A 113,154-nucleotide genomic window follows, 5' to 3' on the forward strand; every position below is an offset into this window, starting at 1 on the left:
TGACCGCTGTCGCCGCCGCCAAAGCCGGCGTGACCAGCAAAGCGGCCGCAAGGGTCCAGACCGAACTCATGTTGACGTGCGGCGTGTCGGAAAACCTGCGCCGCATCTGCTCGACGGCCCGGGTCACTTCCGCCGCGAGGAGACCGAGCACCACGAGGACACCGAACCGGAAGAGATCGGATCGGTTCACCGGCGTGAACCCGTCCAGCAGAAGCGTGAAGACGACCGCGACGATCTCGACTGCCAGAACGAAGGCGATCACCCGTCGTGGCAGCGACCAAAGCTTCCACCGTGTGACGTTCCAAATACGTTCCGTATCGCTGGAGGCCTCGTCGACCACATCGGATGCTCTGACCTGCATACTTGAGTGGCTTGCGTCCCCAGGCGGTCCTCCGGTGGACGCCGTCGTCGGGGTGTTCTCAGCGGGTGGGCCGTCCAGGCAGTCCGTTCGCTGGGAGGAGGGTTCATCGATGACCAACAAGGACTGGTGATCTCGCGCGTCCTCATTCGCTGAACCACGCTCGCTCCCGGCTCGCCGCCGGGAGCGAGTCAGGATCCACAGCACGCTGATCCCCGCCGCCGCGCCGATCGCGATGGCACCCGCCGCGGCAACGGCCTTGAACGGCCCGAACTGTTGTGCTGCGAGTCCACCGCCCAGGATCGCGACGCCCTGCGAACAGTGCAGACACGTCGACATCCGGCCCATCACTCCCCCACGCCGGGCATCCGGCACCAAGTCGACGACGATGGTCTGCACCTGGATCAGGAACGCTGTCGAGACGGCACCGGACACGGCCCAGAGCATGATCGAAGCGATTACTCCCGGCTCGAAGAAGCAGGCGACGAGAGGTAGCCCAGCCACCATCGCGAACAGCAATGCGGCAAGTGGGGTGACCGGCATACGAAACCGCGTTGTGAGCCAGGCTCCGATGGCGCTCCCCAACGGATCGGCGGCGAGCAGCAAACCGATGCCGAAGGCGGAAACCCCAAGCGCGTTTCCGTATGGCACCGCCACGCCTTCCGGCACGACATAGACGCCTACCAGCAGGACCAGGCCGTAAAGCAGGAACCACGTTCGGGTAGCCGCTTTCGCTATTGGCCCGGGCTCCTCTTGTTTGGAGGCAGCGCGGCTGATCTGTCTCGACGACACACCTTTGAGGACGATCACCGCGCTCAGCACGAAGGTGGCCGCGTTCACCAGCATCCCGAGATGCGGCTCGATCAGCATCAGCACCAGCCCGCCGGCTCCGAAGGCGACGACCTGCGCAACCTGCCCGGTGAACTGCCGGAGAGCAAGCCCTGCTGGGAAGTCCTCGCGGCCGAGTATCTGCGGCAACAACGCCGACTGCGCCGCTTTGAAAGGGCCCGCCGCCGCGCTGAGCACCGCTATGCACACCCACAACACTGGAAGTGGAAGTCCCGGCAACGCCATCATCGCCGCGAGGATCGCCCGAGCGACGTCGGTGACCACGAGAATCGCACGCCGCGGATACCGATCGGCGAGACCAGACAGGAGAAACCCGCCGAGCACCGACGGGATGAAGGTCAAGGCGTACGTCAACGCGGTCAACGCCGCGGACGACGTCGCCTCGAACACCAGCAACGACAACGCGACCCGGGCAATCTGGTCTCCGCCGATGGACAACAGTTCGGCAATCCACAGCGCGCGGAACTCCCGGTTCCGCAATGGCACGGCAAAGCCAGCACGGCGGCGCTCCGCCATATCCGTTCCCCCTACACGCAACTCCCAGGCGACAACTCAGCATGCGGTCGCGCAGTCACGCTCCCGCCGGACTGACCATGCCGGGTCGTTCGTCCCTCTCCCGAAACTCACGGTATGCCCGGAGTGTCGTCAGGTGACCACGATCAGCGACTTTTCGCCCGTTTGTAGTACGTGACTACTCAAGGTGATCAACATGTGAGTTGCCTGGTCAGAGGCTCTTTCTGAATATCGGCTAGCACGCCCTCGGTCACCCACGAGACCGTTGTGGCTTCAGCGACTGAGCAAGCCGGGCGCAAGTCGTAGCCGAGGTCGATGCCAACATGGACAAGCTCTCACAGCCCTTCAACGAATTCCCTGCACGCAATATGGATCGACCATGCCCACCGCCAAGGCGACGCCATGTATCCGACTAGACCCATTGACGACCAGCCAGCGGCACTTCAGGCGGAGAACGTGTTGCCCTGCACGGGTGGAACACCTGGTCAACGACGGCGTCGACGGACCGCGTATCCAGAACCGGCAGCGGTCGCACTGAGGAGTCCACATGCGGCGACCGGCGACGCATGCGCAATCAGCGCCAAGGCCGTACCCCCGATAGCGAGAACCAGCAGGACGATAAGAGCGATCCATCGGCCAAGCCGAATTGCGTTATCAGTGCGCTTAGTGTCCTCGACCACGTAGCCGATCCAGCCATGCGGGTTCGGCCGCTGGTCAGGTTGGATTCTGCGGCTCATGAGCGCCTCCGCTCACTCGCTTCTTCGTGACGGAGAGCCTGCCGCAACCGAGGAATACTGACCAGAACCCGCAGTGCGTGCAAGACTTGTTGCCGCCTCGAGACACCGGCGTCGACAAGGCCGACGATCTCCGACAAGAAGATCTCTTCGTACCTGAGCCGCTCTGCTGCCGGCAGCAACGCCACCGAGTACCTTGTCAGCCATTTCGTCGACTTCGCCGGGGCCACGACGTGCGCAGCATCCGCTGGCTGCGGCAAGGTAATCTCCGCCGTACCGCCTGCAGGTGTCTCCTCCCGAGCCCGCGAGGCAGCACCAAGGTTAGGATCAGGCGCTCGAACCCCGTTTTCCGTGCCGTAGTTGAGGTGGTGCGGTTCGGGAGTCAGAGGCGTCTCCGAGAAACTGCGCAGTCTCTCTTCATGCGCTAAAACATACGGGCGGCAACTACTTATCCTCCCCACTTCGAACCCGGCGTCTTGAACCTGAAGCCTGTCCAACGTCCCTGCGTGAGCCGGATACTCAGCCGACTCCTCGAAACTCGAATCGCCTGCAGACCCCCCGGTCACTCCGCCCCCAACACTCGAGGCGAGAGTCGCGCAAGTGTTTGCACAGAGACAGCTGTCCTGCGCAGGGCGGACTGAACTATCCCAATGGAGTTCGGATCGAGACGGTAGTACCTCCGCCGCGGACGTCCAGCCTCAGCTGGATCAATCTCCTCCCAACGGCTCAGCAGCCAGCCGACTTTCTCGAGACGCGCGAGGATCGGGTGGATAGTTCCACTCGCCAATCCAGCCGCAGCACAGATCTCAAGCCCGTACATCTCCCGATCCGGATCACTCATCAGAACATGCAGGACCAACTGCGTCGGCAGCGTCATCCTCGGCTGTCCCATACTTTAACTCTACCTAGGGTCGCCGAGCAGGCGCAAGCCGCTCAGAATTGAACACACCCGCCCAAGTCACCTTCAGCACCTGAAGCGCGAGATGGAGCCCAGCAAGGCGCGGCCAGCCTCACTGTGCCAACTCCCGCGACTCCGCGTCCGAGCCTGCCAGCGCGAACCGAAGAGCCACCGCACGGCTGATCACGCCGAAGACATAAGCCAGCTGGGACCAACGTGGGCGAGATGACTGTGCCAGATCGTCGAGTTCGCTCATGCATTCCTCCCTGTAGCGCTCACGGTCGACAGCCGGAAGAACTCGAGAGACCAGGCTGATTGCCCTCTGCGACGCTTGAGCCGCGGTCCGCCTGGACCGCGGCTCCGAACGGGCCGCCTTTGCAACAGGCACCGGCCCAGACTCACAAGTGGACGTTTCCGGATGGCCACCACTCTCGTCGCATTGCGCATCGACCTGTTCCTGCAACTTGGCAATCGCCTCGTTAAGCCGCTCAGTGACCGGCGGAGCAGCTTCCGCCTGCAGAAGTTCCTTTGCCCATGCCAACTCCTGAAGTACCGCCTCACGACCGAAGCCATGACCATACTGCTCGTCCAAAGCCCGGAGTGCATGAGTCGCGGCTTCCACTTGGCGCACATCGGTCATGTTGATACGAACTGGCACAGGCGATGGTTTTCCATCCGCTCCCCACAAGCCGAACGATTCTGCGGCCATCGTGACGCTGGCGGCATGCGCAAGAAAATCGCGGCGCCGGACAGCCTCATCCTCTTGCCCCTGCGACCAATCAGCAAGACGTGGCACCACGATCCGCTCATCGGCAAGCCCCATGTGACCACGAGGAATGCCCAGGCCATCAGCGATCCTCACAAGGACAGGGTAAGCCGCAACCTTGCGACCTTCGAGGATGTCCGAAGACTGCCCTGTCGCTTTGGCGATCTGACGCCGCGAAACGCCATACCTGTCCAGTTCCCTGCACATCGCCACGATGTCCCGAAATGCGAGCGCCTCCCGCATCCGGGGCCGCTCCCACACGTCGGCCGGGACCCCTCGGATCCCCGTCAGCTGCGTGTTCACCAACCTTCTCCCGCCCTGCCGGGACGCAAGCGACCAACCAACTTGACGGCCGGATCAGCACGATGAAGCGCGGCCCGAACCACGGCAAGACTATTGGGGTTGAGCCGGTAGTACCGCCTCCGAGGGCGCCCCTCCTCACGTGCGCCGATCTCCTCCCAGCGGGAGATCAGCCAGCCCACCTTCTCGAGCCGCGCCAAGATCGGATGAATTGTGCCGCCAGGCAACCCCGCCGCCCCGCAAATCTGCAACCCGTACATTTCGCGATCGGGATCCTCGATAAGGACATAGAGGACAAGTCGAGTCGACAAGGTCATGCGAGGAGCCGCCACGCCAGCCATATCAGAACTCTACCTAGGCCCTAGGTAGAGTTCAACTTACCCCGCCCAACCTCGGCGGAGCCGGGAATTTCATGACCGCCGGAAGTGTCCAGTGAGACACCATCCAGTTGGATCTACCGACTACGTCACCTTCCGCGGCCGCCCGCCACCGGCACCTTGCCCTGGCCGCCCTCGTTCCCAAGCACGAATCTCCGCCTCGCGCGCAGATGACCAGCCGGGCGTCCGACCGATGACGACGTCCGGCTCCGGGAAGGGATGATCCGCGGCGTAGCGGCGCCGCCACAGGGCGACCGTCCGATGTGAGACTCCGAACCACTCCCCGATCTCGACCATCCCGAGATACCGAAGGGTCAGCCCTTCGCCGGCCGGACGGCCCTCTTCCAGCCGGTGGTTGTCGCCGCTCACCAGGGTGAAGTTAACAGGGACCTGCACGTTCGACTTGCACCAACGGCGACACGGCATGTCCTGCCCGCAAACAACCTTGTTGACTAAGTGCTCAAGGTTCACCTACCTTGATCCTTGTCAACTTAGTAATCAAGGTTTGAAGCGGGAGGCTCAAATGCAGGACAACAACCCCAGGTCACTGGCTATTCGGGGACGATTCGAGGGACGTCGCCATGGCCGAGCACGGTGACGAGGTCTGGTGCCCACCCGAGCCGCGCGAGCTTCCAGCCTTGCGCGAGCATCTGGCCGAGTACCTCACGAGCTTCGCAGCGCACCTCTTCACCTCGGTGGTGATCCGCGAGGGCCGAGGGACACTTCGCCCCGTCGGTGATCCAGACCTTGGCGCAGAGGTGATGTTGGCGGACGAGTACCGGCGGCTCCACCAGGCGCAACTGTTCTACGTCACGAGCGACATCACGCCCCTCGTCCACCACGCCGCCCAGAACCTCCAAGACCGCTGGGACATCGAGCCTCAGGACTTGCCCGCGCTCACCGGCTTCATGCTCTTCCCCGAACCGCTGGGCACCTACGTCAGAGAAGACGGCAAGACGGTCGCCATCGTCGCCGTCTCCTGGGGAGAAACCACCCTCATCTCCCATCCCGACGGCGGGATCTGGCTGACCTTCTGGAGTGTCACCGACTTCGCGGCAGTCATCGCCAAGTTCCGTGCGGTGGGCTTCCCTACGGCCGAAGCGACTCGGCTCGCGCACGCACAGAATGCGGAGCTGACCTGGGATAACGAGATCTACATGCCCTGGGGAGCTACCGAGGCCGTCGTTCCCGACGAGCCCGGAGGCCGAGCCCTCGATCCCACCAAGCTCGCCGCCGCCAAGACGACCATCGACTGGATGCGCGTAGTCCACGCCGGTTGGATCTTCTGCCAGCCGAACGGCTTCACGGAGGTGACCGAGGAGCACCTTCCGAGGACCTTACGAAAGCGGTCCGCACGTGCGGGCCACTCCACGGACCCGGTGCGAGTGCTCTCCGTCAGCCAGAAGGCACCTCCTCGGCCAGCGCGGGCCTCGGAGCCGACTGGCCGCACCGTCGGAGTGCGCTTCCCCGTCGCGCCCTTCCTTCGACGGCAGGCATACGGACCCAACCACTCACTCCGGCGCTGGAAGGTCGTGTCCGGTCACTGGCGTGGCCCGGCCGACGCACCGGTTCGGATCGGCAAGAAGGTCAACCTGATCGACGTTCCCCCGCCCGGAATAGGTAGGAAATCATGATCGCAGTCAAACGAACGAATCCGACCGACGACGTCATGTCGGCAGCGCACCACTGTCTCGCGGCGGAGAACTTCTTCGCACGCGCCAAAGAGCTCCACGACGAGATCGTGAACATTCCGACGAAGCGGAACCGCTTCCAGCGCCGCCTCGTGAGCGGGCTAGTGCTGTCGTACAGGACCTATCTGGAGTGGGCGCGCTTTCACCTCCAGATGGCAGAGGTCATCACGCGAGGAAGCAACCTCGTCATGACCTACAACCGTGCCTCATCCACTTTGGACCCGCGGCTTCTCAGCGCGGATGTTGCTCACGAAGTCGTGTGCTGGGATGGGTTCATCGGCGGTCAGCCGCGCGACGGCCGGGAACGATCGCTTCCGAAGCCAGACGCGGCTGACGCCGAATACTGAACCGGTCGTCTCAGAGAACGTCGTCGTAGCCCAGCTCCGCGGCGACGTCTTCGACAAAATCTTCACCTGGGACGCCGGGGTGTTCGTTCTCCACGTCCCAGGCCGCGTCGCCGACGGCGTCGCCACCTTCTTCCAGAGCATCGACGACCATCTCGACCAGCCCACGGGCCTGGTCATCGTCGAGGTCGAATCGCTGTGCAGCGTTCGCTGCGGCTTGTTCGAGGTCCTGGTCGTACCACGGAGGTTCATACATCGGCGGGCTCCTTTGCTGGTGTATCGAGCCCTCAGAACATGGTGATCTCGCCACGCGTTCGATTCAGCCACCGAGCGCGGCGATCGTCGCGCTCAGCACCGCGGCGACCAGCATCGGCGGTGCGAGCGGCATGCGACCGTCACGAAGAGTCCAGCGTCTCGACAGCAGCCCGAGCCCGGCGAGCAGAGCGGCCAGCAGGTAGGTGCCGACGATCCCGGCCAGAAGCCACTTCCATCCCAGCCAGCCAAGGAGCATCCCGAGGCTCGGCGCCAGCTTGACGTCGCCAGGTCCTGGATCGCCGGTGAGGAGGAACGAAACGAACAGCACACCACCCCACACCACGGCGCCGACCAGCGCCATGGTCAATGTCGGCATCGAATCGGTGAGCAGTGCCGCGGCGACCAGCGTGATGACCATTCCCGCAGCCAACGGCGCAGTGAGCCTGTCCGGCACCCGGTGCTCGACGACGTCGACAGCGGCGGCCGGCACGCCGCACACCGCCAGGAGGCCGCCTGCGGCGACCATGCTGGGCGGCCATACCGCGATAGCCGCCCCGAGGATGGCGGTCGCGGCGACGATAGCCACGTAGTGGAGGCGCTTCGGGGTAGTCCTGAGAGTGGCGCGGAACAGCAGAGCAGCTACCGCGGCGAGCACGCCACCGAGAGCGAACCCGATGGCGACGCGCAGGCCGACGCTCATCCGGTGACCGGAGTACTCAGCTGGTCCACTCGGTCATGGTCACACGGGCTCGGTGGTCAACCGGCCATACCGGCCTTCAGGTCGCTCGACCGTGTGAACGCCTTGTCAGGAGACCGAACCGAACCTCCGCGCCGTACCAGGAACCGTCCTCGTCCGAACGCGCTCGGCGGTAGTGCCACCCCAGGGTGGTTCGAGACTGCCAGCGCACGTCGGCACTCGCAGGTGGCCACGCACCACCACCCAGGCCGGACACGCAAACCCGCCTGGCCGATCGACGGAATGCGGGCGGCCAAGGCTTCGGTCGCCTTCATGATGATCTCCTCGAGTGAGGAGCCCCGGACAAGCAGCTGTCCGTGCGCCTCATGATGTTCGCCGACCCATTCGGCGTCGCTCAGCTGAGGTTCCGAAGTCTCGCTCATACCCGAGACACGCGGAGGCGATCAGCGGCTTGATTCACCCCGGCTCAGTCGTACTCAAGAGTTTCAAGCGCCCGGCGCTCGTCGTCTGGGATCGTGGTCATCCAGGTGTCGAATTCCTGCAGGGTCATGAGCCGACCGGACCGCGCCGGCTGGACGGTCACGGTCGAGCCGCCGGCAAGTTCGAGCCGGAGCCGGGAGCCATCGCGCCGTGCCGCGGTGACGTGAAGCGCCCGGCGTCGGACGACGGCCGGATCGAACACGGGCAATCGTGTCTCCGGGTCCTGCAATGCCACATCGAGTGGCCGGATCCAGAAGAGCGCGGAAAGGTCGGTATCACGACGTACATGCCTGGCCAGCGCGACCCGTTGGCGGCCATCGATGACGAGTTCGGCGCCAGGCAGCAGGTCGTCAGATCGCTTCTGCGCGCGGCCGGCGACCAGGTTCTCGAGGATGCGCTCGGCCTCATCGAGGTCGACTTCGTGGCTCACGGGCTATCTCTCCCTTCATACCTTCAGGACTTCGCCGATCGGCTTGCCGGCGATGTGCGTGACGCCTTTGGCTGCGAACGTCGCCTGGATCTCGTCGCGCTGCGTCTTGCTGTCGCAGAGGATTCTTGACGGCCCTTCGCCACCCAGCAGGTCGATTCCATCTCCGAACATGACCTCGTTGGCAGGGTGCGTGAAGTTGGCGATCTTGAACGGGTTCCTCGTGGACGACGTGTACTCGCCAGCCTTCGCGGGATTGACGGCTCCGTAGGTGTCCGCGTTCGCGCCGTAGTAGTCCGCGCGGTGCATCAGACGCCCGGGCTCATCCCAGACAAGCTTCGGGCCGGAGCCGGACGCGGGCTTGTCCAGAACGCGAAGGAAGACGGAGCTCGCTCCCCCGGTGAGTTTGTCCTGGTCTTCGCTCATGCCGACCCCGCGGCTGACACCCATCAAGGTCCGGCGCTCCGTGGAGGCGAGAACCCCGTTGGCCAGCATTGCCTTCAACCCTGACGCCGAGGTGGAATGGACCAAAGCCCTCCCCTTGAACGCAGCGTCCAGCTTCGTCACCGAGTTGCCGACGTCGAACCGACTCCACGTGAGCCAGCCACCGGATCGACGAGGAGCAGGGTCGTATCCCTCGGTGGCGAAGAGCGCCTCGCCGGTCTCGTAGCCTGTCGCCTTCGCAACGGCTTCGCGTAGGACCTTCACCTTGGTTGGCAATGCCTGCGTATGTGCATCCAACTGGATGTCTTTGGCGAACCGCGCGAGCTGGGCGTCGTCCAGACCGACCGCGAGGTGAGCCCGCTCGTGGAAAAGCTCCTGGCGGGTCATCTCCTCGAGCTGATCGCCGGTCGCGATGGCCGCCTGCACCTCGGCCTTGCCTGCCAAGTTCTGCGCCTTGACGTTCGCGGTGAGGTAGCCATACTCGCCCTCGGCTTGGGTCATAGGACGGTTGGCCAGGTTGAGCTGGCCGAGCCTTTTGACCACGTCGGGGCCGTGCCCCTCTCCCGCGGGCGCGATGATCTCGAGCCGGCCACGCAGGGAGAACTCCGTCGTCTTCGGCGAGTTGACGCTGTACGGCCGGTAGACGGCCTGAAAGCCATCGCCGAGGTTGATCACATACTCCTTGCCGGCGACGTTTTCCCACCGCGCCGAACCGTTCCAGCTTGCTTGCCCCGTCTCGGTATCCAGGGCCGGCTTGATCCGGGTCGCGTCACGCAGGAGACCCGCGACCCGGTGGTCTCCAGCGCCGCTCACGAGCACTGGCATCGTCACCGTCACGGTCGCGAGGCCTTCGTGCAGGTATGGGTTGATGTGCCCCACAGACTTGGCGCTCTCGGCCGCCGCCTCGACGTCGGCAAGCTTCGCCGCGTAGTGCGCGAGCATCGCGGAGTCCGCCAGTCCCGAGCTGTCGCCGATCTCCGTCGCTGCGTCCTCCATGGCCTGCTTCGCGGCGCTGATCTTCTGCTCTGTTGCCGAGGGAAGAGTCCCGACGGAGAGATCTCCCACTTTGATGTGATGGTTCACGCTCTTCGCGGCCGCGATGATCTTGTCGGCGAGCTCGTACTGCTCGTCGACCGGCAACCGACCATGAACGACCTGCTCGATCTGAACCGGCCCTGTCTCCTTGGTGACGTTGATGGCATCGAGCAGCTTCTCCTCCGCCTCCTCACTGACCAGCGCGTGCAGAACGGTGCGTGGACCTTCGGCGCTGGCGTAACTCACGAGAGTGGCGCTCGATGCGTGCAGGTCAGTCCCGCCCACCAGAATCGGCTCCCCAAAGGCCTTACCGACGTCAGGCGTGTCCGGTATTGGGGTCAGTGGCTGAGCGCCTGGCTCCGCAACAGGTTCTTCTACGTCTGGAAGAGCAGTCGCCTCGGCCGCCGCCAGCAGGGCCTCGACAGGATCCGGTACGGCCGACGAGGTCGACGGCGTGATCGAGTAGCTCGCGTGAGCCGTCTTGGAGTTGGTGCCCATCAAGTCTTCCCAGCGTGCTGGAGTGCCGCGGCGTTCTCCAGCTTCAGCTCGCCAAGGAAGAACTCGGTGAAGTCCTTACGCAGGCTCTTCTTGCGCTCGACCGCGTAATCGAGGAACGATTCAGCAATCTGTTTCGTGGTCACCGAGGACTCAGCGATTCCATGGTGCTTGGCAGCCCGCGCGCGCATCGCCGGGACCCATTTCATCTGCTTCTGCGCGGCTCCGGCGTAGGCCGCCGACTGCAGCATCCCTCGCCATTCGGTGTCCGGAACCGACTCGAGGTGCTTGATCACCGAGTGAGCGGCCGCCGGGTTGATCCGCACGCCCTTGGCGAGCTTGCCTGCCTTGAAGGCGTCGTACGCCTGGTGGTAGACGGCCGTCGTGTTGTTGGGTCGGAACGACATCGACAGCTTGTCCTGGCCGTAGAACTTGAACGACTGACCATGGTCGATCGGGACGAGACCACCCTGTCCGGTCCGAAGGACGTTGCCGGCGTGCGGATCGTGGTTTCCCAGCGCCCAGCTTGCGACGTGCAGGCGGACGATGTCATCGACGTCGGTCTGCGACCAGGTGAAGGGCTCGCTCGACATTTCGGTCGCGCCGACGAGCATCGGCTGCACGGAAGCCGGCTTTCCATTGATATTGGTCGCGAACACGGGGACGACAGGCAGACCTGCACGCTTGAGTGCTCGCGAGGTAGCGGCCTCGGCTTCGACTACCGCGCCTCCCCGCGGGGTCGCTTCTCCCTTCGCTAGCCATGTCTTGCCGTCTGGCCCGGTATGCAGCGTCTTCGGATGTGTCCCGCCGAGGTGCGCGGGTTTGCCTGCGCCGAAGTCCCATGCAGTAACGACGGCCGGCTCGGCTGGTTTCGGCAAGGCGGCGAGCGCGGCTTTGGTTTGTTTGAGCGCTGAGAGCATCTCGGCGTGCCGGCGACCAAATGCGCTTCTCGGCGCCTCCACGATCGGCGCTTTCGCGAACTTCCCCACCTTGGGCGGCAAGGACTTCGCGCTGTTCTTGAGAGCGATCTTCTCTTGCAGACTGTGTTTCATCGACGCGACCGACGGGCTGGCCCCGTAGGCTTGATGCACCAGGAGCGTCTTGCAGATCGACTTGGGCGCGGCCGCGGCTTGATCGGCCGTGAGGATGCCCGCGGAGACGACGAACGCTCGCAGGTCCTTCAGCTCTTGGTGATCAGCCCAAGGCCCGATCCCGGTTTGCGCGATCTGGAGGGTCTCGCTGTGCGCGAGCGTTGGTTCGACCGGCTTCCAGCTACTCATGTCCGTGTACGCGACGCCCGCTTGATGCGTATGGTCCAAGAACTTGACCATCGCCGCGACGCCACCCGGGTCGGCGAGGTTGGGCAAGCCACCGTGAACAAGCTCGTAGGGCAGGTCGGCGATGTGCGCTTCGAACGTCGCCTTCGTGGCCGCTCGCTCCACGGCGAGATGCTGCAAGTCGAGCCGTTCTTGCTTTTCGGTCGACGCACGCAGGAGCTTCAGAACCTGATGAGAATTGAGCACCTTGGCTTGAAACGGCGCGATCTGGTCAAGATCCTTCGCAGCCTGTATCGCGGTGGAGAGTTCATGTGGGGTGATGTCGGTGAACGCTTGATCGACTTGCTGCTTCGCCGCCGAACGTATAGACGCCAAGTCATCCAGCGCCGGGTTGTGCGCGGTCGCCAGCTTGTTTTCCGCGGCGATCAGAGTCGAAACGAGATCGGGGTCAGCCCACGAGCCATTGGCCTTGGCCGCCTCGACCGCGTCGGCGGCGGAACTGATTGCTTCCTGTGCTGCCTGTACTTCAGCCGCGGCCGGGGTCCAGGCTGTGAAGCCCGGGGGCACGTTATGGCCTGGCTTCGCGACCAGGCTTGCGTCGATCTGTTGCCACTGCTCCAGGGTCTTGCCTCCGACGGTTTCGCCGGAGTGCAACGCGATGAACCTGTTGATCGCGACGCTCTGGATCGTCTGCTTCGTGCCTGCGTCGTCCGGATAGGACGGATCTAGCCAGTGCGCCAACGGGTTTCCGTTGGTCTCAGACCATCCCACCAACGCTGGATGCTTGAACCCTTGCGCGGCAGCGAGTTCCTTGAGTTCATCCTTCGTTAGGCCGTTCAAGAAAAGTTCGCACTGCGTGTGCAGCGCGTCCTCGAGCGCGCTGGAATCTCCGGCGATCTTCGCGATTTCTTCCTGCGCCTCGTGGACAGCCTCCACGAACATCGCGTACCGTTCCCCGACGTCATCGGGTAGATCGAGCGTGGTCGGTTCGAAGGGGTTCTCCGGGTCGACTCCCTCGAGCGCGAACCCTTCCACGACCGACAAGGCGATCTCCGCGTCAGTCCACTTCAGACCACCGTCGACGGGTGTCTCGTGCTCAGCCGCATCCGACGGCCCAACAGCGTATGCGGCGTGCGTGGTCTTGGAGTTCGTTCCCATCGAGAACTCGATCAGCCGGTGTAACCGAGCAGGTCGTCGAGCTGACGCTGAACGGCGGCAGCGAGATCAGGCGCTGAGGGGACGGGGTCAACGCGGGCGGCGGGCGCGGTGACCGAGTTCTCCCAAAGCTCGATGTGGGTGGGGAGGTCACCGACTGGCGTCGACGCTATGCGCTCGCGCCACGTAAGACAGCGTTGATACTCCCGTGGAACCCACTCGATGTGGCGGTCGATCCGACCGTCATCGCCCTGATCGATACCGAGAACCGCGACGACGGTCGTGGCCGCCCCGTACTCGGGCGACCAACCAAGCAGAATCCAGAGCGTTCGCTGCATCAGTTTCCTCCCTCGGGTAGGAGCGAAGCCAGGTAGCGCACCGAGCTCGCGAAGGCGTCGGGAATGCGGGCGTGCATGTCCTTCCGCCCTTCGGAAGTCATCACGGCTCCATGGAGCGCGTACTGCGCCGGGTTTTGGCTGACGAGAGTCAGCCTGGTGCCGAACAGGTCGACGGCGGTGGTGATGCGGTCTCGCCGGGAAAGTCCCGTGATGATGATGGGAAGGTCGTCCGGGATGTTCTCCGCAAGCCAGCTGAGACCGGGCAACGCCCAGGTTTCCCAGTTCTTGTTCTCGCGCACGGTCTGAAGGTTGATCGCGACGGCGGGCGGCGCCGCATCCGCGATCCAGGCGGCGTACCGCTGAAGGTCTTCGAGCCGGAACCAGTACAGGTTCGGAACGGCCGGCATGCCAGCGTTGACGAACTCTTCCGCCAGCAGCAAGGACCTGCGCATGTTGATCAGGTGTTCGGCGCGCGGCCAGTTGCCGTAGATCGAGTAGTTGGGCGCCAGGACGAGATCAAATTCAAGCGTCGCCAGCCGGTCGAGCAGCCGATCGCGGTGCCGTGCCGTCCAGAACGCTTCGACCAGCGGGTCTTCTCCGTATCCCGAGAGGACGGTCAGCGTCGTCGCCGGAAGACCGAGCACATCCGTCGCCGGTTTATCCCACCGCGGGTAGACGGCGTGCGTCTGTGGTGAGAAGACACGGCGAAGCCCGACGGCGTAGGCCGGCCAGCCCAAGACCGCGTCGAGGTCGCCGACGCCGGATCCGTCGACTTGCGGGATGAAGGAAGGCAAGCCTTTGGGCAAGCGGCTACGGATTGCGACGTCGTCGAATTCGAGTGTCCCACCGACGTCGGCCATCCACGCCTGGATGTCCGTCCGGGATCCGCAGCGGATCGGGCAGCTCGAGCATGCGGTTCCGGCCTGCGTGTTCTCTGCCCTCGCGCAACCGCAGTAGCTGCAGTCCGAGTTACATCCCGAGCACACCGGCGCGATGACCGCCCCCGGTTCGGCGTCGGTGCCCGAGTACCAGGGGCAGTGCCTGCAGTCGCACCTCGCAGCCGGCGCGGCGTCTGAGGGCAGGCCCAAGAATACGGACAAAGAGCTCACTCCGTTCCATTGAGCTGATCAGTCAGAAGGCGGAGAGACGCCAGATCATGTGCAGAGAGCCGAGCACCGGTTGCCAGTGCGGCTACCAGTGAGCGAAGGCCGGCGAGAGCGTTGTCGACAAGTCGTTGCTCGACCAATGGGCCGGGGTCAACGGCTGCGGAGGTGTCGGCGCGGAGCTTGTCGGCACGTGCGCTGTCCGCTTGTTCATGCAGCCGTTCGGCTTCGGCTAGCGCTTCGTCAGGGCTGACCGCCGGATCGGCCGCAGCGGTCAAGGCTGAACTCAACAACCGGGTCCGGTTGGTCTTCTTCACCGCTGCCCAGATGTCCTGAGCCGCCTGTGCTCGCCCGCGGTTGAGCTCGATGAACCGGATTCTGGTGTTGAGGCTGATCTTGGCCTCATCCATCTCTTCGGCGATCTCGCGGGGCATTTCGGCGAACGCGCGCACCAGCTCGCGTGCCTTCCGCGGGGTCAGCTGCAAGCCCAGCCGAGTGAGGACGTGGGACCACGGCGCGGCGCAATTCTTGTCTGCGCCCCGGATCCGCTCCATGGCGGTAAACCGGGCGATCGGATCGTCGATGGCGTAGACGTCCGCGGGGACCTTGTAGCCGTGTGCAATCAGTTTGCCCAGGAGTACGGCGCAGCGATCGAGGACGAGCGCGGCCGCCAGCTCGCCGGGGCGCAGGTTTTCGCGAGCGAGGTTCTCGACCAGCTGCCAGATCCGGCGTTCCTCATCCGACAGCGGGCCGGGGCACACGACTGCCGGAAGCGCGGTGAAGTGCGGGTTTCCAGGCTTGTGGACCGCGCCCCAGCGGCAGGCCCTCAGGCGCCTCTCCCCGGCCGTCAGCCTCATGGCGGGCGCCTTGTCGCCGGCGTCCATCTCCTCGACGAGAACCGGTTGAAGGACGCCGACGGTCGCGATGGAGGAGATCAGGTCGGCAAGTTCTTCCGGTGCGGTGCTGTCGCCGGGCGCCCGCCCCTGCGAGTCCGTGAACGGCGTGCCTTCGCCTCGCAGCGGAAGCAAGGTGAATCGGCGTTGACGCAACCTGGACGAAAATCCGAGCTGCTCGACGAGATCGACCGGCTCGTCCATTACGAGTCACCCGTCTTGGGCCAAGCGAAAGCGGATACCGGCGCCCCGTTGTCGGCGAGCAGCGGCAACGCGATGTCAGCTGTCGGTCCGTGGTCTCGAAGTCTTCGCAGAGTCGTCCCCAGCGTGCACACGCGATCGCCGGCGAGCGCCAGACCGTGCATCGCTCGCGCGTAGGCCCGCAGGTCCGTGAGCCGTCGCTCGAGAACGTGCTCGGCCGCACCGGACAAAACGATGAGTAGCCGCGGGAAGCGCGCGTACCGGCTTCGCCAGGCCGGGCGCCCACCTGAGTTCGGCTTTCCGGGCACGTACTCGTAGTACTGCACGTACGAGCGGAGTTTCTGTGCCAGCCTGGCGACAGGCATGGTCGCGCGATCCAGCTCGATGAAGAACGTGCGCTGCGATCGCCTCCCGTCTTCATCAAGGACGTAGTCGAGGACCGCGTCCGCGATGACAACGCCTTGGCGCCGTCCGCGGCCGTCTCGAAACCGGTGGGCGACCTCGGGAGTCCAAGACAACGGCCCGCATTCGTCCCCACGCCGGCGTGCCGCAGCGGTGAAGGCGATGCCGGTCTCGACGACGTCGAGCGTGTGCTCCTGCAGCAGTTCCACCACAGCCGCCTGCGGGATCCGGTACGGACGGGCGTCCACCCGGCCGGATTCCTCGACCAGCTCCGCGCCGCTTTCGGTGACATGCCAAGTCCGAGGAGCATGGTGCCGGTCCAAGCCGTCGACGAGACCGTCCGATTTGAGGGCGCGAAGCTTGTGCTGGACGGTACGGGTCGGTGCCGTCGGAGCGATCAGCCGGCGTACCTGATCGGTGGAGACCATCCGATGCCAGTAGAGAACGACGAGCGCCTCGCGCTTGAACGGGTCGAGTCGCTGCATCGATTCACTCCACCGTCGACTCGGGTGCCGGCAGCTCGAGGCCTGCGCCACTTCCGCGGGAAGGAGGGCGTCCGCGCCTCGAATGGGGTGCCGGCTGGTTGCCACGCAGAGCGTCGAGGATGCGGTCGTCGAGGTCCTCGAGTTCGTCGAGTACCTCACCGATCGGCCTTCGGGTCAGGTTCCGGTCGAGGCACTGGTCGACGTCGTCGTTCCATTCGGGGTGGAAGTGGTCGGAGAACTCGTCGTCCACGTGGAGTCCGCGGATCTTGAACGGCGTGGTGCGCTGGCCTCCAAGTGTCACGGTGACGACGTGGTGGAACTGCTCGAGCTCGGTGATCGTCGCGGGCTGGACGAGGCCTCCGTACTCGCGGGCCACGGTCCGGGCGCCGTCGATAGCTGCGGCGCTGGTCATCAGGAGCGACTGGTTCTGCAGCAGTGCCCTGCGGGTCTCCGGCGCGAGCCGGTCGGGCATCTGGTTCATCGCGTGCAGCGCGACCCGGTACTTCCGCAGCTGTTCCAGGATCGCGGCGAGGTATCCGCGCGACGCTCCATCGACCGCGGCGAGCTCGTCGACGAAGGCGTCGCACCTGCGGCGCTGATCGACCGGGGTGTCCGCGCGCGAGCGGCCGGCGCGGAACAGGTCGTAGATCATGAACGAGGTGATCAGTTTGTTCGTCTCGCCGGTCCCGGTGGTGCAGACGAAGACGATCTTCCCGGTGTCCATGGCCCGGCGGACGTTGTACGTCGTGACCGACGAGCCGAGGAAGGCGGACAACGTCGGGCTGGTGCGCAGGCGGTTGATGATGTTCGTGACCACCGTGGTCGCGTCCGGAGCGAGTTTGGTGAAGGAGTCCGTCCAATAGCGGCGGATGCTCGGCTTGAGGACACGCAAGATCTCGTCGCGCCAGGTTTCGTCGTCGAGGAGTGTCGGGATCTGGAAGATCGTGGGCGCGCACTCCGCGGGCAGCCGCATCGCGAGGTAACAGAGCGCCTCGCACGCCTTGGTCAGAATCGACTTCGCCCGCGGCGCGGAGTCTCCCCATCCCAGCGCCGTGGCGAACGAGGTGACCACGGCGTCGACGCGGTCCTCGATGTCCTCTTCGGAGAAGCCTTGCATGCTGAGCGGGTTCCAGCCGGGCAGCCGCTTGTCTCGGCCACGGACGTCGAGGTTGACCTCCCACAGCCGATTCCGCAGTTCAGGATCCGAAAGGTACGGTTTCGCGCGCTTCCAGCCGTCAGCATGCGGATCCAGGAACCAGACCCCGCCGCCGAGCCGGGCAATCTCGATCGCCTGCACGAGCGCTTCCTCGGTCTTGCCGAAGCCGGCCTTCCCGAACCTCGCCGAGAACAGCAGCTCGCGGATCGGCACTCCGACGAGCCGGTCCTCGCCGTTGAGGTCGGTGACGTAACCGAGCCGAACCAGCCCCGCGCCCGGTTTGTACCGCGGTATCTCCCTCGGGGCGGGCATGACCCAGCCGCGACTGCGGGCGATCACCGGCGACAGGCAACGCCCGGATGGCGGCTTCAGCAAAGCCGCGATCTCGCTGGCCGTCACGTAGGACCTGCTGCGTGGCTTGGCCAAGCCGGTGTCAAAGCGCCGGTCGAAGAACCTGCGGATCAGGATCGTGTCCGCGCCGAAATGCCAGCCCAGCACGCGCGGCCCTCGAGCTCGCCAGTAGTTGTCGCCGCGGTAGACGTCGAAGGCGCCGATCACGCTGCGCAAATGCGCCTCCGCACGGCCGGGAATCTCCGAACGGCAGCGGATCAACAGCTGGACCGCGAAGACCGGCTCGTCCGTGGCGAACTTGTTCGGTACCGGCGCTTGCTGTCGCGGGGCAGACCGGCCGGCCGCGCGCGCCGTCGGCACGAACTCGCCGACGATCTCGCCTGCGGCCTCAACGAGCGCCCTGCCTACCCTCCTGTCCGGCTTGGCTGTCTGGCGAGCGAGATGGCGGATCCTTGCGGGCGTCAGCGGAATCAGGTCGAGGCAGACGTCGACCGTCTCGCCGAGGTCCGGCCGGACATCGCCAAGCGCGTTCGCCAGAGCCTGCAGCGGGTCATCGGGACGGAGCGGCAGCGCCTTGAGCGAGAGGTGGGCCAGTCGCGCGAGAACAAGCTCGGCACGTGCCACATGCACCTGCGCGGTCCTGGAGGGAGAAGTCTCCCCGCTGCGGCGTGCCCGGAAGCTCATCGTGCTCCCCCGTCCGTACGGAGGTCATTTCGCCCTCGGGAGACATCTCCCCGGTCGTCCACGTTGCGGCGGATTTCGACTTCCGGGTAGGTCAGCTTGTTGATCACGCCGGTGATCGACTCCCGGCCCTCCAAGCTCATGGTCAGCTTCCCGAACGCCTCGTCGGTGCTGAACCGCACCCGGACGCCGACCGCGGACCTCGGCACCCAGCCATGCACCGGGCGCACCCGGCCGAGCTGGTGCGCGAACGCCAGAACGCCCTGAAGCGACGGGTCGAAGGTGGCGGTCGGGAGGAGGTCGTAACTGACTCTGGAGCGGAGGTGGTGGGAACGTAAGTGTCGGTGGAGGACGAAGACCGCGATCAGGATCGCGACCACCTCAGCGGTCACCCACCACAGCGCGGGCTCAGTGAGCGCGTGGTGGAGATCGAGCGCCTTCGGCGCGCTGGTTCCATGGATGGCCTGACGGCCATGGGGGAACAAGTCGGCATTCCCGACTGGCCTTGCCCACAGCATTCGACCAGCAGAAGGCTTCGCAGAAAGGGACCATGTCAGCGCTGGGTCGATCGCAAAGTCAACCGCAGAGCAGTTGCGCCTCATCATGCCTGAGGCACGCGTCGGAACAGACCTGTTCAATGCAGGCAGTGCCGACGAATCACCCCGTTCCGAGCCGCCTCCACCGAGCAGGCGTGTACGCCGCGGTCAACGGCCCTCAGCCATCTCCTCGAGAAAACGAATGCGCTCTGCTATCGGAGGGTGCCTCAGAAACAGCCGAGATGCGCGCTCGCTGTCCCGGAACGGGTTGACCATCAGCAGGTGAGCCTGGGTGACGATGGCCGCCTCTGGCGCAAGCGGCGCGGCTCTGACCGCTCTCTCCAGTTTTCGCAACGCCGAGACCAAGGCTGTGGGGTCATCGGTGAGATCCACGCTGTCCGCGTCCGCATGTCGATAGACGGAACGGCTCACCGGGACCCGCACGAAGACGGCGGCCACCGGACCAAGGCTGGCCATGAACAGGACAGCGAGCGGGCTCGGCTGGTCATCATCCGCGAGGATCGGAGCGGCATAGCCCAGGATGCCGATCAGGCTGACAGTGCTGGACAACGCCCCAGCGATGGACAGCAGCAGAGTATCGCGATTGTGGATACGGGCCAACTGATGCCCGAGTACCGCACGTAACTCACGTTCGTCCAACAGCTCCAGAAGACCAGTGGTACAGCATACTGCGGCGTTTCTCGGCGTGCGGCCGGTCGCGAACGCGTTGGGCGCGATCGTTGGACTGACGTAGATCCGTGGCATGGGCTGGCGCGCCGTCATGGCGAGCTCTTTGACAACGCGGTACAGGACAGGCTGCTCGGACTGCGCTACAGGCTGAGCTCGCATCGCCCTCAGCACAAGCCTGTTGGAACTGAAATACGCGTAGCCCGTCAACAGCAGGGCAAACCCAAGGCCGATAAACAGAACGGTGCGGCTCCACAAGGAGGTGATCAGTATGATCAGCCCGATGGTTCCGCCTAGCGTTAACACAGTTCGCGCGATGTTCGACCAGCTACGCGTACGGGGAACTCGCGTGTACATGCCATAGCTGAACAAGGGCTGCGCCAGCAGTCCCGAAACGAACGTGTCGTAGTCGCCGCCGCTGCGGAAAGCAGCGGGAGAGTCCGCGAGCGCCGCCAAGAGTCGTCTGCCACGGCCTCCTCGCTCGGCGGTGGGTGAGTGACTGAAAGCGGGCGAAGAATCCGCGACGGCGGACAGGAGCCTGCGGCCTACCCCGTCACGAGGCATCACTGTCACCTCGATCCCGAAGTTGCCGATCGTCACCCTCACCGTCAGGAATGATCGACTCCGCGTATCTCGCTACCTTCTTCACCACGACAGGCGCTGCAGCTCCGATACCAAAAGCGACAAAGCCGTTGGCGACGATCTCGGTCGTAGCGAGCGCGGCGGCGGTCGCCGTAGCTATACCGAGGTGCAGGATGATCGACACCCCGTAAACGCCACCACCCGGCCCCTTCGGCTGGGCCCAAGGCCAGCCCTTGACACGATGGCATGCTTCCAGGAACAGCACGGCACGGTTGGTCGCGGCACCGATCAGACCCCATAAGGCGTACTGCCACACCAGACGTAATCTACGGCACCACACGTGAGGCAGCAGATCGCCTGCCGCAACACATTGAGTGCGCCTACTACAGCAGGCGCCTGCCACCCGCGTACTCACCAAGATCGATAGTGTCGAGCCGCACTTCAGCCCCGGAGTGAGGACTGTTGACCATCCTGCCGCTACCAAGATAGACACCGACGTGGTGAATGAGTCCAGGGCTGTAGAAAACAAGATCGCCTGGCAGCAACCCTACGAGACCAGCTTCCTTCGGTACGGGAGTTCCTGCCATGAATTGTGCTCGGCTGTTGTGCGGCAAGGCGATACCGACCTTGGCGTAGGCGAAGAGAACAAGACCGCTGCAGTCGAAACCGATCTTGTTGTAGTCGCCATGTCGATCAGCGACGCCACCGTCCCGGACTCCGCGGCTCGGCCCGGCCGCAGTGCCACCGCCCCACGCATACGGCACGCCCAGCTGCGACATTGCCGCGTCAATGACAATCTTCGCGGATCCGGAGGCTTTGACGGCGGGTTGTAGTGCAACCGCGTCGTAGCGCTCGATGTTGCCGAGCACCTGGGTCACGTAGGCCTGACTGGCGTTGTACCGAAGGAGTGCTGCACGAAGCTGCCGTTGGTCCGTGAGGTCTCGGGGGCCGATTCCGCAGAGATAGACAGCCGCGCCGAGGGCGGCGTCGAAGGCGTTGTGCGGGTTACGGACGCCGTCGTCGTTGCCGTCCTGTTCGACGCCGGCCCAGGTGGTCGTGAGGAACTGGAACGGGCCTACGGCACGTGCGAAGGTTCCGTCGGGATTCCGGATGGGAGTGCGGTTGCCTCCAACGCCGCTGCCGTCGAGAGCCGGGCCGAGGATCGGCGGGCTGATGTCCCCGTTGGGCGCGATCGTCCGGCCGGACGCGTGGCGGGATTCGACCTCGGCGATGCCTGCGAGGATCGACCAGCGCATCCCGGCACAGGCAGGCCTGATGCCGCCGATGCGCTGGGCCGCCTGCTGGTAGGCGGTGAGCATGGCGTCCGGGATGCCGGGCACGTGTCCTGGACTTGAGTTTGATCCGTCTGCTCCCCCTGCGATGACGACGATGATCAGGACGGCGACGAGCACGCAGGCGATGACGGGCCCGAACAGGAAGAAGAGAGTGAGGCAGCCCCATCGTTTTGGATGTTCGCGGACCTCGTTGCGGACATGCTCGGCGACCTGGAGGGCAAGCAGCGGGTTCATGACCGGTGCTCGTTCAGCCGAGCACGCAGGCGTTGCGACCACGTCGGCACGATCGGCAGCATCCCCGGCGGCAGTGGTGTCGGTTCCGGTCCTGGACTTTGGCTGTGTGGCTCCTTCGGACCTCTTCCTGCGACAGCGGTAGCCACGAGGTCGGCTCCGGTGAACTCGGGCGTGGCCGCAATCCTGGCGGGCAGCTGCGGCTCGGCTGGTGACTCGCCGGATGAACGGCGGGTGCCGAGAACCGAAGCCGCGGTGGTCGCGACATTCACCAGTGGGCTTGCGGCGGCGCCGATGTTTCCGGCGTAAGTAGAGGCGTAGGCCTTCACAGCGCCCGCCTTGCGCCCAAGCGTGGCCTTCGCGGCGGTGCCTCGCGCAGTAAGGGCGGTGTGCGCGCGGTTGGCGGCAGCAGGCCAGGACACCGGGGCGCCCAAGGTGAAAGAAACGGCCTTGTTGCCGATCTTCCCGCCCAATTTGCCCGCGGTCACCAGCCGGTTCTTCAGGTCCTTCGCCGGGGCAATGGCCTCAGTGAAGGCGCCAGCGCCGGTCTTGATCGTGCGGCTGATCCGGTGCGGCCCAGGCTCGACGACAGGTATGGGCATGGATTTCGGGCCGCTCCGTGGCCTGCCGAGTCGCTGGACACCGGAGTTGACGCTGGACCGGATCCGCTGAACGTTCGCCATGAGCCTTTTGCGGAACAGGAAGCCGGAGAAGACCACGATGTCGATGACGGCGAACTTGACCAGCTGCGGGCCGAGGTCGGCGAGCATGAGCGACCGTAGGAGCACCGTCATGACGGCGATGAAGAACATGCCCATCAGCAGCTTGGCGATGGTTCCGGCAATCGAGCTGATGCGGTAAGCCAGTTGATGTTGCAGCGCCGGGATCAGGGCTGCGATCAGGGCGAGGCTGAGCAGGAGGCCTTCGAAGAGCAAGAAGTACGGGGCAAGGATCTGGATCGCGTTGAGGCAGATGGTGAGGATCGCGAACAGAATCATCGCGACGGCGTACTCCCACGCCCCCAGCATGCGGTCGCCGTCGGCGACCTCGTTGTACTTGCCGTACTCGCCAGGGCACCCGGCCAGCTCGCGGGCCGGCGTGCTGTCTTTGCCGGACCAGGGGCCCTGGTCGAGGATCTGCTTGATCGAGTACTGGCAGGCACCCGTGCCCTGTTTGCCGGAGACCGGCGTCCCGTAGTTGAGGGTCTCCCACGGGGCGATGAGCAGGTTGTCGATGAGGGCTTGCCCGATCGGCGCGGCAGGGTTGCCGGTGCCTCCGGGTTGCTTGCCCATGATCACGGCGCTGACGTCGGCGCCGAGATCTCGGCTGAGGCTGAGCACTCCCCCGTCGCCGACGAGGAAGTCGACAGGGTGCGTGATGATCGCGATGGCCAGGACGTTGATCGCGATCGTGGACAGGGTCTCGCGCCAGGCTCGGGTGGTGAGACCGCGCATGAACAGCAGCCCGAGATAGCCGGTCGCGATCAAGAGTGCCAGCTCGCGGAGCTTCAGCCCGCCGATGATCGTCGTCTGCCAGATCTTCTCCAGGTCCAGCGCTGGTGCTTTGATCCAGTCGACGACGCCGGCGGTCATGGACCATTCGGTGAACCAGACGGAGAAGCCGAGCGCGTACTTGCCGACGGCAAAGCCCATGTTCGCCAGCCAGAGCCAGATCGTCGGCATAGGGTTGCTGATCAGCGACGGCAGGTTGGCGAAGAGATCGTAGTTGCGCAGGTCGCGGCCGTAGCCGTCGTCGATGGTGAACATGCCCTTGAGGTGGGCGGCGTGTCCTGGGTCGTCCTGCAGCGGCAGGGTCGGCCCGTCCGGATCGGGGCGGTCCAGGCTTGGAGGCGCCGGCTGGGGCGCACGGGGATCCGGGACGACGAGACACAGTGGATATGGCTGGCATGGCCGGGGCTCGTTCGGCGGCAACGGCACGATCTGGGCGCTTGCGGGCGCGGCATTGCCGAGGAGCAGGACGAGCACGGTGGTGGCGAGCGCGAAGGGTCTCGCGGCACGCGCGCTGAACGTCATGAGCGTCTCCCGAGGTCGCGCCGATGGTGTCCGAGACATGGCGCGTATCAACGGGTTTTGATTCAGGGGCGACGGACCGTTGGCGTGGTGAGAACGGCTTGAGGCAGTGCCCTGTAGGGCTGGGTCAAGATCTTGACCTTGCCGACCCGGCCGGCGTGGTCGCGGACCAGGAACTCCCCGGCGCGCGCTCGGCGTTCTTGTTCCCCACCCGCAGGGTTGAGCGGTGAGAGGTCTTTCGTGACGATCTCCTGGTAGCGACTGTCGGTGGGGTCGACGCCGAGCCACGCAAGACCGTGTCGGGCGAGACCGCTGTCGCGGTGGCGGCCGAGCATCCGGACGGCGATCAGGCCGCGAAGGACTTCGTCGCCGAGGTCGCTTTCGGAGTGCGAGCCGAAGGCAGCGTCGGCGCCGTGCTTGCGCCCATCTCGGACGAACTCCAGGGCGATCTGCTGCCCCTCGGGGGTGCCGGTGACGTTGTATGCCTCGTCGCAGATGAATTGGCCCCATCGCTGGGTTCCGAAGCAGATCTCTTTCGCGATCGCGGCGATCAGGAGGTGGAAGGCGCGGCCGAAGAGCTTCCTCGGCGGGATGCGGGCGGCCATGCGTTCGTTGCTCATCTCCAGGGTGTTCGGGAGCGGGATTTCGTTGGTGCAGAAGACCACCATGTCGGCGGCGAGCACGTCGACGGGCTCAAGGTCGGGATCGAAGATCGGCCGGGTGATCGGATCACGGCGAAGGCGCCGCAGTCGGTCGGCGAGGCCTCGAGACGCGGGATCCGCAGCGCCGAGGTCAGCGAGGACGTCGATGAGGGCGTTGCTGGACGCGGTCGGTGAGCCGCTGACCTGATCGAGGGCTCGGCCGAGCGCGTCGCGTTCGGCCGAGTTGGATTCCAAGTCCAGCCAGGAAGCGAAGAAGGTCTCGGCGATGCCGGTGCTGGACTTGGTCTTGCCGCGGAAGACCCTAAGTGGGTCGCAGGAGTGTCGGAGCTCGGTGTTCGCAGCACGTTCGCTGTCGAGCGTGGGATCGATGATGTCGACTACCTGACAGTTGCCTGGGAGTGCTTTCGCGACCGGTTCCCATTCGCGGCTCCGTGTGCGGTCGACGGCGATCACGCGACCATCGAGCATCAACCGGACGACTGCTGCAAGGTTCTTCAGCACGACCGATTTGCCGGAGCCGAGTTCCCCGATCACCGCGACGCCTCCGGACGAGTCGTGGGTAGGGCCGTAGGTCGGATCGAGCAGGAACGGCGTGATCGCGCCACCGTCCAGCACCATGCCGAACAAGGCGCCACCGGGATCGCCGAACTCGGCGGACGACATCGGGAGCAGCATCGCGCAGTCGCTGGCGAGGAGGTTCTGGCTGCATTCCCGCACGACGAGCGGCGTCCGATAGCCAGGAAGCAGTGCCTGATAGAGCTGCTTCTGTCCACCGAGCGGCCTCTCCCACTTGTACTCGCCGCCCAAGAACATCTGCCGCAACGTTTTGGCTCGTGCGTCGCACTCGTCGGCGGTGTCACCCCATACGCAGGCGACGACGCCGACCTCGAGTTCGATTTCGGTCGTGCTCGCGCCGAGTCGGGCGTTCTTGTGCTGGATCTCCTCCTGGGCAGAGTGAACGTCGGCCGGTACGCCCGCGGTGTCTCCGCCGTGTTCATCGTCCTGGCTCATCAGGTCGCGGGTACGGCGCCGGTTGGCCGCGCGAGCCTCGTCGTTCGTCTTCGCCGCGATGCGCAGCGCGTAGTCGACTCCGAAGCCGATGTTCGCCAGTCGCGACAAGATCTCGTGCCCGGGGAAGGTAAACGCGCGGGGCATCTCCGCGAGCACGAGATAGGCCTGGTAGCTCTCGATCAGTCCCTCGTCGTCCGGGGTGACGCACTTGAGGAACCGCTTGTTCAAGACCTGCAGCGGGTTTCCCAGGCGCTTGCTCTCGTCGCTGCGACCACCTTCGTCGAACACGGTCCCGCGCAACGTCACCAGCCGAGCACGGCTTCGGCCACGTGCCAAGGTCGCACCAGTGTTGTGCACGGTCGACGAGCGCTCGAGCTGAGGTTCGCGAACGCCCCGGACCGGCGCACGGCTCAACCACCACAGCAATTCGGCTTCGGTCGCCGGGCGAAGCGGAATCGCGCCACCGAGCTCGTGCTCGACGACGCGCGCCAGGTCCTGAGCCTCAACGACAGCTTGAAGCGACACGGGCCGCGGCGGGAGACCGAGGCCCGCGCTCAGTGCCGCTCCCGCGGCTCGCAGCAGCGCGCGGCCTCCGTCACGCCAGCCGCTGCCGGCGAGCGGTTTGGCGATCCAATAGCTGCGACCGAGCACGTCGAGGTCGTCGAGCTGATCCCAGGCGTTATGCACCGTTTCCGCCCAGCGCGGATTCTCGTCGAGGTCGATACCGCCGAGACAGCGCCGGATGATCGCGTGAGGCTGGACCTGTTCACACAGCGACGCCAGCATCACCTCGCCGCGCAGGGACTTCATGAACGTGACGGTGCGGTTGTAGAGCTCGTGCAGCTGCTTTCCCGTCGAGCGAGCGCTTTCGCGCGGGTATGCCCGCCACACCGCCCAGACCGACCCGTCCGAGCAAAACAACAGGTTGCCGCTGATGTCCTGGATCTGGCTGTCCATCACCGGGCTCCGGCGAGCAGCCGCTGCAGTGACGACTTCGGCCCGGCGCTATCCACAGGCTGTTGAGCCTTGTCCACAGCCGCGTTCTCGCCGTGCAGGTGGAACTTCGGCGTGCAGATCACCGGCCGCTCTGGCCGGTAGGGCCGGCCTGCCAGCGTTCCCGAAGACGGTGCGAGCAGGTGCACTACGAGACCGATCAGCCAGCTAGCCGGCGTCCGCGACTCGATCCGCGCGCGACGGACCGCGATCGCGAACAGCGGCACGCCCCAGCGCGCTGGACCGAGCCAGTCTAGGAGCGGCAGCTTCCACACCACCAGCAGAAGGACGAGGAAGACCACGCCCTGGGTGAGCGTGTACGGGCCGCCAGGTAGGTATCCACCGTCCTGGCCGGGCATCCGCCCGAACATGCGTGGAAACCGGCGCGACCGCGTGTACGACCGTCCAATCAGGACATCACTGCGAGGGCGCTGCGCGGTCATTTGGTGAACCAGGCGCCGAACATGCCCGACACACCGTCGAGATTGAGCAGAATGCCGAGGAAGATCGCGGCGATCACGCCGTATTTGATCGAGCGGGTGAAATTGCCCCGTGTCCCAATCAGTAGGCCGATGCCACCCACGACGGCCGCCAGCAGGATCAGGCGACGAACGGCCTGGTCTCCCCAGGCGAGGTTGGTGTCGATCCAGGTCTTGACGTCGGCTGCGAGCATGCTGGTCGCCATCTCTTCTCCTATTCTCCGGCCAGAAGCGGAGCGGGGTCTATTCGGCTGACTTCCCAGCGGTCCGCCCGCGCGACGAGGGTGAGGGCGTAGTCGATCGTGGTGACCTGCCCAAGGGCGTCATATCCCCAGGCCCGAGCGGTCGCGTGAACATCGGTCCCATCCAGCGGCCGGGCCGCCTGGCCGGGCTCGAAACGCTCGTGCGTACGCAGCTCCAGCAGCTGGACCTCGGCGTACGGCGGTGGAACGATCGCGCCGATGCTCGTCCCCGGCGCGATGTAGCGGTTCAGCTCCCCTCGACCGGCCAGGTAGGCGATCAAAAAGCCGTGCACGGATTGACCGATCGGCCCGTTCAGTTCCGCGGTCTCCGGGTAGTCGAGATCAACTGCGGCGAGCGTGCGCGGGCACGCCACCGGCGCCGGAAGCGACGCTGCGACATAGCCTTCGGCACTTCCGACGAGACTGGCGTTGGCACAGGCCAGCCTCGCTCGGTGCTTGCCGTCGGGTTGCTGGACCAAGATGTTGGCCGCGACGATCACCGACCACGCGCCCGGTCGCGGCGACACGACCGACAACGTGCTGGTGTCGACTGGGATCTGCGTGCCGACCGCACGAGTGGACTTCATCCCCGCGGGGTAGAAGGTCTCCAACCCAGCGGAATCCTCACGGTTGGCCGAGAGCCACGACCGGACGTACATCTCCGCCCAGCCCTGCGGCTCGCTGGCGTCGAGCAGCTGCACAGACTGCGGTGGTTCAGCCGGTGCGCTCGGACGCAGCACCATCAGGCCCACGATCACGGCCAGCGGGCTCGCGACGATCACGCACCAGCCCAGCACCCTGCCGATCCGCCGAGCCGCGGTGTGGGCAACGGACTCCAGTTGAGCATCGGGGATCACCCGCTTCATCACGGCGCCTCGATTCCCAGCACCTGATGCAGGCGTTTGCGCAGCTCTCGATCGTCAGAACCGGCGAGCGCGTCGAGGGTGTCGCAGGCCGGAAATCCGACATCATCAAGGAACCGCCGGAGCTCGTCGTACAACTGCCGATCGACCATCGTCGATTCGAGTCGCCGCCCGAGGTCCCTCGCTCGAACGCGAGCGTGGGCGATGAGCAGTTCGCCGGGGGCGAGGTCGGCACGGGGTCCGGTCACGGAAGCTCCCTGAGGTCTGGCGGTTTGCGGTGCTCAAGACACGCCCAGCCCACCGACCTTTGATTCACCCCAAGCCGGAGCACTGCCACTCACGACCAGCCTCAGCCAACGCGTCCAGCGCTCGATTCCGCCTCCGCGTCGCCGTCGGCTGACTCACGCCGAAAAGCGTCCCGAGCTGGCGGTCGGTTGCGACTCCGTCCCGGCCCATCTGCTCTCCGAAGTACCGAGCGGTCAAGATCGCCGCTTCCTGTTCGTCGAGCCATCGCTGCTCAACCGCCCACGACAGCAGCTCCAGCAATTCTTCCGACGCGTCCTTCTCAGCCGGCTGTTGGTGGACCGCGACGCCTTCCATGGTCACGACCTCAGCAGCGGCCTGCGTGATGTCGACACCAAGTGCACGGAGGGCGGCCCTTTGGGTGTCGAAGACCAGGTTGGCCGCGACGTGGTGCCGTCGTCGAAGCGGGTAGCAGCGAATCTGCTCCCATAGGTGCCCGATGACCGCGGCCTGAACGTCGGCGCTCGCCTCGTTCGCCGAGACCCCCGCTCCCGTGACACCGCGGCGGGCTCCGAAGGTGCCGATCGCTGCCCGGCTCGCCCGGATAACCCGGCCGGCGATGCCGGGCACCGCGGGCAACATGGCGTTCAGCACGACTTCCCCAGCGACGGCCCCCACTTCACCCGCAAGCGCGGCCCGCTGCAACAGGGCGTAAAGAACGTCGTCGTGGCGTGCGTAATCACGGTTGGCGAGAACTTCCGAAAGCCGCTCGTGAGTACTGGCGCCTTCCAGCGCGGGGTCTTGCGCTGCCCAGGAGTGTAGAGCGGCGTCGAACCGCAAGACCGACCTCGGGTGAGCGAGCTGACGTTGAAGCGCGGTGAGCGGGCTGGAGGTGGCGGACATCGTGGTGGCCCTTCGAGTGGCGACAACATCGCCATGAGGCTCGAAACCACCCCTCGCCCACTTCCTGGCCCAGATGCTTGCCCCGGTCGTGGGGCAAGTCGATCACCACCCGATCGGGGTATCCGCTGCCCGAAACTGACCGGGGGCCACCGGCCTTCTAATCGAGACCTGATCAAGTCTCCGAGACGAAGTCCAGGCAGGTCTCGGCGCTCCTCTCGGCGTCGAGACCCAGGTCGCGCCCGGTCTCGGTCGCTCCGTCACGAACCCGAGACCACGCCCCCGGACGACGCGCTATATCTGCACTGAATCGAACCGAGCGCCCAAGAACATGTCTCTGTCGAGATCGTTGGATTCGTCGCCTTCGTGCGACGTGTCTCGCCGGCAGCCGAGCATGTCTCAGCAGAACTGGGGCGGGTACGACATGGACAGTGCCGACAACTGTGACCTTCCGGCACCGCGCGAGCCGTTCGAAGCGTCGTCCGAGCAACCGGTTTGGTGCTACGATCAAGCACTCAAATCCGGCGATCGCCGATATTATGCTTACGTCACAACGGTTTCTGGAACCAGTGGCGATCGTCTCCACCGGCGGCTCAACGCTGTGATCGGTGAGCTGCTCCTCTGGGCCGTGCATCAACCCGGCCCGGCGACCCCGAGGACGAATTGACATGACGACCTTCGAGCAAGAGGGCGTAGCTCCTCCAGTGCCGGGACGCTACGTTTCCGGCCCATCCGGACTCTCGGACTACGCTGTCTCTCCCTTGGGCATGCCCGGTGCCTTGCTCCGCGACGAAGTACGCGTCGCGTTCCTGGGACGAACGTCCACAGAAGACCTGCAAGACCCACGCCAATCGATGCTGCGCCAGCTGGCCAACTGCAAGTCGGCGATCCCGGAGTCGTGGGTCATCGTCGCGCACTTCTACGACGTCGAGTCCGGCCGCATGGAGCTCGGGGACCGGGGGCACGGGGCGGACTACGACCGCTTCGACATCCCTGTCCCGCGCGCAGGCGGAATCGCGGACTTGCTCAACCAGGCGCCGAACCGCACACGAACGTTCGACGTAGTGATCTGCGAGGGCATCAGCCGCGTGGCACGCAGAGCCTTCGAGGGGCTGTCGGTCGAGCGGGAACTTGAGCGCGCGGACGTCCCGCTGTTCGCGTCGAACGAACCGATCACCCTCTCCGGCAGCCGCGCTCAGCGCGTCCTCCAGCGCCGCATCAATCAGTCCATCGCCGAGTACGAGGTCCTCAACACCCTCGAACAGTCGTGGGGCGGACTGTGCACGCACGTGCGAGACGGCTGGAACATCGGCAAGCCGCCGTACGGCTACAAGGCCAAGGTCGTCCCCCACCCGAGCCCGGCGAAAGCGGAGAAGGGCAAGACCAAGTCTCGTCTCGAACCGGACGGCATACGCGCCGAGACCGTGACCCAGATCGCTCTGTGGCGATACCACGAAGGTCTCGGCTACAACACCATCGCGGACCGTCTCAATGCCGACCGCGAGCGCTACCCGCCGCCAACCGCGCCGAGCAAGTCTCGCACCCGCGGCGCCTGGAGCAAGAGCTCCGTAGCCGGGGTTCTACAGAACCCCAAGTACACGGGCTATCAAGTCTTCAACCGACGCGCCACCACGTCCAAGCGAGGCAAGGTCAACGAGCCGTTCAAGTGGGTGTGGTCACCGAAGCCGGTCCACGAGCCCTTGATAGCGAAGTGGATGTTCGACGAACTCACCAGCCGCCTCGAAGCTCGGCGAGGGTCGCGCGCGGACGCCCAGCCGAACGCCAACCCCAAGGCAGAGCGCACCTACCTCTTTCGCGGAATGGTCTTCCATAGCTGCGGACGACGCATGGCCGGTGACACAAAACACAACCGGCTCTTCTACTACCTGTGTTGGCCGGGCAAGAACAACCGCGGTGACTCCGGACCTCACGCCGGACTTCCGGCAGCCATCCGGCTCCGCGAGGACGAACTACTCGAAGCCGTTTCAGCTTTCTACGCCGACCGGCTCTTCAGTCCAGCCAGGAGAGGCATCATCGAAGCCGATCTGGCCACTGTGGACGACAGTGCTGCTCAGGAGCGCCGAGCAGAACGTGAACGCCTTCAACGCCAACTGGCAGATGTGGCCCGTCGGCAAGACTCGGTTCTGCGCCAAGCTCAGGACGGCGCACTGGACGACCCGTTCACGAAGGCGCTCCGGCAGAACTACAACAACCTGGAAGAAGACAAGTCCGCGGCACTGGCCGCGCTCGCTCATCTCGACGCCGAGGACGAAATCCAGCCGGCGAAGCCCACCTCATCAGACCTGGACCGCCTCGAAGGGCTCCCGCATCTCCAGCTCAATCTGGCCAAGGCGCCTCAGGCACTGCTTCGTCAACTCTTCGAAATCACCCGGCTCACCGTGAAGGTCCATGGCGCGGGTGACCAGGTGACGATTACCATCAAACTGCCGGTCGAACAGGTACCGGACACCGCTGTAGCCGCAGAAAGGATCAACGACGTGATGAGCTCCACCAAAATGCAAAAAATCCCGACCGCCACGGTCGAGACTTTTTGGGTGGAAGCTGCGCGTACCCCCGATGGGATTCGAACCCACGCTACCGGCGTGAGAGGCCGGCGTCCTAGGCCGCTAGACGACGGGGGCTAGGATCTCTCCTCCAGGAGGAGATTTTCAGTTGTTCACCTGCTGTGTTGCTGTGGAGAAACTTACCAGACCGGGTTTCCCGCCTTCGCAGGGGGGTCACTCTGTGTTCACTCCGGAGAGTTCTCCAGCTGGGGTACCAGGACTCGAACCTAGACTAACTGGACCAGAACCAGTCGTGCTGCCAATTACACCATACCCCAGTGAGGTACCGTTCCGATCTTGACCGGCTCGGTGCCGCACGAGAAAGAATACTAGAGCACGCCGTTCCGCACCGTGAAAGCGGGGGTCTCGGTAGCGCGCTGAGCAGGGACGCCGAGCTTCGCGAACTCGGAAACGAGCAGCTCAGGCAGCTCGTCGAGGCCCGAGATGGTGTGCACGCCCGCGGGGGCGCGCTCGGCGATGTCGTCCCGGTCGAGCCAGACGGCTCCCAGACCGGCGTCGCGTGCGCCGATGGCGTCGGTGTCGAGTTTGTCGCCGACGTGGACGGCCTGCGCCGGGTCGCAGCCGAGGCCGAGGCAGACCGAGTGGAACATCGCCGGGTCGGGTTTGGCTACTCCGAGTTCACCGGCGATGGCCACGTGGTCGAAGAACCGGGTGAGCCCGAGGTCGGCGATCTTCTTCCGCTGATGCGCGCCCGAGGCGTTCGTGACCGCCGCGACGAGAACACCGGCGGCCCGCAGCCATTCCAGACACGGTAGGACATCTTCAAACAATTGCCACGAACGGGTGAGAATTTCACGGCGTCGTCTTTCGAAGCCTCTGACCTGGTCTTCGTCGGCCAAAATGCCGATCTCGGCGAGGAAGCATTCGGTACGCTTGTAATGCATGGTCGCGTAATCGATTTCGCCCGCGACCACCAGCGCGACATGCTCTTCGGTGATGAGATCCCACAGCGGCCAAAGGTCGTTCTGACCGGTGAGGGCGCGCAGGCTGAGGCGGATCGCCGCCGTGCAGTCGATCAGCGTGTCATCGATGTCGAGGCACACCAACCGCAACTCCGGGGGCTCCCACGGGGCTCCCTCCGGAGCGTCCGGCGTGGTTCGTGACGAGGTCCGGGGCACGAGAGCGAAATCCACCAAGTGAGGCTAGGGCACTCAGCGCGATCGCGACTCTGCCGATGAGGTGATTAAGGCTGCTCTGTTCCGGCGCGGGCACTCTACTCCCAGTTGGTGAGATGACGTTTTTTAGTTACCGGACAACGGCTAACGCTGGCGGGCGGGTGAAATGTCGATACGCGGCGCCTCGTCCGATTCGCGGCGCGTACACCGTGTGATGACAACGAAATCCTTGCGCTGCTTGAGTCGCGAGACCGTCCACATGGGCATTTCCGCGATCGCCGTCCTTCCGGGACTGTCGCGTACCCCTCAAGTCCTTTTTGGACACTCGTCTCGATCGCCCGCCGGATCACACGGTCCGGTGAGACCTGGGCCATACCCCCGAACAGCGTATCCGCCCGGATGGCGCTTGACGTGCCCGTCGAAGGGGTGCATCCTGAGCTTATTCAACAAGTGATGAATAAGGGTTCGAAGGGGTGGGACGGATGAACGAACGTACGAACTGCGTGGTCGTCGGCGGTGGCCCCGCGGGGATGGTCGCCGGATTGCTGCTGGCCAGGGCCGGGGTCGAGGTCACCGTGCTGGAGAAGCACAAGGACTTCCTGAGGGACTTCCGGGGCGACACCGTGCACCCGTCGACGTTGACGTTGCTCGACGAGCTGGGCCTCGGCGACAAATTCCTCAGCCTGCCGCACAGCGAGATCGCCTACGCCGGCTTTCCCGCCGAAGACGGCACGATGATGCGCCTCGCCGACCTGACCAGGCTGAAGGTGGCGCACCCGTACATCGCCATGGTTCCGCAGTGGGACTTCCTGGACCTGCTCGCCGACGCCGGCGCGAAGGAGCCCACGTTCACGCTGCGGCAGAGCACCGAAATGACCGGGCTGATCCTGGAACAGGGCCGGGTGAGCGGGGTCCGCTACCGCGACGCCGACGGGAAGACCGGCGAACTGCGCGCCGACCTGGTGATCGCCGCCGACGGCCGCTGGTCGCTGGCCCGTCGCGAGGCAGGGCTGACGACGAAGGACTACGCCATCCCGTTCGACGCGTGGTGGTTCCGGCTCTCGCGGCGGGACGGCGAACGCGAGGGCATGCTGACCCCGAAGATGCGGGATCGCCGCTTCGCCGTGCCGCTGCCCCGCAAGGGCTACTTCCAGATCGCGTACCTCAGCCCCAAGGGCCAGGACCTGCGCGACCAGGGCATCGAAGCGTTCCGGGAGAACGTGGCCGCGATCCTGCCCGAGCTGGCCGACCGCTTGGACGAGCTGAAGACGACGGACGACGTCAAGTTCCTCGACGTCAAGATGAACCTGCTGCGGAAGTGGCATCTCGATGGGCTGCTGTGCATCGGTGACGCGGCGCACGCGATGTCGCCGGTCGGCGGGGTCGGGATCAACCTCGCGGTGCAGGACGCGGTCGCGGCCGCCACCCTGCTCGCCGAACCGCTGCGCCGGGGCAGGCCGTCGGTGGCGGACCTGGCGAAGGTCCGCAAGCGCCGTCTCGCGCCCACGATGCTGGTGCAGGGGCTGCAGCGGATGCTGCACAAGAACGTCATGGGGCCGGTGATGGCGGGCAAGCGCAACGGCCCGCCCGCGCCGATGGTGAAGCTGTTCGGCCGGTTTCCCGTGCTGTCCTACATCCCCGCGCGGCTGCTGGGCCTGGGGCTGCGGCCCGAGCACGCCCCGGCCTTCGCGCGGCGGGCGATGGAACCGGCCGGCGGTTGAGTGCCCCGAACGCTATGAACGGTCCGTTCCTTGCAAATTTTGCAAGGAACGGACCGTTCATAGCGCGCTAGATGTCCTGAACCGGGTTGGTCAGGGTGCCGATGCCTTCGATGGTGATCGAGACCGACTGGCCGTCCTCGATCGGGCCGACGCCCTCGGGCGTGCCGGTCAGGATGACGTCGCCGGGCAGCAGGGTCATCACCCCGGACACGAACTCGACCAGCTCGGGGATCTTGTGCACCAGGTCCGACGTCCGGCCGTCCTGTTTGAGCACACCGTCCACCTCGGACTTGAGCGCGAGATCGGCCGCGTCGAGCGAGGTCTCGATCCACGGGCCCAGCGGGCAGAAGGTGTCGAAACCCTTCGCCCTGCCCCATTGGCCGTCGGACTTCTGCAGGTCACGCGCGCTGACGTCGTTCGCCACGGTGTAGCCGAGGATCGCGCTCGCCGCGCGGGCGGCGGGCACGTTCTTGACCGGCTGGCCGATGACGATCGCCAGTTCGCCCTCGAAGTCGACGCGGCCGACGCCGCGCGGACGGCGGATCGGCACGTTCGGCCCGATCACCGTGGTCGACGGCTTGATGAACAGCATCGGGTCCTGCGGGACCTCGTTGCCGAACTCGGCCGCGTGCTTGGCGTAGTTCCGGCCGACCGCGATCACCTTCGACGGCAGGATCGGCGCGAGCAGCCGGACGTCGGCGAGCGGCCAGCGCTTGCCGGTGAAGTTGGGGTTGCCGAAGGGGTGCTCGGCGATTTCCAGTACCTGGGCGTCGTCGCCGTCCCCTTCGATCGAAGCGAACGCGACACCACCGGGATGAGCAATTCGGGCTAGACGCACTCCCCCACTGTACGACTCCTCACGCCGGGCCCTCGCTGAGGGACTTGTGCACGAGCGCGTCGCACAGCGCCAGCCAGCTCGCCTCGACGATGTTGCCGTGCACGCCGACGGTGGTCCACTCGCGCTCGCCGTCGCTGGTCTCGACGAGCACGCGGGTGACGGCGTCGGTGCCCGGATGGCCGGGCAGGATCCGCACCTTGTAGTCGGCCAGCTCCACACTGTCCAACCAGGACAGATGCGGGCTGAGCGCCTCGCGCAGGGCGGCGTCGAGCGCGTGCACGGGGCCGTTCCCCTCGGCGGTCGCGATCACGCGCTGCCCCGCGACGTGCACCTTCACCGTCGCCTCGGAGACGACCTCGCCGTCGGACCGGTGGTCCAGGACGACCCGGTACGACTCGAGTTCGAAGGGCGGTTCGTCGAGGACGTCGCTCTGCGGGCCGTCGACCTCCCGCCGCAGCAGCAGTTCCAGCGAAGCGTCCGCGGCTTCGAAGGACCAGCCTTCGGATTCGAGGCGCTTCACCTTCTTCACGGCGCTCGTCAGCGCCTCGGGCTGGCCGGCAAGGTCGACCCCGAGCTCACGTCCCTTGAGCTCCAGGCTGGCCCTGCCGGCCATCTCGGTGACCAGTACCCGCATGTCATTGCCGACAGAAGCTGGATCGATGTGGTTGTACAGCAACGGATCCACCTTGATCGCGCTCGCGTGCAGTCCCGCCTTGTGGGCGAAGGCCGACGCCCCTACGTACGCCTGGTGGGTGTAGGGGGCGATGTTCGCGATTTCGGCAAGGGCATGGGAGACCCGGGTGAGCTCGGCGGCGCCTCCGGTCGGGAGGACCGCCATGCCGAGCTTGGTCACCAAGTTCCCTGTCACGGCGAACAGATCGGCGTTACCCGCCCGTTCGCCGTAACCATTGGCGGTGCACTGGACGTGCGTCACGCCGGCCTGCACGGCGGCGACGGAGTTCGCCACCGCGCAGGAAGTGTCGTCCTGACAATGGATTCCGAGCCGGAATCCGGTCCTTTCCTTGACCTCGCGGACGGTTTCCGCGAGGCCGAGCGGCAGCTGGCCGCCATTGGTGTCGCACAGCACGGCGACGTCGGCGCCCGCGTTCATCCCCGCGTCGAGCACCTTCAAGGCGGTGTCCGGGGAGAACGCGTAGCCGTCGAAAAAGTGTTCCGCGTCAAGGAAGACGCGACGTCCTTCGCCGACGAGGAACGCGACGGTGTCACGCACCATCTCGCACGCTTCGTCGACGTCGACCCGCAGCGCGCGTTCGACGTGCCGCAGATCCGATTTGGCCACGAGCGTGATCACCGGTGCCTGGGAATCGAGCAGTGCCCGCACCTGCTGGTCCTGCTCGGCCTTGGCACCGGCCTTCCGCGTCGCGCCGAAGGCGACGAGCGCGGCGTGGCGCAGTTTCAGCTCGCCCGAAGCGGCGCGGGCGAAGAATTCCGTGTCCTTGGGCAGCGCGCCCGGCCATCCGCCTTCGATGAACCCGACCCCGAGATCGTCGAGCAGCCTCGCCACCGCCAGTTTGTCCGTGACGGAGTAGGAGATCCCCTCGCGCTGCGCGCCGTCGCGCAACGTCGTGTCGTACAGGTGGAAGGCGTCGCCGAGTGGCGTATCGGCGGGCTCCTTGCGGGTCACGGGAATCTCCTCGTGTGGCGGTAGAACGTGTTCAGGCAACAAAAAAACCTCCCGCATGGGTGCGAGAGGTTGCGCGCCGGGGGCTCTTGTGGAGCTGTTATCCGGCGCGCTCGGCGATAATGATGGTGCAGGAGGTCACGGACGCATCATGGCACACGGTCCGCCGGGCGTCCACAAGCCGGGCGAGACTTCCCACTTCCTGGGAGCCCGCGGGTGCCCCGAATGCAATGAACGGTCCGTTCCTTGCGAAATTTGCAAGGAACGGACCGTTCATGGCGCGCAGCTCAGGGGGCTACTGAGTGACCGGGCGCACGTTCGACGACACCAGGGCCGCCAGCCGGTCACCGATCGCGTGCGTCGCACCGGGCGACGCCTGGTCGCGGGTCGCGAGGTCGAAGGCCACCGAGGCCTCGATCCGCCGCGCCGCTTCCTTCTGTCCCAAGTGGTCCAGCAGCAGCGAGACCGACAGCACCGCGGCGGTCGGGTCGGCGAGCCCCTGGCCCGCGATATCCGGCGCGCTGCCGTGCACCGGCTCGAACATGCTCGGGTTCCGCCGGGTGATGTCGAGGTTCCCGCTCGCCGCCAGCCCGATGCCGCCGGTGACGGCCGCCGCCAGGTCGGTGATGATGTCGCCGAACAGGTTGTCCGTCACCACGACGTCGAACCGGGACGGGTCGGTCACCAGGTGGATGGTCGCGGCGTCCACATGGGAGTAGGCGACGGTCACCTCCGGGTGCTCCAGCGAGACCTCTTCGACGATCCGCGACCACAGCGAGCCCGCGTACTCCAGCACGTTCGTCTTGTGCAGGAGCGTCAGGTGCTTGCGGGGCCGCGCCTCGGCCCGGTTGAACGCGTCGGTCACCACGCGCCGGACGCCGAACGCCGTGTTGACGCTGACCTCCGTCGCGATCTCGTTCTCGGTGTCCTTGCGCAGCAGACCACCGTTGCCCGCGTACGGGCCTTCGGTGCCTTCACGCACGACGACCATGTCGATCTCGCCCGCCTCGGCGAGCGGTCCGCGCACACCCGGGTACAACCGGGCGGGGCGCAGGTTCACGTGGTGGTCGAGCTCGAACCGGAGCCGCAGCAACAGGCCACGCTCCAGGATGCCGCTCGGCACCGTCGGGTCGCCCACCGCGCCCAGCAGGATCGCATCGTGCTGACGGAGTTCACCGAGTACCGACTCCGGGAGCAGCTCGCCGGTGGAGTGCCACCGGGCGGCGCCGAGGTCGTAGTTCGTGATCTCCGCCGTCGGTACGACCTCACCGAGCACCTTGAGCGCCTCGGAGACCACTTCGGGCCCGATCCCGTCTCCTGGGATCACCGCGAGCCGCATCCACACACCTCCGTAGACCAGGCCACCGGCAGTCCGGATGGCCCATCCGCAAGAAAACGCCAGCAGCGGAAGGTTACCGGCCGTAGCCCGGTAGCCGTAGCCGCACCACCCTTATGCCGGAACCTCCCACAGAGCGAGACAGCCGAAAGAGTGAAAACAAGAAGGGACGCCCTGGCGCGAAGCGTGCCGCCAGGGCGTCCCTCACCTCATCGAACGCGGGTTATCGCACGATCGCGTCAGCCCACACCGATCGGCTGACGTCCGGTGTGCCGTCCGCCGTTGCCCGGCCGGTCGACGCCCGAATCGCCGCCACCGGCGTTCGTCCGGATCTTCACCACGTTCGCCCGGTTGCCCGAGGCGTTGTGGTGCTCGATCGCCAGCAGGCCCAGCACGGTGTCCTGCGCGGCCGCGTTGCGGTTGACCACCAGCGCCGTGCCCGGCTTCGCGACGTAGCCCAGCGCGGAGTCGCCGCCGCCCTGGACCGAGTACGCGGGAGCCAAGGCGTCGAACGAAAGCGGCGTGCCGACGTAGTCGATCGTCGACGAGTCCGCACCCGGCGCCGCGTAGAACCCGGAGGTCCCGACCGTGTAGCTGATCTTGTGCGACGCGGCGTTCGGGTCGATGCCCAGCGCGGCGATGCTCACCGGCAGCACGACGACGTTGGTGTCGTACACGTTCGTGTCGACGTCGCCGAGCTGGCCGTTGATCGGCTGGATGTCCACCTGCGGGAAGCCCGGCTTCAGCGCCACGGTGACCGCCACGAGGACGTCGGTCGACGTCACCTTGGTCACATAGGTTTCGAAGTCGGGAGTCCCGTCGCCCGTGGTGTCGATGTCCACGAACGGCGAGGTGTTGCTGCCCAGGTTGGCCAGGTCGCTCCAGGTGGTGAGACCGAAGGCCAGCAACGCGTTCTCCGGCTCACCCTGCGCCTTGGCCAGCGGAGCGGTCGACGCCGCGCCGATGTAGCGCAGGTCGGCGCCCTTGGCGGTCTGGTTCAGCGTGCAGTCGGTGGTGACGTCGCCGTCGCACTCGGGCAGCTGCGGGGATTCCGCCTGCAGCTCGAGCACGCTGATCAGCGAGCGATACCGCTGCGAACCGGAGCCCTGGTCCACGCCCTTGCCGGTCAGGTTCAGCACGGCCTGGTTCTGGCCGGCCCCGAAGTTGACGTTGCCCGGGGTGTTGATGGACGAGACGGGCTTCGGCGCGGAGTACACCGAGAGCCGCAGCGGAACGGTCGTGCCGCTCTTCGGGGTGAACGCGATCCGGCCGGAGGCGTCCGCCACGAACTGCCGGGCGAGGCCGACCTGCGTGGCCGCCATGGTCGGGTCCATGACCTTGCGGAGCGCCTTGGGGTCGGCGATCTTCAGGGTCACCTTCACCAGCGCGATACCGCGCGGGCTCAGCTTCACCGTCGGCTTGTCCACTGTGTACTCGACACCGGGGAGCGAGTTCACGGCTTCGTAGCCCACCGAGTACTCGACCGGCTTGATGCCCTTGTTGACCACCTTGACCGTCTTGGTCAGGGTGACCGGGCCGCCCGCTTCGACGACGCCGAAGTTGACCGAGACGAAGCCGGGGTTGTCGACGACGTAGGCCAGGACCTGGTTGTCCAGCGCGGCCTTCGCGTCGATCCGGCCGCTGCCGACGCGCTGCGGACCGTAGACCCGGCCCGACGCGTCGTGGATGTCGTGGCCGGCGGTGTTGATGACCGAGGCCTTGACCTCCTCGACCGACCAGTCCGGGTGCGCCTGACGGATCAGGGCGGTGATACCCGAGGTGTGCGGAGCCGCCATCGACGTCCCGGAGATGACCAGGCGGCCCGCTCCACTACCGGACAACGCCGACGAGATCGAGTCACCGGGCGCCGCGACGTCCGGCTTGACGGCCGGGCCGCGCCCGCCACGCGAGGTGAACGAACTCGGGGTGTCCACAATGGACTGATCGAAGGTCGGCACGGACACACGGCCCTTGCCGGTCATGCGAACCTGCAGCGTGCCCGCGGTCACCGCCGGGCGGACCGACGCGGTCGCGCTGCCGGTCAGCTGGAACGTCGGCAGGGCGGCGTTGCCCGCGATGCCCGCCGAGAAGTGCTCCAGCGTCGAGGAGAACAGCGCGCCCTTGGCACCGGCCGCCTGCGCGTTGTTCGACCGGGCGCCCGAACCGCAGGCGCGGGTCGCGTCGTTGTCGTCCCATTCGAGGAACACGATCTTGCCCGCGGCCTTGGCCTTGTCGGCCTCGGAGTAAGGCTTGCAGCCGGCGGCGTTGGCCGCCGACAGCGTGACCACCGGCGCGGTGACGTCGAGCGTCTCGTAGGTCGCGTAGTTCTGGCTGAACTGACCGGTCTTCGCGCCCTTGACACCGTCGGGAGCGACGGCTTCGACGGCGTCGCGGAGGACGGACGCGTCACGGCTGCTGGCGACGGTCAGCGCCTCGGGCGTGTTGCCCGGCGCGCCGCCGACGTCGTTGAGGTCGCCGCCGTTGCCCGCGGAGAACACCGGGACGACGTTGTTCGCGGCGATCTTGCGCACGAACAGGGAGTCCGGGTCGTCCGGGGTGGCGAAGTCGCCGCCCAGCGACAGGTTGACCACGTCGAGGTGGTCGGTGAAGTCGCCGTCGCCGTCCGGGTCGAGCGACCAGTCGAGCGCCTGCGAGGTGACGTTGGTCGAGCCGTCGCAGCCGAAGACCTTGATCGCGTACAGCAGGGCCTTGGGCGCGGTGCCCGGGCCGATCTGCATCGCTTCGATCTTCTTCTTGGTGAGCTTCTTGTAGTCGCCCGTGAAGGTCTTGCCCGCTTCGTCGACGCCGAATCCGGCGACCGTGCCCGCGACGTGCGTGCCGTGGTGGCCGCACGAGATCGGGTTGGGGTCCGGCTTGGGGGTCTTGAGAGCCGGGTCGTTGCTGCCCGAGTCGTAGGCGTCGCCGACCAGGTCGATACCGCCGACGACCTTGTCGGTCGGGAAGGCCGGGGTGGCCTGGTCGCGGTTGATCGCGTTGTAGGCCTCGGCCGTGCCCGGACCGCCGAAGGTGGCGTGGGTGTAGTCGATGCCGTCGTCGATCACGCCGACGCGGATGCCGTCGCCGTAGCGGCCGGTCTGCTGCCAGGAGGCGAGCGTGTTGGTCAGCTGGACCGCGCTGGAGTTGGTGCGGGTCTTGGGGACCACCTTCTTGACCGAGACGACGTCCGGCCGCTTCGCCAGCTCGCGGATCTTCGCCGCGTCGGCCGTGACGACCGCGCCGGCGACCGCGTTGGCGGTCTGGGTGACCAGCTGGGTGCCGGCGTCGGCGGCCTTGAGCTGACCGACGACGGAGTTCACCGTCGCGGCTGCGGCCGCCTTGGCGTCCTTCGCCGCCTTCTTCGCCTTCTCCTTGCCTGCACCCTTGTTCTGCTCGGCGTTGAAGGCGTCGACGGCGGGCTGCTTGGCCAGCTCGACAAAGGCGGTGATCTGCCCTTGGGCGGCCTTGAGCTTCGGCTCGACCTTCCCCTGGAAACCGTTACGGTCGATCTTCGCCGGCGTGACACCGTCCGCGAGGGGGACATCCTGCGCGGCCGCGGTCGCCCCGGTCACGGACGTCGCGAGCAACGCGGCGAAGACCGCGGCCGATGAGCGGATGGCCCATCGGGGTACGCGGGATCTGTTCATGAGTACGTGCCCTCACTCGAGGCCTGGACTCGGAACCTGCCTACCGCTCGAAAACACACCCCCGACGGTGAGCCCCGGCGCCGCGCCGTGCCCTTGACGGCGCGATGGTTCGGCCTCGCCGGAAGAACCTATCCGGGGACCAGCCCGACTTCAGTAGGCATTTTTCACCGTTATTGAATCTTGCTCTTCGTTCTCGCGAACCCCGCACACACAACAACCGCAGTTAGTCGACTAATTGCGAAGAAGTACATGAAGGCCCCCTTCCTGTACCTAGGCGCAAGGAAGGGGGCCTTCATGTACTTGGAGGTCAGCCGAAGTTGACCGCGCGGATCGTGTGCGCGCCGACGGTGGCGCCGATCGGCTCCAGCAGGTGCGAGTCGACGGAACGGTCCACGCGCAGCAGCATCACCGCGTCCGCGCCGTCGGTGGTCTGGCTGATCTGCGCGGCCTCGATGTTGAGGCCCGCCTCGCCGAGCAGCGTGCCGACGCGGCCCATGATGCCCGGGCGGTCCGGGTATTCGAGCAGCAGCACGTTGCCCTCGGCGCGCAGGTCGAAGTGACGGCCGTTGACCTCGACGAGCTTCTCGACCTCGTCCTTGCCGGTGACCGAACCGGACACCGAAAGGGTCGTGCCGTCGGCGTGCACCGCGCGGACGGTGACCAGGCTGCGGAACTTGGGGCTTTCGGTCTCGGTGACCAGCTCGACCTGGACTCCCAGCTCTTCGGCCACGCGCGGCGCGTTCACGAAGGTGACCTGGTCCTCGACGACGCCGGAGAACACGCCGCGCTCGGCCGCGAGCGGCAGCACGCTGACGTCCTCGGTGGACAGTTCGCCCTTGACGACGACGGTGATCGAGGCCGGGGCCTTCGGGTTCAGCGCGGTCAGCACGGTCCCGAGCTTCTGGGTGAGCGAAAGGTACGGCCGGACGTGCTCGCCGACCGTGCCGCCACCCGCGACGTTCACCGCGTCCGGCACGAAGTCGCCGCGCAGCGCGAGCAGCACGGACTTCGCGACGTCGGTGCCAGCCCGGTCCTGCGCCTCGGCGGTCGAGGCGCCCAGGTGCGGGGTGACGACGACGTTCGGCAGGCCGAACAGCGGGCTCTCGGTGGTGGGCTCGGTGACGAACACGTCGATACCGGCACCGCCGACGTGACCGGAACTCACCGCGTCCGCCAGCGCCTGCTCGTCGATCAGGCCACCGCGCGCGGCGTTGACGATGATGACGCCCTGCTTGGTCTTCTTGAGCGCCTCGGCGCCGATGAGGCCCTTGGTCTCCGGGGTCTTCGGCAGGTGGATGGAGATCGCGTCGGCGCGCTCCAGCAGCTCGTCCAGCGTGACCAGCTCGATGCCGAGCTGCGCGGCGCGGGCGGCCGAAACGTAGGGGTCGTACGCGATGATCTTGGTGTCGAAGGCGGCGAGCCGCTGCGCGAACAGCTGGCCGATCTTGCCGAGGCCGACCACGCCGATGGTCTTGCCCTGGATCTCGACGCCGGAGTAGGCGCTGCGCTTCCACGCGCCGCCCTGGAGGCTCTGGTCCGCGGCCGGGACCCGGCGGGCGACGGCGAGCAGCAGCGCGACGGCATGCTCGGCGGCGGAGACGATGTTCGACGTCGGCGCGTTGACCACCAGCACACCGCGTTCGGTGGCGGCGGGGACCTCGACGTTGTCCAGCCCGACGCCGGCGCGGGCGACGACCTTGAGCGAGGTGGTGGCGCCGAGGACCTCGGCGTCGACCTTGGTCGCGGACCGCACGAGCAGCGCGTCCGCCGTCTTCACGGCTTCGAGCAGCGCGGGGCGGTCCGTGCCGTCCACATGCTGGACCTCGACCTCGTCGGAGAAGACGCTCAACACCGACGGCGCGAGCTTCTCGGCGATGAGGACGACGGGCTTGTTCGGCTTGGTCACGATACGGCTCCCACTATCTGGTCTGTGCCTGCGACTCACTGTTGACGGTCACGCCGTTGTGCCCGGTTGCGCCGCAGTTTAGACCTGGTGACAGGGGATTGTTAACTCGCCCGTAATCCCGCGAAAACGAGATCGAGGAGCCGTTCGAGGCCCTTGTCACCCGAAAGGTGTTCGCTGGCCCAGGAAAGCGCGTGCAGCAGCACCAGTAACTCGTGCACTGTGACGTCGGTCCGGAGCCCACCCGAGGCCTTCGCCCTTTCCACCAGTTGGGACACCTGGCCACGCATGGCGTGGCAGGAGGCATACAGCGGCGAGGACTCGTCGTTGAGGACGTCGACCATCAGCTCGGGCAGCCCCCGGTAGCGCGCCGACTGTTCACCCATCCCGGCGAACCAGGCTTTCAACGCCTCCACCGGCTCCGGGGAGTCCAGGAGGTCACGAGCCACCGAGGCCTGCGTGTCGAACCCTTCGCGAAGCACCGTCTCGACCAGGGCTTCCCGCGTCGGGAAGTGCCGGTAGAGCGTTCCTATGCCGACTCCGGCACGGCGGGCGATCTCTTCAAGCGACGCCTCGACCCCGTTCGCGGCGAAGGCGCGCCTCGCCTCTTCGAGGAGGCGCTCGTAGTTGCGCCGGGCGTCCGCCCGCAGCGGCTTCTTCTCGGTGTCCATCGCGCTCCCGAGCCTAGGCCGTGTCCTGCAGGTCATGTTCGCGGTCTCCGCGCCCAGGCGGCCCCTGACGGCACGCGCGGTTCAGCCGAGTACGACCCGGTACGAGGCCGAACCGCCCGCACCGTCAGGAACCACCTGGATCACGAAGCCCATCGAACAGACCTACAGGACACGGCCTAGTCTCGACAAATCGGAGGCAGCCTCCGTATGGTCGGCGACGTAAGCGGAGGCTGCCTCATGTTAGCTGGGGAGACTGTGATGGACCTGATCGAAGAAACCCGGGAGCGGCTGGGCCCGGTGGGTGTCTGGCTGCCACTCGGCATGACCCACCCGACGCCAGACGAGGAACTGGCGGCGATACGACGTCTGGAGGAGCTGGGTTATCGCACCGTGTGGGCAGGCGAAGGCCCCGGCAGCCGGGAGCTGTTCGCGCACAGCGGCATCGCGCTCGCGTCCACCGGAAAGGTGGTGATCGGTACCGGGATCGCCAACATCTGGTCGCGATCGGGGCACACCGCGCACAGCGGCGCGCGGACACTCGTCCAAGCCTTCCCCGGCCGGTTCGTGCTGGGGATCGGGATCGGGCACTCCTATCAAGCGGCGAAAGCGGGCTCGGACTACCGGCCGCTCGAACAGACCCGCGCGTACCTCGCGAAGATGGACGAGGCGGCGGCCGAATTCCCGGCGCCCGTGCCGTTCCCGCGGATCCTCGCCGCCGTCGGGCCGAAGATGCTCGAACTCGCGCGGGACCGGGCGGACGGCGCGCATCCGTTCGCCCAGCCCTTCGAGCACACGCCGTACTCGCGCGAGATCCTCGGCCCGGACAAGCTGCTGATCCCCACCCACGCGGTCCTGCTCGGCGATCGCGAGCAGGCGCGGGCGAAGGTGGCGAAGAACATCGAAATGATGAAGCGATTCGGCGTCCCGCACTACCTCAACGGCTGGAAACGGCTGGGCTACACGGACGCGGACATCGACGGCGTCAGCGACCGGCTCGTGGACGGGCTGACCGCCTGGGGCGACGAGGAAAAGATCGCGGGACGGGTCCAGGAACTCGTCGACGCCGGCGCGGACACCGTGCTCGTCACTCCCGACGGGGACGGCCTGCCGTCCATCGTGGATCAGCTGGAACGGCTCGCCCCGGCCTTGGCGGAGGTGACCAGGTGAGCGTCGGGATCTGGACGTTTTCGTTCGACGGCAAGGAAATCGGCGAAGTCCGCGAGGCGGCCGCGGAAGTCGAGGAGCTCGGCTACGACACGTTGTGGTTCGGGGAGTACCTGGGCCGGGAGGCGTTCACGCAGGCGGGCCTGCTGCTCGCGGCGACCTCACGGCTGACCGTCGCCACCGGGATCGCACGGTTCTCGCACCGGGCCCCCGTCGCAGTGGCCGCCGCCGAGCGAACCCTCGCCGAGGCGTACCCCGGCCGATTCGTCCTCGGCCTCGGCGGGCACGTTCCAGGCGCGAAACCGCTGGAAGGAATGCGCGGCTACCTCGACGAAATGGACGGTACCGAACTGTCCACACCGGACTCCCCGCGTCGGCGCGTGCTGGCCGCGCTGGGACCCAAGATGCTCTCCTTGGCCGCGGAACGCACCGATGGCGCGCATACGTACTTCGTCCCCGTCGAGCACACCGCGCTGGCACGGCAGGCCATCGGGCCTTCGGCCTTCCTCGCCGTCGAGCAGGCGGTCGTGCTGGGGTCGGACCGGGAGATCGCGCGGCGGCACGTGTCGATGTACCTGGACGTGGCCACCCACCATCAGGCGAATCTGCGGCGGTTCGGGTTCACCGAGGAGGACTACGGCTCCGACAAGCTGGTGGACGCGCTGGTCGCCGTCGGGGAGGACGAGATCTCCGCGCGCGTCCAGGCCCACCTGGACGCCGGGGCCGACCATGTCTGCCTGCAGGTGCTGACCGGCGACGACCGGATCCCGCTGGCCGAATGGCGGATTCTGTCGGGGGTCGGGGGTAACGTGCGGGAGCGTGACGTCACCGGCTGAGCTCTCTTTCGAGACGGCACGGGAACTGATCGACGCGCGAGACCTCGCCGGGCTCGCGCGCCTGATCGGCGACCTGCCCACCCTCGTCCACGCACACGGGAAGAACGGGAACGACCTGCTCGGCATGGCCGCCGCGACCTGCGACGAGCGGCTGTGCCGGATCCTGCTCGACCACGGCGCCGATCCGGCTTCCGCCAACGTGCACGGCTGGACGGCCCTGCACCAGGCCGGGTACGCCGGGCTGCCACTGCTGGTCACGATGCTGCTCGACGCGGGCGCCCCGGTCGACGTCCCGGCCCGGGGCGACGGCGGGACACCGCTGGTGGTCGCGCTGTTCTGGGGCCACCGCGAGGCCGCGGAACTGCTGGCTTCACGCAGCCTCTCCCCTGGCAATCTCCGGGTGGCGGCGGGGCTCGGCCGGGCCGACCTGCTCGACGAGTTGCTCGCGCCGGACGGCACGCTCGCCCCCGCGGCGGGCGCGCATCGCGAATTCCACCGGCCGCACAGCGGCTTCCCGGAATGGCGGCCGGGCGACGATCCGGCCGAGGTCGTCGACGAGGCGCTTTCCTGGGCGGCGCGGAACGACCGATCCGACGCGGTGCGCACCCTGGTGGCTCGGGGCGCCACGGTGGATGCCGATGTCTACCGAGGCACGGCGCTGACGTGGGCCGCCGCCCAGGGAAAGGCTTCGGCGATCAGGACCTTGGCGGAGCTGGGCGCTTCGGTCGACCACCGGGGGACGTTCGGCGGGCTCTCGCATGGGGAGGGCGTCACCGCGCTGCACCTTGCCGTGCAGGGCGGGCATGTGGACGCGGTGCGAGCCTTGCTCGATGCGGGGGCGGATCCTTCGCTGGAGGATTCGCTGTACTCGTCGTCGGCCTTGGGGTGGGCCGAGCACTTCGAGCAGACGGAGATCCTGGCGGTGCTGCGGGGCGCCTGAGCGCTTGGGGCACTTGCGCCAGGGCCGCTCCGCCGCGAACGTCGCCGCCGCGTGCCATGAAAGGTCCTTTCCTTGCAAATTTCGCAAGGAAAGGACCTTTCATGGCATGGCCACCGGCGCCCTGGATGTCAGGAAAGGGTCGTTCAGGACAAAAGATGTCTTGAACGACCCTTTCCTGACATCCGCGAGAGACGTGTCCCGATCCTGACGACCACTGGCCCGCCGGGCCCTCGCCGAAGGTACGACGCTCGCCGAACAATGGACCCATGCGAGCGATCAGCCAAAACCGCCTGGGCGGCCCCGAAGTCCTCGAACTCGTCGACATCGAAAGACCCACCCCGGGCCCGACCCAGATCCTGGTCCGGGTGCACGCCGCCGGCGTCAACCCGGTCGACTGGAAGACCCGCGAGACCGGCGGCATCGGCCCGATGGGCGATCCGCCGTTCATCCTCGGCTGGGACGTGTCCGGCGTGGTCGAGGAGGTCGGCGCGGGCGCGTCCTTGTTCTCCCCCGGCGACGAGGTCTTCGGCATGCCGTCGTTCCCGTTCCAGGCGGGCGCGTACTCCGAATACGTCGCCGCGCCGAGCCGTCACTTCGCCCGCAAGCCGTCCACTTTGGACCACGTGCACGCGGCCGCGGTCCCGCTCGCGGGGCTGACCGTCTGGCAGAGTCTCGTCGACACGGCGGACATCCGGCCCGGGCAACGGGTGCTGATCCACGCGGCGGCGGGCGGGGTCGGGCATCTCGCGGTCCAGATCGCCAAGGCGCGCGGCGCGTACGTGATCGGGACGGCCAGCGCGGCCAAGCACGAGTTCCTCCGCGGTCTCGGCGCGGACGAGCTCATCGACTATCGCACGGCGGATTTCGCCGAGGAGGTCCGCGACGTCGACGTCGTCCTCGACACGATCGGCCTGGAGTACGGGCCCCGGTCGCTCAAGACGCTGCGCCGCGGCGGCAGGCTCGTCCAGCTCACCCGCACGAACGACGAGCGGATGCCGGAACTGGCCGAGGCCGCCGGAGTCACCGCCGGGTTCACCCTCGCCGAGCCGGACCGCACCGGCCTGCTCGCGCTGGCCGAACTCGTCGACAGCGGACGGCTCAGCCCGGTCATCGACACGGTGTTCCCGCTGGAAGAGGCCGCGAAGGCCCAAGAACTCGTGGCGGCGGGCAAGACCACGGGGAAGGTCGTGCTCTCCGTCGCGGGCTGACCCGGTGGACAAGTGGAGTCTGTAGTCCGTATCGTCCAAGGCGGACTACAGACTCCGTTTATGTCTGACTGGGAGACCCCATGACCACACCCCGCGACGTCTTCGACGAGCTTTCCGAACGCATCACCGCCCGGCGCTGGGAAGAGATTTTCGCGCTCTACGCAGAGGACGCCGTCGTCGAGAACCCGCAGCGGCCACCGGTGCCGTCCAGGTACGAAGGCCGCGAGACCCTGCGGAAGAACTTCAGCGGCGGCCTGAACGTGCGCATGGACAGGACGGATGTCCTGATTCACGGGACGACCGACCCGGAGGTGATCGTCGCCGAATACCGCAATGTCGGCGAGGCGCTGGACACCGGGAAGTCCTTCGACATCGCCAACATCCAGCTTCTCCGCGTGCGCGACGGGCTCATCGTCCACTCGCGCGACTACCACGACTACCTGCCCCTCATCGCGGCACAGAATGGCCTTGAGGCGCTGAAGAAGGGGTTCGAAACCGCGGAGCGGGAGCTCACGCCGGCGCCGCCGCGGCCCGCGTCGACGGCGGATCCGAAGAGCCCGCGCGGCGTCTTCGAGCGGCTCGTCCACGGGGTCGCGGACGGCGATTGGGCCGGGCTTCCGGAGCTCTACGCCGAGGAAACCCATGTCACGCACCCGTTTCTGCCCGGGGCGGAGACCCTGAAGACCAGGGAGGACCTGCGTGAGCATTTCAAGTTCGGCGAGCGGGGCGAGGTCCGGTTCCAGGTCCGGGATCTGGTGATCCACGAGACCCTCGACCCCGAGGTCGTGATCGGCGAGTTCGACTACCAGGGGACGGCGGGCGGTAGCGCGGAATTCCGCGTTTCCAACATCTTCGTGCTTCGCGTGCGGGACGGGCTGATCGTCGAATCACGCGACTACGCCGACCATCTCGCCGTCGCGACCGCGACCGGCAGGCTCGACGAGCTGATTTCCAAGCTCTAGGCGGGCAAGTCGAATTCGCCGTCCCGGACGCCTTTCAGGAAGGCGTCCCATTCCGTCGGCGTGAACACGAGCAGGTGACCGTCGGGTTCGACGACCCGGCGCATCGCGGTGTAGGTGACCCCGTCGGCATGCGGCACCAGCGCGTACTCGACGGCATCCTTGAGGTTCGCGCCTTCCGGTTCACCCCGGATCCACACCGCGTCACTCAAGTCCAGGTCGGGCCGGATATGAGCCTTGTCGTCCACCGGCTGCTCACTCATGGTGTCCACGCTATCGCTTTCCGATGCGCAAAACGAAGGGGCCCTTCGCACGGAAGGGCCCCTTCGCTGTGACAACTAGGCGGTCTCGGTGATCGGCCGGTCCACCCACGACATCAGGTCGCGCAGCTTCTTGCCGGTCTCCTCGATCGGGTGCTGGTTGCCCTGCTCCTCGAGCTTGGTGAAGTTCGGCCGCCCGGCCTCGTCCTCGGCGACCCATTCGCGGGCGAAAGTGCCGTCCTGGATCTCGCCGAGGATCTTCTTCATCTCTTCCTTGACCGCGGGCGAGATGACCCGCGGGCCGCGGGTCAGGTCGCCGTACTCGGCGGTGTCGGAGATCGAGTAGCGCTGACGCGCGATGCCGCCCTCGTACATGAGGTCGACGATCAGCTTCAGCTCGTGCAGCACCTCGAAGTAGGCGATCTCCGGGGCGTAGCCGGCCTCGGTGAGCACCTCGAAACCGGTCTGCACCAGCGCGGAGGCGCCACCGCAGAGGACGGCCTGCTCGCCGAAGAGGTCGGTCTCGGTCTCCTCGGTGAAGGTCGTCTTGATGACACCGGCGCGGGCGCCACCGATGGCGGCCGCGTAGGAGAGCGCGAGCGCCTGCGCGTTGCCGGAGGCGTCCTGCTCGACCGCGATGAGCGCCGGGACGCCCTTGCCGTCGACGAACTGGCGGCGGACCAGGTGGCCCGGGCCCTTCGGGGCGACCATGGCGACATCGACGTTCGACGGCGGCTTGATCAGGTCGTAGCGGATGTTGAAGCCGTGACCGAAGAAGAGCGCGTCGCCGTCCTTGAGGTTCGGCGCGATGTCCTGCTCGTAGATGAAGCGCTGCTTGGTGTCCGGCGCGAGGATCATGATCAGGTCGGCTTCGGCGCTGGCTTCGGCCGGGGTGAGCACGCGGAGACCCTGCTCCTCGGCCTTGGCCCGCGACTTCGAGCCCTCGGGCAGGCCGATGCGGACGTCGACGCCGGAGTCGCGCAGGCTCAGCGAGTGCGCGTGACCCTGGCTGCCGTAGCCGATCACGGCGACCTTGCGACCCTGGATGATCGAAAGGTCCGCGTCGTCGTCGTAAAAGATTTCCACTGCCATGAGGGGTACTACTTCCTTTCCTGACTTACAAAGTTATCGAGCGGAGGTGGCGGTGATGGACCGGGCGCCCCGGCCGACCGCGACCATTCCGGACTGGACCAGTTCGCGGATGCCATAGGGCTCCAGCATCCGCAGCAGGGCACCGATCTTGTCCGAGGTGCCGGTGGCTTCGACGGTGAGCGCCTCGGGGGACACATCCACCACCTTCGCGCGGAACAACTGCACTGTTTCGAGGACCTGGCTGCGCACGGTGTTGTCGGCCCGGACCTTCACGAGCAGCAGTTCACGCTGCACGGCTGTGGACTTTTCCAATTCCACGATCTTGATGACGTTGACCAGCTTGTTGAGCTGTTTGGTCACCTGTTCGAGCGGTAGCTCTTCGACGGCGACCACGATCGTCATCCGGGACACCTCGGGATTCTCCGTGGGCCCGACGGCGAGGGATTCGATGTTGAAACCACGCCGGGAGAACAGTCCGGAAACCCGTGCGAGGACACCGGGTTTGTTCTCGACCAGAACGCTCAGGGTGTGCACGCTCATCGGGCGTCTCCTTCCGCAGCGGCGTTGATCTCCGCCTCGGCGGCGACTTCGTCGTCGTCGAAGAGCGGGCGGATCCCGCGCACGGCCATGATTTCGTCGTTACCGGTGCCCGCGGCCACCATGGGCCACACCTGGGCATCCTTCCCCACCACGAAATCGATCACGACGGGGCGGTCGTTGATCTCCATGGCGCGCCGGATGGTGGCGTCGACGTCCTCCTTGGTCTCGCAGCGGAGCCCGGCGCAGCCGAGCGCCTCCGCGAGGAGGGTGAAGTCGGGGATCCGGTGCTTGTGGGTACCGAGATCGGTGTTGGAGTACCGCTCGGAGTAGAAGAGGTTCTGCCACTGGCGGACCATGCCCAGGTTGCCGTTGTTGATGACGGCGACCTTGATCGGCGCGCCTTCGATGGCGCAGGTGGCCAGTTCCTGGTTCGTCATCTGGAAACAGCCGTCGCCGTCGATGGCCCAGACCTGCTTGTCCGGCACGCCGAATTTGGCGCCCATCGCGGCGGGGACGGCGAAGCCCATCGTGCCGAGGCCGCCGGAGTTGATCCAGGTGCGCGGGTTCTCGTACTTCACGAACTGCGCGGCCCACATCTGGTGCTGGCCGACGCCCGCGGTGTAGACCGCGTCCGGGCCGACGAGCGAACCGATGCGCTCGATGACGTACTGCGGGGAAAGCGTCCCGTCCTCTGGCCACTCGTAACCGGCCGGGTAGTCGTCGCGCCAAGCGCTCGCCTGCGTCCACCAGTCCTTCAGGTCCGGCTTCGCGGACTTGTCGGTCTCGGCGCGGACGGCCTCGATCAGCTCGGTGATGATCTCCGCGCAGTCGCCGACGATCGGCACGTCCGCCTTGCGGTTCTTGGAGATCTCGGCCGGGTCGATGTCGGCGTGGACGATGGCGGCGTCCGGCGCGAAGGAGGACAGCTGTCCGGTGACGCGGTCGTCGAAGCGGGCTCCGAGGGCGATCAGCAGATCCGCGCGCTGCATCGCGGCGACCGCGGCGACCGAACCGTGCATCCCCGGCATGCCGAGGTGCTGCGGATGCGAGTCGGGGAACGCGCCGCGGGCCATCAGCGTGGTGACGACCGGGATCCCGGTCAGCTCGGCCAGTTCCATCAGCTGGCGCGAGGCGTCGGCCTTGACCACGCCACCGCCGACGTAGAGGACCGGGCGCCGGGACTTGCTGATCAGCCGGGCGGCCTCGCGGACCTGCTTGCCGTGCGGGCGCAGCGTGGGCCGGTAGCCCGGCAGCCGCATTTCCGTCGGCCAGGAGAAGGAGGTCATCTCCTGGAGGACGTCCTTGGGGATGTCCACCAGGACCGGGCCGGGGCGGCCGGTCGAGGCGAGGTGGAAGGCCTCCGCGATGGTGCGCGGGATGTCCGCCGGGTCGGTGACCAGGAAGTTGTGCTTGGTGATCGGCATCGTGATGCCGCAGATGTCGGCTTCCTGGAAGGCGTCCGTGCCGATCAGCGCGCGGGTCTGCTGGCCGGTGATGGCGACCACCGGAACCGAGTCCATGTTCGCGTCGGCCAGCGGGGTGACCAGGTTGGTCGCGCCGGGGCCGGAGGTGGCCATGCACACACCGACCTTGCCGGTCGCCTGCGCGTACCCGGTGGCGGCGTGGCCGGCGCCCTGTTCGTGACGGACCAGGACGTGGCGGACCTTCGTCGAGTCGAGCAGCGGGTCGTACGCCGGGAGAATGGTGCCGCCGGGAATACCGAACACGACCTCCGCGCCCACCGCCTCGAGCGAGCGGACGAGCGACTGCGCGCCCGTGACCCGCACCGGGGTCCCGGCGGGCGGCGCCGGCTTGGGTCGGGCACCGGAGGTACCGGAGTTCGCATCAGCTCGCGAGGTGGCACTAGTCATCGCTGTTTGCCTCGTCTTGTCTAGTCACTCGTTCGGGTATTCATTGGCTGGTTGGGCAGTGAAACTCTATCCAGGCAACAAAAAACCCCCGCCGACCGGATTGGTCGCACGAGGGTCGCGCGTCGACGCAGCGGAGACTTCCCTAAGCGTCGACGCGCTTGGGAAGTACGAGGCCGGTCTGCGTTGTCACGAGAGTGAAGCTAGCCGGTCGCCGTCAAGAGTGTCAACTCTGCGGGACGGCGATTCCGCATGCTGGACACGTTCGGCGCCTCGCGCGACCCGCGTTCGGGGCCCGGAAGGCGGCGGTGCACCATCTTTGACGTGGCAGAAGAAAAGCAGCGGGAACAGGCGAACGAGGACCGCAAGGCCGTCTTCAAAATCCCGAACACGGCACTGCTGGCGATCGCTTTCCTCGTCGTTTGTGTGACGCCTGTCGCGTTCGGCGACGTGCCGTATCTCCAGTGGCTCTACCTCTTCCCGATCGCGCTGGCGGTGTTCGTCATCCGGACCCGCACGACGGCGACGGCCAAGGGACTGGAGGTGCGGACGATGTTCGGGCGGAAGGACCTGCCGTGGACCTCCCTCAAAGGCCTCGCCATCACTGACAAGGCGAAGGTGCAGGCGGTGCTGAAGGACGAGACCAAGATCGCCCTCCCCGCCGTGCGCACCCGCCATCTTCCGGTGATTTCGCTGGTCAGCGCGGGCCGGATGGCCGATCCGTCCGGGCTGACCGACGACGTGCGCGAGGCTCCGGAAAAGACCGACGATTCCGGGGAGTAGGATTGGTAGGACCAGTTTGGCGCTCGTTCGCCCTGGTCCCCATCCCGAACCTTGGAGTCAGCCGTGCCTCAACTCCGTTCCCGGACCACCACCCACGGCCGCAACGCGGCGGGCGCCCGCTCGCTCTGGCGCGCCACCGGAATGACCGACAGCGACTTCGGCAAGCCGATCGTCGCCATCGCGAACTCCTACACCCAGTTCGTGCCGGGGCACGTGCACCTCAAGGACCTCGGCGAGATCGTGGCCGGTGCGGTGAAGGAGGCGGGCGGTGTCGCCCGCGAGTTCCACACGATCGCCGTCGACGACGGGATCGCCATGGGACACAGCGGAATGCTCTACTCGCTGCCCTCGCGCGAGATCATCGCCGACTCCGTCGAGTACATGGTGAACGCGCACCAGGCCGACGCGCTGGTCTGCATCTCCAACTGCGACAAGATCACCCCGGGCATGCTGAACGCCGCCATGCGGCTGAACATCCCGGTGGTGTTCGTCTCCGGCGGTCCGATGGAGGCCGGGAAGGCCGTGGTCGTCGGCGGCGTCGCGCAGGCACCGACCGACCTCATCACCGCGATCGCCGCCTCGGCCAGCAGCGAGGTCGACGAGGACGGACTGTCCATTGTGGAGCGCTCGGCCTGCCCGACCTGTGGGTCGTGCTCGGGCATGTTCACCGCGAACTCGATGAACTGCCTCACCGAGGCGCTCGGGCTCTCCCTGCCGGGCAACGGCTCCACCCTCGCCACGCACGCCGCCCGCAGGGCGCTCTTCGAAGACGCCGGGCGCACGGTCGTCGAACTGTGCAAGCGCTGGTACGAGCAGGACGACGAGTCCGTGCTCCCGCGCTCGATCGCGTCGAAGAAGGCTTTCGAGAACGCGATGGCCCTCGACATGGCGATGGGCGGTTCGACCAACACGGTGCTGCACATCCTCGCCGCCGCACAGGAGGGCGAGGTCGACTTCACCATCGACGACATCGACGCCATCGGCCGCCGCGTGCCGTGCCTGTCGAAGGTCGCGCCGAACTCGGACTACCACATGGAGGACGTCCACCGCGCCGGCGGCATCCCGGCCATCCTCGGCGAACTGCACCGCGGCGGGCTGCTGAACACCGACGTCCACTCCGTGCACTCGCCGGATCTGGAGTCATGGCTGTCCACTTGGGACATCCGGGCGCAGGAACCGTCGGAGCGGGCGATCGAGCTGTTCCACGCGGCGCCCGGCGGAGTCCGCACCACCGAGGCCTTCTCGACCGAGAACCGCTGGTCCTCTTTGGACACCGATGCCGCCGGCGGCTGCATCCACGACGTCGAACACGCCTACACCAAGGACGGCGGGCTCGCGATCCTGCGCGGCAACCTCGCCGAGAACGGCGCCGTCATCAAGTCGGCGGGCATCGACGAGGAACTGTGGCATTTCGAGGGCCCGGCCCGGGTGCTGGAGAGCCAGGAGGAGGCGGTCTCGGCCATCCTCAAGAAGGAGATCCAGCCCGGCGAGGTGCTGGTGATCCGCTACGAAGGCCCGGCGGGCGGCCCGGGGATGCAGGAGATGCTGCATCCGACGGCGTTCCTCAAGGGCTCGGGGCTTGGCAAGAAATGCGCGCTCATCACCGACGGCCGGTTCTCCGGCGGCTCTTCGGGCATCTCGGTCGGGCACATCTCGCCCGAGGCCGCCGCGGGCGGGGCGATCGGCCTGGTCCAGAACGGCGACCGGATCCTGCTCGACGTCCACGAGCGGCGGCTCGAACTGCTCGTCGACGAGGACGTGCTCGCCGAGCGGCGCGCGAAGATGGAAGCGAGCGAGCGGCCGTGGCAGCCGGTCTCGCGGGATCGGAAGGTCACCGCCGCGCTGCGGGCCTACGCGCGGATGGCGACTTCGGCCGACACCGGCGCCGTGCGCGACCCGAACAAGTAGGCCTCTCGGCCCCTGCCGGATGCTATGAACGGGCCGTTCCTTGCAAATTTTGCGAGGAACGGCCCGTTCCTAGCACGCGCGGGCACACGAAAACCGCATTCAGAGGACTAAACGCGGCAGGATGCGGTCAGCGGCAGAGGACGATCACCACGACCGAAGCCGCGGCCGACAGCAACAGCCCGATCAGCCCGAACGAAAGCGGCCGCTTCCGCCACGGGGTGTTGACGTCCAGCGCGATCCGCCCGGAGCCCGCGAGCAGCACGGTCAGCGAAGCGGCGGCCAGCAGGAGTTCGAACTCGAAGCCCTGCCCCTGCTTCTGGAAGAACCCGCCGCCGAACTTCACGTAGACGATGTTCGCGCAGACCCCGAGCAGCGCGGCGGCGCCGATCGGGGTGAACAGGCCCACCAGCACGAGCGCGCCGCCGACCAGTTCACTGATCCCGGTGATCCAGGAAAGCAGCGTGGTCTGGCTGGTGTAGCCGAGGTCGCCGAGTGCCCTGGCGAAGCCGCCGACCCCCGGGCCGCCGAAGGCGCCGAAGAGGTGCTGGAGCCCGTGCGCGCCCATCGTCACGCCGAGCACCACTCGCAGGACGAGCAGACCGAGATCGATCCCGCCCCTGGTCTCCGCCGGGCCGGGGCCGCTGTCGGCGTCGGCCACGTCCGAGATCATGCTGGTCTGATAGTCATCGCTCACGCGCGAAGGGTAGGCGAAACCGGCCCGTCAGGCGACCGAACCGCCGGAGCGGTTCAGAACAAGGTCGCGGGCTCGACCGGTTCGGGCTCCGGCAGCGGGTCGAGTCCGGGCACCAGGGCGCGCACGTCGTCGTGGAAGCGGCGGGCGAGCGCCGGTGCGTCGTCGTTGTCGGGGGTGTGCACGAAAACCGTCGGCGACCGGCCCTCGCGGAGCCATCCGGCGACCACCTCGGCCCACGGCCGCCAGCCCGCGACGGTCTCCTCGGTCGCGTCCCGGCCCAGATAGCGGACGATCGGCCGGTCGGTCAGCGCCCGCGTCCGCCTCGGCAACCGGGGTTTCTTCGCCCAGGCATCCTGTTCGGCTTCGCTGATCGGCGGACTCGCGAAGAAGACCGTGGTGTCGAAGGGCACCCACTCGGCGCCCGCGTCGGTCAGTGCCGTCTCCAGCAGCGCCGTCGCGCGGGTATCGCTGTAGAACCCGGGATGACGTACCTCCACGGCACGACGGAGACCGGCGGGGAGACGGCGCAGGAAACGGCCGAGGGCGTCGACATCCGGCGGGCCGAACGAGCCGGGAAGCTGGGTCCACAGGACCGCTCGCTCGCCGAGGGGTTCGATCGCGTCCAGGAACGCCCGCATCTCGGTCTCGACACCGGCGAGCCGTTTCTCGTGCGTGACGACCTTGGGCAGCTTGACCACGAAACGGAAGCCTGGGCCGGTCTGCCGCGCCCACGTCTCGACGGTTTCCCTGGCGGGGGTCGCGTAGAAAGTCGTGTTGCCCTCGACCGCGTCGCACCAGCCGGCGTAGGCCCGCAGGCGCTCCCCGGCGGGCAGCGACCGCGGCAGGAACCGGCCGGCCCACGCCTTGTGCGTCCACATCGCGCACCCGACATGAAGATTCGCCACGCTGATCAGTATTCGCCGTGAACCAGGTTCTTCGGCAACTCCCCGCCCAGATAATGGCTCAATTCCCGGACCACCACCGCGTACGCACGCTGCCGCCGCCCGCTCACGGCGCCCGCGACATGCGGCGTCAGCAGCAGTCCCGGCACGTCCCACAGCGGGTGCCCCTCGGGCAGGGGCTCCGGGTCGGTGACGTCGAGAGCCGCGCGCAGCCGTCCCGACGCGAGTTCCGCGACGAGCGCGTCGGTGTCCACGACCGGGCCCCTCGACACGTTGACGAGGATCGCGCCGTCCGGCATCGCGGCCAGGAACTCCGCGTCGACCATGCCCCGCGTATGCGGCGTGAGCGGCACCATCAGGACGGTGACGTCATGGTCGGGCAGCAGGGCGGGGAGTTCGTCGCTGCCGTGGACGCCCTCGCGGGCCGTCGCGCCCACCATCGTGCAGCGCACGTCGAACGTGTCCAGCCGACGGCGCAGATGCCTGCCGAGGTCGCCCGCGCCGATGACGAGGGCCCGTTTGCCCTGCAGGGTGTCGGTGGTCCGCCGTTCCCAGTGCTTCCGTCGCAGGCCGTCGGCGAAACCGTCGAGGTCCCGGTAGATCGCCAAGAGGACCGCGACGACCCACTCGGCCGAGCTTCCGCCGTGCGCGCCGCGGCAGGTCGAGAGCAGGACGCCGTCCGGCACCTTGCCGACCCAGTCTTCGGCGCCGGCCGCCAGAAGTTGCACGAGTTTGACGTTCGGCAGTTCGCGCCAGAGTTCCTCGCTTGGCCCGTCCCCGGTCACGAGGACCTCGGCCTCGGCGGCTTCGGCGGGCACCGGCACCCCGCGGCGGTACACCACCGGACGCACGCCCTCGATCTCCGAAAGCGCGGCCACTCCCTCTTCGTCGGGCACGAGAACGGTCACTGTCATGATCGCCACGGTATCGAGCACCGCTTACCCGTGGCTCACGTACGCCCACCTAGGCTGGCCCCGTGCGTACCCGGTACCGGCGGAAATGGACCGCGCCGCTGGCCATGCTGGCCTGCGGCGCGCTGATGCTCTCCGGTTGCGCCGAATTCGACAACACGGCCGCCGGGCAGAAGTTCACCCCGGTCAACCCGCCGTCCCCCGAGGTCCCGCCGCAGATCGGGCCGGGCGGTGAAGCGGGCGATGCCGGACCGGGCCGGGGAAACGGGCCGAACCAGGCGCCGACGCCGGTCCCGCCGCCGCAGGGCTGCAAGGACTTCGACAAGGCCGTCATCGCGACCTGCCTGGACACCGTCGCCGCCGTGGCCGCGATCCCCGGTGACGGCAGCGCGCCCAGCGCGCTCGCCGGAGAACGCAAGAGCGGCCGGATCCTGCTCGCCGCCGCGGAGAAGGACCCGGCCGCCTGGGCGACCATTCCCGTGGACGGCTCCGGCGACGGCGGCCTCACCTCGCTCGCTCTCTCCCCCGGCTTCGCCGAAGACCAGCTCGTCTTCGCCTACGTCACCACCCCGACCGACAACCGGGTCGTCCGCCTGGCGAAGGGCCAGGCGCCGAAGCCGGTGCTGACTGGAATCCCCAAGGGGGCCACCGGCAACCGCGGCGCGATCGCCACCGACGCCAAGGGCGCGCTCCTGGTCGCCACCGGCGACGCGGGCAACCCCGGGCTCGCGGCCGATCCGGCGTCGCTGGCCGGGAAGGTGCTGCGCATCGACACCTCCGGCAAACCGGCGCCAGGCAACCCCACGGCGGGTTCCGCGGTCTTCTCCACCGGCGTGCACTCCCCCGGCGGGATCTGCCGCGACCAGGCCGGTTCCCGCGTGTGGCTCACCGACAGGCTGGCCGACAAGGACGTCCTGTACCGGCTTCGCGGCGGCCAGCCGCTGACCACGCCGGCCTGGAGCTGGACCGACAAACCCGGGGTGGCGGGCTGCGCGGATTTCGTCGGTGCCACCGGTTATCTCTCGATCACCACGTCCGTCGCGGGCAACCTGCAGAACCTGCCGGTCACCCCGGACGGAGCGGTGACCGGCAAGCCCAACGTCGCCATGGACGGCAAGGTCGGCAAGCCGCCGAAGACCTTCGGCAGGATGTCCGCGATGAGCATGATCAACCCGCAGATCGCGGTCGCCGGGACGATCAACAAGGACGGCGGTTCGCCGGTTTCGAGCGACGACCGCGTCGTCATCATCACGCCGTCGGCCAGCTCCGGCGGGGGCGGCAAGGACTGAGCGGCCCTACCGGGACGGCCGCGGGTGGGGCGCCGGGGTGAACCGGGTGAACGACGGCGGCATCGCCTTTTCCTTGCCGTGCGGGTCGAACAGCTCGGGCACGAGCCGGTAGCCGGACCCCAGCGCGTTCGCGGCCGCGGTGAGCCGGTGCGGTTCGGTGGACGGCCAGCGGCCGGTGTCCACCCGGGACAGCAGGGTGCGCAGCAGGACGATCTCCTCGGCCGCGTTGAACGAGCAGTGACCGCCCCGGCTCACGTAGGTCTGCCGCAGCAGCGCGGGATCGCCGTTGCGCCGGACCTGGTCGCCGTACCACCGGGCCTGTCCCGCGACGGCGCCGCCGTCACCGGTGGTGTGCGTGGTCAGCACGGGCGACGGCGTGGTGCCGCGCGCCACTGTGTAGCGCCGCATGTAGGCCTCGGCCTTCGGATCCGCCGAAATCCGCGGAGCCGCGGCGAGCCGGTCCAGGTCGGCTTCCAGATCCACGCCGCCGGTCCGGTAGGCCTGCCGGACCAGGTCGAGCTCGGTGGACCGGGCGAGCTGACGCCGATAGTCGACCCCGGTGTTGGACGACGGGTTCCCACCGGCCCGGTGCTCGATCTCGGGACGCGCACCCGGCCCGTAGCCGTACAGGTAGGCGCCGGTGACCCACATCGCCTGCTGGGCGAGACGGTCGGCGGACGCCGTCGGCTCCGGCTCGTGCGCGAGCGCCCAGCCGGGGATGGTGCCCAGTGCGCCTGCCAGCGCGATCCGCGCCCGGCCCGTGTCCGTCTTCTGCGCTTCGGCCACGACGGCTTCGAGTGCCGCCTTCGAAGCCCGCGGATCACGAGGCCGGACCAGGTCGATGTCCGCGTCCGGCGCCAACAGCGTCTTGAGCGCGAAAAGCATGTCCAGCGCGCTGTTCCACGTGCCGTTCGCGTCGTATTCGCCGCACTGCGCCAGGACACCGTCGAACCGGCCCGGGTTGTCCTCGGCCAGCTTCAGGGAGATCACGGCGCCCATGGACATTCCGCTCGTGATGGTCCGCCGCGGCTTGCCCACGTTGGCCTCGAACCAGTCCAGCAGCGCGATCTGATCGGTCAAGGCTTCTTCGATCGCATGCCCGAAGGTGCCCTTGTAGTTCGACGCGGCCAGCGCGTAACCCTGGTCCAGCAGCCACGACTCGGTCTCGGGTCTGGTGGCCAGCATGATCTGCTTCGGCTTCCACGGGTCCACGTAAAGCCCGTGGCTGTAGAGCACCAGCGTGCCGTTCCAGTGTTTCGGCACTTTGACCAGGTAGTCGGCTCCATCGATGGTGCCCTCGTGCGTGCGCCGACGCTCATCGGCGGCCGCCGGCGCGGCGGTGAACAGCGCGCCGAGAAGGAGCGCGGCGAGCACGGTGACGAGTGTCCTGCGTGAAGTGGTCATGCAGGCAAAAATAGGTGACCAAATGGTCACATGTCAATGCGGTACTCCGTTCGCCTACCGCACATCCCGTAACCGTCCTCTTCGGACGGACCGGTGACCCGCATGCCGGAGTGCTCCAAGTGGCTCGCGTCGCCGTTCGCGAGCGCCCTCAGATGCTCGCCGGTCAGCTCGGCGGCGGCCAGCGCACCGGTCCGCCAGCGCGGAAGCCAGGCCTCGACCTTTGGCGCGGCCAACGCGACCGCCGCGCGCTGGAACTCCCTCAGCGGACCCGGATCCCCCGCGACGAGCGCGTCCCGGATCGGCAGGTAGCCCTCGATCGCGAGATCACGGCGACGGCGGGCCGCGTCGTCGTCCGCGGGCATCGCGGCGGCCTCGGCGTACGCGTCCGGGTCGGCGAGGACCGGCGGCGGGAAGGTGAAGACCGCGTCGCCCGCTTCGGGCAGTCCGCTGTTCTGCATGAGGACGGTGATCCGCAGATCGTCGCGTTGCACCATCCGGTGGACCGTGCCGGGCGCGAACCACGCGACGACACCGGCTTCGAGTTCGGTCTCCCGGTAGCCGCCGACGTCGAGTGTCTGCACCGCGCCGCGTCCGCCGGTGACGACGTAGGCCTCGGTGCAGGCCAGATGTAGATGCGGGCTGCCACCGCACACCCCGTCCGCGGCTTCCCATTCGTAGGCGCACAGATGGGAAAGCCCGATACCGCCAGGAAGAGGGAACACGATGACCTCCTCGAAGAAAGCGCTTTCTCAACCCGCATTCAGAGGACTAAATGCGAGAGAGGGGAATCAGGGGCGACGGGTGCGGGTCTCGGCACGCAGGCGCCGGACGTCGAAGAACGCCACGACGACGGAGACCACAGCGGCCACCAGGCCGAGATAGCGGCCGAGACCGGTCCCGATCTCGATGCCGGCGGCGGAGAGGATCCCGCGCTGGTCGGCGTCGAACTGCCAGTCCAGCGTGGTCCAGCCGAGCACCATCAGCAGCAGCGCGCCGATGGCCGCCATCAGCCACAAATGCGGCAAGCCCGCCCGGCGGACGGCGTCGACGCGGCCGAACAGCACGACCGCGAGACCGGGAAGGAACAGAAGGAAGACCGGGGCCCAGGCGAGGAAGCCCGAACGCCACGCGTCACGCGTGACGTCGGTGGCGGGCAACGTCGTCAGCACGTCTTCGATTTCCGGGCGCGAGGCGGTCAGCGTCGTCCACGGAAGGAACAAGGCCACCAGCGCGAGCAGCCCGGCCGCGAGGCCGAGCCACTCACGCCAGGTGACCTTCTTCACCGCGAGATCAGGCACCGACTCGCTCGACGATCAGTTCGCGCACGCGCTTGGCGTCGGCCTGGCCCTTGGTGGCCTTCATGACCGCACCGACGATCGCCCCGGCCGCGGCCACCTTGCCGCCGCGGATCTTCTCGGCGACGTCGGGCTGCGCGGCCAGCGCCTCGTCGACCGCCGCGATGAGCGCGGAGTCGTCGGAGACGACCTTCAGGCCGCGCTTCTCGACGACCTCGGACGGCGAACCCTCGCCGGCGAGAACGCCCTGCACGACCTCCTTGGCCAGCTTGTTGGTCAGCTCACCTGCGTTGACCAGCGCGATGACCTCGGCCAGCTGCGCCGGGGTGATCGCCAGCTCGGCCAGCTCGATCTCGCGGGAGTTGGCCTCCTGCGCCAGCGTGTTGACCCACCAGCTGCGGGCCTCGTCCGGCGTCGCGCCCGCCTCGACGGTCGCGGCGACCAGGTCGACCGCGCCGACGTTGAGCAGGTCGCGCAGCGCCTCGTCGGTCAGGTTCCACTCCCGCTGGATGCGCTTACGGCGCTCCGACGGCATCTCCGGCAGCGTCTTGCGCAGCTCCTCGACCCATTCGCGCGACGGCGCGATCGGCACCAGGTCGGGCTCCGGGAAGTACCGGTAGTCCTCGGCGGTCTCCTTGGTGCGACCGGACGACGTGGTGCCGTCGGCCTCCTGGAAGTGCCGCGTCTCCTGCTTGATGGAGCCGCCCTCGGCGAGGATCGCCGCCTGGCGGGTCATCTCGTAGCGCACGGCGCGCTCGACGCTGCGCAGCGAGTTGACGTTCTTGGTCTCGGTGCGCGTGCCGAATTCGGTCGCGTCCTTGGCCATCAGCGAAACGTTCGCGTCGCAGCGCAGGGAACCCTGGTCCATGCGGACGTCGGAGACGTCCAGCGCGCTGAGCAGGTCCCGCAGGGCGCTCACGTACGCGCGGGCGACCTCGGGGGCGCGGCCGCCGGTGTGCTCGATCGTCTTGGTGACGATCTCGATCAGCGGCACGCCGGCGCGGTTGTAGTCGAGCAGCGAGTGCTCGGCGCCATGAATACGACCCGTCCGGCCGCCCACATGGAGCGACTTGCCGGTGTCCTCCTCCATGTGCGCGCGTTCGATCTCCACGCGCACGACCTCGCCGTCGTCCAGCGTCACGTCGAGGTAGCCGTTGAAGGCGATCGGCTCGTCGTACTGCGAGGTCTGGAAGTTCTTCGGCATGTCCGGGTAGAAGTAGTTCTTCCGGGCGAACCGGCACCATTCGGCGATCTCGCAGTTGAGCGCGAGGCCGATGCGGATCGCGCCCTCGACCGCCTTGCCGTTCACGACCGGCAGCGAACCGGGCAGGCCGAGACAGGTCGGGCACACCTTGGTGTTCGGCTCGCCGCCGAACTCGTTGGCGCAGCCGCAGAACATCTTGGTGTTCGTGTTCAGCTCGACGTGCACCTCGAGGCCCAGCACCGGGTCGAACCGCTCGATGACGTCGGCGTAGTCCATCAACTCAACCACGGCGGTCACTTCTTTCCTCCCAGCTCCGGAACCTCGTGCACCAGCGAGCCACCGTTGGCGGCGTCGCGCGCGACCTCGTAGGCGGCGCCGACGCGGTACAGCCGCTCGTCGGCCATCGCCGGGGCCATGATCTGCAGGCCGACCGGCAGGCCGTCCTCATGCGACAGTCCACTCGGGACACTCATCGCGGCGTTGCCGGCGAGGTTCGCCGGGATCGAGCAGATGTCCGAGAGGTACATCGCCATCGGGTCGTCGACGCGCTCGCCGATCTTGAACGCGGTGGTCGGCGTGGTCGGCGAGACCAGCACGTCCACCTTCTCGAACGCGGCGTCGAAGTCGCGCGTGATGAGCGTGCGGACCTTCTGTGCCGAGCCGTAGTACGCGTCGTAGTAGCCGGAGGAAAGCGCGTACGTGCCGAGCATGATGCGGCGCTTGACCTCGGGGCCGAAACCCTTCTCACGGGTCAGCGACATGACCTCTTCGGCGCTGTGCGTGCCGTCGTCGGACACGCGCAGGCCGTAGCGCATGGCGTCGAACCGGGCGAGGTTCGACGAGCACTCGCTCGGCGCGATCAGGTAGTACGCGGGCAGCGCGTAGGTGAAGTACGGGCACGAGACCTCGACGACCTCGGCGCCGAGCGCGCGCAGCTGCTCGACGGCGGCCTCGAACGACCGCAGCACGCCCGGCTGGTAGCCGTCGCCGGCGAACTCCTTAACCACGCCGACACGGACGCCCTTGAGGTCACCGGTCAGGCCCTGGCGGGCCGCGGCGACCACCGGCGGGACCGGCGCGTCGATCGAGGTCGAGTCCATCGGGTCGTACCCGGCGATGACCTCGTGCAGAAGGGCCGCGTCGAGCACCGTCCGCGCGCAGGGACCGGCCTGGTCGAGCGACGACGAGAAGGCGACGAGACCGTAGCGGGAGACACCGCCGTACGTCGGCTTCACGCCGACGGTGCCGGTGACCGCGCCGGGCTGGCGGATCGAACCACCCGTGTCGGTGCCGATCGCGATCGCGGCCTCGAACGCCGCGATGGCCGCCGAGGAGCCACCGCCGGAGCCACCGGGGATGCGGGCGTGGTCCCACGGGTTGTGGGTCGGCCCGAACGCGGAGTTCTCCGTGGAGGAGCCCATCGCGAACTCGTCCATGTTGGTCTTGCCGAGCACCACGACACCGGCCTCGCGCAGCTTGCGCGTCACGGTGGCGTCGTACGGCGGGAGCCAGTTCTCCAGGGTCTTCGAACCGACCGTGGTCGGGATGCCCTTGGTGGTCAGCACGTCCTTGAGCGCCAGCGGGACACCGGCGAGCGGCGACTTCGGCGCCTTGCCCTCGGCGACGTCGGCGTCCACCGCGCGGGCGGCTTCGAGCGCGCCGTCGGTGTCCACGTGCAGGAACGCGTGGATGTGGTCGTCGACCTCGGCGATCCGGTCCAGGTGGGCCTGTGCGACCTCGACGGCCGAGACCTCACGGGACTGGATCTTCTCCGCCAGCTCGGCGGCGGTCAGCTTGATGAGTTCGGTCACTGTTCTTCTCCCAGAATCCGCGGCACCCGGAAACGACCCTCTTCGCTGGCCGGCGCACCGGCCAGCGCCTGCTGCTGGGTCAGCCCCGGTCGGACCGTGTCCTCACGGAACACGTTGGTCAGCGGCACGGCGTGCGACGTGGGCGGGACATCCTCGCCTGCGACCTCGCTCACCTTGGCCACCGAGTCCAGGATCTGGTCGAGCTGGCCTGCGAAGACGTCCAGCTCCTCTTCGGTGACGGCAAGCCTGGCCAGCTTGGCGAGGTGTGCGACCTCGTCGCGGGAAATGTTGGGCACGCGGGTGACTCCCGGGGTGTGCTGTGCGGGTTCTGTCGGAAGCTGCAAGTCTATGGTGGCGGCGTCGGCGAACTCGACTGGGTTATGCCGCGGCCTGCGCTCCCATGTCGGGTAAGGAGTGCCTGGTTCGTTATCCCGCGCCCCGGACGTCGGGTCCCATTACCTCGTCCGGTCTGTCACAATCGGCGCCCGGCGTAGCGCGTTCCACGGCGAGGCTGGGACGCCTGAGGCGAGAGGGGCGCGTGTGTCGTTCCTGATCCGGGTCCAATTACCGGACACCCCGGGGACCCTCGGCGCGGTCGCCACCGCGCTCGGCACCGTCGGCGCCGACATCCTGAGTGTGGACGTGGTCGAACGGGGCGGCGGTGTCGCCGTCGACGACCTCGTCGTCGAAATCCCCTCCGGCAGGCTGCCGGACGCGCTGATCACCGCCGCCGAAAGCGTCGACGGTGTCGAGGTCGACGCCGTCCGGCCGTACGCCGGGGTGCTGGACACCCATCGTGAGCTCGAACTGGTCGAGGAGATCGCCGCGAAGCCCGCTTCGGGGCTGGAGATCCTCGCCGAAGGTGTGCCGCGGATCATCCGGGCGGGCTGGGCCGTCGTCGTCGAGCACGCCGAGGCGGGCGCGATCCGGCTGGCATCGTCCAACGCCGCGCCCGAAACGCCGATCACCGACCTGCCGTGGCTGCCGCTGGAACGCGCCACCATCCTCGACGCCGAGGAGGCCTGGGTGCCGGAGACGTGGAAGGAACTGGGGACCGAACTCGCGGCGACCCCGCTGGGGAAGCCCGGGAAGGCGCTGCTGGTCGCGCGGCCGGGCGGGCCGAACTTCCGGGCCGCCGAGGTGGCGCGTTTGGCGCACTTCGCGGGGATCGTCGCCGTCGTGCTGGACAGCTGACCTTCCTCTTGCAAGCGCTATGAACGGTCCGTTCCTTGCGAAATTTGCAAGGAACGGACCGTTCATAGCGTTCGGGAGCGGCTAAGTGAGCTCCAGGCGGTACGCGATCAGCGTCACCCCGGGATGCGGCTCCCAGTCCCGCTCAGGCAGCCGCACGAAACCGAGCCGCTCGTACAGCCGGTGCGCCCGCGTCATCGTCTCCAGACTGCACAGCACCACCCGGTCCGCGCCCAGTTCCCGCGCCCGCGCGATGACCGCCCTGGTCAGTGCCTCTCCGATGCCGCGCCCGGTCGCCGAGGGCGGCACCCCGAGCATCCGGAACTCCAGTTCGCCCTCGCGGGACAGCTCGGCGAAGGGCGTCCCCGGACGGGCGATGGTGACCGTGCCGACGAGTGTGCCGTCCCCGTCGACCGCGACCAGCAGCTCGGCCAGCTCCGCCCGCCGGGCGGCGTCGAGCAGTTCGGTGGCGTAGCCCACGCCGTCGACGAGGTTCCGGTCCGCGGAGTACGCGGCCAGCGTGAGCTCCCCGACGGCCGTCAGCTCCTCCGGCCGAGCGGGCCGGATCTCCAGATCACTCACCGGTCTCCTCCTCGCCGGTCGGCAGGGCGAGCTCGGCCGCGGCCTCGGGCCCCTCTTCCAGCAGCACGCGGAAGCCGTTCTCGTCGAGCACCGGCACCTTCAGCTGGACGGCCTTGTCGTACTTCGTGCCCGGCGCGTCGCCGACGACGACGAACGCCGTCTTCTTCGACACCGAGCCGGCCGCCTTCCCGCCGCGGGCCATGATGAACTCCTTGGCCTCGTCACGGGAGTAGTCGTTCAGCGAGCCGGTGACGACGATGGACAGGCCTTCGAGGTTGCGCGGGACGGACTCGTCGCGCTCCTCCTCCATGCGGACGCCCGCCGCGCGCCACTTCTCGACGATCTCGCGGTGCCAATCGACTTCGAACCATTCCTTCGCGGCCCGCACGATGGTCGGGCCGACCCCGTCGACGGCGGCCAGCTCCTCTTCGGAGGCGTTCTCGATGCGTTCCAGCGAACCGAATTCCCGGGCGAGCGCCTGCGCGGCCGTCGGGCCGACGTGCCGGATCGACAGCCCGACAATGACCCTCCACAGTGGACGATCCTTGACGGTTTCCAGGTTCTCCAGCAGTTTGCGCCCGTTGGCCGAGAGCTCGCCCGCCTTGGTGCGGAACAGCTCGACCTGGAGCAGCTTCTCCTCGTCCAGGTCGAAGATGTCACCCTCGTCGTGCACGACACCGGCGTCCAGCAGCGCCACCGCGGCCTCGTACCCGACCACCTCGATGTCGAAGACGTTCCGGCTCGCCAGGTGGAACAGCCGCTCCCTCCGCTGCGCCGGGCAGAACCGCGCGTTGGGGCAACGGATGTCGATGTCGCCCTCCTTCTGGTACGCCAGTTCGGTGTCGCAGTTGGGGCAGCGCAACGGCATGACGAACTCGCGCTCTTCGCCGGTCCGCGCGTCGGCCACCGGGCCGAGCACCTCGGGGATGACGTCGCCCGCCTTGCGGATGACGACCTTGTCCCCGATCAGCACGCCCTTGCGTTTGACCTCCTCCTGGTTGTGCAGCGTCGCCATCGCGACCGTGGACCCGGCCACCTTCACCGGCTCCATCACCGCGAACGGGGTGACCCGCCCGGTGCGGCCGACGTTGACCTGGATGTCCAGCAGCGTGGTGATCGCCTCTTCCGGCGGGTACTTGTAGGCGATCGCCCAGCGCGGCGCGCGCGAGGTCGTGCCGAGACGACGCTGCAGTGCGACCTCGTCGACCTTGATGACGACGCCGTCGATCTCGTGCTCGGCGTCGTGGCGATGCTCTCCCCAGTACTGGATGTGTTCCAGCAGCTCCTTGCCCGAACCCAGCACCTTGCTGTGCGGCGAGACCGGCAGGCCCCACGCGGCGAGCGCGTCGTACGCCTCGGACTGGCGCTTCGGCTCGAAGCCCTCACGTTTGCCGAGGCCGTGGCAGATCAGCCTCAGGTTGCGCGACTTCGTGATCTTGGGATCCTTCTGCCGCAACGACCCGGCGGCCGTGTTGCGCGGGTTCGCGTACGGATCCTTGCCCGCCTCGACCATCTTCGCGTTCAGCGCCAGGAAGTCCTCGACGCGGAAGAACACCTCGCCGCGGACCTCGACCAGCGCCGGCACCGGAAACTCGTCCGTCGTGTTCAGCCGCTCCGGCACCTGCTCCAGCGTGCGGACGTTGAGCGTGACGTCCTCGCCGGTGCGGCCGTCACCCCTGGTCAGGGCGCGGGTCAGGCGGCCGTTCTCGTACAGCAGGTTGATCGCGAGCCCGTCGATCTTCAGCTCGGCGAGGTACTTCGTCGCGCCGATCTCCTTCTGGACCCGCTCGACCCACGTCTCGAACTCCTCGGTGTCGAAGACGTTGTCGAGGCTGAGCATGCGCTCGAGGTGATCGTGCGCGACGAACTCCGTGGAGAACGTGCCGCCGACGTTCTGCGTCGGCGACTCCGGTGTCACCAGCCCCGGATGCCCGTCCTCGATGGCCTGGAGTTCGTTGAGCAGCTCGTCGAACTGGCCGTCGGACACGATCGGTGAATCCAGCACGTAGTACCGGAACTGGTGCCCGCGGATCTCCTCCGCCAGCTCGGCATGCCTTTCACGGACGTCGGCAGGCACGTCCGTGACGTCCTGCGCCGGCTTGAGGTTTTCGGGAAGTTCGCTGCTCACGGGGGTAACCCTAGTCGGGGGTACCGACATTTCCGGACAGCCTGCCGACCACCTCGCGTAGTTCCAGCAGGGTCAGCTGCCCGTCCTGGGCCTCGGTCACCAGCTCGACCTTGCCCAGCCGCTCGGCCGCGACCCGCTCACCCAGCGTGGCGTCCAGCGGCAGGAAGGTCATGGTCGTCCGGGTCTCCGGGGCCAGCTCTTCGATCTCCGGATGGAACACGGTCACGTCCACCCGGCCGGCCGCTTCGTCCACCTTCGCGGTCACCCGGACGTCGGCGAGCGCGATACGGGTCTCGCCGAGGTTGACGGTGACTTCACTCGGATCGGGGACAGGCGGCACGGAGTCGTGGTACTCCCAGATCGCGTCCTCCGGCGGCGCCGCGGCCTTCCACGCGTCGGTGTACGGGCGCAGTTCCGGATCCTCCTGACCGGTCAGCACCAGCGAGTAGATCGCCCGGTGCCCACGATCGAGGGAGAAGTGCAGCCGGGGGTGCAGCGCCTCGACGATGGTGCAGAGATCGTGTTCCACCCGGTGCGGTTCGCGATCGCCGAGGGCGGCGCTGACCTCCGGCAGGAGCGCGAACCACGCCTCCCAGAACGTCGCCGCCGCGGCGGCCGCGTCCTCGGGGACCGGCTGCTCCGGCCAGGCGGTGCGGGGGTCGGGAACGTCCTCGGATTTGCGGGAACGGCGGAACAAACGCATGACGGGCACGCTACCGCGCCGCTCACCAGCCTTCAGGCGGTTCGGTGAAAGCCTTGCCGGACTCACGGCTGAGCGTGAGCGCGCGGCGCATCCACTCGGGAGTGGCACCGGCGAGCCCGCACGCCGAGGTCGGCACGATCTGTTCCGCGAGGATCTCACGGCGGAAGCCGAGCCGGTCGACGAGCTTGAGCACGGGCGAGACCACGTCGCGCAGCTCCACCGGCACGCCGGGGTCGGCGGTGGGGACGAGGCCGAGCATCAGTGTCGTGCCGGAGTCCAGCGCCTCGCCGATTTCGTCGAGCTGAGCGGGCGAAGCGCCCTTCAGCAAGGTGAAGTCGAACGCGATCGCTTTCGCCCCCGCCGCGCGCAGCAACGAGATCGGCGGCTTTCCGGCGCAGCAGTGCACCGCGACCGGCTGACCGGTGATGCGCTCCGCCCCCGAGATCACCGTCGACAGCAGTTCGCGGGCCTCCGGCGCGGGCACGGCGGGCACTGTGCCGTAACCGGACGCCGTCGGGAGATCTCCGGAGAGGACCGCGGGCAGCGACGGCTCGTCGAACTGGAGCACCACCGGCGCGCCGATGCGCGATTTCAGTTCCTCGACGTGCTCCGCGAGCCCGTCGAGCAGCGAAGCGGCGAAGTCACGCAACGCGCCCCTGTCGGTGAGGACCCGGTGCCCGCGCGGCAGTTCGACGTTCGCGGCCAGCGTCCACGGACCCGCGACCTGCGCCTTGAACACCGGCGGCGCGGCGCCCGCCTTCTCCCTCGCCTCCTGGACGGCGTCGAGGTCCCAGCTCATCAGATCGAGGGCCCGGCGGTGATCGTGCCCCGGACGGGCGGTGACGCGGTAGCCGCTCGGCACCACCTCGACGGCGAGGTCGACCAGCAGCGCCGCCGTCCGGCCGATCAGGTCGGCGCCGACACCGCGCGCGGGAAGTTCGGGCAGACAGGGAAAGTCGGGCAGTTCGCCGAACACGATCGAAGCGGCCTCGACCGGATCGGTACCGGGCAGGGAACCGATGGCGGTCGCCGCTCCTGGCGGCCAAGGTCGTTCGTTCACACCCGGATTCTCCCCTTGGTCCGACCTCGCCGGGGTGGCGGGGCGGGGGAGGACACGGACATTCGACGCAATTGCCCTCGGCGAGCCCCAGACGGCGCCGCGCGCATTACGCTGACCTGCCATGACGAGCTCTCCACAGCCCGCCGGCTGGTATCCCGACCAGCAGAACCCCCGGATGTACCGGTGGTGGGACGGGCAGGCCTGGACCGCGAACACGCGGCCGTCGCACGACGCCGAGATGATCGAGCTGGACATCGAGGGCGCGGCCGACCCGAACAAGATCCGGGCACAGGCGGCGAGGGGCACCCAGGGCCGGGCCACCGGGGTGGTCGGCGGCGGCACCCTGTTCTCCGAACCCGTGCTGGTGGTCAACCAGCGCGCGAAACTCATCGAGATGTCGAACGAGTTCGGCGTGTTCGACCAGAACGGCAACCGCCTCGGCGGCGTCGTCCAGGTCGGGCAGAGCACGTTGAAGAAGGCCATCCGGCTGCTCACGAACTACGACCAGTTCCTGACCCACCGCTTCGAAATCCGCGACGCGAACCACAGCACCGTGCTGAAGGTGACGCGGCCCGCGAAGGTGTTCAAATCCCGGTTCCTGGTGACGAAGGCCGACGACTCCCCCATCGGGGAGATCGTGCAGGAGAACGTCTTCGGCAAGATCCGGCTGGGTTTCGTGGTCGGCGGCCAGAAGGTCGGCGGGATCTTCGCGGAGAACTGGCGGGCGTGGAACTTCGTGATCAAGGACCACGCCGACGTCGAGATCGCGCGGATCACCAAGACCTGGGGCGGTTTCGTGAAGGCCGCGTTCACCACCGCCGACAACTACGTCGTCGAGATCCACCGGCCGCTGCGGGATCCGCTGGCGTCGATGGTGGTCGCGTCGGCACTGACGATCGACACCGCGCTGAAGCAGGACGATCGCTGAGCCGGCAGTGACCGGGGTCTCACCCCGCTTAAGTGGACACTCGGCTTCCGGCGGCACAAAGTGGTGGGACTGGGCGGCACACCGGAGTGCGTCCGGGACGGAGGTCACCATGGAGCCGTTGCCCGAAGACGGCGAACGGGACTGGGCCGAGCCAGGCGTCTACACGGTTTCGCCGGGGGTCCACCGGATCCCGCTGCCCCTCCCGCAGGACGCGCTGCGCGCGGTCAACGTCTACGTCGTCACCGACGGCACCCGCCTGGTCCTCGTGGACTCGGGCTGGGCGCTGGAGTCGGCGCGCGAACGGCTTTCGCGCGGGTTGAAGGCGCTCGGCGCTGATCTCGGCGACATCGACGAGTTCCTGATCACCCACGTGCATCGCGATCACTACACGCTGGCCGTGGAACTGCGCCGCGAGTTCGGCGGCAAGCTCGGGCTCGGGAAACGGGAAGAGCCGTCGCTGGTGCGTTCCGGCGATCCGGACCGCTTCCCGATGGAGGCGCAGGTCGGCCTGCTCCAGCGCTGTGGCGCGGACCCCGTCGTCGAAGAACTCGCCAAGGCCTTCGGCGGCGTCCGGCACACCGAGGCGCACCTGTGGGAGCAGCCCGACGAGTGGCTCGTCCCCGGCAAACGCGCGATCGTGCCCGGCCGCGAGTTCGACGTCGTGCAGACGCCGGGCCACACGGACGGGCACGTCGTCTTCGTCGACGACGAGGCCGGGCTGGTGTTCTCCGGCGACCACGTGCTGCCGCACATCACGCCGTCCATCGGGTTCCAGCCGGTGCCCACCGAGCTGCCGCTGAGCGACTACCTCGACTCCCTGCGCCTGGTCCGCGAGATGCCGGACCGCCGCATGCTCCCCGCGCACGGCCCCGTCACCGGCAGCGTCCACGCCCGTGTGGACGAATTGCTGGAGCACCACCGCGACCGGCTCGAAGTCATGGGCGGCGAGATCACCGAGGACGTCACGACGGCGTACGAAGTCGCAGTGCGGCTGGGCTGGACCCGCAAGCGGCGCAAGCTGGCCGACATGGACCCGTTCAACCAGATGCTCGCCGTCCTCGAGACCGGATCGCATCTGGATCTGCTGGTGGCCCAAGGAAAACTCACCGCGACCGAGACCGACGGGGTGCGACACTACGCATCATGATCATCCGTCAAGCGCGCCGGGAGGACGTCGCGGCGATCGTCAGGATGCTCGCCGACGACCAGATCGGCAGCACCCGTGATTCCGCCGACGACCTCACGCCATACCTCAAGGCCTTCGAGCAGATCGACGCCGATCCGGCGCAACTGCTGATCGTCGCCGACGACGGCGGGGAGGCCGTCGGCACACTCCAGTTGTCGATCATCCCCGGCCTGGCCAGGAAAGGCGCGCTGCGCGGGCAGATCGAGGCCGTCCGGGTGCGGGCGAGCCATCGCGGGTCCGGCCTCGGCGGCGAACTGATGACGTGGGCCATCGACGAATCGCGGCGACGGGGCTGCGCCCTCGTGCAGCTGACGTCGGACGTGAAACGCGAGGACGCGCACCGGTTCTACGAACGCCTCGGTTTCGAGGCCACGCACACCGGTTTCAAGCTGAAGTTCTAGCTCCCCCGCCGCATTTCGTCCTCTGAATGCGGCTGACCGGCGTTATGGCGCTCCGACCGTCCCGGAGATCTTCGCGCTGCCGAGTACGAGGTCGCCTTCGGCGGCATCGGTGCGGTACAGCACGACGACCTGCCCCGGCGCGACCCCGCGCAGCGGCTCCCGCAGCTGAATGGTGACCGAGTCACCGGAAACCTCCGCGACGGCCTCGACGATCCCGCCGTGCGCGCGCACCTGCACGACGCATTCGGTGGGGCCGTCCAGCGGCCGCTCGCTGGGCCAGATCGGGCGGTCCGCCTCGATCACGTTCACGCCGAGGTCCCGCGCGGAACCGACCTTCACCGTGCCCGAAACCGGCTCCAGCGACAGCACGTAGCGCGGCCGCCCGTCCGGCGCCGGCGCCTCGATACCGAGGCCCTTGCGCTGGCCGACGGTGAAGCCGTGCACGCCGGTGTGCTCACCGAGCACGGCGCCGGTCTCGGCGTCGACGAGCTGGCCGGGACGCTGGCCGAGCCGCTTCTCCAGGAAGCTCTTCGTGTCGCCGTCCGGGATGAAGCAGATGTCGTGGCTGTCCGGCTTCTTCGCCACCGACAGGCCGCGGCTCGCGGCCTCGGCGCGGACGTCGGTCTTCCACGAATCACCCAGCGGGAACAGCGAATGCCGCAGCTGCTCCGGGGTGAGCGAAGCCAGCACGTAGGACTGGTCCTTGCCGGAGTCGACGCTGCGCCGCAGCTCCGGAACACCATCCACAAGGGACAGCCGGGCGTAGTGCCCGGTGGCGACGGCGTCGAAGCCGAGCGCCATCGCCTTGTCCAGCAGCGCCTCGAACTTGATCTTCTCGTTGCAGGTGACGCACGGGTTCGGCGTCCGGCCCGCGGCGTACTCGCCGACGAAGGTTTCGATGACCTCTTCGGTGAAGCGCTCGGCGAAGTCCCAGATGTAGAACGGGATGCCGAGGATGTCCGCGGCCCGGCGAGCGTCGCCGGAGTCTTCGATCGTGCAACAGCCGCGGGATCCGGTGCGCAGCGTGCCGGGCTTCGCCGACAGCGCCAGGTGCACGCCGACGACCTCGTGCCCGGCGTCCACGGCGCGCGCGGCGGCCACCGCCGAGTCCACTCCCCCGCTCATCGCGGCCAGTACGCGCATCTTCCTCACACCTCTTGCTTCTGCGTCTGCTTGCGCATTCCGGCGAGTCCCGCCTGCCTCGCCCTGTCGACGACGCCCGCGATCTCCCTTGAAACCGCTTCAACGTCTTCCGGTGCCGAGGTATGCCCGAACGAGAACCGCAGCGACCCGCGCGCGGCCGCGGGTTCGGCACCCATGGCCAGCAGCACGTGGCTCGGCTGCGCGACACCCGCCGTGCACGCCGATCCGGTGGAACATTCGATGCCCTTGGCGTCCAAGAGCATCAACAGGCTGTCACCCGCGCAACCGGGGAAGGTGAAATGGGCGTGCGAGGGCAAGCGCTCGCCCTCGCCGCCGTTGAGCACCGCGTCCGGCACCTCGCGCCGGACGGCCTCGATGAGGTCGTCGCGCAGTTCGGTGACGCGTTTCGCGTACTCCTCGCGCCCTTCGACCGAGGCCTTCACCGCCGTCGCGAACGCGATCACGGCGGGAACGTCGAGCGTGCCCGAACGCACACTGCGCTCCTGGCCACCGCCGTGCAGCACCGGAACGCACGCCGTGTCGCGCCCGAGCAGCAGCGCTCCGACGCCGTACGGGCCGCCGAGCTTGTGCGCGGTGAGGGTCAGCGCCGCGGCGCCGCTTTCGGCGAAGTCGACCGGCACCGCGCCGACGGCCTGGACGGCGTCGGTGTGCAGCGGGATCTCGTGCTCGGCGCAGACGGCGGCGAGTTCGGCGATCGGGTTGACCGTGCCGACCTCGTTGTTCGCCCACATCACGGTGACCAGCGCGACCGTCTCGGGGCTTTCGCCGATGGCGGTGCGCAGCGACTCCGGAGTCACCCGGCCGGCCTCGTCGACCTCGACCCAGACGATCTCTGCGCCCGCGTGCTGCTCCAGCCACTCGACGGACTCGAGGACGGCGTGGTGCTCGACGGTGCTGCACAGCACCCGGCGGCGCTCCGCGTCCTCGCCGTTACGGGCCCAGAAGATGCCCTTGACCGCGAGATTGTCGCTCTCCGTGCCACCGGCGGTGAAGATCACCTCGGACGGCCGGGCGCCCAGCGCCTCCGCGATCACCTCGCGGGCTTCTTCGACCCGGCGGCGGGCCCGGCGTCCCGAGGAATGCAGCGCGGAGGCGTTGCCCACTGTGGACAGCGCCTCGGACATCGCCGCAACGGCTTCGGGCAACATCGGGGTGGTCGCCGCGTGGTCGAGATAGGTCATCGCATCCTTCAGGGTAGCCCGTTCCGGGGCGTGACCAAGCCCACCCTTGGTCAGTGGGTGGCGGCGCTCATATCCGACGGCCATCGGCCGGTCACCCGCACCCCGAGCAACGCGATGCCGGTCAGCACCACCGAAAGCACCACGATCGCCACCGAAGGCTCCTTCGCCGACGCCAGCGAAGCGAGCAGGACACCGCCTAAACCGATGGTCAGGGCCGATCCGACCCAGTCGCCGAGCTGCAGCGCCGAGGTGTTGAACCCGCGTTCCGCCTCCGGGGAGTACCGGAGCAGCAGCACCGAGATCGCGGGCATCGCGATCCCCATCCCGGAGCCGCCGATCGCGGACGCCACGAACGCCATCCAGCCGGGGAACGAGGGCAGCGGGACGAAGACGAAGATCGCCAGACCGGCCGCGACCAGCGCGAACCCGGTCCGCAGGGACGCCTCGCGCGACCAGTCGAGCATGCGGCCCTGCAGCATCGACCCCGCCGACCAGCCCAGCGCGGTCACCGTCAGCGGCAGCCCGGCCAGCGCGGGGCTGTAATCGTGGACCTCGGTCATCGTGAGCGGCAGGTACGCCTCCATCCCGGCGTACGCGCCCGCGATCAACGCGCGCGAGGCGATCACTGTCGGCAACCCCGGACGCGAGGACAGCGTCCCGGCGGGCAGGAGTTTGCGAAGCGCGTACGCGAGGGCGATCAGGCCCGCGCCGCCGTAGGCCAGCGCCGCGAGGGACGGATGCTGCGCCGCCCAGGTGAGCGCGGCGACGCCGAGGGCGGCGACCACCGCGGGTACGACCCCGGCGCGCCGCGCGGACTCGGCTGGCACGTGCCGGGGCAGTTCGCGCGTGACGACGATCAGCAGGGCGAGCCCGATCCCGGTCAGCGGGATCAGCCCCAGGAACACCCAGCGCCAGCCGACGCTCACCGTCACCACGCCCGCGACCGACGGCCCGATCACCGCGGGCAGCACCCACGCGGCGGCGTTGGCCGCGTAGATCACCGGGCGTTCCCGGTCGCTGAAGGTGAGCGCGATCAGCAGCGACACCGAGACCAGCAGGAGACCGGAACCGAAGCCCTGCAACGCCCTGCCGAGCAAGAGCAGCGGCATGTCGTGCGCCAGCCCCGCGACCAGCAGCCCGGCGGCGAACAGCGCGGTACCGGCGAGCAGCGCGGGCGCCGGGCCCTTGCGGTCGCCGAGGCGTCCGGAAAGGACGGTCGCGACCACGCTGGCGACCAGGAACGTGGTGAACGGCCAGGCGTACAGCGCGAGGCCGTCGAGGTCGGCCACCATCGTCGGCATCGCGGTGGCGACGCCCATGCTTTCGAACGCGATGAGCGTGACCATGAGCAGCAGCCCGATGATGGTCACGCGGTGCTCAGGTGTCCAGAGCACACCCTTCGGCTCGGTCTTGCCCCCAGTGATCGTCATACGACGATCCTGCAACCTCCACCGGGGTGGAGGTCAATCTCAGGACACGGATTCCAGCCGCAGCTCTCGCGCCAGCACGGCGGCCTCACCGCGCGAGCTGACCTCCAGCTTCCCAAGGATCTTCCGCACGTGGAACTTCACCGTGTGCTCGGTCAGCGCCAGCTCGTCGGCGATCTGCCGGTTCCGCTTCCCGCGCGCGATCCCGGCGAGGACTTCGAGTTCACGCGGGTTCAGCCGGTCCAGCGGGCGCAGTTCCGGCGTTTCCTGCACGCCCAGCGGCAGGACGGCGGTGATCGTGGCGCCCCAGTCCGGGACGGCGTCGACCTCCCAGCGGCCGCCGAGCGGGGTGATCCGCTCGCTGAGGCCGGTGGCGGGCACGGCGCGGGCGACGTCCGGGCCGTCGTCGCGCACGGTGACCCGGAGGTTCTGCCCGTCGATCCGCCAGGACGCCCGGACCCGGGTGCTGCCCCGCTCCAGCGCGGCAAGCACCAGGCCGCGCGAGACCGTGCGGGCGGTGTGCGCGATGTCCTGCGGGAGCGGCCGGTCGTCGTCGGGTCCGGCGAGGTCGACGGTCACGTCGTTGTGGCGCACCAAGGGATCCAGCTGCGCGACGAGGATGCCGAACGCCTTCGTGGCCGGTTCCGCCGAGAGCTCCTGGTCGCGGTCGGCGATCGAACGCAGTTCGACCAGCGCGGCCGCGGCGAGGTCGGTCGCGGTCTGCCGGGCGGCGGAGTCGCCGAGCTTGCGGGACCGCAGCACCGAAAGCAGCGACGTCAGGGTGGTGGCGTGCGTCTGCCCCAGATCGGTGATCGCCCGCGCCCGCGCGGTCGCCGCCGCGATGTTGCTCTCCAGGACGGCGGGCTCGGGGTCGGTGGCGCGCTGGGCGGCGTTCACGCTGACGATGTCCCACAGCTTGGCGACGATCTCCAGCGCGCCGTCCGCGGGCTCGTCCTCGGTGGGGACGAGCGCGATCATCGCGCCCTTGCCGATCACCGGCGCCGAGGTCAGGACGACGAGCTTCCGGCGCTTACCGCCGAGCGTCTCTTCGGCCACTACGGCCCGGCCCGGGACGCCGAGGGCGGCGAGCCGCTGAAGCTCGGCGCTCGTGACCGCGCCGGTGATCTCCGAATCGCCATTGACCTTGATGGGCAGGCGGGAGCAGTCACCGGTCTCCATGGCGGCGGCGCGATGCGGCAGGACGGCCGCGGCCGTCGCCGAGAAACGCGGCAGGAGTTCGGGGCGCGGAGCGGCGAGCATGTACTCGACCTGGCTCAGCACTTGCAGCGGATCCATGAGTCCACAGTAGGCGCGTCCCGGCTCGGGGACGCTGCTCGCCTGGCTAGTGAACACTGCTCGTCCGACTGGTTCGGGCGTGCCCCGGGCGCCGGTTGACTGATCGCAGCGAAGAAAAATCCGAACAGGAGTGAACATGCGAGCGATCACCATCACCCAGTACGGCGAACCCGACGTCCTGCGTCTCGCCGAGGCCCCGCTGCCGGAACCCGGCCCGGGCCAGGTGCGGGTGGCGGTCAAGGCGGCCGGCGTCAACCCGATCGACTGGAAGATCCGGTCCGGCGCGATGGCCGAGGTCCGTCCCGTCGACTTCCCGCACATCCTCGGCCTGGAACTGGCGGGCGTGGCGGACGCGGTGGGCGAAGGCGCCGGATTCGCTGTCGGGGACGAGGTCTTCGGCTGGTCGGACACCGGCACGTACGCGGAGTACGCGCTGGCGACCAAGGTCATCCGCAAACCCGCCGGGCTTTCGTGGTCCGAAGCCGCCGCGCTGCCCATCGCCGGGGAAACCGCGTTGCGCGTGCTCGGCGAACTCGAGGTCAAGCCGGGCGAGACCGTGGTGATCCACGGCGCGAGCGGCCAGGTCGGCCGGATCGCGACGCAGGCCGCCGTCGCGCTGGGCGCCACGGTCATCGGGCTCGCCGGGGCTTCGTCGCTGGACGAGGTGAAGGCGCTGGGCGCGGTGCCGGTCCAGTACGGCGACGGCTGGGTTTCGCGGGTCCGCTCGGCGGCTCCGGACGGCGTCGACGCGGTGTTCGACGCCGCCGGTTTCGGCGTCCTGGGTGATTCCGTCGAGCTGCTCGGCTCGCCCGACCGGCTGATCACCATCGCGGACCCGGCGGCCTACGCGCAGGGACTGAAGTTCTCGGCGGGCGGCTCGGAAACCCAAGCGGTTCTCGAGGATCTCGTGGCGCGGGGGCTGAAGCTGAAGCTCGGGTCCGCGTACGCGCTCGCCGATGCCGCCTCGGCGCACCGGGAAAGCGTGACGGGTCATGCGGGCGGGAAGATCACGCTGGTCTTCGAGTGATCCTGTAGCGCTTGGCCACCGGCGGCCGCAATGAACGGTCCTTTCCTTGCGAAATTTGCAAGGAAAGGACCGTTCCTAGCGCGCGAGGGGTGCTGAGCGGGACTTTCGCGACCGGGTCGCGAGTGCGGCCGATCGGTACAAAGCCACAGCCGCCACCGCGGTCGCACAACCCGTGGCGGATGTCATGAAAGGGTCGTTCAGGACGGAAAACGTCCTGAACGACCCTTTCATGACACATCCGGGGCTACTGCGAGACCGCCTTGGGAGCGGAGGGCGCCGAAGGAGCGGCCGGAGCGGGAGCGACGACCGGAGCGCGGCGGCGCCGCTGAGCCGGGATCTGCACCCGCCCGAGGGCGGCCTGCACCGCGGATTCCGCCAGCGCGGCCAGTTCCCGCCGGTCCGAAGCGCGGCCCGGCGCGATCTCCGGGCACACGTGCACCTCCAGCACCAGACCGCGCAGAGCCGCGACCCGCCGCAGCGAAGCGATGAGCGACTCCGGCCCGATGAACGCCGGCTGCGTCGTCTCCCGCCCGTCGGCGAGCCGGAACCGCAACGCGAGCGGCCGCACCGGGACACCGCCGTCGATCGCGGCCTGGAAGGTCGCCGGGCGGAACCGGCCGGAGCCGAGACCGCACCACGTGGTGCCTTCCGGTGTCACGCTGACGAGTGATCCGCCGCGCATCGCGTCGGCGAGTTCGTCCATCGTCGCGGGGAGGCTCCGCAGGTTCTCCCGGTCGAGGAAGATGCTGCCGCCGCGGCGCACCAGCAGGCCGAGCACCGGCCAGGTGCCGACCTCCTTCTTCGCGAGCGCCCGCATCGGCTGGACGGCGTTGATCGCGATGATGTCCAGCCACGAGATGTGGTTGTTCACCACGAGCGCGCCACGGCCGGGAACGGCGCGGAAACGCTCGTCGCCGAGCACGCGCAGCTTCACCCCGAACGAGCGAAGGATCCCCGCGAAAAGCAGGCGCACCAACCGCTCCCGGGGCTTGCCGCGCAGCACGAGCACCAGCGGCGCGCTCAGGAAGGCACCGAAGATGACGCCGACCGCGGCGGTGAACCGCAGGACCCGTCGCGGGAACGCCACCTTCGGCGCTCCTTCGGTCAGGCAGCCGTCGCCACACGGCGACTTCGGCATCCAGGCGTGGCTCATCCCTGCACTCCCAGGAAGAACTTGAGATACCGCTCGTCGACGTTGTGCAGATCCAGCAGGACGAAGAAGTCCGCGACACCGAAATCGGCGTCGAGCGCGGGCGGGCCGTAGATTTTCGCGCCGAGACGCGTGTAGCCCTTGATGAGCGGCGGGAGGATCGCGCGGGCGGGCCGCTCGACGCCTTCGGTCCGCCACGGGTTCAGCGGTGTCACCCGAAGGGATTCATCCGCGTAGTGCTTGGTACGCAGGACGTCCCAGACACCCGCCGCGTAGCCCCCGCCGTCGGTCAGCGGCACGGACGCGCAGCCCGCGAGATAGCGGTGCCCCGCCAGCAGCATGTAGCGCCCGATCCCCGCCCACACGAGGCTCACCACGGCGCCGCTGCGGTGATCGGGATGCACGCACGAACGGCCCGTCTCGACCAGCGAAGATCGCAGCGAATCGAGCGCGGTGAGATCGAATTCGCTGTCGGAGTACAGCTTTCCCGCCTGCGCGGCCCGATCGGGCGGCAACATCCGGTAGGTGCCCACGATCTCGCCGGTGTTGTCGTCCCGTACCACGAGGTGATCGCAGAACTCGTCGAAGTAGTCGACGTCGAGGCCGGGCTCGCGCGAATTGAGCGTCGCGCCCATTTCCTCGGCGAACACCTGATGGCGGAGGCGTTGTGCGGCGACCACTTCGTCGTTTCCGTTCGCCACGAGCAGGGAGTAACGCGGCGCATCGGCCGGGAGTTCGACACCCGCCTGGTCAGTACTGACGAGGAGCTGTGACGTCGTCATAATCCAGGTCTACCCCTCAGGGGGTACCAACGACAATGCGCCCGATGGCCGATTAGTGCACGTTCAGTTAATTGCGGGTTCTCAGGCTTCTCTCAGGATGGAAGATCACTTCCGGGTAACAGAAAAGGGGCCGCCCGGGAAATAAATCCCGGACGGCCCCCGCGAAACGTGGGACTCAGCCCTTGCGCTTCTGGACCTCTTCGGTCAGCTGCGGCGCGACGTTGAACAGGTCGCCCACCACACCGAAGTCGGCGATCTCGAAGATCGGCGCCTCGGCGTCCTTGTTGACCGCGATGATGGTCTTCGAGGTCTGCATACCGGCCCGGTGCTGGATCGCGCCGGAGATGCCCAGCGCGATGTACAGCTGCGGCGAGACCGTCTTACCGGTCTGTCCGACCTGGAACTGCGCCGGGTAGTAGCCCGAGTCGACGGCGGCGCGGGAAGCACCGACGGCGGCACCGAGCGAGTCGGCGAGCGCCTCGACGACGTCGAACTTGTCGGCCGAGCCGACACCGCGGCCACCGGAGACGACGACCGAGGCCTCGGTCAGCTCCGGCCGGTCGCCGCCGACGATCGGCTCGACGCCGGTGATCCTGGCGGACTTCGCCGGGTCACCCGCGGGGACCTCGACGGTCTCCTCGGCGGCCGCACCCTCGGCCGGGGCCGCCTCGACCGCGCCCGGGCGGACCGAGATGACCGGGACGCCCTTGGTGGACTTGGACTTCACGGAGAACGCGCCACCGAAGATGGACTGGTCGACGCTGCCGTCGCCGTTCACGCCGACGGCGTCGTACAGCAGACCGGAGCCGAGGCGGACCGCGACACGAGCGGACACCTCCTTGCCCTCGGCGCTGGCCGCGACGAGCACGGCGGCCGGGGAGGTCCGCTGGGCGAGCGCGGCGAGGACGTCCACCTTCGGGGTGACCAGGAAGCCGGTGGCGTCGTCGCCCTCGGCGACGTACACCTTGGCGGCGCCGTGCGCGGCGAGGGCTTCCTTCGCCTTGGCGGCGGTGCCGGTCGGGCCGACGACGACCGCGGACGGCTCACCCAGTTCACGAGCGGCGGTCAGCAGCTCGAGCGTGACCTTCTTGACTTCACCGTCGACGTGGTCGACGAGGACGAGTACTTCAGCCATTTCCCTATTCCTCCTCGAAACCTGTCTCAGATGAGCTTCTGCGCGACCAGGTAGGCGGCCACCTTGCTGCCGCCGTCACCCTCGTCCTCGACGCGCTCACCGGCGGTGCGCGGCGGCTTCGGGGAGGCTTCGAGCACGGACGACCACGCGTTGCCGAGGCCGACCTCGGCCGCGTCGACGCCCAGGTCCGCGACGGTCAGCGTCTCGACCGGCTTCTTCTTGGCGGCCATGATGCCCTTGAAGGAGGGGTAGCGCGGCTCGTTGATCTTCTCGCCGACGCTCACCACCGCGGGCAGGTTCGCCTCGAGGTGCGTGACGCCGTCCTCGGTGTAGCGGTCGGCCTTGATCGAGGCGCCGTCGACGGTCAGCTCGTTCACGTGGGTCAGCTGCGGCAGGCCGAGCAGCTCGGCGATGATCGCCGGCACGGCGCCACCGCGGCCGTCGGAGGCCTCGTTACCGGTGATGACCAGGTCGAAGCCTTCGACCTTCGAGATCGCGGCGGCCAGCACCTTGGCGGTGGCGATCGCGTCGGAACCGTGAAGAGCCTCGTCGGAGACGTGGATGGCCTTGTCGGCACCCATGGACAGCGCCTTGCGGATCGCGTCGGTCGCCCGGTCGGGACCCACCGAGACGACGGTGACCTCGCCCTCGCCGGCTTCCTTGATCTTCAGCGCTTCTTCGACGGCCTTCTCGTTGATCTCGTCGAGCACGGCGTCGGCGGATTCGCGGTCAAGAGTGTTGTCGGCACCGGAGAGCTTCCGCTCCGAGTAGGTGTCCGGTACCTGCTTGACCAGGACAACGATGTTCGTCATGGGTCTACTTCGACCTCCCGTTAGTGGCCGGCGTCGGCCACGGGGCAACAGCTCTACTGGCCGGTAGATTAGGGCCATTTCAGCGCCGCGGCCCGCCGAGGTGACCTCATTCACCTGGATGCACGTTTTAGTGGGACCATCGTCCAGGTAATTCACCCGGAAGTGAGTGTAACCGGCCGACTAACCCGAACGGCCGTATTCCGGGGTACTCGCGGAAGTGGTGAAGAGATAACCTGCCCCACCATGCGTTCCATGCCCGGCCCTGTCGCCGTGATCACGGACTCGACCGCCTGTCTTCCCGCCCCCGTCACCGAGCGCTGGGGGATCGGCGTCGTTCAGGTCCAACTGCAGGTCGGAGAGCAGTTCGACGAGGAGAACCGCTACGACCGCGAGGAAATCATCGGCCATCTGCGGGCAGGGACGCCGGTGAAGACGGCGCCTCCCGAGGTCGCCGCGTTCTTCTGGGCGTTCCAGGACGCCGCGAGCAAGGGCGCCTCCGCGATCGTCAGCGTCCACATCTCGGGACGGATGTCGGAGACGGTGAACGCCGCCCGCGAGGCCGCCCAGCAGGTGAACATCCCGGTGCACGTCCTCGACAGCGGGACCACCGGGATGAGCCTCGGTTTCGCGGCGACCTCGGCGGCCAAGGTCGCCGCCGCCGGCGGGCAGGCCACCCGGGTCATCGACGCGGCCGAACGCCGCTTCCGCGGCAGCCGGGAGATCCTCTACGTCGACACGCTGGAGTTCCTGCGCCGCGGCGGCCGGATCGGGGCCGCGCAGGCGTTCCTCGGCTCCGCGTTCTCGATCAAACCCCTGCTGACGCTGAAGAACGGCGAGGTCGCCCCGCTGACCCGGGTGCCGGGCCAGCGGCGGGCGCTCAACAAACTCGTCGACCTCGCGGTGGAATGCGCGGGCGACCGGGAGGTCGAGGTCGCCATCACGCGGTTCGGACCGGACGAACGCGACTTGGAGATCGGCGGGCGGCTGCGGGCGCGGCTGCCGCATATGGTCGACAGCACCCTGGTGGACGCCAGCATGATCCTCGGCGCCCACCTCGGCCCCGGCGCCATCGGCATCACGGTGTCGCCGGTGTAGTCCGCTTCGAGGGGATCAGTACCAGCACCAGCGGGAGCACGGCGCCCAGCGCCGTCGTCACGACGATCAGCACCTGGTCCACCGGCTCGAAATGCGAGACGTGGCCAAGGTGGTAGAGGAAGTGCGGCAGTCCGAACAGGAAGGTCGCGAGCGCGGCGAGCCTGGCCACGGCGGTCGTCCCGATCACGGCGGCGCCGATCAGGATCGCGGCGAGCGCCAGGTTGAGGCCGCCGAAGTCGCGGATCAGGTGTTCGTTGAAGGGGCCGTCCATCGCCACCCAGCCGGTGCGGATGCCCGGGAAGTCCCGGTAGAAGCCGTCCGGGCTGAACAGCGGCCACAGCCCGACGGGCAGTTCGATGAGGCCGAAGACGACGAGCAGTACTCGGGTGATTGTCCGTTGCATACCTCCTGGACTGCGCAGCGCCGCGAAACGTGACACGCGGGCCGAAGTGACCGGCCGGTAGGGTCGCGGCGTGACCACCCCAGCCACCAGGGCCGAAGCGCTGCACCTCACCGGTGAACGCACCGTGCCGGGCATCGCCGAGGAGAACTACTGGTTCCGGCGCCACGAGGCCGCGTATCAACAGCTCCTGCCGCTGTGCGAAGGCAAGACGGTGCTGGAGGCCGGCTGCGGCGAGGGCTACGGCGCCGGGCTCATCGCCACCGTCGCCGAACGGGTGCTCGCCCTCGACTACGACGTCCCCACCACCGAGCACGTCGCCCGCCGCTACCCCGGTATCGGCGTGGCCAGGGCGAACCTGGTGTTCCTGCCGCTGCGGGACGCCTCGGTCGAGGTCGTCGCCAACTTCCAGGTGATCGAGCACCTCTGGGATCAGGGTGCCTTCCTCGCCGAATGCCGCCGCGTGCTCGCCCCCGGCGGACGGCTGATCGTCACCACGCCCAACCGGCTGACCTTCACCCCGGACAGCGACACCCCGCTCAACCCGTTCCACACCAGGGAGCTCGCACCGTCCGAATTGGACGAACTGCTGCGCGACGCCGGTTTCGGGATCGAGACGCTGCACGGGCTCCACCACGGCGAGGGCGTCGGGAGGCTCGACGCCAAGTACGGCGGCTCGATCATCGACGCCCAGCTCGACGTCGTCATGGGGCAGCTGCCCGGGCAGGCGACCTGGCCCGCGGAGCTGCTGGCCGACGTCGAAGGCATCCGGGCCGCGGACTTCGCGATCCATGGCGACGACCTCGACGCCAGTCTCGATCTGGTCGCCGTGGCGGTGCGCCGATGAGCGAGTACGAGGGCACGTTCTGCCTCGTCGTGCACAGCCATCTGCCGTGGCTGCCGCACCACGGGACCTGGCCGGTCGGCGAAGAATGGCTCTACCAGGCGTGGGCGCATTCCTATCTGCCGATGGTCGATCTCCTGCGCCGCTTCGCCGACGAAGGCCGCGAAGACGTCCTCACCCTCGGGATGACGCCGATCCTCGCCGCTCAGCTCGACGACCCGTACTGCATCGACGCCTTCCACGACTGGCTCGGTCACTGGCAGCTGCGCTCCTGGCACGCGTCGACGCTGTGGCGCGGCGATCCGCTGCTGCGCGACCTCGCCGCGAGCGAGTACCGGACCGCGCTCAAGGCGTCGGAAGAACTCGAAACCCGCTGGCGGCACGGCTTCTCACCGATTCTTCGGTCCTTTGTGGACAACGGGACGATCGAACTGCTCGGCGGTCCACTGGCGCATCCGTTCCAGCCGCTGCTCGATCCGGCGGTCCGCGACTTCATGTTGCGCGGCGGCCTTGCCGACACCGCGCTGCGGATCGGACGGCGCCCCGAAGGTATTTGGGCGCCCGAATGCGGCTACGCGCCCGGCATGGAAGCCGGGTACGCCGCCGCGGGCGTGCGGCGGTTCATGGTCGACGGGCCCTCCCTGCACGGCGACACCTCGGCGGCGCGGACCGTCGGCGATTCCGACGTCGTCTGCTTCGGCCGCGACCTCGAAGTCACATACCGCGTCTGGTCGCCGAAGGCCGGATATCCCGGCCACGCCGCCTATCGCGACTTCCACACCTGGGCGCACGAAGTCGGCCTCAAACCCTCGCGGGTGACCGGCAAGACCGTCGAGCCGCCGGACAAGGCGCCGTACGACCCGGCGATGGCGACGGCCACTCTCGGCGGCCACGTCAAGGACTTCGTCGACACCGTCGTCGCCCGGCTGCGTTCGCTCAAGGCCGAGCACGGCCGCGAATCGCTCGTCGTCGCCGCGTACGACACGGAACTGTTCGGGCACTGGTGGCACGAGGGCCCGGCCTGGCTCGAAGGCGTCCTGCGCGCGCTGCCCGAGGCGGGCGTCCGTGTCACGACGCTCAAGGGCGCGCTCGAAGCCGGTCACCTCGGCGGAAAGGTCGATCTCCCGGCGTCGTCGTGGGGCTCGGGCAAGGACTGGCGGGTCTGGGACGGCGAGCAGGTCGCCGACATGGTGCGGGACAACACCGCGTTGCAGGACCGGATGCTCGACCTCGTCACCGGAATGGACACGACGACCCGCGACGCCGTGCGCGACCAAGCGGTCGCCGAGGCGATGCTGGCGCTTTCGAGCGACTGGGCGTTCATGGTCACCAAGGATTCCGCCGCCGACTACGCGCGGCGGCGGGCGAAAGTGCACACCGAACGGTTCGACACGCTCGCCGGGCTGATCCGGGAGGGCGCTCTCGACCGCGCCAGGGAGACCGCGGCCGCGTTCCGGCGCGACGACGGTCCGTTCGGCCACGTCGACGCGCGTGATCTGCTGAGGAAATGACGAAAGGGGCACCATGGGGATCCACGACATCCCGCTGAAGACGCTCGCGGGCGAGGACACGACGCTCGGCGCGCTCGAAGGCAAGACGCTGCTGGTGGTGAACGTGGCGTCGAAATGCGGCCTGACGCCGCAGTACACCGGGCTGGAGAAGCTGCAGGAACGCTACGCGGACAAGGGTTTCTCCGTCGTCGGGTTCCCGTGCAACCAGTTCGCGGGCCAGGAACCGGGCACCGCCGAGGAGATCCAGACCTTCTGCTCGACGACGTACGGCGTTTCGTTCCCGCTGTTCGAAAAGCTGGACGTGAACGGCGAAGGCCGTCACCCCCTCTACGGCGAACTGACCAAGGCGGCCGACGCGGAGGGCGCCGCCGGCGACGTCCAATGGAACTTCGAGAAGTTCCTCGTCGCCCCGTCCGGCGAGGTGGTGGGACGATTCCGCCCGCGCACCGAACCCGAGGACGAGACGATCACCAAGGCGATCGACGCCGCGATCGGCGGCTGAATCACGTTTCCGCCGACAACGGGCGGCTCGTCGGAATAATCCGATGGGCCGCCCGTTTCACTTTCCACAAAAAAAGGGAACAAAGTCCCTAAAAATGCCCGCCCATTTCACCTCATGATCGGTGGATCAATCACAAACCCTTGTGCCACATGGGAAATCCAGGAAATCTGGTCTACCCGATTGCACTATGGCGCCACCGTGGGCACGGTAGAAGAATCGGTCGTCGGGCTCCCTGCAATCGATCCGAATCACGGGAAGTGTGGCCGACATGATCGAAAACAATATGATCCCGGATGAATTCCTCTCACTGGCGAGCGTACAGGCGGCCGAACAGGACGCGCTGCTCGACCGGCAAAACGTCGTTGGTGTCGCGCTCGGCACCAAATGGTCGGAAGGGAGGGACACCGGCGAGAAGGCGATCACGGTCCTGGTCGACACCAAGCTGCCGCAGGAAATGCTGCGCGAGGACGACCTCGTCCCCGCGTCGGTGGGCGGGGTGTCCACCGATGTCCAGGAAGTCGGCGTGCTGCAGGCGGGCCGCAGCATCGCCCCGCCGAAGGCGAACGGCGCCTCCGCGTTGCTGGACGAGACCTTGGCGCCGCCGCTGAGCCGCCCCGACGAACTCGCCCGTGAACAGGTCGGCCCGTTCACGCTGGCCAAGCGGTTCCGCCCGGCGTTCGGCGGGGTGAGCGTCGGCCACTTCAAGATCACCGCCGGCACCTACGGAACCGCGGTCTACGACGCCACGGCGCTTCCCGGCAAACCGCCCAGGTACTACATCCTCAGCAACAACCACGTGCTCGCGAACTCCAACGCCGCCGCCATCGGCGACCCGATCCTGCAACCCGGCCCGTTCGACGGCGGGGTCGTCCCCGCCGACGTCATCGCCAGGCTGAGCCGGTTCGTGCCGATCAAGTTCATCCAGCCGGGCCAGCCGGTGCCGTTGAACTTCGTCGACGCAGCGATCGCCGAAGGCCAGTTCCACGACCTCGACCGGCGGATCTTCTGGGTCGGCAATCTCAAGGGCACCAACGTCGCGCCCGCGGTCGGCACGATCGTGCAGAAGACCGGCCGGACGACGAACTGGACGACCGGGCGGATCACGAACATCAACGCCACGGTCGACGTCAACTACGGCGGCGGCCGGGTGGCACGGTTCGCGCAGCAGCTGCTGACCACCGACATGTCGGCAGGCGGAGACTCCGGCAGCCTCGTGGCGGACCTGAACGAGAACGCCGTCGGCCTGCTGTTCGCGGGTTCGCCGGTGGTCACCGTGATCAACCGGATCGTGCTGGTCGAGGCCTCGCTCGGGATCAAGGTGCACCCGTAGTGGCCGACGACGTGTCCGGTCCGGACGTCGACGCCGCCCTCGCCACGGCGTCGCGGTGGCTCGACGACGTCCCCGGAGTGGTCGGGGTCGGACAGGGCGAGGCCGAGGGGGCACCCACGATCGACGTGTGGATGACCCCCGGTCACGACTCCGGGCAGCTGCCTTCTCAGCTGCTCGGAGTGCCCGTCCGGGTGCGTGATCCGGGCGGTCCGGTGGAGGCTCAGCCGGACTGACCCGTCTCGATGACCGCCCGATTGCGGGTCGCGACGGTCTCCGCGTCCGCCTTCATCACCCGCCGGTCGTAAGTGAGCAGGCCGTTGACCTCGTTCTCGACGTCGGTGGTCTGCGTGTAGATCGCGCCGGAAAGGCCGGTTCCGGCGACGATCCGTTCGAGGTGTTCGCTGACTTCGGCATAGCGCTCGGTCAACCGTGCCGAGGTCGGCGTCATCTCGTAGGCCTGCGGTTCCCCCGGCCAGCGATGTCCGTCGACGACCAGGCCGAGCCCGCCGTACTCACCGTCGACGATCACCCTGTGGTCCTTCACCGCGGGACTCCCCGGCCCGACGTAGGTGTGGTCGTCGTAGACCTCACCCGCACCGGTGTCCGGCCGGGAGAAACAGCAGTTGACCCCGCTGTTCGCGACGACCTGCCTGGTCGGGTCGAGGTCCTTCACCAGTTTCGCGATCCGCGCGGTGTCGAATTCTCCCCAGCCCTCGTTGAACGGCACCCAGCCGACGATCGAGGTCACCCCGCGCAGCTGCTCGATCATCTCGGTCAGCTCGGCTTCGAACCGCGCCCGCGCCTCCGGAACCGGGTCGGGCGCCGTCCCGGGCGGACCGTCGAAGGAGACGGTGAGCGACGGCATGTCCTGCCAGACGAGCAGACCCAGCCTGTCCGCCCAGTGATACCAGCGTTCCGGCTCGACCTTGACGTGCTTGCGGACGAAGTTGAAGCCGAGTTCCTTGGTCTTCTCCAGATCGAAGCGCAGTGCCTCGTCGGTGGGCGCGGTGTGGATCCCGTCGGGCCAGTAACCCTGGTCGAGCGGGCCGTGGAGGAAGGTGATCCGGCCGTTGAGCGCGATCCGGGGCCTGCCCTGGGCATCGGCGACCGTCCCGATCGTGCGGAGCCCGGTGTAGGACTCGACGACGTCGAGCGGGTTGCCGCTCTCATCGAGCAGACGGACCTGGACGTCGTAGAGATAAGGGTCGTCCGGCGTCCACAGGCGCGGCGAAGGCACCTCCGCGCGCAACTGCCGTCCTGCCTCCCCTTCGACACGTGTCACCTCCGCGCCGTCCGGCTCGCTGACGATCACCTCCACCCGGGCGCCGCCTGTGACCTTGGGCACAACCGTCACCCCGTCGAGATCCGGGGTCAGCAGGAGATCCCGGACGTGCTCGGACGGCACCGGCTCCAGCCAGACGGTCTGCCAGATGCCGGAGGCGGCGGTGTAGAAGATCCCCTTCGGGTCGTTCCGCTGTTTGCCGACGGGATGCGTCGCGGCGTCGGTCCGATCCGTCGCGCGGACGGTGAGTTCCTGCGAGCCCGACGGGCGCAGGACGTCGGTGATGTCCGCACTGAAGGCCGTGTACCCGCCTTCGTGGACGGCCACCTCCTGGTTGTTGACCCGGACCGACGCGGACTGGTCGACGGCGCCGAAATGGAGCAGCACCCGCTGACCGTCCCATTCGGCCGGAACGTGGAAAACCTTGCGGTACCAAAGGGTTTCGTCCCGCCGTCCGATACCGGAAAGCGCCGACTCCGGCGGGAACGGCACCAGGATCCGCTCGCCGTACCCGTTCCGGCCGGGCGCGCCGCTGCCCGCGTACTCCCAGACGCCGTTGAGGTTCAGCCAGCGTTCGCGGACCAGCCGGGGACGCGGGTACTCGGGCAGCGCGTTGCCGGGCCCGACTTGCGCGGACCACGGTGTCGAGAGCACTGGTTCGACGGTCTTGAAGGCCGGTCCGGCCACGTTCACCGAGGAGGTCATCGACCCGATGGTGGCAAAGATCGCCGCCCCTGTCGCCCTCGATCGGCTTCACCCGCGGCGGCGATCGCCCCGTCCCGGTGCCGACCGACTCACGAGTAACCTCCACCCATGCGCGTGCTGATGTTGTCGTGGGAGTACCCACCCGTGGTCGTCGGCGGACTCGCACGGCACGTCCACGCCCTGGCCCGGCATCTCGCCAGGCAGGGGCACGACGTCGTCGTCCTGTGCCGTCACACGGCGGGCACCGACGCCGAGACCCATCCGAGGACCGATCGTGTGGTCGAGGGCGTCCGGATCATCCGGGTCGCCGAAGACCCGATGCACGTGACCTTCGAACGGGACCTCGTCGCGTGGACGCTGGCCATGGGGCACGCGATGGTCCGCGCCGCCACCGACCTGCTGCGTACGTGGCAGCCGGACGTCGTGCACGCGCACGACTGGCTGGTCACCCATCCCGCGATCGCGATCGCGGAGGCCGCGCGGGTGCCGCTGGTGGGCACGATCCACGCCACCGAGGCCGGACGGCACTCCGGCTGGCTCTCGCATCCGCTGAACCAGCAGGTGCACTCCGTCGAGTGGTGGCTTGCGAACCGCTCGGACGCACTGATCACCTGTTCGCAGGCCATGCGCCGCGAGGTGGCGCATCTGTTCGAGGTCGACGGCGGTGCCGTCACCGTGATCCACAACGGCATCGAGGAGCGCACCTGGCAGGTGCCGGCGGAAGAGGTCGCGCACGCGCGCGAGACCTACAGCCCCTCCGGCGCGCCGCTGCTGCTCTACTTCGGACGGCTCGAATGGGAGAAGGGCGTGCAGGACCTGCTCGCCGCGCTCCCCCGGATCCGCCGCGCCAAACCGGGGACGCGGCTGGTCGTCGCCGGCAAGGGCAGACATCTGGAGGAACTGGTCGACCAGGCCCGCAAGCTGCGGGTCCGGCGCGCGGTGGACTTCGTCGGGCATCTGTCCGACCGGGAACTGCGCGCCGTACTGGCCGCGGCCGACGCCGTCGTGCTGCCCAGCCGGTACGAACCGTTCGGGATCGTCGCGCTGGAAGCCGCCGCCGCGAAGGCGCCACTGGTGGCTTCGACCGCCGGCGGGCTCGGCGAGGTCGTCGTCGACGGCGAGACCGGCTTGGCGTTCAGCCCCGGCGACGTCGACGCCCTCGGAGACGCCGTCGAGGCGGTACTGGACGACGAGGTCGCCGCGGCCCGCCGGGCGCTGACCGCGCAGTCGCGGCTGGCCGCGGACTTCGACTGGGGGCGGATCGCCGAGGCGACCGTCGCGGTCTACCGGCGGGCTCGTGCCGGGGAGCCGGTGGAACTGGGGCGGCCGAAGATCGCGACGGGTAACGCCTTCGAGCCGTGAGTCTCCGCGCCCAGGCGTGAAAGCGGCTTTCGCGACCGGATCGGGTGATCATCGAAATGCGCCGTCCCCCCGGCCTGTCTTACGTTGGTGCCCGACGTGAGGGGGGCTCGATGACCACGACCGCCGAGGTCGGCAGGCCGGACGTCACCCCTCCGGTGCTGAGCCGCAAGCGCCGGAACGCGGTGTTCGGAGCGGTCATGCTCGGGATGCTGCTCGCGGCGCTCGACCAGACCATCGTGGGGACCGCGCTGCCGACGATCGTCGGTGACCTCGGCGGGGCCGGGCATCTGTCGTGGGTGATCACGTCGTACCTGCTCGCCGAGACGATCATGACCGTCGTCGTCGGGAAGCTCGGCGACCTGTTCGGCCGCAAGCTGATGTTCCAGCTGTCGGTGATCGTGTTCACGGTGGGCTCGTTCTTCTGCGGGTTCGCCGACGACATGATCTGGCTCATCGTGGCCCGCGCGGTACAGGGTCTGGGCGCGGGCGGTCTGATGGTCACCGCGACCGCGCTCGTGGCCGACGTCGTGCCCCTGCGCGAGCGGGGCAAGTACCAGGGTGTGCTGGGTTCGGTCTTCGGCGTCGTCACGGTGCTCGGCCCGATGCTGGGCGGATTGTTCGTGGACCATCTGTCGTGGCGGTGGGCCTTCTACGTCAACGTCCCGATCGCGGTCGTCGTGCTGATCGTGGCGGCGAGCGCGATGCCGAGCGTGAAGGCCGCCGCGAGGCCGGTGATCGACTATCTCGGCATCCTGCTGATCGGGCTCGCCGCGACCGGCCTGACCCTGGTCACGAGCTGGGGAGGCACGCAGTACGCGTGGGATTCGCCGACGATCATCGGGATGTCGGTCGGCTCGGTGATCCTGCTGGTGCTGTTCGTCTTCGCGGAGAAGCGCGCGAAGGAACCGACCCTGCCGATGCGGCTGTTCCGGAATCCCGTGTTCACCGTTTCGGCGATCCTGAGCTTCGTCGTCGGCTTCGCGATGCTCGGCGCCTTGTCGTACCTGCCGACGTATCTGCAATACGTTCACGGCATTTCGGCGACCAGCTCGGGCGTGCGGATGCTGCCCATGGTGATCGCGCTGCTGGTGGCAGGCATCGTCGCGGGCAACATCGTCGGAAAGACGGGGCGGTACAAGATCTTCCCGATCGCGGGCGGGGCCGGGCTGACGCTCGGCCTGTACCTGCTCTCGCGTCTGACCCCGACGAGCGGGTTCTGGGAGATGTCGCTCTACTTCGCCGTCCTCGGCCTGGGAATCGGCTTGAGCATGCAGGTACTGGTCATCGTCGTGCAGAACACCGCCGACTACCGCGATCTGGGCGTGGCGACCTCCGGTGTGACGTTCCTCCGATCCTTGGGTTCCTCTTTCGGGGCGGCCATCTTCGGCACGATCTACGCCAACCAGCTGGCGCCGAACATGGCCGCGGCGGTCGCGGAACATCCACTGCCACCCGGAATCGACCCACGGGCCGTGCAGGTCCCGAACGCGCTCCACGCGTTGCCGGATTCCGTGTCGGCACCCTACGTGCAGGCGTACAGCGACTCCCTGCACACGGTTTTCCTTTACGCCGCACCGGTCGGGCTCGTGGCACTGGTGCTGGCCTTCTTCCTCAAGGAGGTGCCGCTGCGGGACACCTCGCGAGCGGCCGCGCCGGACCTCGGCGAGGGTTTCGCGATGCCGGAGTCGGGCAACGGGGACCAGGATCTGGAGCGCGCCGTCGGCCGATTGCTGGCACGCGACGGAAAAGCGGCCTCCGCGGGGGTCCTCGCGAAGTCCGGTTGCGAACTCGATACCGGCGGACTGTGGTGCCTGGGGCAGGTCCGGCTACGGGAACGCCGTGACAAACCCACGTCCCTGAAGGTGATCGGCGATCGCTACGGCATTCCGCCCGAGGTGTTCGAAGCCGCCTTCGCCCGCTTGGCGTTCACCGGGCACCTGGTCTACAAGTCCGGGCAGTGGGCCACCACTGAAGCGGGGCGAGCGGAACTCGAAAAGCTCATCCGGGCGTGGAAGGCCTGGCTGGCCGAACGGCTGCGGGACTGGGGCCTGGAAGGACACGACGAACTCGACGAGGCACTCGGCCGGGTCGCGAACCGCATCCTGGACCAGGCCGCCGAGGACCGGCCGAGCGGGAAACACGCCGCCGCCGTCTAGGCCCAGATCGGCAGCCGGCACGGCGGGCGTGAGGGCGAAGGGGAATCCGGGACGTCGGGGAACCCGGATCCCCCTTCACGAGCGTCGGGGGTCGCGAGGGGCGCGACCCCCGGGCTGCTCTAGGTGGCGAAGATCAGAAGTGGCACGGCCGGACACAGTCCGGCTGCACCGAGACCCCGGCCGAGGCGGACACCGCGGGGGCGGCGAGGGCGACGGCGAGGACGGCGAAGGTCGCGGCCAAGAGCGTTCTCAACTGCTTCTTCATGGTGGCTCCTCGGGGAAACGGGCGGATTTCCCGCCCGGCGCCGAGCATCCGCGCGACCCGCCGCCGAAACAACGGGGGTATCACTAGGTACCCCTACCTAATCGCGGTCCGTGACCGATTCGTCCGGTCCCGTGAGTGTTCGCTCCGGCGGAAAGCCGCGGAGACCCCGCCCACTGCGGTGTGGGGGTGAGCGGGGTCTCCGCGGCGAAGCGCACGCCCGACTGGCGCTACCGGAGGGGCGCGCGCGTGAAGCGGGTCCGGTGGCGGGGAGCCTCCGCCACCGGACCCGTTGGGCCACACCGTCCCAAACCGGTGTGGAACCCGGCCGCCCCGCGTCAGGTAGGGGCGGCCGGAGCCTTGATCAGTGAGTGGTCAGGTATCGCGCGTACGCGCCGGTGGTGAGGAAGCTCGGCAGCTTCTCGCCCAGCGCGGTCTCGGTGAAGATCTCGTAGGCGTCGTCGAGACGGGTGCCCTCGCCCAGTTCGGCCCGCACCGACGCCAGCTCTTCGTCCAAATAGGACACGGTGAGTTCGCGGGTGAGCGCGGTGCCGTCTTCGAGCTTCGTGCCGTTGCGGATCCACTGCCACACCTGGCACCGCGCGATCTCGGCGGTGGCGGCGTCCTCCATCAGGTTGTGGATCGCCGCCGCGCCGGTGCCGCGCAGCCAGGCGTCGATGTAGCGCAGCGCGACGTTGATGTTGGCGCGGACACCGGCTTCGGTGACCTCGCCGCCCGCGCTGGCGACGTCGAGCAGGTCCTCGGCCGTCACGGTGACGTCTTCACGGAGCTTGCCGAGCTGGTTGGGCCAGCCGCCGAGGACGTTGTCGAACACCTCGCGGCAGACCGGGACGAGGCCGGGGTGCGCGACCCACGAGCCGTCGAAACCGTCGTTCGCCTCGCGTTCCTTGTCCTGGCGGACCTTCTCCAGCGCGGTCGCGTTGATCTCCGGGTCCTTGCTCGGGATGAACGCCGCCATCCCGCCGATCGCGTGCGCCCCGCGCTTGTGGCAGGTGCGCACCAGCAGTTCGGTGTAGGCGCGCATGAACGGGACGGTCATCGTCACCTGCGCGCGGTCCGGGAGCACGAAGTCCGCGCCGTGCGAGGAGAAGTTCTTGATGACGCTGAAGATGTAGTCCCAGCGGCCGGCGTTCAGCCCGGCGATGTGCTCGCGCAGTTCGTAGAGGATCTCCTCCATCTCGAACGCGGCGGTGATCGTCTCGATCAGCACGGTGGCCCGGACGGTGCCGCGCGGGATGCCGAGTTCCCGTTGCGCCAGCAGGAAGACGTCGTTCCACAGCCGCGCTTCGAGGTGGTTCTCGAGCTTCGGCAGGTAGAAGTACGGGCCGCTGCCGCGGGCCAGCAGCTGACGCGCGTTGTGGAAGAAGTAGAGGCCGAAGTCGACCAGGCTCGCCGAAACCGGACGGCCGTCGATGCGGATGTGCTTCTCCACCAGGTGCCAGCCGCGGGGGCGGGCGACGATCGTCGCGGGTTCGTCGCCGATCGTGTAGCGCTTGCCCGCCTCGGTGGTGAAGTCGATGTTGCGGCGGATCGCGTCGAACAGGTTGAGCTGTCCGTCGATCACGTTGTGCCAGGTCGGCGAGGTCGCGTCCTCGAAGTCGGCGAGCCAGACCTTCGCGCCGGAGTTGAGCGCGTTGACCGTCATCTTGCGGTCGGTCGGGCCGGTGATCTCGACGCGGCGGTCTTCGAGACCGGGCGCGGCCGGGGCGACCGACCAGCTGCTGTCGTCGCGGATCGCGTGCGTCTCGGGCAGGAAGCCCAGCGGCTCCTCACCGGACTGCAGCTTCTCGCGGCGCAGACGGCGGGCGTCGAGCAGTTCGCGGCGGCGGCCGGCGAACGCGTTGTCCAGTTTGGCCACGAAGTCCAGCGCGGCCGGGGTGAGGATCTCGGCGAACCGGTCTCCGGCGGGTCCGCAGACGTCGATCCGGTAGTTCAGCTTCTCAACCATGGTGTGCCTCCGCTGGGCTTCGCGAGAGATAGAGGGGGAAGCGGCGGTCTCCCCTGGGAGTCGAGAGACCGCCGCCTGGCACCTGTTTACGAGGGATCAGAACTGCTCGGCCTCGGTGGAACCGGCGAGCGCGGTGGTCGAGCTCTCCGGGTTCAGCGCGGTCGCGACGTTGTCGAACCAGCCGGTGCCGACCTCGCGCTGGTGCTTCGTGGCGGTGTAACCGCGGTCCTCCGAAGCGAACTCGCGCTCCTGCAGGTCGACGTAGGCGGTCATGCCCTCGCGGGCGTAACCGTGCGCCAGGTCGAACATCGAGTAGTTCAGGGCGTGGAAGCCGGCCAGGGTGATGAACTGGAACTTGTAGCCCATGTGGCCGAGCTCGCGCTGGAACTTCGCGATCGTCGCGTCGTCCAGGTGCTTCTTCCAGTTGAACGACGGCGAGCAGTTGTAGGCCAGCATCTGGTCCGGGTACTTGGCCTTGATCGCCTCGGCGAACTGGCGGGCGACCTCGAGGTCCGGCTTGGAGGTCTCCATCCACAACAGGTCGGCGTACTCGGCGTAGGCGAGGCCGCGGTCGATGCAGGGGTCGATGCCGTTGGTGACGTTGTAGAAGCCCTCGGCGGTGCGCTCACCGGTGACGTACTTGCGGTCACGCTCGTCGACGTCGCTGGTGATCAGCGTGGCGGCCTGCGCGTCGGTGCGGGCGACGATCAGCGACGGCACGTTCAGCACGTCCGCGGCGAGGCGGGCGGCGTTCAGCGTGCGCTCGTGCTGCTTGGTCGGGATCAGCACCTTGCCACCGAGGTGACCACACTTCTTCTCGGAAGCGAGCTGGTCCTCCCAGTGCACACCCGCGGCACCGGCGGCGATCATGCCCTTCATCAGCTCGAAGGCGTTGAGCGGGCCACCGAAGCCCGCCTCGGCGTCGGCGACGATCGGCGCGTACCAGTCGATGTCGGTGTTGCCCTCGGCCCAGTTGATCTGGTCGGCGCGGCCCAGCGCGTTGTTGATGCGGCGGACGACGGCGGGCACCGAGTTGGCCGGGTAGAGGCTCTGGTCCGGGTAGGTCTGGCCGGAGAGGTTGGCGTCGGCGGCGACCTGCCAGCCCGACAGGTAGATGGCCTTGAGGCCGGCGCGGACCTGCTGCACCGCCTGGTTACCGGTCAGGGCGCCCAGCGAGTGGACGTAGTCCTCGTTGTGCAGGAGGTCCCAAAGCTTCTCGGCGCCGCGGCGAGCGAGCGTGTGCTCCTCGACCACGCTGCCGCGCAGCTTGACCACGTCAGCCGCGGAGTACGACCGCTTCACGCCCGCCCAGCGGGGGTCGGTCTCCCACTGCTTGGCCAGTTCGGCGGCCGCCTGCTCCAGCTGCTGCGCGTGCTGAGTCATCGGATTCTCCCGGTGTTGCGAAGTTTGCGAGTGATCGCCTTTCCTGCTCCGACCCTGACATGACTGGGGAAATCCGATCCAGGCCTCCAATTTGCCAATTTCTGCGAAGCTTCCGTAGCATCTTGCAAAGGTTGCGAATCACAGGTTCGCAAGCAAAGGCAAAATCCACGGGCTTGACCGTTCACTGAATCGTTCAGGCCCGGAAACCTTGCGGACAGAGAGGCCTCAGTGGACAAAACCTTCGCCGGAGCGAAGCTGCGGCATCTGCGCGAAAGCCGGTCGATGAGCCAGGCTGACCTGGCTCGTGTGCTGGAGATCTCACCCAGTTACCTCAATCAGATCGAGCACAACTCGCGTCCGCTGACCGTCCCGGTGCTCCTTCGCATCACGCAAGCGTTCGGAGTGGACACCGAGTTCTTCGCGAACAACGACACCGCCCGGCTGGTCGCGGACGTGAAGGAGGCGCTGCTCGACGAGGTCCTCGGCGTGGACGTCACGAACAGTGAGCTCAACGACCTGGCCACGAACCTGCCGACGATCGCCCAGGCACTGGTCAAACTGCACCGCAGCTACCGCAACGCCGTCGAGAACACCGCCGCGCTGACCACGGAAAACGGCCTGGGCCTGCACGGAAGCGCCGCCACCGCCCTGCCGCACGAAGAGGTCCGCGACTTCTTCTACGAGCGCGAGAACTACGTCGCCGAGCTGGACGAACGCGCCGAACGCATGGCCCACGACATCCCGCTGCAGCGTGGCCAGGTACTCGCGGCACTGAAGGAAACGCTGATCCAGCGCTACGGCGTCGACGTCACGAGCGAAGGCATCGACGAGGCCAACGGCGAACAGCACCGGTACGAACCCGGGCCGCGGGTGCTGCGGCTGGCGCCGAGCCTGCGCGTCGGGCAGCAGGCGTTCCGGATGGCTTCGCAGATCGCCCTGCTCGAATACGACGACCTGATCACCGAACTCGCCGACTCGTGGGCGTTCTCCGGCCCCGCCGCGCGTTCGCTGGCCAGGGTCGGGCTCGCGAACTACTTCGCGGGCGCGCTGATCCTCCCCTACGGACCGTTCCTGTCCACCGCCGAACGCTTCCGCTACGACATCGAGCGGTTGTGCGACCACTTCGGCGTCGGCTTCGAGACGGTCTGCCACCGGCTCTCGACGTTGCAGCGGCCGAAGAACCGCGGCGTGCCGTTCTCGTTCGTGCGCGTCGACCGGGCGGGGAACATGTCGAAACGCCAGTCCGCGGCCGGTTTCCACTTCTCCCGCGTCGGCGGCGCGTGTCCACTGTGGAACATCTACGAGGCGTTCACCCAGCCCGGCAAGATCCTCACGCAGATCGCGACCCTGCCCGACGGCAAAAGCTACTTCTGGGTCGCGCGGACGGTGTCGCGCAACATCGGCGGCTACGGCAGCCCCGGCAAGACGTTCACCGTCGGCCTCGGCTGCGAACTGCGGCACGCGAAACGGCTGATCTACTCGACCGGGCTCGACCTCGACGATCGCGCCGCGGCCACCCCGATCGGCATGGGTTGCAAAGTCTGCGAACGTCCGGCCTGCTCGCAGCGCGCGTTCCCGACGATCGGCAAGCAGCTGACCGTCGACGAGAACACGAGCACCTTCGTCCCGTACCCGGCGGTGCCCAAGTCGCCTTGAGCAGTCCTGATCTCCCTGGCAGGGTGACCGTCGACGGCCGCCGCCGATGACGGCGGCCACCGCACTGGGGAGAAATCGGATGATCTTGGTGACCGGGGCAGGCGGCAACGTCGGCTCGGAACTGACGGGAATCCTGGCGCGTGGCGGGCATCCCGTCAGAGCGCTGGTCCGCACGCCGCGGCCGTTGCCGGACGGCGTCGATGCAGTGGTGGGAGACCTCAACAAGGCGACGAGCTTGAAACCCGCGTTGGACGGTGTCCGGGCGGTCTTCCTGCTCGGCGGTTACGAGGACATGCCCGGCGCGCTCGCGGCGATGCGGGACGCGGGCGTCGAGCAGGTGACGCTGCTGTCGTCCCGGTCGGTCGTCGGCGGGCACGCGGACAACGCCGTCGCCGGGATGCACATGGCGGCCGAGGCGTCGGTACGCGCTTCGAAGCTGGCGTGGACCTTCCTGCGGCCGAGCGGCTTCATGTCGAATTCGCTGCAGTGGGTCCCGCAGCTCCGGGCGGGGGACGTCGTCCGCGAGCCGTTCGCGAACGTTCCGGTGGCGACGATCGACCCGTACGACATCGCCGCCGTCGCCGCGGAATCGCTGACCACGCCGGGACACGAGGGCCGGGCGTACGCCATCACCGGTCCGGGTTCACTCCGTCCTGCGGACCGGCTCCGCGTCCTGAGTGAACTGCTCGGACGGGAGCTACGGCTGGAACCGCTTTCGGACGCCGAGGCCCGGGTGACGATGAGCGCGGAGATGCCGTCCAAATACGTCGACGCCTTCTTCCGCTTCTTCGCCGAGGGCGAGTTCGACGACTCCGAGGTCACGGGTGCCGTCCAGGACCTGACCGGACGGGAGCCGCGGCCGTTCGCGACCTGGGCACGGACGCACCTGGGCGCCTTCCGCTAGGCGCGGGGAGGTCACGCCGCCGGGTCGCCGATCCGGCCGAGGAACAGCGGCGCCCCGGTGGCCGTGTCGGTGATGACGAAGAGGAACGGGCGGTCGACGGTCACGGTGCGCGGCAGCTCCGCGGACACGGCGCGGGCGTCGACCCCCGTGGCCGCCGCGGCCTCGGTGCCTTCCTCATCGACTTGAACGAAGGTCTTGTGCTGCACCGAAGCGATCCGTAGCCGGGCTTCGTCGGTGATGCCGCTGAAGTCGGCGGCGGGGCCGAACGCCGCGGGCATGCCCGCTTCCTTGAGCGGCGCCGACAGGTCGAGCGCGGATCGGGCGGTGAACCTGGGCATGGCCAGTTCCACGGTGGCCGGCCGGATCTCGCTGAGCAGCGCGGCGATCCCCTTGCCGCGAAGGGTGTCGATCGCGGCGGGCACGATCACGGTGAAGGCCAGCCGTCCACCGCGGTACGGCAGCGTGACCGCCTGATAGCCCGGCCCTTCGGCGTAGCCCAGCTGGACCTCCGGCTCGGTGCGCATCATCGGGACGGTCACCGTCGAACCGTCGGCCCGGGTGAACGGCGCGTCCACCGTCCGGTCGCGGGGGAACTCCCGCGCCCAGGGCACCTTCAGGTACAGGGCGTTGGCGAGGACGAGCCGGGTGTCGCCGGTGATCGACGTCTCCGGAAAGAGGTCGGGGATTCTCCCCTCGGTCTGGTCCGCCACCGTCCGGTTGATCCGGTCGCGGGCGGCACCGGGCTCGGCGACGAAATCCTCCTCGCTCGTCGCCGCACCGAACCGCGAGCGCAACGCGTCCCGGTACCCGGGCTTGATACCGAGCCCTCGCTGGATCCAGGCCGTGTTCGACACCTTCAGATCCTCGTGACCGGCGACCGGCGGGACGGGAGGCCCGTCTCCGGGAAGACGCAGCACCTTCCGGATCTGCGCGGCGGTCTCCCCCGCCGCGCCCGCGCCGACCATCTGCACCGCGATGGAGACGCTCACCGGGGACAAGACCAGGTTCGTCCGGCTCGCCAGCGCCGGCGCGGTGAGCAGGTCGAGCCCGAAGCCGTCGGCGGCCGCGACCGCCTCGGCCGCGCCGGGCGGCACCTGCTGCGTGACGGGCACCGGCGAGGGTGGTTCTTCACGGGCTGGTTCCGCTCCACAGGCCGTGAGCAGCGTGACCAGGCCGAGCACGAGGGACCGGGTGAACACCGTCATGACCGGAAGACGTGCTCCGTGTCCGATTCGGTTGCACCCGGGAGGGCGGAAAGCGGACGCGTCTCCGTCGTGGCCCCGGCCGGTCAGTACATTCAGCATTCGTGCAAGGGATCGAAACGGTGAGCGCCCGAACGGTCGAAGAGGCCGCCAAGCGATTGGCCGGGGTGGTGACCCGCACGCCGCTCGAACCGAACGAGCGGCTTTCGGCGCGGGTGGACGCCCGGGTCTGGCTCAAACGCGAAGACCTGCAGACCGTGCGCTCGTACAAGATCCGCGGCGCCTACAACTACATCGTCCAGCTCGACGCGGAACACCGGAAGCGCGGCGTCGTCTGCGCGAGCGCGGGCAACCACGCGCAGGGCGTCGCGTACGCGTGCCGCCGCCTCGGCGCGGACGGCCGCGTCTACGTACCCGGCACGACTCCCCGGCAGAAGCGCGAGCGGATCGCGACGCTGGGCGGCTCGCATATCGAGGTCATCGTCGTCGGGGAGACCTACGAAGACGCCTTCAGTGCCGCGAAGCAGGACGCGGAGACCACCGGCGCGACGCTGGTCCCCGCCTTCGACGCGCCGGAGACGGTCGCCGGACAGGGCACGGTCGCGATGGAGGTCGTCGCGCAGCTCGGGTTCGTCCCGGACGTCATGGTGGTGCCGGTCGGCGGCGGCGGGCTGCTCGCGGGGATCGCCGCGTGGGCCGCGGAACGCGCGCCGGAGATGCGGATCGTCGGGGTCGAGCCGGCGGGCGCGGCCTGTATGGCGGCCGCGCTGGCGGCCGGTGAGCCGGTGCGGCTGGAGAACGTCGACACCTTCGTGGACGGTGCGGCGGTCGCGCAGGCGGGCTCGGTGACGTATCCGCTGGTCCGCGACGGCGGTGTCGAGCTGACCGACGTCGCCGAGGGCGCGATCTGCACGGAAATGCTCGCCATGTACCAGTCCGACGGCGTGATCGCCGAACCCGCGGGCGCGCTCGCGACCGCCGCGCTCGGCACGACGGTGAAGATCGACCCCGGACAGATCGTGGTCTGCGTCGTCTCCGGCGGAAACAACGACGTCAGCCGCTACGGCGAAGTGCTCGAACGGTCGCTGATCCACGAAGGACTGAAGCACTACTTCCTGGTGGGGTTCCCGCAGGAGCCCGGCGCGTTGCGGCGGTTCCTCGACGAGGTCCTCGGCCCGGACGACGACATCACGCGGTTCGAGTACGTGAAACGCAACAGCCGCGAGACCGGCCCGGCGCTGATCGGCGTCGAACTCGCGCGGCCCGGTGATCTGGAAGGTCTGCTGCACCGGCTGGAGATGAGCCCGCTGCAGGTGGAGCGGGTGGAGCCGGGCAGCCCGCTGTTCCATTTCCTGGTCTGAACCTCGCGGTGGGGCCCGTGGGCGGAGTTGTCGGGGGCCTGTGGTCCACTGGTCGCCATGGTGAGCAAGGTCGACGGAGTCCGGAGTCTCGATGCGTTGCGCGAGCTGGTCCACAGTGGCGCGGAGCCCGAGTACCAGCTCTTCTACGGCCACACCCCACTCAAGAGCGGCCGGGTCAACGCGGCCTGCCTGAGCCAGTGGTGGCTGGCGCCGTTCGTGGTGGACGGCGAGCGTTACCCGACGGCCGAGCACTTCATGATGGCGAGCAAGGCGGAACTGTTCGGCGATCACGAGGCGGCGGCGAACATCCGTCAGGCGCCGGACCCCAAGACCGCCAAGATCCTCGGCCGCGAGGTCGCCGGTTTCGACGCCGAGGTGTGGGAACGGCACCGCTTCGACATCGTCATCGACGGGAACCTCGAGAAGTTCCGCCAGCATGCCGACGAGCGCGAGTTCCTGCTGAGCACGGGCGAAAAGGTGATCGTCGAGGCGTCGCGGATGGACCTGGTCTGGGGCAGCGGCCTCGACCGCGAGGACAAGAACGCCACCCGCCCCGACTACTGGCGCGGGCAGAACCTCCTGGGCTTCGCGCTCATGGAGGTCCGCGAGCAGCTGCGCGGCTAGCTCCGTCCGGCCGATCACGCGTGTCGTCCGTCCAAGCACGCGTGTCGTCCGTCTGATCACGCGAGTCGGCCGGATCCGCCGGACAATCCCCCTGCGGTCCTGCCGACCGGGCCGGTGGCTGTGACTAGGCGGACGGCAGGGGTGATCCAACGGACGACACGCGTGATCAGATGGACGACACGCGTGATCGGGCGGACGTCACGCGAGTTACGAATCCACGCCCAGGGTCTTCTGCAGCGCCTTGTTCGCCTTGCGCGCCATGTCGGCGACGGCCTCGCGGCGGGCGGCGTCGGCGGCGTAGTCGTCCTGCCGGTTCCGCACCACGCGCGCCGGCGAGCCGACGGCGATCGAGTAGTCCGGGATCTCGCCCCGCACCACGGCGTGCGCGCCGAGGACGCAGCCGCGGCCGACCCGGGTGCCCTTGAGCACCGAGACCTTGGTGCCGATCCAGGTGTCCGGCCCGATCCGCACCGGCGACTTCACGATGCCCTGATCCTTGATCGGGACGGTGATGTCGGTGGTGACGTGGTCGAAGTCGCAGATGTACACCCAGTCCGCGACGAGCGTGGCCGCGCCGAGTTCGATGTCGAGGTAGCCGTTGAGCACGTTCTGCCGCCCGAAGACGGCCTTGTCGCCGATGCGCAGCGAGCCCTCGTGGCAGCGGATCGCGTTGCCGTCGCCGATGTGCACCCAGCGGCCGATCTCCAGCCGCCCGTAGCCGGGACGGCAGTGGATCTCGACGTCCTTCCCGAGGAACACCATCCCCCGCAGGATGATGTGCGGGTTCGCGATCCGGAACTTCAGCAGCCGCCAGTACCGCACCAGGTACCAAGGCGTGTACGCGCGGTTTCGCAGCACCCAGCGCAGCGAGTCCTTGGTCAGGAACTTCGCCTGACGCGGATCACGACGGGCCTGGCCCCAGGCGCGGAGCCGCGACAGCGCGGGCGCACCCCACATGGACGTCATACCGGTGACCGTAACCTGTGTTCAGGCCGCCGACCGCAAAGGGGAGCACGCGCATGGGCACCAAGCTGATCATCGACACCGACCCGGGGGTCGACGACGCGTTCGCGCTGGCGCTGGCCTCGCAATCCGACGACGTCGACCTGCTCGGCGTGACCACGGTGTTCGGCAACGTCCCGCTGAGCCACACCACCGCCAACGCCCGCCGCCTGCTTCAGCTCTTCGGCCGCGACGACGTCCCTGTCGCCGCGGGCGCCGCGCGACCGATGGTCTACGACAACGCCAAGCCCGCCGGGTTCGTCCACGGCGAGGACGGCCTGTCCGGTCACGCGGGGACCCTGCCGGAGGCGAAGCGAGCGCTCGACGAACGCGGCGCCGTCCGGCTGCTGGTGGATCTGCTGGAAGCCGCCGACGAGCCGGTGACCATCGCCCCGATCGGCCCGCTGACGAATATCGCGCTGCTGCTGGCGGCGCATCCGGACATCCGCGAGAAGATCGGCCGGATCGTCATCATGGGCGGCGGGGTGACCAAGGGGAACTCCACCACCGCGGCCGAGTTCAACATCTGGAGCGACCCCGAGGCCGCGCGCCGGGTGCTGGTCGACGAGGACATCCCGACGGTGCTGGTCCCGCTCGACATCACGCACCAGTGCTCGGTCGACACCGGCTGGCTCGGCAAACTCGCCGCGTCCGGGCCGCTCGGCGCGGCGCTCGAAGCGCTGACGCCCACCTACGTCGAGCACTACACCCCGATCCTCGGTTTCCCCGGGATGGTCATGCACGACGCGGTCGCGGTGGCCGAGGCGATCCGGCCGGGCATCCTCGACGTCGAGTCGTACCCTGTGGACGTCGAGTGCGGCTTCGGCCCCGCCCGCGGCGCGACACTGGTGGACCGGCGAAGGCTGCGAAGCACCGATCCGCAGGCCGTGCCCGGCCGCACCATCGACGTCGCGCTGACCACCGACGTCGACGCCTTCCGCGAGTTCGTCCTCGGCTCCATCACCGGAGGCCGGTGATGGAGCAGGAAACCTCGCGCCGCCGCAGACTCCCGGTGATCGTCGCCGCGGTCGTCGTCGCGGGCGCCGCACTGGTCGCCGCCATCACCTTCGCGCCGAAGGACGAGCCGAAGACGGAGGCCGCCGCCGCCGAGTCCTCGGCCCCGCCCACGCCGCCGCCGTCGTCGTCTTCCGCCCCGGCCGAGATGCCGAAGGAACAGCCGAAGGTCCCGCAGCAGATGGGGCAGGAGTTCGACGCCTGGGTGTCGAAGACCAGCGGCTGGCTCGACATCCCGCTGCGCGCGATGACCGGGTACGCGAAGACCACCGTGGCGCTGAGCAAGGAAACGCCGGGCTGCCGCCTGTCTTGGGTGACGCTGGCCGCGCTCGGGAAGATCGCCTCCGATCACGGCCGCGCCGCCGGTTCGGGGCTGAACGCCGACGGCGTGCTGACCAAACCGCTCGGCGCGGTCGAGGTCCGCGACTTCTACAACAAGGTCGTCTCGTCCGCGAACGCGAGCGGCCCGCTGCAGCTGACGCCGTCGGTGTGGAACCGGTTCAAGGCTTCGGCGAGTGGCGGGAAACCGGACCCGCAGAACATCGACGACGCCACGCTCACCGCCGGGCGTGCCCTGTGCGCGGACGGCCGCGACCTCGGCCAGGGCCAGACGTGGTGGAACGCCGTCAGCACGCTGCAGCCCGCGCCGCTGCTGATGCACCGCACGCTCGCGACGGTGAACGTCTACGGCACGGTCGGCCAGAACCCGCAGCCGCCGAACGCGGCGGCCTTGAGCGCGGTCAACTTCGCCATCGACAAGATCGGGCTGCCGTATGTCTGGGGTGGTAACGGCACCGGCGGCAGTGACCCCGGATTCGACTGCTCCGGCCTGACGACGGCCGCGTACGCCAGCGCCGGCGTCAAGCTCATGCGCACGGCCCACACCCAGTATCACAGCGTGAACAAGGTGACCGATCCCCAGTTGGGCGACCTGATCTTCTACGGCGAGCCGAATACGAAGATCCACCATGTCGGGCTCTACATCGGGAACCAGCAGATGATCGACGCCCCGCAGACCGGGCAGGCGGTGCAGGTGCACACCTACCGGAAGCAGGGCGACGATTACGCCGGTGCGGGCCGCCCGGCGGCCTGAGCGACACTTCCCGCCTGTTCAGCCGCGGTAGTAGTCGGCGAGGGCGGCGAACGCGGCCTTGGGTTCCCACGGCATGCCCGGATAGGTTTCGCCGCCGCGATCTTCGAGGACTTTGACGATGCCGAGGCTGGCCAGGTCCAGGTCACGGCGAGGGTCGTCGGGACGGTGCGGGTAGTTGGAGAGCGCGAAGAGGTAGACGAAGGCGCCGTCCACCCCTTCGGCGTCGAAGATCTCCAGCAACTCGCGCAGGTAAGCGGCCTGACCGGCCTCGTCGCGGTCGTACTCCCCGTTCAGCCGGACCGGGCGGCCGGCCTCGTCGTGCTCGACGATCTCCATACTGCGCGGCGCCTGGTCGCCGGCGCCGCGCCAGGTGGCCGTGCCGAAGCCGGTGATCGCGACCGGCTTTCCCTGCGCCACAAGGGCGCGCACACCTTCCTGGAACCGGTCGGCCACCTCCGCGGACCGGATGAGCTCGACCGACATGAAGTCGAAGAGGGTCCAGTCGACCCGCTCGAACGGGATGCAGGCGTAGGTGATCTTCCCGTGAAAGCGCCGCCGGATCGTTGTCACGGCCTCGCCGAGGAAGTCGTTGAGGCGTGCGCTCGCCTCGGCGGTTCGCTCGCCCAGGCTCTCCGGACGGCTGAACAGTCGCCCGAGCCGCTCGGTGATGTCGTCACCGGGCAGGAAACCGTGGTCCATGAGGGTCAGCTCGACGCCGGCGACGAACACGACTTCGGCGCCCGTCTGCCGGACCCGCTCCGCCCGCTGAGCACAGTCGGCGAACAACGCCAGCATTTCCCCGGCCGTCAATTCCAGCGGGTAAGGCGAGAACCAGACCTCCAGCCCGAGTTCCGCGGCGAGGTGGGCAGCCTGCTCCAGCCGCTCCGGATCGCCGCCGACGAGATGCACGGCGTTGCAGTGCAGGTCGTCGCGGATGATGGCCAGCTCCCGTTTCACCAGGTCGAGATCGAAGTTCTCGCGGGAGTTCTCGCCGCCCCTGACGAAGCCGGTGTCGTAGGCGATGCCTTTGGCACGCATGGGTTCGGTCCTCTCGTGTCGGAATGTGGTGCCGAGATTAGGCAGAAACTTGCGTGCACGCAAGTTTGCGTCCGCGCAAGTTTGCTGGGATACTCGGCCGGTGACCGGATTGCGCGACCAGAAGAAGCAGGCCACCAGAAAGACCTTGCGCGAGGCGGCACTGCGGCTGGCCCTGGAGCGTGGCCCCGAAAACGTGCGCGTCGACGACATCGCCGAAGCCGCCGGAGTCTCGCCCCGGACCTACAACAACTACTTCTCCAGCCGCGAGCAGGCCATCGTCGCCGCCGTCACCGCCGAACGGGAAGCGCGGATCGCGGCGGCGGTAGCGTCCCGGCCCGCTGAAGTCGGCCTGGCCGACGCCGTGATCGAAGCGATCGTCGAGCAGTACACCGACCCGGGCGAACACCATCGCGACGCATTGCTGCTGATCACCACCCGGCCGGCCCTGCGTGCCGCCTTCGCCGACACCACCAGCGCGCTCGAACTCCCCCTCGCCGACGCGATCGCCGAACGCCTCGGCGACATCCCGCCACACATCGCCCCCGTGCTCGCGGCGAGCGTGACCGCGGCGGTGCGCATCGCACTCCAGCAATGGCTACAGCCGCTCACGACCGGCGGGCTCGTCGTGCTCTCCGGCCCGCTGCCCGATCTGCTCCGCACCGCACTCGCCCCCCTCGCGCCCGCACTCGACGCCGCCGAAGGGCGAGAGACATAAAGTGACCGCGTGTACTCACCGATCCCCGTCCTGAACGAGCTGAAGGACCTCTACGACTCGGCCCGCGACTACCTCGCCGACGGTTTCGAGCTATACGACTACGACGACAAAAGCCGCTTCCCCCAGGAGCTGGACGACCCTGAGTTCCTTTCGCGTTTGATCCCCTTCGCCCAGGCGAACGGGAGCGGCTCGACTTACGCGATCTGGCGAGCCGACGACGCGACGGCGCCCATCGTGGTCTTCGGCGACGAGGGCGGCGAGCACGTCGTCGCCCGCGACTTCACGGATTTCCTGCGGCTGCTGGGTTTCGACGCCGAGATCATGGTCGACCACGATTCGGCCTATTACTACCGGACGGAAGACGACGACCACAGCGGCTCGCACGAACTGTTCGTCGAGTGGCTCCGGGAGCGGGGCCTGACGCCGTCCGAGGATCCGGACGCCGTCGTGGCCGCCGCCCAGGAAGCCCACGGGGATCAGTTCCGGGCGTGGATCACGCCGTTCTACGAGCAGATCGGCTGGGCCTGAAAGGCCTGCGCGTTGTCGCGCGCCCAGTCGGCGAACGTGAGCGCGGGCCGTCCGAGGAGTTCTTCCACCGTGGTGGTCGTGGGGCCGGGGCGCTCGCTGTAGTCGGCCAGGGAGCCGAGCAGGCGAGCGGGGACCTCCTCGGGTAGTCCCTGCGCGAGCATCGCCTGCCGCACCCGCTCGGGCGGAAGCTCCTGAAAGGACAGTGCCCGGCCGGCGGCAGCGCCGATGAGCCGCACCTTTTCGTGCTGGTCCACCGATCCCGGACCGGTCAGGGTGTACACCGACTCCGGCGGGAGGTCGCCGAGAAGGGCTCGCACGGCCACCGCGGCGATGTCGGCTTCGTGGATCGGGGAGGTGGCGGCCCGGCCGAACGCGCCGCGTACGACGTCGCCCGCCTGGAGCTGTGGCACCCAGGCCAGCGCGTTGGCGGCGAAATCCGCCAGGCGCAGGACCGTCCACTCCAGACCGGAGCGGGTGACGAGCTCCTCGGCTTTCTTGAACTGGGCAGCGAAACGCGCCTCCCCGGCCGGGTACTCGACGGTGGTGGCAGACAGCAGCACCACCCGCCGCACCCCTCGTCCGGCCGCCAGCTTCAGCAGCTCCTCGAGGCCAGGACCGGTGGCCCGCGGGCTGATCTGGATCGCTTCGACACCTTCCAGCGCCGGTTCGATCCAGCCAGGGTGAAACAGGTCCCCGTCGCCGCGTGTGACCGCGGTGATGTCAATACCTCGGCGTAGCAGGACATTCTTCACCTGACGTCCCACGACGCCGTTCGCTCCGGTGATCAGGATCATGATCGTTCCTTTGTTCGGCGGGCTGGTGGTCAGACGCTGACGGGTTCTTGGGCCGGGACGATGCGGCGGCGGCGCGCGGGAAGCATCGACGTCGGGTGCGAGATGCTCCAGGCCGCGGCCTTGCAGATGATCTCCTTGAGGCGGGCGGCCGTCTTGCCGGTGAGCGCCGAGTCCTTCGGCCGGTCGTCCGGCGTCACCCATTGCACGACGGCGTCGCGTCGGCCGAGGCTGACGCACTGGCCGGTGTACCCGATCTTGTTCTCGGGGAGCGAGCCTCCGGTCAGGCAGGCGACGATGGCGTCGGCCGCGCGGTAGGCCGTGGGAACCCCCGAGGCACAGGACATCCGCAGTGGCGTCCCGTTCGCGCCCTTCGCGAACGCGGCGTCACCGACGGCGTAAACGTCCGGGTGCGAGACCGACCGCATCGTGTCGTCGACGACGATCTGCCCCGTCGCGGAGACTTCCAGTGTCGTGGCGGCGGCGATGGGGTGGACGGCGAAACCGGCCGTCCAAACGGTCACCTGGGCCGGGATCTCGCGGCCGGCCGCGGTCATCGCGCCGTCCGGCCCGACACGCGTGATGTCGGTGTCCTCGTACAAGGTGATGCCGAGCCTCTCGAAGGTCCCGCGCAGATGACGCCTGGCCTTCTCGCTCATCCAGTCGCCGAGACCACCGCGGGCCGCGAGGGAGACTTCGAGATCCGGCCGGGCTTCCGCGATTTCCGTGACGGCTTCGATGCCGGTGAGACCACCGCCGACGACGAGCACGGTCCCGCCCGCGGCGAGGTCGGCGAGACGCGCCCGCAGCCGCAGCGCGGAACCCTTGCCGTCAATGTGGTTGGCGTGCTCGGCGACACCGGGAACGCGGCAGTCGGCGGCCGCACTGCCGAGCGCGTAGACGAGCGTGTCGTAGGCGATTTCGCCGTCGTCGAGGGCAACGGTCTTGCGTTCGGTGCCGACCGCGGTGACCCGCGCCGTCCGCACCCGCACGCCCGTGCCCGCGAAGACGTCGGTCAGCAGACGGGGTTTGAGGTTCTGGCCGGTCGCGAGCTGGTGCATGCGGACGCGCTCGACGAACTCGGGGTCGGCGTTGACGAGGGTGATCTCGGTGTCGGCGGGGTGCAGCCGCTTGGCCAGCCGTCCGGCGGCGTTGGCTCCGGCGTATCCGGCCCCGAGAACGACGATTCGGTGCTTCATGGTCTCACTCCTGTCCGGTCGGTGTTCGCTTCCTGAACCGGACAGCGACACGAAACCTGACAGCGGCGGGCTGTGATCCGGGTCACCAATCGACGGTGAGCGGCTCCCCGTGCTCGGAGGTGCCCCACTGGCTCGCCGCGCGGTCGAGTTTCGCGGGGTTCACCTGGGCGTGGACCGCCGCGATGCCGTCGGCGGTGACCTCCAAGGAGACGACGCCGGCGAGCCTGCCCTCCACCATCAGCACCAGCGCGGGCACGCCGTTGGCGACGGTGGAGAACAGCTCGGGCTTGCCGCCGATCAACGACCACTTGGCCGCGCTCGGCTTGAAGAGGCCACGCAGGAACCTCGCCACCCGGACCGCGCCGGTGATCGGCCGCGGCAGCGAGAAGAGCACGCCGCCGCCGTCGCCCACGCTGATCGCGTCGTCGGCCAGCATCCGCACCAGCGCGTCGGTCCGGCCGCTGAGCGCCGCGGCGAGGAACTCCTCGACGATCTTGCGGGCCGCGGCCGCGTCGACCTCCACCCGCCGCCGGTCGGCGGCCAGATGTTGCTTGGCACGCCGGTAGATCTGCTGGCAGTTGACCTCGGTGACGTCGAGGACCTCGGCGATCTCGGCGTGCGAATACCCGAACGCCTCGCGCAGCACGTACACGACGCGTTCCTTGGCCGAGAGCCGCTCCATCAGCGTGAGCATCGCGATGGAGACCGATTCACGCTGCTCGACGGTGTCGGACGGCCCGAGCATCCGGTCCCCCGCGAAGACCGGCTCGGGGAGCCATTGGCCCACATAGGTTTCCCGCCGTGCCCGCGCCGAAGTGAGCCGGTTGAGGCAGATGTTGGTGAGCACCTTCGTCAGCCACGCCTCGGGCGTCTCGACGTACTCGCGATCGGCGGACTGCCAGCGCAGGAAGGTGTCCTGCACCGCGTCCTCGGCGTCGCTCGCCGACCCCAGCAGGCGATACGCGATCGCCTCCAACCGGCCACGGGCCCCTTCGAACACCTCGACCTCGCGCGCACCGGTCAGCATTACCTCAGATTAGCCATCGGAGTCAGGCCGCGGGGATCCAGCTGCCGTGCAGTCCCAAGGGGAC

At 68.1% G+C, this 113,154-nt stretch carries 104 protein-coding genes, 2 tRNA genes and 1 pseudogene (2 of these 107 running past the window's edge); 33 read left to right on the forward strand and 74 right to left on the reverse strand.

Annotated features, from left to right (window positions below):
• The 5 genes from ACIBTM_RS00290 to ACIBTM_RS00310 form a co-directional block, all read right to left on the reverse strand.
• A protein-coding gene (locus tag ACIBTM_RS00290) for an MFS transporter (protein ID WP_395874055.1) crosses the window boundary here: on the reverse strand, positions 1 to 1,723 show its 5' portion. Its footprint begins 959 nt before the window's first position; the window shows 1,723 of its 2,682 coding nt (coding positions 1-1,723); its start codon is at positions 1,721 to 1,723; the stop codon falls past the left edge of the window.
• Between the two features lie 1,293 nt (positions 1,724 to 3,016).
• Positions 3,017 to 3,346: a PadR family transcriptional regulator gene (locus ACIBTM_RS00295; RefSeq protein ID WP_395874057.1), complete on the reverse strand. Its 330-nt coding sequence runs from the start codon at positions 3,344 to 3,346 to the stop codon at positions 3,017 to 3,019.
• A gap of 118 nt (positions 3,347 to 3,464) precedes the next feature.
• On the reverse strand, positions 3,465 to 4,421 hold the full coding sequence (locus ACIBTM_RS00300) for a hypothetical protein (protein WP_395874059.1): 957 nt from the start codon (positions 4,419 to 4,421) through the stop codon (positions 3,465 to 3,467).
• On the reverse strand, positions 4,418 to 4,759 hold the full coding sequence (locus ACIBTM_RS00305; protein WP_395874061.1) for a PadR family transcriptional regulator: 342 nt from the start codon (positions 4,757 to 4,759) through the stop codon (positions 4,418 to 4,420). Before ACIBTM_RS00305 ends, ACIBTM_RS00300 begins: the two co-directional genes overlap by 4 nt.
• A 120-nt stretch (positions 4,760 to 4,879) precedes the next feature.
• A complete protein-coding gene (locus ACIBTM_RS00310) occupies positions 4,880 to 5,164 on the reverse strand; it encodes a hypothetical protein (protein WP_395874063.1) in 285 nt (94 codons plus the stop codon).
• A gap of 212 nt (positions 5,165 to 5,376) precedes the next feature.
• Here ACIBTM_RS00310 and ACIBTM_RS00315 point away from each other — a divergent pair, with 212 nt between their 5' ends.
• Together ACIBTM_RS00315 and ACIBTM_RS00320 are read left to right on the forward strand one after the other, a co-directional pair.
• Positions 5,377 to 6,429: a hypothetical protein gene (locus ACIBTM_RS00315; protein WP_395874065.1), complete on the forward strand. Its 1,053-nt coding sequence runs from the start codon at positions 5,377 to 5,379 to the stop codon at positions 6,427 to 6,429.
• Positions 6,426 to 6,833: a hypothetical protein gene (locus tag ACIBTM_RS00320; protein ID WP_395874067.1), complete on the forward strand. Its 408-nt coding sequence runs from the start codon at positions 6,426 to 6,428 to the stop codon at positions 6,831 to 6,833. Before ACIBTM_RS00315 ends, ACIBTM_RS00320 begins: the two co-directional genes overlap by 4 nt.
• 10 nt (positions 6,834 to 6,843) lie before the next feature.
• Here the strand turns inward: ACIBTM_RS00320 and ACIBTM_RS00325 are convergent, their stop codons facing one another.
• The 21 genes from ACIBTM_RS00325 to ACIBTM_RS00425 all read right to left on the reverse strand — a co-directional run bounded on the left by ACIBTM_RS00325 (position 6,844) and on the right by ACIBTM_RS00425 (position 29,462).
• Complete coding sequence (locus ACIBTM_RS00325; RefSeq protein ID WP_395874069.1) at positions 6,844 to 7,086, reverse strand: hypothetical protein; 243 nt, start codon at positions 7,084 to 7,086, stop codon at positions 6,844 to 6,846.
• 63 nt (positions 7,087 to 7,149) lie between these two features.
• Complete coding sequence (locus ACIBTM_RS00330) at positions 7,150 to 7,785, reverse strand: prepilin peptidase (RefSeq protein ID WP_395874071.1); 636 nt, start codon at positions 7,783 to 7,785, stop codon at positions 7,150 to 7,152.
• Positions 7,786 to 8,248: 463 nt separating this feature from the next.
• Positions 8,249 to 8,692 carry a hypothetical protein gene (locus ACIBTM_RS00335; protein WP_395874074.1) on the reverse strand — a complete coding sequence of 148 codons (444 nt, stop codon included), beginning with the start codon at positions 8,690 to 8,692 and terminating at the stop codon, positions 8,249 to 8,251.
• Positions 8,693 to 8,707: 15 nt separating this feature from the next.
• The gene (locus ACIBTM_RS00340) at positions 8,708 to 10,666 is read right to left on the reverse strand and encodes a hypothetical protein (protein ID WP_395874076.1); all 1,959 of its coding nucleotides are present in this window, start codon (positions 10,664 to 10,666) and stop codon (positions 8,708 to 8,710) included.
• The gene (locus tag ACIBTM_RS00345; RefSeq protein ID WP_395874078.1) at positions 10,666 to 13,098 is read right to left on the reverse strand and encodes a hypothetical protein; all 2,433 of its coding nucleotides are present in this window, start codon (positions 13,096 to 13,098) and stop codon (positions 10,666 to 10,668) included. The genes ACIBTM_RS00340 and ACIBTM_RS00345 overlap by 1 nt, the downstream gene beginning before the upstream one ends.
• A gap of 11 nt (positions 13,099 to 13,109) precedes the next feature.
• Positions 13,110 to 13,433: a hypothetical protein gene (locus tag ACIBTM_RS00350; protein ID WP_395874080.1), complete on the reverse strand. Its 324-nt coding sequence runs from the start codon at positions 13,431 to 13,433 to the stop codon at positions 13,110 to 13,112.
• Positions 13,433 to 14,293: a hypothetical protein gene (locus ACIBTM_RS00355; protein WP_395874082.1), complete on the reverse strand. Its 861-nt coding sequence runs from the start codon at positions 14,291 to 14,293 to the stop codon at positions 13,433 to 13,435. Before ACIBTM_RS00355 ends, ACIBTM_RS00350 begins: the two co-directional genes overlap by 1 nt.
• A 245-nt stretch (positions 14,294 to 14,538) precedes the next feature.
• Positions 14,539 to 15,633: a ParB/RepB/Spo0J family partition protein gene (locus ACIBTM_RS00360; RefSeq protein WP_395874084.1), complete on the reverse strand. Its 1,095-nt coding sequence runs from the start codon at positions 15,631 to 15,633 to the stop codon at positions 14,539 to 14,541.
• Positions 15,633 to 16,517: a replication-relaxation family protein gene (locus tag ACIBTM_RS00365; protein WP_395874086.1), complete on the reverse strand. Its 885-nt coding sequence runs from the start codon at positions 16,515 to 16,517 to the stop codon at positions 15,633 to 15,635. The genes ACIBTM_RS00360 and ACIBTM_RS00365 overlap by 1 nt, the downstream gene beginning before the upstream one ends.
• A 4-nt stretch (positions 16,518 to 16,521) precedes the next feature.
• The gene (locus ACIBTM_RS00370) at positions 16,522 to 18,708 is read right to left on the reverse strand and encodes an ATP-binding protein (protein WP_395874088.1); all 2,187 of its coding nucleotides are present in this window, start codon (positions 18,706 to 18,708) and stop codon (positions 16,522 to 16,524) included.
• Positions 18,705 to 19,190, reverse strand: coding sequence for a hypothetical protein (locus ACIBTM_RS00375; protein ID WP_395874090.1), 486 nt, complete (start codon positions 19,188 to 19,190; stop codon positions 18,705 to 18,707). Before ACIBTM_RS00375 ends, ACIBTM_RS00370 begins: the two co-directional genes overlap by 4 nt.
• Before the next feature lie 219 nt (positions 19,191 to 19,409).
• A complete protein-coding gene (locus tag ACIBTM_RS00380) occupies positions 19,410 to 20,534 on the reverse strand; it encodes a M48 family metalloprotease (RefSeq protein WP_395874092.1) in 1,125 nt (374 codons plus the stop codon).
• Complete coding sequence (locus ACIBTM_RS00385; RefSeq protein ID WP_395874094.1) at positions 20,482 to 20,826, reverse strand: hypothetical protein; 345 nt, start codon at positions 20,824 to 20,826, stop codon at positions 20,482 to 20,484. Before ACIBTM_RS00385 ends, ACIBTM_RS00380 begins: the two co-directional genes overlap by 53 nt.
• Positions 20,827 to 20,893: 67 nt before the next feature.
• On the reverse strand, positions 20,894 to 22,039 hold the full coding sequence (locus tag ACIBTM_RS00390) for an NlpC/P60 family protein (protein ID WP_395874096.1): 1,146 nt from the start codon (positions 22,037 to 22,039) through the stop codon (positions 20,894 to 20,896).
• Positions 22,036 to 24,069, reverse strand: coding sequence for a hypothetical protein (locus tag ACIBTM_RS00395; RefSeq protein ID WP_395874098.1), 2,034 nt, complete (start codon positions 24,067 to 24,069; stop codon positions 22,036 to 22,038). The genes ACIBTM_RS00390 and ACIBTM_RS00395 overlap by 4 nt, the downstream gene beginning before the upstream one ends.
• A 62-nt stretch (positions 24,070 to 24,131) precedes the next feature.
• Positions 24,132 to 26,696 (reverse strand): ATP-binding protein, encoded by a 2,565-nt coding sequence (locus tag ACIBTM_RS00400; protein WP_395874100.1) that lies wholly within the window; start codon positions 26,694 to 26,696, stop codon positions 24,132 to 24,134.
• Complete coding sequence (locus ACIBTM_RS00405; RefSeq protein WP_395874102.1) at positions 26,696 to 27,091, reverse strand: hypothetical protein; 396 nt, start codon at positions 27,089 to 27,091, stop codon at positions 26,696 to 26,698. Before ACIBTM_RS00405 ends, ACIBTM_RS00400 begins: the two co-directional genes overlap by 1 nt.
• 80 nt (positions 27,092 to 27,171) lie before the next feature.
• Positions 27,172 to 27,417, reverse strand: a complete 246-nt coding sequence (locus ACIBTM_RS00410) for a hypothetical protein (protein WP_395874104.1) — start codon at positions 27,415 to 27,417, stop codon at positions 27,172 to 27,174.
• 8 nt (positions 27,418 to 27,425) lie between these two features.
• Positions 27,426 to 28,319, reverse strand: a complete 894-nt coding sequence (locus tag ACIBTM_RS00415; RefSeq protein ID WP_395874106.1) for a hypothetical protein — start codon at positions 28,317 to 28,319, stop codon at positions 27,426 to 27,428.
• On the reverse strand, positions 28,319 to 28,564 hold the full coding sequence (locus ACIBTM_RS00420; protein WP_395874108.1) for a hypothetical protein: 246 nt from the start codon (positions 28,562 to 28,564) through the stop codon (positions 28,319 to 28,321). The genes ACIBTM_RS00415 and ACIBTM_RS00420 overlap by 1 nt, the downstream gene beginning before the upstream one ends.
• A gap of 64 nt (positions 28,565 to 28,628) precedes the next feature.
• Positions 28,629 to 29,462, reverse strand: coding sequence for a hypothetical protein (locus ACIBTM_RS00425; protein WP_395874110.1), 834 nt, complete (start codon positions 29,460 to 29,462; stop codon positions 28,629 to 28,631).
• A 938-nt stretch (positions 29,463 to 30,400) separates the two neighbouring features.
• Between ACIBTM_RS00425 and ACIBTM_RS00430 the strand changes: the two are divergent.
• Positions 30,401 to 31,198 (forward strand): annotated as a pseudogene (locus ACIBTM_RS00430) (recombinase family protein); the annotation flags it as partial.
• Positions 31,199 to 31,444: 246 nt separating this feature from the next.
• Here the strand turns inward: ACIBTM_RS00430 and ACIBTM_RS00435 are convergent.
• The 5 genes from ACIBTM_RS00435 to ACIBTM_RS00455 form a co-directional block, all read right to left on the reverse strand.
• A complete protein-coding gene (locus ACIBTM_RS00435; RefSeq protein WP_395874112.1) occupies positions 31,445 to 31,714 on the reverse strand; it encodes a hypothetical protein in 270 nt (89 codons plus the stop codon).
• 42 nt (positions 31,715 to 31,756) lie between these two features.
• Positions 31,757 to 32,053 (reverse strand): hypothetical protein, encoded by a 297-nt coding sequence (locus tag ACIBTM_RS00440; protein ID WP_395874114.1) that lies wholly within the window; start codon positions 32,051 to 32,053, stop codon positions 31,757 to 31,759.
• Positions 32,029 to 32,101: transfer RNA gene (locus tag ACIBTM_RS00445), tRNA-Glu, on the reverse strand. Before ACIBTM_RS00445 ends, ACIBTM_RS00440 begins: the two co-directional genes overlap by 25 nt.
• Positions 32,102 to 32,229: 128 nt before the next feature.
• Positions 32,230 to 32,301: transfer RNA gene (locus ACIBTM_RS00450), tRNA-Gln, on the reverse strand.
• A gap of 51 nt (positions 32,302 to 32,352) precedes the next feature.
• Positions 32,353 to 33,087, reverse strand: a complete 735-nt coding sequence (locus ACIBTM_RS00455) for an HAD family hydrolase (protein ID WP_395875758.1) — start codon at positions 33,085 to 33,087, stop codon at positions 32,353 to 32,355.
• A 554-nt stretch (positions 33,088 to 33,641) separates the two neighbouring features.
• Between ACIBTM_RS00455 and ACIBTM_RS00460 the strand changes: the two genes are divergently transcribed.
• Positions 33,642 to 34,880 (forward strand): FAD-dependent oxidoreductase, encoded by a 1,239-nt coding sequence (locus ACIBTM_RS00460; RefSeq protein ID WP_395874116.1) that lies wholly within the window; start codon positions 33,642 to 33,644, stop codon positions 34,878 to 34,880.
• A gap of 67 nt (positions 34,881 to 34,947) precedes the next feature.
• Here ACIBTM_RS00460 and ACIBTM_RS00465 read toward each other — a convergent pair whose 3' ends face one another.
• The 6 genes from ACIBTM_RS00465 to ACIBTM_RS00490 form a co-directional block, all read right to left on the reverse strand.
• Positions 34,948 to 35,718, reverse strand: a complete 771-nt coding sequence (locus ACIBTM_RS00465; protein WP_037341952.1) for a fumarylacetoacetate hydrolase family protein — start codon at positions 35,716 to 35,718, stop codon at positions 34,948 to 34,950.
• A gap of 19 nt (positions 35,719 to 35,737) precedes the next feature.
• The gene (gene cimA / locus ACIBTM_RS00470) at positions 35,738 to 37,363 is read right to left on the reverse strand and encodes a citramalate synthase (RefSeq protein WP_395874118.1); all 1,626 of its coding nucleotides are present in this window, start codon (positions 37,361 to 37,363) and stop codon (positions 35,738 to 35,740) included.
• 292 nt (positions 37,364 to 37,655) lie between these two features.
• Positions 37,656 to 38,699 carry a 3-isopropylmalate dehydrogenase gene (locus ACIBTM_RS00475; protein WP_007031599.1) on the reverse strand — a complete coding sequence of 348 codons (1,044 nt, stop codon included), beginning with the start codon at positions 38,697 to 38,699 and terminating at the stop codon, positions 37,656 to 37,658.
• 236 nt (positions 38,700 to 38,935) lie between these two features.
• Positions 38,936 to 42,340 (reverse strand): S8 family serine peptidase, encoded by a 3,405-nt coding sequence (locus tag ACIBTM_RS00480; RefSeq protein WP_395874120.1) that lies wholly within the window; start codon positions 42,338 to 42,340, stop codon positions 38,936 to 38,938.
• A gap of 307 nt (positions 42,341 to 42,647) precedes the next feature.
• Entirely contained in the window at positions 42,648 to 44,246 is a 1,599-nt protein-coding gene (gene serA / locus ACIBTM_RS00485) for a phosphoglycerate dehydrogenase (RefSeq protein ID WP_395874122.1), read from the reverse strand.
• 101 nt (positions 44,247 to 44,347) lie between these two features.
• On the reverse strand, positions 44,348 to 44,914 hold the full coding sequence (locus ACIBTM_RS00490) for a TetR/AcrR family transcriptional regulator (protein ID WP_395874124.1): 567 nt from the start codon (positions 44,912 to 44,914) through the stop codon (positions 44,348 to 44,350).
• A gap of 258 nt (positions 44,915 to 45,172) precedes the next feature.
• On the opposite strand from ACIBTM_RS00490, the gene ACIBTM_RS00495 reads away from it, so the two are divergent.
• The 5 genes from ACIBTM_RS00495 (at position 45,173) to ACIBTM_RS00515 (ending at position 50,024) form a co-directional block, all read left to right on the forward strand.
• Positions 45,173 to 46,081: a TIGR03620 family F420-dependent LLM class oxidoreductase gene (locus ACIBTM_RS00495; protein ID WP_395874126.1), complete on the forward strand. Its 909-nt coding sequence runs from the start codon at positions 45,173 to 45,175 to the stop codon at positions 46,079 to 46,081.
• Positions 46,078 to 46,914 carry a TIGR03620 family F420-dependent LLM class oxidoreductase gene (locus tag ACIBTM_RS00500; RefSeq protein WP_395874128.1) on the forward strand — a complete coding sequence of 279 codons (837 nt, stop codon included), beginning with the start codon at positions 46,078 to 46,080 and terminating at the stop codon, positions 46,912 to 46,914. Before ACIBTM_RS00495 ends, ACIBTM_RS00500 begins: the two co-directional genes overlap by 4 nt.
• Positions 46,898 to 47,854: an ankyrin repeat domain-containing protein gene (locus tag ACIBTM_RS00505; RefSeq protein ID WP_395874130.1), complete on the forward strand. Its 957-nt coding sequence runs from the start codon at positions 46,898 to 46,900 to the stop codon at positions 47,852 to 47,854. Before ACIBTM_RS00500 ends, ACIBTM_RS00505 begins: the two co-directional genes overlap by 17 nt.
• Positions 47,855 to 48,120: 266 nt before the next feature.
• Complete coding sequence (locus tag ACIBTM_RS00510; protein ID WP_395874133.1) at positions 48,121 to 49,062, forward strand: NADP-dependent oxidoreductase; 942 nt, start codon at positions 48,121 to 48,123, stop codon at positions 49,060 to 49,062.
• 80 nt (positions 49,063 to 49,142) lie between these two features.
• Positions 49,143 to 50,024 (forward strand): nuclear transport factor 2 family protein, encoded by an 882-nt coding sequence (locus ACIBTM_RS00515; RefSeq protein WP_395874135.1) that lies wholly within the window; start codon positions 49,143 to 49,145, stop codon positions 50,022 to 50,024.
• Here ACIBTM_RS00515 and ACIBTM_RS00520 read toward each other — a convergent pair.
• The 4 genes from ACIBTM_RS00520 to ACIBTM_RS00535 all read right to left on the reverse strand — a co-directional run bounded on the left by ACIBTM_RS00520 (position 50,021) and on the right by ACIBTM_RS00535 (position 53,784).
• Positions 50,021 to 50,284 carry a DUF397 domain-containing protein gene (locus ACIBTM_RS00520; RefSeq protein WP_038522647.1) on the reverse strand — a complete coding sequence of 88 codons (264 nt, stop codon included), beginning with the start codon at positions 50,282 to 50,284 and terminating at the stop codon, positions 50,021 to 50,023. The genes ACIBTM_RS00515 and ACIBTM_RS00520 overlap by 4 nt on opposite strands.
• Positions 50,285 to 50,359: 75 nt before the next feature.
• Positions 50,360 to 51,373, reverse strand: coding sequence for a ketol-acid reductoisomerase (gene ilvC / locus ACIBTM_RS00525; protein ID WP_016336537.1), 1,014 nt, complete (start codon positions 51,371 to 51,373; stop codon positions 50,360 to 50,362).
• Positions 51,374 to 51,406: 33 nt separating this feature from the next.
• Positions 51,407 to 51,913, reverse strand: a complete 507-nt coding sequence (ilvN, locus tag ACIBTM_RS00530; RefSeq protein ID WP_034315713.1) for an acetolactate synthase small subunit — start codon at positions 51,911 to 51,913, stop codon at positions 51,407 to 51,409.
• Positions 51,910 to 53,784 carry an acetolactate synthase large subunit gene (locus ACIBTM_RS00535; RefSeq protein WP_395874138.1) on the reverse strand — a complete coding sequence of 625 codons (1,875 nt, stop codon included), beginning with the start codon at positions 53,782 to 53,784 and terminating at the stop codon, positions 51,910 to 51,912. Before ACIBTM_RS00535 ends, ilvN begins: the two co-directional genes overlap by 4 nt.
• 321 nt (positions 53,785 to 54,105) lie before the next feature.
• Here ACIBTM_RS00535 and ACIBTM_RS00540 point away from each other — a divergent pair, with 321 nt between their 5' ends.
• Complete coding sequence (locus ACIBTM_RS00540) at positions 54,106 to 54,564, forward strand: PH domain-containing protein (protein ID WP_395874140.1); 459 nt, start codon at positions 54,106 to 54,108, stop codon at positions 54,562 to 54,564.
• A 63-nt stretch (positions 54,565 to 54,627) separates the two neighbouring features.
• Positions 54,628 to 56,472: a dihydroxy-acid dehydratase gene (gene ilvD, locus ACIBTM_RS00545; RefSeq protein ID WP_395874142.1), complete on the forward strand. Its 1,845-nt coding sequence runs from the start codon at positions 54,628 to 54,630 to the stop codon at positions 56,470 to 56,472.
• 127 nt (positions 56,473 to 56,599) lie between these two features.
• Here ilvD and ACIBTM_RS00550 read toward each other — a convergent pair whose 3' ends face one another.
• The 3 genes from ACIBTM_RS00550 to ACIBTM_RS00560 form a co-directional block, all read right to left on the reverse strand.
• Entirely contained in the window at positions 56,600 to 57,142 is a 543-nt protein-coding gene (locus tag ACIBTM_RS00550) for a DoxX family protein (protein ID WP_395875759.1), read from the reverse strand.
• Between the two features lie 77 nt (positions 57,143 to 57,219).
• Positions 57,220 to 58,044 carry a DUF72 domain-containing protein gene (locus tag ACIBTM_RS00555; protein WP_395875760.1) on the reverse strand — a complete coding sequence of 275 codons (825 nt, stop codon included), beginning with the start codon at positions 58,042 to 58,044 and terminating at the stop codon, positions 57,220 to 57,222.
• 32 nt (positions 58,045 to 58,076) lie between these two features.
• Positions 58,077 to 58,982, reverse strand: a complete 906-nt coding sequence (locus tag ACIBTM_RS00560) for a 2-hydroxyacid dehydrogenase (protein WP_395874144.1) — start codon at positions 58,980 to 58,982, stop codon at positions 58,077 to 58,079.
• A 62-nt stretch (positions 58,983 to 59,044) separates the two neighbouring features.
• Between ACIBTM_RS00560 and ACIBTM_RS00565 the strand changes: the two genes are divergently transcribed.
• Positions 59,045 to 60,268, forward strand: a complete 1,224-nt coding sequence (locus tag ACIBTM_RS00565; protein ID WP_395874146.1) for a PQQ-dependent sugar dehydrogenase — start codon at positions 59,045 to 59,047, stop codon at positions 60,266 to 60,268.
• Positions 60,269 to 60,274: 6 nt separating this feature from the next.
• Here the strand turns inward: ACIBTM_RS00565 and ACIBTM_RS00570 are convergent, their stop codons facing one another.
• The 6 genes from ACIBTM_RS00570 to gatC form a co-directional block, all read right to left on the reverse strand.
• On the reverse strand, positions 60,275 to 61,672 hold the full coding sequence (locus ACIBTM_RS00570; RefSeq protein ID WP_395874148.1) for an alpha/beta hydrolase family protein: 1,398 nt from the start codon (positions 61,670 to 61,672) through the stop codon (positions 60,275 to 60,277).
• Positions 61,673 to 61,698: 26 nt separating this feature from the next.
• Positions 61,699 to 62,394, reverse strand: coding sequence for a cupin (locus ACIBTM_RS00575; protein WP_395874150.1), 696 nt, complete (start codon positions 62,392 to 62,394; stop codon positions 61,699 to 61,701).
• Positions 62,395 to 62,460: 66 nt separating this feature from the next.
• Positions 62,461 to 62,970, reverse strand: a complete 510-nt coding sequence (locus ACIBTM_RS00580; RefSeq protein WP_395874152.1) for a hypothetical protein — start codon at positions 62,968 to 62,970, stop codon at positions 62,461 to 62,463.
• Positions 62,963 to 64,468, reverse strand: coding sequence for an Asp-tRNA(Asn)/Glu-tRNA(Gln) amidotransferase subunit GatB (gene gatB / locus ACIBTM_RS00585; protein ID WP_395874154.1), 1,506 nt, complete (start codon positions 64,466 to 64,468; stop codon positions 62,963 to 62,965). The genes ACIBTM_RS00580 and gatB overlap by 8 nt, the downstream gene beginning before the upstream one ends.
• The gene (gene gatA, locus ACIBTM_RS00590; RefSeq protein WP_395874156.1) at positions 64,465 to 65,982 is read right to left on the reverse strand and encodes an Asp-tRNA(Asn)/Glu-tRNA(Gln) amidotransferase subunit GatA; all 1,518 of its coding nucleotides are present in this window, start codon (positions 65,980 to 65,982) and stop codon (positions 64,465 to 64,467) included. Before gatA ends, gatB begins: the two co-directional genes overlap by 4 nt.
• The gene (gene gatC / locus ACIBTM_RS00595; RefSeq protein ID WP_005162012.1) at positions 65,979 to 66,278 is read right to left on the reverse strand and encodes an Asp-tRNA(Asn)/Glu-tRNA(Gln) amidotransferase subunit GatC; all 300 of its coding nucleotides are present in this window, start codon (positions 66,276 to 66,278) and stop codon (positions 65,979 to 65,981) included. The genes gatA and gatC overlap by 4 nt, the downstream gene beginning before the upstream one ends.
• A 244-nt stretch (positions 66,279 to 66,522) precedes the next feature.
• Between gatC and ACIBTM_RS00600 the strand changes: the two genes are divergently transcribed.
• Positions 66,523 to 67,176 (forward strand): ACT domain-containing protein, encoded by a 654-nt coding sequence (locus tag ACIBTM_RS00600; RefSeq protein WP_378443154.1) that lies wholly within the window; start codon positions 66,523 to 66,525, stop codon positions 67,174 to 67,176.
• Between the two features lie 81 nt (positions 67,177 to 67,257).
• On the opposite strand, the gene ACIBTM_RS00605 is transcribed toward ACIBTM_RS00600, so the two are convergent.
• Genes ACIBTM_RS00605 through ACIBTM_RS00620 form a run of 4 tightly spaced genes read right to left on the reverse strand, consistent with a single transcriptional unit; the run spans position 67,258 to position 71,646 of the window.
• Entirely contained in the window at positions 67,258 to 67,755 is a 498-nt protein-coding gene (locus ACIBTM_RS00605) for a GNAT family N-acetyltransferase (protein WP_395874158.1), read from the reverse strand.
• Positions 67,748 to 69,883 carry an NAD-dependent DNA ligase LigA gene (ligA, locus tag ACIBTM_RS00610; protein ID WP_395874160.1) on the reverse strand — a complete coding sequence of 712 codons (2,136 nt, stop codon included), beginning with the start codon at positions 69,881 to 69,883 and terminating at the stop codon, positions 67,748 to 67,750. Before ligA ends, ACIBTM_RS00605 begins: the two co-directional genes overlap by 8 nt.
• A gap of 10 nt (positions 69,884 to 69,893) precedes the next feature.
• Positions 69,894 to 70,586 (reverse strand): hypothetical protein, encoded by a 693-nt coding sequence (locus ACIBTM_RS00615; RefSeq protein WP_395874162.1) that lies wholly within the window; start codon positions 70,584 to 70,586, stop codon positions 69,894 to 69,896.
• Positions 70,587 to 70,608: 22 nt separating this feature from the next.
• Positions 70,609 to 71,646, reverse strand: a complete 1,038-nt coding sequence (locus tag ACIBTM_RS00620; protein WP_395874164.1) for a methionine synthase — start codon at positions 71,644 to 71,646, stop codon at positions 70,609 to 70,611.
• Positions 71,647 to 71,767: 121 nt separating this feature from the next.
• Between ACIBTM_RS00620 and ACIBTM_RS00625 the strand changes: the two genes are divergently transcribed.
• From ACIBTM_RS00625 to ACIBTM_RS00635, 3 genes are all read left to right on the forward strand, one after another.
• Complete coding sequence (locus ACIBTM_RS00625; protein ID WP_395874166.1) at positions 71,768 to 72,574, forward strand: phospholipid scramblase-related protein; 807 nt, start codon at positions 71,768 to 71,770, stop codon at positions 72,572 to 72,574.
• A gap of 109 nt (positions 72,575 to 72,683) precedes the next feature.
• Positions 72,684 to 73,721, forward strand: coding sequence for an MBL fold metallo-hydrolase (locus tag ACIBTM_RS00630; RefSeq protein ID WP_395874168.1), 1,038 nt, complete (start codon positions 72,684 to 72,686; stop codon positions 73,719 to 73,721).
• Positions 73,718 to 74,161, forward strand: a complete 444-nt coding sequence (locus tag ACIBTM_RS00635; RefSeq protein WP_395874170.1) for a GNAT family N-acetyltransferase — start codon at positions 73,718 to 73,720, stop codon at positions 74,159 to 74,161. The genes ACIBTM_RS00630 and ACIBTM_RS00635 overlap by 4 nt, the downstream gene beginning before the upstream one ends.
• A gap of 42 nt (positions 74,162 to 74,203) precedes the next feature.
• Here ACIBTM_RS00635 and mnmA read toward each other — a convergent pair whose 3' ends face one another.
• Genes mnmA through ACIBTM_RS00655 form a run of 4 tightly spaced genes read right to left on the reverse strand, consistent with a single transcriptional unit; the run spans position 74,204 to position 79,229 of the window.
• Positions 74,204 to 75,304, reverse strand: coding sequence for a tRNA 2-thiouridine(34) synthase MnmA (gene mnmA, locus ACIBTM_RS00640; RefSeq protein WP_395874172.1), 1,101 nt, complete (start codon positions 75,302 to 75,304; stop codon positions 74,204 to 74,206).
• A gap of 5 nt (positions 75,305 to 75,309) precedes the next feature.
• Positions 75,310 to 76,506 carry a cysteine desulfurase family protein gene (locus tag ACIBTM_RS00645; protein ID WP_395874174.1) on the reverse strand — a complete coding sequence of 399 codons (1,197 nt, stop codon included), beginning with the start codon at positions 76,504 to 76,506 and terminating at the stop codon, positions 75,310 to 75,312.
• 50 nt (positions 76,507 to 76,556) lie between these two features.
• On the reverse strand, positions 76,557 to 77,936 hold the full coding sequence (locus tag ACIBTM_RS00650) for an MFS transporter (protein WP_395874176.1): 1,380 nt from the start codon (positions 77,934 to 77,936) through the stop codon (positions 76,557 to 76,559).
• A gap of 39 nt (positions 77,937 to 77,975) precedes the next feature.
• Positions 77,976 to 79,229 carry a LuxR C-terminal-related transcriptional regulator gene (locus tag ACIBTM_RS00655; RefSeq protein ID WP_395874178.1) on the reverse strand — a complete coding sequence of 418 codons (1,254 nt, stop codon included), beginning with the start codon at positions 79,227 to 79,229 and terminating at the stop codon, positions 77,976 to 77,978.
• 136 nt (positions 79,230 to 79,365) lie between these two features.
• Between ACIBTM_RS00655 and ACIBTM_RS00660 the strand changes: the two genes are divergently transcribed.
• The gene (locus ACIBTM_RS00660; RefSeq protein ID WP_395874180.1) at positions 79,366 to 80,256 is read left to right on the forward strand and encodes an NADP-dependent oxidoreductase; all 891 of its coding nucleotides are present in this window, start codon (positions 79,366 to 79,368) and stop codon (positions 80,254 to 80,256) included.
• 244 nt (positions 80,257 to 80,500) lie between these two features.
• Here the strand turns inward: ACIBTM_RS00660 and ACIBTM_RS00665 are convergent, their stop codons facing one another.
• From ACIBTM_RS00665 to ACIBTM_RS00680, 4 genes are all read right to left on the reverse strand, one after another.
• Positions 80,501 to 81,409 (reverse strand): lysophospholipid acyltransferase family protein, encoded by a 909-nt coding sequence (locus tag ACIBTM_RS00665; RefSeq protein WP_395874182.1) that lies wholly within the window; start codon positions 81,407 to 81,409, stop codon positions 80,501 to 80,503.
• Positions 81,406 to 82,188: a GNAT family N-acetyltransferase gene (locus ACIBTM_RS00670; RefSeq protein WP_395874184.1), complete on the reverse strand. Its 783-nt coding sequence runs from the start codon at positions 82,186 to 82,188 to the stop codon at positions 81,406 to 81,408. The genes ACIBTM_RS00665 and ACIBTM_RS00670 overlap by 4 nt, the downstream gene beginning before the upstream one ends.
• A gap of 175 nt (positions 82,189 to 82,363) precedes the next feature.
• Positions 82,364 to 83,323 carry an electron transfer flavoprotein subunit alpha/FixB family protein gene (locus ACIBTM_RS00675; RefSeq protein WP_395874186.1) on the reverse strand — a complete coding sequence of 320 codons (960 nt, stop codon included), beginning with the start codon at positions 83,321 to 83,323 and terminating at the stop codon, positions 82,364 to 82,366.
• 26 nt (positions 83,324 to 83,349) lie between these two features.
• On the reverse strand, positions 83,350 to 84,135 hold the full coding sequence (locus ACIBTM_RS00680) for an electron transfer flavoprotein subunit beta/FixA family protein (RefSeq protein WP_395874188.1): 786 nt from the start codon (positions 84,133 to 84,135) through the stop codon (positions 83,350 to 83,352).
• 243 nt (positions 84,136 to 84,378) lie between these two features.
• On the opposite strand from ACIBTM_RS00680, the gene ACIBTM_RS00685 reads away from it, so the two are divergent.
• On the forward strand, positions 84,379 to 85,230 hold the full coding sequence (locus tag ACIBTM_RS00685; RefSeq protein WP_395874190.1) for a DegV family protein: 852 nt from the start codon (positions 84,379 to 84,381) through the stop codon (positions 85,228 to 85,230).
• On the opposite strand, the gene ACIBTM_RS00690 is transcribed toward ACIBTM_RS00685, so the two are convergent.
• The gene (locus ACIBTM_RS00690; RefSeq protein ID WP_395874192.1) at positions 85,211 to 85,633 is read right to left on the reverse strand and encodes a hypothetical protein; all 423 of its coding nucleotides are present in this window, start codon (positions 85,631 to 85,633) and stop codon (positions 85,211 to 85,213) included. The two genes, ACIBTM_RS00685 and ACIBTM_RS00690, sit on opposite strands and share 20 nt — an antisense overlap.
• A gap of 70 nt (positions 85,634 to 85,703) precedes the next feature.
• Between ACIBTM_RS00690 and ACIBTM_RS00695 the strand changes: the two genes are divergently transcribed.
• The 5 genes from ACIBTM_RS00695 to ACIBTM_RS00715 all read left to right on the forward strand — a co-directional run bounded on the left by ACIBTM_RS00695 (position 85,704) and on the right by ACIBTM_RS00715 (position 90,050).
• Positions 85,704 to 86,477, forward strand: coding sequence for a class I SAM-dependent methyltransferase (locus ACIBTM_RS00695; RefSeq protein ID WP_395874194.1), 774 nt, complete (start codon positions 85,704 to 85,706; stop codon positions 86,475 to 86,477).
• Entirely contained in the window at positions 86,474 to 87,985 is a 1,512-nt protein-coding gene (locus ACIBTM_RS00700) for a 1,4-alpha-glucan branching protein domain-containing protein (protein WP_395874196.1), read from the forward strand. Before ACIBTM_RS00695 ends, ACIBTM_RS00700 begins: the two co-directional genes overlap by 4 nt.
• A gap of 13 nt (positions 87,986 to 87,998) precedes the next feature.
• Positions 87,999 to 88,487: a glutathione peroxidase gene (locus ACIBTM_RS00705; protein ID WP_395874198.1), complete on the forward strand. Its 489-nt coding sequence runs from the start codon at positions 87,999 to 88,001 to the stop codon at positions 88,485 to 88,487.
• A gap of 268 nt (positions 88,488 to 88,755) precedes the next feature.
• The gene (locus ACIBTM_RS00710; protein ID WP_395874200.1) at positions 88,756 to 89,817 is read left to right on the forward strand and encodes a serine protease; all 1,062 of its coding nucleotides are present in this window, start codon (positions 88,756 to 88,758) and stop codon (positions 89,815 to 89,817) included.
• On the forward strand, positions 89,817 to 90,050 hold the full coding sequence (locus tag ACIBTM_RS00715) for a hypothetical protein (protein WP_395874202.1): 234 nt from the start codon (positions 89,817 to 89,819) through the stop codon (positions 90,048 to 90,050). Before ACIBTM_RS00710 ends, ACIBTM_RS00715 begins: the two co-directional genes overlap by 1 nt.
• On the opposite strand, the gene ACIBTM_RS00720 is transcribed toward ACIBTM_RS00715, so the two are convergent.
• Positions 90,038 to 91,804 (reverse strand): glycoside hydrolase family 2 protein, encoded by a 1,767-nt coding sequence (locus tag ACIBTM_RS00720; RefSeq protein WP_395874204.1) that lies wholly within the window; start codon positions 91,802 to 91,804, stop codon positions 90,038 to 90,040. The two genes, ACIBTM_RS00715 and ACIBTM_RS00720, sit on opposite strands and share 13 nt — an antisense overlap.
• A 108-nt stretch (positions 91,805 to 91,912) precedes the next feature.
• Here ACIBTM_RS00720 and ACIBTM_RS00725 point away from each other — a divergent pair, with 108 nt between their 5' ends.
• Both ACIBTM_RS00725 and ACIBTM_RS00730 read left to right on the forward strand, forming a co-directional pair.
• On the forward strand, positions 91,913 to 93,166 hold the full coding sequence (locus ACIBTM_RS00725) for a glycosyltransferase family 4 protein (RefSeq protein ID WP_395874206.1): 1,254 nt from the start codon (positions 91,913 to 91,915) through the stop codon (positions 93,164 to 93,166).
• Positions 93,167 to 93,276: 110 nt separating this feature from the next.
• The gene (locus ACIBTM_RS00730; protein ID WP_395874208.1) at positions 93,277 to 95,322 is read left to right on the forward strand and encodes an MDR family MFS transporter; all 2,046 of its coding nucleotides are present in this window, start codon (positions 93,277 to 93,279) and stop codon (positions 95,320 to 95,322) included.
• A gap of 133 nt (positions 95,323 to 95,455) precedes the next feature.
• Here the strand turns inward: ACIBTM_RS00730 and ACIBTM_RS00735 are convergent, their stop codons facing one another.
• From ACIBTM_RS00735 to aceA, 3 genes are all read right to left on the reverse strand, one after another.
• A complete protein-coding gene (locus ACIBTM_RS00735) occupies positions 95,456 to 95,587 on the reverse strand; it encodes a hypothetical protein (RefSeq protein WP_255431241.1) in 132 nt (43 codons plus the stop codon).
• Between the two features lie 361 nt (positions 95,588 to 95,948).
• Positions 95,949 to 97,553 carry a malate synthase A gene (gene aceB / locus ACIBTM_RS00740; protein ID WP_395874210.1) on the reverse strand — a complete coding sequence of 535 codons (1,605 nt, stop codon included), beginning with the start codon at positions 97,551 to 97,553 and terminating at the stop codon, positions 95,949 to 95,951.
• Positions 97,554 to 97,649: 96 nt separating this feature from the next.
• Complete coding sequence (gene aceA, locus ACIBTM_RS00745) at positions 97,650 to 98,936, reverse strand: isocitrate lyase (protein WP_072030536.1); 1,287 nt, start codon at positions 98,934 to 98,936, stop codon at positions 97,650 to 97,652.
• 228 nt (positions 98,937 to 99,164) lie between these two features.
• Here aceA and ACIBTM_RS00750 point away from each other — a divergent pair, with 228 nt between their 5' ends.
• Positions 99,165 to 100,592, forward strand: a complete 1,428-nt coding sequence (locus ACIBTM_RS00750; protein ID WP_016336577.1) for a short-chain fatty acyl-CoA regulator family protein — start codon at positions 99,165 to 99,167, stop codon at positions 100,590 to 100,592.
• Positions 100,593 to 100,671: 79 nt separating this feature from the next.
• Positions 100,672 to 101,496 (forward strand): NAD(P)H-binding protein, encoded by an 825-nt coding sequence (locus ACIBTM_RS00755; RefSeq protein WP_395874212.1) that lies wholly within the window; start codon positions 100,672 to 100,674, stop codon positions 101,494 to 101,496.
• 11 nt (positions 101,497 to 101,507) lie between these two features.
• On the opposite strand, the gene ACIBTM_RS00760 is transcribed toward ACIBTM_RS00755, so the two are convergent.
• A complete protein-coding gene (locus ACIBTM_RS00760; RefSeq protein ID WP_395874214.1) occupies positions 101,508 to 102,701 on the reverse strand; it encodes a serpin family protein in 1,194 nt (397 codons plus the stop codon).
• A gap of 101 nt (positions 102,702 to 102,802) precedes the next feature.
• Here ACIBTM_RS00760 and ilvA point away from each other — a divergent pair, with 101 nt between their 5' ends.
• Together ilvA and ACIBTM_RS00770 are read left to right on the forward strand one after the other, a co-directional pair.
• On the forward strand, positions 102,803 to 104,059 hold the full coding sequence (ilvA, locus tag ACIBTM_RS00765) for a threonine ammonia-lyase IlvA (protein ID WP_395874216.1): 1,257 nt from the start codon (positions 102,803 to 102,805) through the stop codon (positions 104,057 to 104,059).
• A gap of 57 nt (positions 104,060 to 104,116) precedes the next feature.
• Entirely contained in the window at positions 104,117 to 104,683 is a 567-nt protein-coding gene (locus tag ACIBTM_RS00770; RefSeq protein ID WP_395874219.1) for an NADAR family protein, read from the forward strand.
• Positions 104,684 to 104,890: 207 nt separating this feature from the next.
• Here the strand turns inward: ACIBTM_RS00770 and ACIBTM_RS00775 are convergent, their stop codons facing one another.
• Positions 104,891 to 105,649 carry an acyltransferase gene (locus tag ACIBTM_RS00775; protein ID WP_007031648.1) on the reverse strand — a complete coding sequence of 253 codons (759 nt, stop codon included), beginning with the start codon at positions 105,647 to 105,649 and terminating at the stop codon, positions 104,891 to 104,893.
• A gap of 53 nt (positions 105,650 to 105,702) precedes the next feature.
• On the opposite strand from ACIBTM_RS00775, the gene ACIBTM_RS00780 reads away from it, so the two are divergent.
• Both ACIBTM_RS00780 and ACIBTM_RS00785 read left to right on the forward strand, forming a co-directional pair.
• Complete coding sequence (locus tag ACIBTM_RS00780) at positions 105,703 to 106,662, forward strand: nucleoside hydrolase (RefSeq protein ID WP_395874221.1); 960 nt, start codon at positions 105,703 to 105,705, stop codon at positions 106,660 to 106,662.
• Positions 106,662 to 107,792, forward strand: a complete 1,131-nt coding sequence (locus ACIBTM_RS00785) for an NlpC/P60 family protein (protein WP_395874223.1) — start codon at positions 106,662 to 106,664, stop codon at positions 107,790 to 107,792. Before ACIBTM_RS00780 ends, ACIBTM_RS00785 begins: the two co-directional genes overlap by 1 nt.
• A gap of 18 nt (positions 107,793 to 107,810) precedes the next feature.
• Here the strand turns inward: ACIBTM_RS00785 and ACIBTM_RS00790 are convergent, their stop codons facing one another.
• A complete protein-coding gene (locus ACIBTM_RS00790) occupies positions 107,811 to 108,830 on the reverse strand; it encodes a hypothetical protein (protein WP_395874225.1) in 1,020 nt (339 codons plus the stop codon).
• A gap of 100 nt (positions 108,831 to 108,930) precedes the next feature.
• On the opposite strand from ACIBTM_RS00790, the gene ACIBTM_RS00795 reads away from it, so the two are divergent.
• Positions 108,931 to 109,545: a TetR/AcrR family transcriptional regulator gene (locus ACIBTM_RS00795; RefSeq protein ID WP_395874227.1), complete on the forward strand. Its 615-nt coding sequence runs from the start codon at positions 108,931 to 108,933 to the stop codon at positions 109,543 to 109,545.
• 9 nt (positions 109,546 to 109,554) lie between these two features.
• Positions 109,555 to 110,073 carry an SMI1/KNR4 family protein gene (locus tag ACIBTM_RS00800; protein ID WP_395874229.1) on the forward strand — a complete coding sequence of 173 codons (519 nt, stop codon included), beginning with the start codon at positions 109,555 to 109,557 and terminating at the stop codon, positions 110,071 to 110,073.
• On the opposite strand, the gene ACIBTM_RS00805 is transcribed toward ACIBTM_RS00800, so the two are convergent.
• The 4 genes from ACIBTM_RS00805 to ACIBTM_RS00820 form a co-directional block, all read right to left on the reverse strand.
• Complete coding sequence (locus ACIBTM_RS00805; RefSeq protein WP_395874231.1) at positions 110,049 to 110,867, reverse strand: NAD(P)H-binding protein; 819 nt, start codon at positions 110,865 to 110,867, stop codon at positions 110,049 to 110,051. The genes ACIBTM_RS00800 and ACIBTM_RS00805 overlap by 25 nt on opposite strands.
• A 29-nt stretch (positions 110,868 to 110,896) precedes the next feature.
• The gene (locus tag ACIBTM_RS00810) at positions 110,897 to 112,063 is read right to left on the reverse strand and encodes an NAD(P)/FAD-dependent oxidoreductase (RefSeq protein WP_395874233.1); all 1,167 of its coding nucleotides are present in this window, start codon (positions 112,061 to 112,063) and stop codon (positions 110,897 to 110,899) included.
• An 82-nt stretch (positions 112,064 to 112,145) separates the two neighbouring features.
• Positions 112,146 to 113,090, reverse strand: coding sequence for an RNA polymerase sigma-70 factor (locus ACIBTM_RS00815; protein WP_395874235.1), 945 nt, complete (start codon positions 113,088 to 113,090; stop codon positions 112,146 to 112,148).
• Positions 113,091 to 113,112: 22 nt separating this feature from the next.
• Positions 113,113 to 113,154: the final stretch of a carotenoid oxygenase family protein gene (locus tag ACIBTM_RS00820; RefSeq protein WP_395874237.1), read on the reverse strand. It continues 1,308 nt past the right edge of the window; only the last 42 of its 1,350 coding nucleotides appear in the window; the start codon falls outside the window, past its right edge — the gene reads right to left on this strand; the stop codon is at positions 113,113 to 113,115.

This window comes from Amycolatopsis sp. NPDC049868 (assembly GCF_044461365.1).
Classification (GTDB): domain Bacteria; phylum Actinomycetota; class Actinomycetes; order Mycobacteriales; family Pseudonocardiaceae; genus Amycolatopsis.

Bases quoted from the DNA above. Each gene is read 5' to 3' on its own strand.
- ACIBTM_RS00305 (WP_395874061.1), bottom strand. From the start codon at position 4,759: ATGGCTGGCGTGGCGGCTCCTCGCATGACCTTGTCGACTCGACTTGTC.
- ACIBTM_RS00405 (WP_395874102.1), bottom strand. From the start codon at position 27,091: ATGCCCGGCCAGGACGGTGGATACCTACCTGGCGGCCCGTACACGCTC.
- ACIBTM_RS00350 (WP_395874080.1), bottom strand. From the start codon at position 13,433: ATGCAGCGAACGCTCTGGATTCTGCTTGGTTGGTCGCCCGAGTACGGG.
- ACIBTM_RS00670 (WP_395874184.1), bottom strand. From the start codon at position 82,188: ATGACGACGTCACAGCTCCTCGTCAGTACTGACCAGGCGGGTGTCGAA.
- aceA (WP_072030536.1), bottom strand. From the start codon at position 98,936: ATGACTCAGCACGCGCAGCAGCTGGAGCAGGCGGCCGCCGAACTGGCC.
- ACIBTM_RS00390 (WP_395874096.1), bottom strand. From the start codon at position 22,039: ATGAACCCGCTGCTTGCCCTCCAGGTCGCCGAGCATGTCCGCAACGAG.
- ACIBTM_RS00780 (WP_395874221.1), top strand. From the start codon at position 105,703: ATGGGCACCAAGCTGATCATCGACACCGACCCGGGGGTCGACGACGCG.
- ACIBTM_RS00720 (WP_395874204.1), bottom strand. From the start codon at position 91,804: ATGACCTCCTCGGTGAACGTGGCCGGACCGGCCTTCAAGACCGTCGAA.
- ACIBTM_RS00760 (WP_395874214.1), bottom strand. From the start codon at position 102,701: ATGACGGTGTTCACCCGGTCCCTCGTGCTCGGCCTGGTCACGCTGCTC.
- ACIBTM_RS00345 (WP_395874078.1), bottom strand. From the start codon at position 13,098: ATGGGAACGAACTCCAAGACCACGCACGCCGCATACGCTGTTGGGCCG.
- ACIBTM_RS00435 (WP_395874112.1), bottom strand. From the start codon at position 31,714: ATGAGCGAGCGCGGCCAGTGCCGCGGACTTGTCTTCTTCCAGGTTGTT.
- ACIBTM_RS00510 (WP_395874133.1), top strand. From the start codon at position 48,121: ATGCGAGCGATCAGCCAAAACCGCCTGGGCGGCCCCGAAGTCCTCGAA.
- ACIBTM_RS00725 (WP_395874206.1), top strand. From the start codon at position 91,913: ATGCGCGTGCTGATGTTGTCGTGGGAGTACCCACCCGTGGTCGTCGGC.
- ACIBTM_RS00700 (WP_395874196.1), top strand. From the start codon at position 86,474: ATGAGCGAGTACGAGGGCACGTTCTGCCTCGTCGTGCACAGCCATCTG.
- ACIBTM_RS00360 (WP_395874084.1), bottom strand. From the start codon at position 15,633: ATGGACGAGCCGGTCGATCTCGTCGAGCAGCTCGGATTTTCGTCCAGG.
- ACIBTM_RS00355 (WP_395874082.1), bottom strand. From the start codon at position 14,293: ATGGCCGACGTCGGTGGGACACTCGAATTCGACGACGTCGCAATCCGT.
- ACIBTM_RS00660 (WP_395874180.1), top strand. From the start codon at position 79,366: ATGCGAGCGATCACCATCACCCAGTACGGCGAACCCGACGTCCTGCGT.
- ACIBTM_RS00730 (WP_395874208.1), top strand. From the start codon at position 93,277: ATGACCACGACCGCCGAGGTCGGCAGGCCGGACGTCACCCCTCCGGTG.
- ACIBTM_RS00400 (WP_395874100.1), bottom strand. From the start codon at position 26,696: ATGGACAGCCAGATCCAGGACATCAGCGGCAACCTGTTGTTTTGCTCG.
- ACIBTM_RS00790 (WP_395874225.1), bottom strand. From the start codon at position 108,830: ATGCGTGCCAAAGGCATCGCCTACGACACCGGCTTCGTCAGGGGCGGC.
- ACIBTM_RS00710 (WP_395874200.1), top strand. From the start codon at position 88,756: ATGATCGAAAACAATATGATCCCGGATGAATTCCTCTCACTGGCGAGC.
- ACIBTM_RS00550 (WP_395875759.1), bottom strand. From the start codon at position 57,142: ATGATCTCGGACGTGGCCGACGCCGACAGCGGCCCCGGCCCGGCGGAG.
- ACIBTM_RS00680 (WP_395874188.1), bottom strand. From the start codon at position 84,135: ATGACGAACATCGTTGTCCTGGTCAAGCAGGTACCGGACACCTACTCG.
- ACIBTM_RS00365 (WP_395874086.1), bottom strand. From the start codon at position 16,517: ATGCAGCGACTCGACCCGTTCAAGCGCGAGGCGCTCGTCGTTCTCTAC.
- ACIBTM_RS00675 (WP_395874186.1), bottom strand. From the start codon at position 83,323: ATGGCTGAAGTACTCGTCCTCGTCGACCACGTCGACGGTGAAGTCAAG.
- ACIBTM_RS00325 (WP_395874069.1), bottom strand. From the start codon at position 7,086: ATGTATGAACCTCCGTGGTACGACCAGGACCTCGAACAAGCCGCAGCG.
- ACIBTM_RS00690 (WP_395874192.1), bottom strand. From the start codon at position 85,633: ATGCAACGGACAATCACCCGAGTACTGCTCGTCGTCTTCGGCCTCATC.
- ACIBTM_RS00635 (WP_395874170.1), top strand. From the start codon at position 73,718: ATGATCATCCGTCAAGCGCGCCGGGAGGACGTCGCGGCGATCGTCAGG.
- ACIBTM_RS00410 (WP_395874104.1), bottom strand. From the start codon at position 27,417: ATGGCGACCAGCATGCTCGCAGCCGACGTCAAGACCTGGATCGACACC.
- ACIBTM_RS00535 (WP_395874138.1), bottom strand. From the start codon at position 53,784: ATGACTAGTGCCACCTCGCGAGCTGATGCGAACTCCGGTACCTCCGGT.
- ACIBTM_RS00425 (WP_395874110.1), bottom strand. From the start codon at position 29,462: ATGTCCGCCACCTCCAGCCCGCTCACCGCGCTTCAACGTCAGCTCGCT.
- ACIBTM_RS00515 (WP_395874135.1), top strand. From the start codon at position 49,143: ATGACCACACCCCGCGACGTCTTCGACGAGCTTTCCGAACGCATCACC.
- ACIBTM_RS00685 (WP_395874190.1), top strand. From the start codon at position 84,379: ATGCGTTCCATGCCCGGCCCTGTCGCCGTGATCACGGACTCGACCGCC.
- ACIBTM_RS00460 (WP_395874116.1), top strand. From the start codon at position 33,642: ATGAACGAACGTACGAACTGCGTGGTCGTCGGCGGTGGCCCCGCGGGG.
- ilvC (WP_016336537.1), bottom strand. From the start codon at position 51,373: ATGGCAGTGGAAATCTTTTACGACGACGACGCGGACCTTTCGATCATC.
- ACIBTM_RS00665 (WP_395874182.1), bottom strand. From the start codon at position 81,409: ATGAGCCACGCCTGGATGCCGAAGTCGCCGTGTGGCGACGGCTGCCTG.
- ACIBTM_RS00490 (WP_395874124.1), bottom strand. From the start codon at position 44,914: ATGGACACCGAGAAGAAGCCGCTGCGGGCGGACGCCCGGCGCAACTAC.
- ACIBTM_RS00810 (WP_395874233.1), bottom strand. From the start codon at position 112,063: ATGAAGCACCGAATCGTCGTTCTCGGGGCCGGATACGCCGGAGCCAAC.
- ACIBTM_RS00520 (WP_038522647.1), bottom strand. From the start codon at position 50,284: ATGAGTGAGCAGCCGGTGGACGACAAGGCTCATATCCGGCCCGACCTG.
- ACIBTM_RS00315 (WP_395874065.1), top strand. From the start codon at position 5,377: ATGGCCGAGCACGGTGACGAGGTCTGGTGCCCACCCGAGCCGCGCGAG.
- ACIBTM_RS00785 (WP_395874223.1), top strand. From the start codon at position 106,662: ATGGAGCAGGAAACCTCGCGCCGCCGCAGACTCCCGGTGATCGTCGCC.
- ACIBTM_RS00555 (WP_395875760.1), bottom strand. From the start codon at position 58,044: ATGTGGACGCACAAGGCGTGGGCCGGCCGGTTCCTGCCGCGGTCGCTG.
- aceB (WP_395874210.1), bottom strand. From the start codon at position 97,553: ATGGTTGAGAAGCTGAACTACCGGATCGACGTCTGCGGACCCGCCGGA.
- ACIBTM_RS00340 (WP_395874076.1), bottom strand. From the start codon at position 10,666: ATGGGCACCAACTCCAAGACGGCTCACGCGAGCTACTCGATCACGCCG.
- ACIBTM_RS00705 (WP_395874198.1), top strand. From the start codon at position 87,999: ATGGGGATCCACGACATCCCGCTGAAGACGCTCGCGGGCGAGGACACG.
- ilvN (WP_034315713.1), bottom strand. From the start codon at position 51,913: ATGAGCGTGCACACCCTGAGCGTTCTGGTCGAGAACAAACCCGGTGTC.
- ACIBTM_RS00655 (WP_395874178.1), bottom strand. From the start codon at position 79,229: ATGGATCCGCTGCAAGTGCTGAGCCAGGTCGAGTACATGCTCGCCGCT.
- ACIBTM_RS00755 (WP_395874212.1), top strand. From the start codon at position 100,672: ATGATCTTGGTGACCGGGGCAGGCGGCAACGTCGGCTCGGAACTGACG.
- ACIBTM_RS00475 (WP_007031599.1), bottom strand. From the start codon at position 38,699: ATGCGGCTCGCGGTGATCCCAGGAGACGGGATCGGGCCCGAAGTGGTC.
- ACIBTM_RS00395 (WP_395874098.1), bottom strand. From the start codon at position 24,069: ATGACGTTCAGCGCGCGTGCCGCGAGACCCTTCGCGCTCGCCACCACC.
- ACIBTM_RS00560 (WP_395874144.1), bottom strand. From the start codon at position 58,982: ATGACAGTGACCGTTCTCGTGCCCGACGAAGAGGGAGTGGCCGCGCTT.
- ACIBTM_RS00770 (WP_395874219.1), top strand. From the start codon at position 104,117: ATGGTGAGCAAGGTCGACGGAGTCCGGAGTCTCGATGCGTTGCGCGAG.
- ACIBTM_RS00415 (WP_395874106.1), bottom strand. From the start codon at position 28,319: ATGAAGCGGGTGATCCCCGATGCTCAACTGGAGTCCGTTGCCCACACC.
- ACIBTM_RS00650 (WP_395874176.1), bottom strand. From the start codon at position 77,936: ATGACGATCACTGGGGGCAAGACCGAGCCGAAGGGTGTGCTCTGGACA.
- ACIBTM_RS00645 (WP_395874174.1), bottom strand. From the start codon at position 76,506: ATGACCTATCTCGACCACGCGGCGACCACCCCGATGTTGCCCGAAGCC.
- ACIBTM_RS00480 (WP_395874120.1), bottom strand. From the start codon at position 42,340: ATGAACAGATCCCGCGTACCCCGATGGGCCATCCGCTCATCGGCCGCG.
- ACIBTM_RS00625 (WP_395874166.1), top strand. From the start codon at position 71,768: ATGACGAGCTCTCCACAGCCCGCCGGCTGGTATCCCGACCAGCAGAAC.
- ACIBTM_RS00630 (WP_395874168.1), top strand. From the start codon at position 72,684: ATGGAGCCGTTGCCCGAAGACGGCGAACGGGACTGGGCCGAGCCAGGC.
- ACIBTM_RS00615 (WP_395874162.1), bottom strand. From the start codon at position 70,586: ATGCGTTTGTTCCGCCGTTCCCGCAAATCCGAGGACGTTCCCGACCCC.
- ACIBTM_RS00295 (WP_395874057.1), bottom strand. From the start codon at position 3,346: ATGGGACAGCCGAGGATGACGCTGCCGACGCAGTTGGTCCTGCATGTT.
- ACIBTM_RS00320 (WP_395874067.1), top strand. From the start codon at position 6,426: ATGATCGCAGTCAAACGAACGAATCCGACCGACGACGTCATGTCGGCA.
- mnmA (WP_395874172.1), bottom strand. From the start codon at position 75,304: ATGCGCGTACTGGCCGCGATGAGCGGGGGAGTGGACTCGGCGGTGGCC.
- ACIBTM_RS00330 (WP_395874071.1), bottom strand. From the start codon at position 7,785: ATGAGCGTCGGCCTGCGCGTCGCCATCGGGTTCGCTCTCGGTGGCGTG.
- ACIBTM_RS00815 (WP_395874235.1), bottom strand. From the start codon at position 113,090: ATGCTGACCGGTGCGCGCGAGGTCGAGGTGTTCGAAGGGGCCCGTGGC.
- ACIBTM_RS00370 (WP_395874088.1), bottom strand. From the start codon at position 18,708: ATGAGCTTCCGGGCACGCCGCAGCGGGGAGACTTCTCCCTCCAGGACC.
- ACIBTM_RS00570 (WP_395874148.1), bottom strand. From the start codon at position 61,672: ATGACCACTTCACGCAGGACACTCGTCACCGTGCTCGCCGCGCTCCTT.
- ACIBTM_RS00495 (WP_395874126.1), top strand. From the start codon at position 45,173: ATGGACCTGATCGAAGAAACCCGGGAGCGGCTGGGCCCGGTGGGTGTC.
- ACIBTM_RS00735 (WP_255431241.1), bottom strand. From the start codon at position 95,587: ATGAAGAAGCAGTTGAGAACGCTCTTGGCCGCGACCTTCGCCGTCCTC.
- ACIBTM_RS00775 (WP_007031648.1), bottom strand. From the start codon at position 105,649: ATGACGTCCATGTGGGGTGCGCCCGCGCTGTCGCGGCTCCGCGCCTGG.
- ACIBTM_RS00805 (WP_395874231.1), bottom strand. From the start codon at position 110,867: ATGATCCTGATCACCGGAGCGAACGGCGTCGTGGGACGTCAGGTGAAG.